Here is a 112002-nt window from a genome sequence, read left to right as displayed (position 1 = left end):
CCGGACGTCGCAGAACATCGTCTGGGGCGGGGTCGCCGGCTGCATGCCGGTGCTCATCGGGTGGTCGGCCGTGACGGGGTCGCTGTCCTGGGCGCCGGTCGCGCTGTTCGGCGTGGTGTTCTTCTGGACGCCGCCGCACTACTGGCCGCTGTCGATGAAGTTCAAGCGCGACTACGCGAACGCCGGCGTGCCCATGCTCCCGGTCGTCGCGAAGGACACGCGGGTCGCGCGCGAGATGGTCTGGTACACGGTCGCGATGATCGCGTGCTCCCTCGCGCTCGTGCCGCTCGCCGACATGACCTGGTTCTACACCGTGTCCGCGGCCGCGCTGGGCGCCTGGTTCCTCTTCCTGTGCGTCCGCCTGCTGCGCCGGGCCGAGCACCCGGAGCGCGGCAAGCTCGGCGCGATGAAGGTCTTCCACGCGTCGATCACCTACCTCACGCTGCTGTCGGTCGCGGTGTGCGTCGACGTGATCCTCCCGTTCTGAGCGCCGCCGTCGTCCGATGGCTGAGACCCTGCGTGAAGCGCTCGACCAGTACCTCGCCCATCTGACGGTCGAGCGCGGGCTGTCGGTCAACACCACCTCCGCCTACCGCCGCGACCTGGCCCGCTACGTCGGCTACCTCGAGGCGTGCGGCGTCGAGGTGCCCGCTGACGTCACCGTGACCCACGTGCAGGAGTTCGTCGTGGCGCTCCGTTCGGGCGGCGACGGGCGCGCGGTCCTGTCGGCGTCGTCGACGGCGCGCTGCCTGGCCGCGGTGCGCGGCTGGCACGGCTTCTGCGAGGGCGAGGGGCTCGCCGCCGCGAACCCGGCGCACGACGTCCGCGCCCCCGCGCGCGAGAGACGCCTGCCCAAGGCCATCAGCGTCGAGGACGTGGGGCGGCTGCTCGAGGCGGCCGGCGCGGGGAGGGCGCGGTCCCGGTGCGGGACGCGGCCCTGCTCGAGCTCGTCTACTCGACGGGGGCCCGCATCTCGGAGGCCGTGAGCCTCGACGTCGACGACCTCGACCTCGACGGCGGCGCCCCCGCGGTGCGGCTGTTCGGCAAGGGCCGCAAGGAGCGCGTCGTACCCGTCGGCTCGTTCGCGGCCCGCGCCGTCGGGGCGTACCTCGTGCGCTCGCGGCCCGAGCTGTCGGCGCGGGGCCGCGGCACGCCCGCCGTGTTCCTCAACGCGCGCGGCGCGCGGATGAGCCGGCAGAGCGCCTGGGCGGTGCTGCGGGGCGCGGCGGAGCGCGCGGGGCTCGGCGCCCACGTGTCGCCGCACACCCTGCGGCACTCGTTCGCGACCCACCTGCTCGCTGGCGGCGCCGACGTGCGCGTCGTCCAGGAGCTGCTGGGGCACGCGTCCGTCACGACGACGCAGCTCTACACGCTGGTGACGCCCGACGCCCTGCGCGAGGTGTACGCCGCGACCCACCCGCGCGCGCTCGGCTGACCGGAGCGGGGCAGCGCGGCGCCGCGTGACACGGAGTCCGGCACGCCCGGCGACGCTCCGAACCTGCGCGGGAACGCTGTTGTAGGTTGGCTGCGTGAGCAGCCAGGCATCGAGCGAGAGCACCGAGCAGACGCTGCCGACCCTGTCGGCCACGCTGCCCCACCCGCAGCCGCAGGGGCCGCTGCTCGACCCGGTGGGCCGCGAGCTGCCGGAGTTCCCCGTCCCGGAGCCGCTCGGCTCGCACGGGCCCGGGCGCATCATCGCGCTGTGCAACCAGAAGGGCGGCGTCGGCAAGACGACGACCACCATCAGCCTGGGCGCGGCGCTGGCCGAGTACGGGCGGCGTGTCCTGGTCGTCGACTTCGACCCGCAGGGTGCCGCGTCGGTGGGCCTGGGCATCAACCCGAACGAGCTCGACCGCACGATCTACAACGCGATGATGGAGCGCGGCACCTCGCTGCGCGACGTCCTGCGGTCGACCGACATCGACGGCCTCGACCTCGTGCCCGCGAACATCGACCTGTCGGCGGCCGAGGTGCAGCTCGTGGGCGAGGTCGCGCGCGAGAGCGTGCTGTCGCGGGCGCTGCGCGACGTGGTCGACGACTACGACGTGATCCTCGTCGACTGCCAGCCGTCGCTCGGCCTGCTGACCGTGAACGCGCTCACGGCCGCGCACGGCGTGATGATCCCGCTCGAGTGCGAGTTCTTCGCGCTGCGCGGCGTCGCGCTCCTGGTCGAGACGATCGAGAAGGTCCGCGACCGCCTCAACCCGCGGCTCGAGGTCGACGGGATCCTCGCGACCATGTTCGACTCGCGGACCCTGCACGCGCGCGAGGTCGTCCAGCGCGTGTACGAGGCGTTCGGCGACACCCTGTTCCACACGGTGATCGGTCGGACGGTGAAGTTCCCCGACGCGTCCGTGGCCGCCGAGCCGATCACGGTCTACGCCCCGACGCACGCGGGCGCCACGGCGTACCGGCAGCTCGCCCGGGAGCTGGTCGCGCGTGGCGACGCCGCCTGAGGCGCTCGCCGCGGAGAGCGCAGGGACCGCCGAGACCGTCGGTCGCAACAGGGGCTTCGAGGTCCACCTCGAGAACTTCTCCGGCCCGTTCGACCTGCTGCTGTCCCTGATCTCCAAGCACAAGCTCGACATCACCGAGGTCGCGCTCGGCCAGGTGACCGACGAGTTCATCGGCTACATCCGCGCCGCCGAGACCGCGGCGTCGGACGGCACGGGCACGGGGTGGGACCTGTCGACCGCGAGCGAGTTCCTCGTGGTGGCCGCGACGCTGCTCGACCTCAAGGCCGCCCGGCTGCTGCCGACGGGCGAGGTCGACGACGCCGAGGACCTCGAGCTGCTCGAGGCGCGCGACCTCCTGTTCGCCCGGCTCCTGCAGTACCGCGCGTACAAGCAGGTCGCCGATGTCGTGCGCGCACGCCTGGACAGCGAGGGGCGTCGGTTCCCGCGCGTCGTGGCCCTCGAGCCGCACCTCGCGGCGCTGCTCCCGGAGCTCGTCTGGCAGGTCGGCCCGGACGAGCTCGCGCGGCTCGCGGCGCGCGCGCTCGCCCCGAAGGCGCCGCCCCCGGGGTCGACCTCGCGCACCTGCACGCGCCCGCGGTGAGCGTCCGCGAGCAGGCGGTCGTCCTCGCGGACCGGCTCCGGCACGACGGCGCGGCCTCCTTCCGCGCGCTGACCGCCGACGCCGGTGAGGTCGTCGTCGTGGTGGCGCGGTTCCTGGCCCTGCTCGAGCTGTTCCGCGAGGGGCTGGTGGGCTTCGACCAGGTCGCGCCGCTCGGCGAGCTCACGGTGCGCTGGGCGGGCGGCGACGAGGACTCGGCCGACGCGCTGAGCACCGACTACGACGACGCGGACGAGATGGAGATCCCCGTATGACCGACGAGCCGCTCCCGGAACAGGCCGAGCCCGAGCCCGGAGACGCGCAGGCGGTTCCCGAGCCGGAGATCCCCGACGTCCACGCGCTCCCCGGCGGCGTGCACGCGGCGCTCGAGGCCGTGCTCATGGTCGTCGACGAGCCGGTTCCGGTGGACCGGCTCGCGAGCGTCGTCGCGCTGCCCGTGGCCGAGGTCGAGGAGGTGCTCCACGAGCTCGCCGCCGCGTACCGGGGCGAGGTGGACGGCGACGTCGTCGCGCCGCCGCGCGGGTTCGAGCTGCGCGAGGCCGCCGGCGGGTGGCGGATCTACTCCGCGCCCGCGTTCGCGGACGTCGTCGGGCGGTTCGTGCTGGAGGGCCAGACGGCGCGCCTGACCCAGGCGGCCCTCGAGACCCTCGCCGTGATCGCGTACCGCCAGCCGGTCACGCGCGGGCAGGTCTCGGCGGTGCGCGGGGTCAACGTGGACGGCGTCGTGCGGACGCTCACGTCGCGCGGTCTGGTCGCCGAGGTGGGCGCAGACCCGTCGACGGGTGCGGTCCTGTACGGGACTACGGGATACTTCTTGGAGCGGATGGGCTTCTCGTCGCTCGACGAGCTGCCGCCGCTGGCCCCGCACCTGCCGGATCTCGACACGCTCGACGACGCGATCGAGACGGCGCTGCGCCCCACCCGCGACGGTGCGCCGCAGCAGGGCTGACCGCGGCGCTGACCGCAGCGCCGACGACCGAACGAGGAGACCCGTGAGCCCAGCCCGACCGCCCCGCCGGCGCCCTGATGGCGCAAAGCCCGGCAGCAGAGCCGTTCAGGACAGAGACGTCCACGAGCCGGACGGCGTACGCCTGCAGAAGGTCCTGGCGACCGCCGGGTACGGCTCCCGCCGGGCGTGCGAGGAGATCATCGCGGCGGGCCGCGTGGAGGTCGACGGCGTGCGTGTGCGCGAGCTCGGGCTCCGCGTCGACCCGGCGAAGGCCGTCGTCCACGTGGACGGGCTGCGGGTGCAGCTCGACACGTCGCTCGTGACGCTCGCGCTCAACAAGCCGCTGGGCGTGGTCTCGTCCATGCACGACGACGAGGGGCGGCCCGACCTGGCGCCGTTCGTCGCGGACCGGTCCGAGCGGCTGTACCACGTGGGCCGCCTCGACGCGGACAGCGAGGGACTGCTGCTCCTGACGAACGACGGCGAGCTCGCGAACCGCCTCATGCACCCGCGCTACGAGGTCCCCAAGACGTACCTCGTGACCCTTGACGGGCGGGTCCCGGACAGCCTGCGCCGCACGGTGCTGCGCGGCGTCGAGCTCGAGGACGGCCCCGTGAAGGCCGACCACTACCGCGTCGTCGACCGCACGCCCCAGCAGTCGCTCGTCGAGATCCAGCTCCACGAGGGCCGCAACCGGGTGGTGCGCCGCCTGTTCGACCAGCTCGGCTTCCCGGTGACGCGGCTGCTGCGCACCCAGATCGGGCCCGTGCACCTCGCGACCCTCAAGCCGGGCCGCACGCGCGTGCTCGGGCGCGACGAGCTGGGCACGCTCATGGCGTCGGTCGGGCTGTGAGGGGAGGCGCTGATGGCGGTCCGGGCGATCCGCGGCGCGACGCAGCTCGACGTCGACGAGCGCCAGCACCTGTTCGCGCGCACGCGCGAGCTCGTCGCCGTGGTGCTCGCGCAGAACGAGGTCGACACCGAGGCGCTGATCTCGATCGTGTTCACGTGCACGCCCGACCTCACGAGCGACTTCCCCGCGGCCGCGGCCCGTGAGATGGGGCTCGGAGACGTGCCGCTCCTGTGCGCCGTCGAGATCGCGGTGCCGCACGCGCTGCCGCGCGTCGTGCGGCTCATGGCGCACGCGGACCTCGACGTGCCGCGCGGCACCGTCCGGCACGTCTACCTGCACGGCGCGACGGCCCTGCGTCGCGATCTCGCCCAGTGAGGATCGCGCTCGGTGAGAACGCGACGCAGGGCGCAGTAGTCTCCTGACCGGGCCGGTTCCCGGTACCCCTTCCACCACCAGCAGGACGGATCGCACGCACGTGACCATCGTCATCGCCATCGACGGGCCCTCGGGCTCGGGCAAGTCCAGCGTCTCCCGGGCCGTGGCCCGTCGGCTCGGCCTCGCGTACCTCGATACGGGCGCCATGTACCGGGCGGCCACGTGGTGGTGCCGCCACGAGAACGTCGACTTCGCCGACGAGGACGCCGTCGCGCACGCCGTCGCGACGATGCCGCTCGAGATGGGCGTCGACCCCGACGTGCCCGTCGTGCGCGTGGGCGGGGAGGACGTGGGCGCCGCGATCCGCACGACCGAGATCTCGACCGCGGTGAGCGCGGTCGCGACGAACCTCGCGGTCCGCGACGAGCTGCGCCGTCTGCAGCGCGCCGCGATCGACGCGGAGAAGCTCGAGGGCTTCTCGGGCGGGCGCGGGATCGTCGCGGAGGGCCGCGACATCACGACCGTCGTGGCGCCCGACGCGGACGTCCGCGTGCTGCTGACCGCGAGCGAGGAGGCACGCCTCGCGCGCCGGGCCCGCGAGCTGCACGGCTCCGACGGCGCGGGCGCCGTCGAGGCGACGCGCGACCAGATCGTGCGCCGCGACGCCGACGACTCGACGGTCTCGCAGTTCCACGTCGCCGCCGACGGCGTCGCGACCGTCGACTCGTCCGACCTCGACTTCGACCAGACCGTGGACGCGGTGCTCGCCGTCGTCGCGCAGCTCACCGCGACGGCGGCGAAGGCCGACCGTACCGACGCATGAGCGGGGCACCGCGCGTGAGCCAGGACCTCCCGAGCGCCGCCGGTCCCGCGTGGTCGCGGTGGGTCGGCCGGTTCCTGGGGCGCGTCGTCTGGAACGCCCGCGTCGTCGGGGCCGAGCACGTCCCGGCCGAGGGACCGGTGATCGTCGCCGCGAACCACACCGGCCTGCTCGACGGGCCCCTGCTCCTCGGGGTCGCGCCCCGCGGCCTGCACATCCTCGTCAAGGAGTCGATGTGGGTCGGCCCGGTCGGCTGGATCCTCAAGACGTCGGGACAGATCCCGGTCGACCGGGACGGCGGACGGCGCGCACTGGCCACCGGGCTCGGCGTGCTGCGCCGCGGGGACGCCGTCGGCGTGTTCCCCGAGGGCACGCGCGGGCGTGGCGACTTCGCGGGAGCCCGGGCGGGCATCGCGTGGCTCGCCCTCAACGGCCACGCGCCCGTCGTCCCGACCGCCATGCTCGGCACGCGGCGCACCGGGAAGAGCGTCAACAGCCTGCCGCGGCTGCGCGCCCGCCTGCACGTCGAGTTCGGCGCCCCGATCACGGTGGTCCGCGAGGCCGGCGTGAGCGGCAAGGAGGCGATCGCCCGGGCCGCCGAGACCATCCGCGACGGGCTCGCCGCGCACGTGCACGCCGTGAGCGCGCGCACCGGCATCCAGCTCCCGGGAGACGACCCGCTGCGCGACTGAGAGCGCGCGGTTCGTCGTCGGGCGCCGCACCTGGGAGAATCGACGCATGACCACCCCCGACCTGCCGGAGTCCGTCGTGCCCGGAGCGGAAGACGTCGCCGATCTCGACGACGCGACCCGCGAGCGTGCGCTGCGCGCCGGCCTGCGCGAGTACGACCTCGACGACGCCGACCTCGCCCTCCTCGACGGGGGCGAGCTCGCCGAGGACCTGGGCGAGGAGCCCGAGATCCTGCCCGTCCTCGCCGTCGTCGGGCGCCCGAACGTCGGGAAGTCCACGCTCGTCAACCGCATCCTCGGGCGCCGCGAGGCCGTCGTCGAGGACACGCCCGGCGTGACGCGCGACCGCGTGAGCTACCCCGCCGAGTGGGCCGGGCGCCGGTTCACGCTCGTCGACACCGGCGGCTGGGAGGTCGACGTCGCCGGCATCGACGCGCGCGTCGCCGAGCAGGCCGAGGTCGCCATCTCGCTCGCGGACGCCGTGATCTTCGTCGTTGACGCGACCGTCGGCGCGACCGCGACCGACGAGGACGTCGTCCGGCTGCTGCGCAAGTCCAAGAAGCCCGTGGTGCTGTGCGCCAACAAGGTGGACGGGCCGCGCGGCGAGGCCGACGCGACCGCGCTGTGGAGCCTCGGGCTGGGGAGCCCTACCCCGTCTCGTCCCTGCACGGCCGCGGGACCGGCGACCTGCTCGACGCCGCCATGGCCGCGCTGCCCACCGAGTCCGCGCACGGCGTCGCGCTCCCCGAGGGCCGCGGCGCGTCGCGCTCGTCGGGCGCCCCAACGTCGGCAAGTCGTCGCTGCTCAACAAGCTCGCCGGCGCCGAGCGCGTCGTCGTGCACGAGACCGCCGGCACCACGCGCGACCCCGTCGACGAGCTCGTCGAGCTCAAGGGGATCCCGTGGTGGTTCGTCGACACCGCCGGCATCCGTCGCCGCGTCCACCAGACGAAGGGCGCCGACTTCTACGCGAGCCTGCGCACGCAGGCCGCGATCGAGAAGGCCGAGGTCGCCGTCGTGCTGCTCGACGCGTCCGAGACGCTCACCGAGCAGGACACCCGCGTCATCTCCCAGGTCGTGGACGCCGGCCGAGCGCTCGTCATCGCCTACAACAAGTGGGACCTCATGGACGAGGACCGCCGCCACTACCTGGAGCGCGAGATCGAGCGCGAGCTCGTCCAGGTCCAGTGGGCGCCGCGCGTCAACGTCTCCGCAAAGACTGGCTGGCACGCGGACCGGCTCGTGCCCGCGCTCGAGAGGTCACTCGAGTCGTGGGACAGGCGCATCCCGACCGGGCGCCTCAACGCGTTCCTCGGCGAGCTCGTCGCGGCCCACCCCCACCCGCTGCGGGGCGGCAAGCAGCCGCGCATCCTCTTCGCGACGCAGGCGTCCACGCGGCCGCCGCGCTTCGTCGTGTTCGCGTCCGGGTTCCTCGAGGCCGGCTACCGCCGCTTCATCGAGCGCCGCCTCCGCGAGACGTTCGGGTTCGAGGGCTCGCCGATCGAGATCTCCGTGCGGGTGCGCGAGAAGCGCAAGCGCTGATCACGTGGTCGGGATGCGGCCGCGCAGGTCGTCCGGCCCCGTGACCGACCCCGGCTCGTGGAACTCGCCCAGCAGCTGCCGCGCCCGGTCGGTCGAGTCCCACACGTTCCACAGCAGCACGCCCTTGAGCTTGCCCGCGTCGCCCGAGTCCTGCGTCCCCACGTAGTACACGACGCCCGTGTCGCCCTCGGCGCCCGGCGCCCAGTCCTCCACGAGGTCCAGGCTCGTGTCGAGCACGCCCACGGCCTCGTAGCCGAGGTCGAAGATGTCCGAGTAGTAGAACGGCGTGTGCTCGTACGGGCCGAGCTCGTTGCCCAGGACCGAGGCCGCCATGTTGCGGCCCGCCGTCCGGCCGGACTGCTGCGCGTGGTCCACGTGCTCCACGCGTCGGGTGCCGAGGAGCCGGTCCGGGTACAGCGCGATGTCGCCCGACGCGAACACGTCCGGGTCGCTCGTGCGCAGAGCCTCGTCGACGACGACACCCTGCTGCTCGGTGTCCACGTCGATCCCCGCCGCGACCGCGAGCTCCACGTTGGGCTCGATCCCGAAGCCCACCACCGCGCCGATCCCCGACAACGTCACCGGCGAGCCGTCGACCTCGGCGTGCACCAGGACCCGGTCCGTCTCGGCCTGCTCGAGGCCTGTCGCACGGGCCTTCGTGACGACGTCGACCCCGTGCTCCGCGTACCGCGCCTCGATCCGGCGCGCCAGCACCTCCGGGTACGTCTTCGCGCCCGGGACCGGGTCCGACGTCAGGTAGGTGACCGGCGCGCCCGCCATCGCCAGACCGGCCGCGACCTCCGTTCCGATGTACCCGCCGCCGACGACGATCACGCGCCCCGCGTCCGGGTCGCCGGCCTGGGCGCGGGCCTCGTCCGCCAGCTCGCGCGTGCGGTGGTAGTCGCCGAACGACCGGTAGTACACGACGCGCGGACTCGGCGGCAGGTCCAGCTCGCGCGGCCGACCGCCCGTCGCCAGGAGCAGCGCGCGATAGCCGTACTCGTCGTCGTCGTTCGCGGCCACCACGTGGCGCTCACGGTCGACGCTCGTCACGCGTGTCGACGTGCGGACGTCCGCGCGGGCGGCCTCGGTCGTGCCGAGGTACACGGAGTCGGGGAGCGGTCCTCGTCGCGCCACAGGTCCTTCGAGAGCGGCGGCCGCTCGTACGGCTCGTCGACGTCCTCGGACAGGATCGCGATGCTGCCGTCCGGGTCGAGCTCCCGGATCCCGCGGGCGGCCGTGTCGGCGGACATCCCGCCGCCGACGATCACGTAGTCGTAGTCGAACCGCATCACAGGCCTCCTGGGGCGTGGGAGCATCGCCGGACGGTTCCACCGTAGGGGGTGGGCACGGCGTTTCGCACGACCTGGGGCGACGCCCGTCCGGCGAGGTCGGAGACCGAATGTGGTCGGGGGAGGGGGCGAGTTGGGGTAGCATTACCGTCGGTCCCGAGGGACCACCTCGGTGCTCGAGGTCTCGCCTGCGGGCGGGTGATTCGGCATCGACGGGCTGTGGCGCAGCTTGGTAGCGCACCTGACTGGGGGTCAGGGGGTCGCAGGTTCAAATCCTGTCAGCCCGACAGTGAGCCCTGGTGAGACGACGATCTCGCCAGGGCTTCGTCGTGTCTGGATGCAGGCATCGCAACAAATACTGTGCCAAGCGGTCGTCACCACCCTGGCCTCCCGAGCCCGACACGCACCCCACCGCCCCGAGGGCGGGGAACGAAGCCGGCCGGTCGTGCTCGGCGACGGGGCGCTCGCGCCGAGGCCGCCTCCGCACGCGCGGGGACGGCCTCGGCCTGGGGAGCGAACGGGTCAGCGCCCGAGGTCGCTGAGGAACCTCTTGGTGTACTGGACGCCCGAGTCGCGGTCGAGCGACCAGTACCGGATGCCGGCGAGGCCGTTGGCCTTGACGTAGTTCGTCACGGTGTCGACGTCGGAGAGCGTGAAGTTCTCACCCGCGACGTCGTTCGCGGCGATCATGGGGCAGAGCTCGATCTTGTCGGCGGGGATGCCGAACGTGTACTCGAGGTTCTTGGCCGCCTGGACGGCCGACTGGCCCATGTCGCACTGGCCGCCCGAGATGACGCACACGGCTGCCGACGGGCCGCCGTAGTCCATCGTCATCAGGTCGATCGTGTAGTGCGTCAGCGAGGACGCCTTGATCGCGTTCACCACGGACGTGCCGAGCGAGTTGAGACCGGCGTGGCTGCTGTCCGACGCTGCCCAGGTGGCGAGCGTGAAGGAGAAGCGCAGGTCGGGGTAGGCGGACTGCGCCTCGGCGGCCGCGTCGACGAGGTTCGTGATGTCCGACGTCGACATCCCGTTCTCGATGTCGAAGTCGAGGCCGATCATGTGCGGGGTCGCGTACCGGGCGATGAAGCTCTTGAGGTTCGCGCCGGAGCCGCACGTGAACGAGCCGGCCGCGCCGCCCGTCGACACGATGTAGTCGAGGCCCGCGGAGTCGAGCGCGCCGATGTTCGAGCCGATGAAGGCTTGGGCGTTGACGCCGGCCCAGCCCTCGTTGGTGCACGTGCCCGTCGCGAACGCGAGGGTGATCGCGCCGAGGTTCGGCTGGACCGTCGAGTAGAAGCTGTTTGCGCCCACGAGGGGAAGGGTGGTCCCGCTCGCCGCCGTCCGCATCGTGCTCGTGTTCCAGTCCATGGAGACGGTGATGTCCTTGTACGGGGCGAAGACGACGCCGTCGGCGCTCCCGGTGCCGCCGCCGGGGTTCCCGCCGTCGTCACCGCCTCCGGTGTCACCACCACCACCGCCGTCGTCACCACCGCCGGTGCCCCCGCCGGTGCAGGAGCCCTGCGAGGTCCACGGCTGCCCGCTCCCGCTCGCCCCGTTGTGGGTCGCGGGGTCGTCGCCCTGGGTCCACCAGTTCGCCGTGTAGTTGACGCCGTTCTCGCTCGCGGTCTGCCCGCCGTTGTAGACGGTCGACGCGCTCCATGCGGCGGCACAGGTGCCGCCCGCCGCGGTGGCCGACGTGGCGAGCGCGACCCCACCGGTCACACCCCCTGCGACGGCCATCGCGCCAGCGGCGAGCACGCCGCCGACTCGTGCGCTGAAACTCAACTGCATCGTTGATCTCCTCGCTCGCTCCCGGGCCGTGGCCCGCAGCATCACGCCGCTTGCGCGGTGCCTCGTTCATCCTTGACATCTGGCAGCGAGTGGAGCAATGGCCTGGGCAAGATTATGTGGATTCCCCTTACAAATCGCCGTGGCATGCGGACCTCCGAGGCGGCACGTAGCGTCGGTGCCATGGGGAAGCTGCGCGAGCGGATGCGGGCCATGCTGCACTGGCCGTCGAAGAAGACGACCCCGACGCCGTCGGAACGCAAGCAGGAGGACCGCTGGGAGGGCGAGGGCGGAGCCCTGCACCCCCAGGACGAGCACGACGACGCTTGACCCCGGCAGTGCCGGGCCCTCAGAGGCGCGGGTCGACCGGCTCCGACTCCAGCGCCAGCACGGCGAAGACCATCTGGTGCACCGACCAGAGCGGCCGCCCCTCGACGAACCGGGCCAGCGCGTCCAGCCCGAGGCCGTGCTCACGCAGAGCAAGGTTCTTCTTCCGGCCGAGCGACCTGCGCCGCAGGACGTCCAGGGAATCGGTGTAGTCCGGTCCGTAGATGATCCGCAGGTACTCACGGCCACGGACCTTCAGCCCCGGCTGGACCCGCTTGGCCGACACGACGGGTTCCACAGGCTTGACGACCATGCCCTCGCCGCCTGCGGCGGTGAGCTCGAGCCACCACCGGACGGCATCGGCCCTCTGGTCGTCGTCGGTCAGGTCCACGTACCGGTGGCGGGTGTGCGTGATCAGCGGGTCCGTGAGGGATCCGATGCGTTCCAGGTGCCAGCGGTGGGACTCGGTGAGGGCGAGCGTGCGCCCTTCGGAGGCGAGGAGCTGGAACGGCGCGAGCGTGACGCCGTCGAGCCCGTCCGTGGGACGCACGTAGGCCGCGTACGCGTCGCGGTACGCCTCCGCGTTCACGGTCCGGGCGGCCACGCGGTCCGCGAGCGCCGTCACGTCGAGCCCGCGAGCGGCGGCGGCGGTCAGGACGTCGGTGGCAGCGGGGAGGGCGGTGTGCGCGGCGGCGCCGACCGAGGCGTACTGGTCCTTGATGAGGCCGAGGGCCTTGGCGGACCAGGGCAGCAGCTCGCAGTCCAGGGCGAGCCAGTCGGTCTCGAGCTCGTCGAACAGCGGCGCGACCGCGACGCGCAGACGCTCGACGAGCTCGCCGCCGTCAGGGAAGAACGCGCGCCCGGTACGGGTGTGGACGACGCCGGTGCTGCCGTCGGCGATGCCGAACCGGCGCGCGGCGGTCGCCTCGTCGCGTGCGAGGACGGCGACGGCGCGTGAGCCCATGTGCTTCTCCTCGCACACGACGTGGCGTACGCCGGCGGCCGCGTACTCGGCGAAGGCCTCCTCGGGGTGCTCGAGGTAGCCGTCCCTGCTCGAGGTCGGGGCGGGTGCCATGGTCGGCGGCAGGTAGACGAGCCAGCGGGGGTCGACGGCGAACCGGCTCATGACCTCGAGTGCTGCGGCGGCGTTCTCCTCGGGGATCTTGACCTTGCCGGCGTGCTCGGTCTGGAGCCAGCGGGTGCCGGTGACGTCGTCGATGGTGAGGGCGGTGGGCTCGCGGTCGGCCGCGGGGCGGCCGAGGGGTCGTGCCGGCTCGTAGTACTGCTGGAGCGCGGGGACGTGGACGAGCTCGCGCTCGGGGTAGCGCAGCGCGGTGAGCCGCCCGCCGAAGACGACGCCCGTGTCGAGGCAGATGGTGTTGTTGACCCATTCCGGTTCGACGACCGGGGTGTGCCCGTACACGACCGTGGCCTGGCCGCGGTACTCGCGCGCCCACGGGTGGCGGACGGGCAGGCCGTACTCGTCGGTCTCGCCCGTGGTGTCGCCGTAGAGCGCGAACGATCGCACCCGAGCGGACGACCGCCCGTGGTAGGACTCCTTGAGCCCGGCGTGCGCGACGACGAGGCGGCCGTCGTCGAGCACGTAGTGGCTGATCAGGCGGTCCATGAAGGCCAGCGCGTCGGAGCGGAACGGCTCGCCGGCCGCCTCGAGCTGGGCGAGGGACTCGGCGAGGCCGTGCCGGACCTGCACGTCGGCGCCCTTGAGGGCACGCACGAGCTTGGCCTCGTGGTTCCCGGAGACGCACAGCGCCGTCCCGGCTGCGACCATGCCCATGACGAGCCGTAGCACGCCGGGGGTGTCGGGGCCGCGGTCCACGAGGTCGCCGACGAACACCGCGGTGCGTCCGGCGGGGTGGTGGGCGCCGACGGCCCGGCCGTCGTCGTCGCGCTGCAGCACCCAGCCGAGCGTCTCGAGCAGGGTGCGCAGCTCGGTCGCGCAGCCGTGCACGTCGCCGACGACGTCGAAGGGGCCGTGCAGGTCCGTGCGGTCGTTCCAGGGCTTCTGGGGCACGATCCGGACGTCGCCCGGCTCGTCGCCGGGCAGGACGTGCACGCGCCGGAAGCCTTCCTTGCGCAGGGAGCGCAGCGAACGCTTGAGGTCCTTGTGCTGCCGGGCGACGACGCGTGGGCCGAAGTCGCGTCCGGGCCGGTTCTCGTTGCGGCGGACCGCGACGGACTCGGGGACGTCGAGGACGATCGCGTCGACGAGCACGTCGTGGTCCTTGGCGACCCGGACGAGGGAGGCGCGTGCGGCCGACTGCACGTTCGTGGCGTCCACCACGGTGAGCAGGCCGCGGCGCAGGCGGGTCCCGACGATGTAGTGGAGCACGTCGAACGCGTCCGTGGTCGCGGACTGGTCGTTCTCGTCGTCGGACACGAGCGCGCGGCAGAAGTCCGAGGAGATGACCTGGGACGGCGCGAAGTGCGTGGCCGCGAACGTGGACTTGCCGCTCCCGGACACCCCGACGAGCAGGACCAGGCCCCGGTCCGGGACGCCGATCTCGCGGGTGGCCTCGACCTGCTCAGTCACGTCGGAACACCGCCAGGTGGGTCGGGGCGCCGAGGTCGGGGTCGACGTCCCCGATGCCGCGCAGCTCGACCGTGTACCCGTGCGCGGTGGCGACGCGACCCGCCCAGTCCTGGAGCTCGGCGCGGCTCCACTCGAAGCGGTGGTCGGGGTGGCGCATGCCGGTCAGCCCTTCGTAGCGGACGTTGTACTCGCGGTTCGGGGTCGTCACGAGGACGGCACGGGGACGTGCGGCGCCGAAGACGACGCGTTCGAGGGCCGGCAGCCGGGAGGGGTCGACGTGCTCGACCACCTCCATGAGGACGGCGGCGTCGAACCCGGCGAACCGGGCGTCCTCGTAGGTGAGGGCTGCCTGGAACAGGGAGATCCGTTCGCTCTGCCGCTCGCTGAGGTCGTCGAGGTGGAGCCGGCGGGCGGCGACCTGGAGCGAGCGGGTCGAGACGTCGGCGCCTGCGACCCGGGTGAGCGACGGTTCGCGCACGAGCACGTGGAGGAACGCCCCGGGCCCGCAGCCGAGGTCGATCACGGACCGCGCCTCGAGCTCACGCAGTGCACCGAGCACCGCCTCGTGGCGCTGGGCGTTGAGGGGACGGCGACGCGCCGGGGGCTCCTCGGCCTCAGTCGGCTCGAGCTCGTCGGTCACGTCGTCGAGCTCGGCCAGGCGCGCCAGCGCCACCCGGGTCAGGGACGACCGACGACCGAGGTAGCGGCGCGTGACGAGCTCACGGTCGGGGTGGGTCGCGAGCCATCCGGCGCCTGACCGGAGGAGCTTGTCGACCTCGTCGTCGCTCTGCCAGTAGTGCTTGGCCTCGTCCAGCACGGGCAGGAGCACGTGGAGCTGGTTCAGCGCGTCGGCGAGGCGCAGCTCACCGGTGAGCGTGAGCCGGACGTACCGCGACGCGCCCCAGTCGGGGAACCGGTCGTCGAGGGCGATCGGTGAGGCGTCGACGTGCCAGCCGAGCGGTTCGAAGACCCGTCGGGCGATCGGGGGCCCACCGCGGCAGGGGAGGACAGGGATCGTGATCTCGAGCGGGATGCGGGAGTCCGCGAGCGCCTGCCGTGAGTCCGCACGGCCGCTGCGGGCCGTGCTGAACACGTCCGCGACGGCGACGCCCAGGAGCGACGACGCGGCGTACGAGCGGTCGTTGACGTACTGGGCGAGGGAGAAGTCGGGGGTGCTGCGTCCTGCGGATCGTGCGAGGCGCACGGGGTCGATCTCGAGCAGGACAGCGACGGTGCAGCGTTCGTCGGTGGCTTCCGGGTAGAGGACGGTCGCCGTGCCGAACGACTGTTGGAACGCCTGGACCCGGTCGGGGTGCTTGAAGAGCAGGTAGCCGAGGTCGGTCGCGGGCCGGTGCGTCGTGGTCAGGGTGAGCAGCACTCCGGCATTCTCCACCCGACCCGCCGCCGGTCGGGCTCCTTTTGTGTCGGAGCCTTGGGCTCGATGCCGCGCGGGCTCAGGGGAGGACGGCGGTGAGGTCGAGCCGGGCGAGCCGGTCCGGGTCGGCGAGGATGTCGAGCTCGGTGACGAGGCCGTCGTCGACGGTGAAACCGAGGACGGCGAACGGCTTGCCGTGGGGGGCGACGAGGACCCCGGCGACGCCGTTGACGAGGACGACGCGGGCTGCTGTGGCGAGGGCGGCGAACTGACGGGCCTGCGCGATCACGGCGTCCGCGCCCCTGACGGTGCGGGAGGGTCCGGCGGGTCCGGCCCCGGTGTCGGCGTGGAGGGTGACGTCCGGGGCGAGCAGCCGGGCGAGCCGTTCGAGGTCCCCGTCGCGCGAGGCGGCGACGAATGCCTCCACGACGTCGCGGTGGTGCCGGGCGTCGGCGCCGCGCGCGCGGGCGGGGTCGGCGTGCGGACCGGCGGCACGGAGCCGGGCGCGGGCCCGGCTGGCGAGCTGCTTCGCGGCGCCGGGGGACCGCTCGAGGACGACTCCGATCTCGTCGAACGGGACGGCGAAGACGTCGTGCAGGACGAACGCGAGCCGTTCGGACGGCGACAGGGTGTCGAGCACGACGAGGAGCGCGAGGCCCACGGAGTCGGCGAGTACGGCGCGGTCTTCCGGGCCCTCCGGGGCCTCGGTTCCGGGGCCGGGCAGGAGCCGGACGACGGGGTCGGGCACGTGCACGTCGAGGGGGTCCTCGCGGCGCGAGGCCCGTGACCGCAGCATGTCGAGGCACACCCTCGAGACGACCGTCGTGAGCCAGGCACGGAGGTTCACGACGCCGTCGGTGTCGGACCGGGCGAGGCGCAACCAGGCCTCCTGCACCGCGTCGTCGGCCTCGGACAGCGAGCCGAGCATGCGGTACGCCACCCCGCGCAGGTGCGCCCGGTGCGGTTCGAAGAGTGCCGCGTCGTCCACCGTGTTACCTCCGGTTCTCGTGGTCCGTCCACCGGGTAGACGGTCCGCACGCGACCAACGTAACGAGGAGGAGCGAGACCATGAGCGAGCCCACCACCGGCGACGTCCCCCAGACCACCGGGGAGTCGCGCACGATCGCCGCGCAGGGCCTGGCGAACCGGGTCGTCCGCGGGGTGCTGCGCACCCCGGGCCTCGACCGGCTCGCGGGGCGGCGACTGATCACCCTGTACGTCGTCGGACGCAAGTCCGGGGCGCGGTACACGGTCCCGGTCGCCTACGTGCCGCACGACGGCGCGCTGCTGGTCGGGACACCGGCTCGGTGGGGCCGGAACCTGCGCACGGGCGAGCCGCTCGAGGTCCGGCTGCGGGGACGGCGTCGCACCGTGGACGTCGAGGTCCTCACCTCGCGCGAGGACGTCGTGGCCGCCTACGCGGTGATGTGCCGGGAGAACCGGACCTTCGCGTCCCTCAATGACGTGCGCCGGGACGACGACGGCACGCCCGCGCCCGACGACCTCGTCGCCGCGTGGGCGCGGGGTCGCGCGCGTACCGGCTCACACCGCGCTGACGGGGCCGGATGCTGCGGTGCCCGGCCGCCGTCGCCCGCGAGGCCGTCGGCGGCCGGGCTCGCGGCCGACGTCGGCGGCCGCGCCGGCGACGAGGATTCCTCTTCACGTCGCACCTCCCGGTCCGGTGGGTCTCACCACGTCCACCGGACAGTCGCCCCGGACGTGACAGGTCAGCGCACGGGAAAGTTGCTCCGCAGGACTCCGCGAGGGTCACGGTCCGCCTTGAGCGCACGCAGCCGCGCGATCGAGGCCTCGTCGAGCGCGTCCGCGAGGGTCTCGTGGGGAGCGAGGAACGTCACGGGCTTGCGGCCGCTCGTCGGGAGCGCCGCCGCGAGCTCGGCCTGCCGAGCCGTGACCGCCGCGGTGACGTCCGGGCCGAGGGGGAGCCCGAAGAGGTAGACCGCGTACGGCTCGGTCAGGCGGCCGTGCGGGCTGTCGGACCGCCGGCCGAGGGCGCCGCCGAGGTGCCGGACCTGCACGGCCACGAGCGGGGCGACCGGCTTCGCGAGCAGGGTCGCGACGGCGTCGTCGTCGAGGGCCGTAAGCAGCTCGGTGCGCGAGAGCCCGGCGGCCGGGTCGGTCGGCTCGGCGGTGATGTTGCCGAGCTCGGCAACGGTCATGGTCCGGCGCGAGTCGGCGACCGGTGCGGGAAGGTCGTCGAGCCCGGCGAGGAGGGCCCTCGCGCGGGTCTCGTCCCCGAGGTACGTGACGTCGATCGCGACCACGGCGTCCGAGCCGGGGAACTGGGCGAGCGACAGCCACGCGGTGAGCTCGTCCGGCGCGTCGGCCGTCAGGGACCGGTACGCGGCGACGACGGCCGCCGTGTGCTCGCCGGCCCACAGGACGCGGCCGCCGAAGACCTCGGGCGCGTCGTGCAGCGTGAGCTCCACCGCGGTGACGACGGCGTAGTCGCCGCCACCGCCGCGCAGGGCCCAGAAGAGCTCGGGGTCGGAACCCGCCGTGACGTGCTGCGGCCGACCCTGGGCGTCCACGACGTCGAACGCCGTGACGCTGTCGGCGACCCAGCCGAACGCACGGCCGAACCAGGACAGGCCGCCGCCGAGGACGACCCCGGTCACCGAGACGACGGGAGAGCTGCCCGGTAGGGCCGTGAGCCCGTGCTCGGCTGCGGCCGCCTGGAGCGCGCCCGACCGGACGCCGGCGCCGATCACCGCGCGCCGCGCCGCGGGGTCGATCGTGATCGAGTCGAGCGGCCCGGTGCGCAGGACGATCGCGTCCTGGGTGCGGCCCGTCGCCCCGTGCCCGTTCGGCTGGGTGGCGACGGTCGCGCCGTGGTCGCCCGCGTAGCGGATCAGGGCTGCGACGTCGTCGGCGTTCGCGGCCTCGACCACGGCGGCCGCCGGCTGGTCGACGGCACGGTTCCAGGGCAGGCGCGCCTCGTCGAAGTCGGCGTCGCCGGGCAGCCAGACCCTCCCGCGGACGGCGGTGCGCAGGGCGGCGTGGGGGTGGGAGGTGGCGGGGGAGGCGGAGCTGGTCATGGCGGGGTCCTTCCGTGTTCCGGGGGGTACGCCGCTACGTCGGATGCGGCCGCGAGGATGTGACACGACGATGTGATGCGGCGGCGGACGGCTGCCAGGACCGACGTGAGGAACTTCTGTGGCACCGACGAACACCCTCCAGGGCGTGACGTCCGACGAGCTCGCCGACGCTTTCGTCGCGCAGCGGCCCCGGCTGCGTGCCATCGCGACCCGCACGCTCGGGTCCGCCTGGGACGCCGAGGACGTGGTGCAGGAGGCATGGCTGCGCTTGCAGCGCACCGACGCCACCACGATCGAGAACCTCGAGGCGTGGCTGACCACCGTCGTCTCGCGCGCGTGCATCGACCACCTGCGGCGCCGGGGAGCCCGTCCGGACACGTGGGGCGACGAGCTGCCGGACGAGTCGGGTGCCGCCGAGGACCTGACGGTCGAGGGGCCCGAGCAGACGGCGCTGCGCACGGAGGACGTCGCGCTCGCCCTCGACGCCGTCCTCGACTCGCTGGGCCCGCTCGAGCGGCTCTCGTTCGTGCTCCACGACGTCTTCGGGCTCTCGTTCGACGACGTCGCACCCGTGGTCGAGCGCTCGCCCGCGGCGGCCAGGCAGCTCGCGTCGAGGGCTCGACGGAAGGTGCGGGGCGCCGACCCCGAGGGCGACCGGAGCCGCCACACCGACGCGGTCGAGGTGTTCCTCCGTGCGGCACGCGAGGGCGACTTCGGCGGGCTGCTCCAGCTCCTCGACCCTGACGTCGAGCTCCGTGCCGACGATGCCGTGATCGCCGCCGCCGCCCCGCACGCCGACCAGGGCGCCCCGCTCCTCGCCTCCTCGATCACGGGGGCTGACGCGGTCGCGCGCGTGTTCGCGGGGCGCGCCGCCGGTGCCTCGGTCGCCCTGGTCGACGGGATCCCCGGCGCCGTCTACGCGCCGGGCGGTGTCCCTCGCGGCGTCTACGCCGTCCGGATCGAGGGCGGCCGGATCACGCGGATCGACGTGCTCGCGGCATCGGCCCTGCTCGCCGACCTCGACGTCGTCGTGCCCTGAGACGGGCGAGGGTGCCCCCGGCCGTGCGGAGCCGGGCTCTCAGCGTGCGGCGCGGGCGGCCAGCACGACGCGTCCCCGGTCGCTCTCCGCGAACCGGTCGATCATGCCGCGCAGCTCGTCAGCGCCCACGCCCGCTCCGAACGGTTCGGTGCCGGGTTCGAGGTGGACGCCGTCGGCGAGCGTCCCCGCGACGACCGGGTCGAACCCGAGCCGCTCCACGATCCCGGCGACGACGGCGAGGTCGGTCGCGTCGTCCCCGGCGATCGCGACGGCCTTGCGGTCGGGGCTGCCCGCGGGACGAGCACCCTCGTCGAGGTCGTGGTATCCGAGGTGGTTGAAGCCCTTGACCACGCGCGCACCCTCCAGGAGCTCCTGGACGAGCTCGCTCGACGACGTCCGTGGGTCGGTGAGGTCGTCGCGTTCCCCGTCGACCTCCCACCAGTAGTTCATGGCGTCGACCACGAGCGTGCCGCGGAGCGCCTCGACGGGCAGCGTCCGGTACTTGCCGAGGGGCAGGGCCAGGACGACGACGTCGCCTCGGGCTGCGGCGTCGGTCGCGGTCGTGGCGACCGCGCCGGGGGCCAGGACCTCGACGGTCAGCGCGATCCGCCGGGGGTCGCCCGAGCCGGCGACGAGCACCTCGTACCCGGCTGCGGCCGCGAGGCGCGCGAGGACGGTGCCCAGCTTGCCGGCGCCGAGGATGGCGATGGTCCGGACTTCGGTCTGCTCGAGGTTGCCCACGACGACAGAACTTCATTGACGCATCAACTATTCCGCGGTGCCGCCTCGTGCCCGGTGGGTCGCGGATTTGGCCGGAGACGGCGGAAGACCTCGATCGCGGGCGCGTACACGGCCGCCGACACGAGCAGGGCGAGCGGGACCGACGTGCGGCTCGCGAGCGCCCCGAGCGGCGGTCCGCCGACGACCTGGCCGAGCGCGTCCGCCTGGCCCGTCAGCGAAGCGACGGTGGCGCGCGTGTCCGAGTCGATGCTGCGGTGCAGCCAGGCGGCCTGCACCGGCTGCGCGACGGCACGTGCCGCGTCCCGCACCCACATCGCTGCGAGCGCGGGCGCGAGGCTTCCCGAGGTCGCGAAGCCGACGACGCCGGCCACCTGGAGCGCGGTCAGCACCGCGAGGAGCCGGTGCGGGTGCGCGTGCCGCAGCATCGCAGGCCGCCACCGGTCGACGAGCAGGGACGCCAGCAGCGCGAGCGCGGAACCGACCAGCGCGAAGACCGTGAACCAGGCCGCGCCGCTCGTGATGCCGAACGCCGTCGGCCCGCCCCACGCGTCGACGACCTGCGACGTCCAGAGCCGGTCGAAGACCTCGGTGGACAGCCCGGCGAGCAGGCTGACGAGCACCAGCCCGCTGACGACGCGGGAGCGGCGCGCCGCGCGCACGCCCGTCCGGAACGTGCGGACGAGGTCGCGGAAGCGGGCGCGCTCCGACGGCGCGCCGGCGCGAACCCGGTCCTCCCGCATGGTCACCGACATCCAGGCGGCCAGGCCGAGGAAGCCGGCGCCCGCCGCGAGCAGGGCAGCCGCAGGCTCACGACGCCGAGCGCCCCGGCGAGCACGGTGCCGCCGAACCCGGCGGCCAGGCCCGCCCGCGTGGCGCGGGTGAAGACCGGCTGGACGTGCGCGGGTCCGACCTCGTCGGTGACCCAGGCGTCGACCGCACCGGAGATGCAGGTGTAGCCGAGGCCCCACACGACCTGGGCGGCGATGATCGCACCGAACGACGCGACCCCTGGAGCAGGGTGCCGGCGCCCATGACGATCAAGCCGGTCAGGACCGAGGTGCGACGCGACCACGCGTCGGCGATCACCGAGGTGGGGACCTCCCCGAGGAAGCACGTGGCCTCCAGGACGGTGCCGACCACCACGAGCTGTGCGGGGGTCAGGTGCCCGACCTCGACCTGGAACAGGAGCAGGAGCGTGGACATGAGCGCGAACAGCAGGCTCGACGAGGCCGCGTAGACCACGAAGACCCGCGCGGCGTAGGTCGGCACGGACCTGGAGGGGAGGGGACGGCGCGAGGGAAGGACGCGAGGCATGGGAACCGTTTCCTGAGCGGGGGCGGAGGAGAGGTCCCGGGCGTGCTCGTGCGCGGGACCGGACGGAGGACCGTCCACCCGTGGAGTTCCGGCATCCGACGCCGCGCGGACGCGTGAGTCCGCTCGGGTTGCTCAGGGGACGCGCGGTCCCTACGCTTCACGACGCATGCCGGCGAACCTACGGTCCGCGACGCGTGCTCGCCAGCGCTTTTTCCCGGCCTCAGGCCCGGACGACCGACCCGTCGTCGGTGTGCTCGTGCGCCAGACTGAGCTCGTGCAGGCGCTCGTGCTCCTCACGCTCGGCCATCCGGCGGGCGATCCGCTCCTGGACCTCGGCGCGCCGCAGCGGCGGCAGCGTGGGAGGGGAGTGCGACGTTCGGGCAGCTCGTCGAGCACCTGCTCGGTCGCGGCGGCCACCGCGGCGACCGCGGCCTCGAACGCGTCTCGGGTCGCGTCACTGAGCTTCTGGACGCCGGTCACCTTGCGCACGTACTGGCGCGCGGCGGCCTCGACCTCCTCGGACGTCGCGGGCGGCTCGAGACCGCGCAGGGTCGTGATGTTGCGGCACATGCTTCGACGCTATGCCCGGCCCGCGACGGCGTCGAGGCCCACGACGCACGACGGCGACCCCGGGAGTGCCGGGGCCGCCGTCGTCGTTGCTCGGTGGGGGCGGAGATCAGTGGCGGGCAGCCGCGAACGGCCGGACCTGCCGGGTGACCGTGGCGCCGTCGGGCTGCGTGATCGTCGCGCTCAGCGTCGCCGGGGCGTGACCCTTCTCCACCCAGGTCACGAGCGAGTCGAGGGCGTTCGTCAGGTCTGTCCCGCCCGCGCAGTGGTCGACGCCCGGCAGCAGGAAGAGCCGGTAGAACGAGTCCACGTTCCGCGACCCGAGCAGTCCGTCGACGCGCTGCTTGTAGTCCACGGTGCCCTGCGTCGGGACGAGCTGGTCCGCCTGGCCGTGCCAGGTGATGAGCTTGCCGCCCGACCGTGCGAACGCCCGCAGGTCGGGGTCGTCCGTGCCGATGACGTCGTGGAACTGACGCTGCGAGGACGCGTAGAGCCGGTAGAACTCGTCGTACGTCAGCCGCGTGAGGTCGAGCGACGGGTCACGGGTCACGAAGTACTGGGCCCACTGTGAGGCCACGACGAACGGCGCACCGTACGCGGCGAGCGAGTCGAGGTTCGCGCCCTTGTTCGGGCCGTACCAGAGCTGCTTGCCCGACGGTGTGGTCGGGCCTTCCCAGATCTTCCGGACGGCGTCGGCCGTCGCGCGGGAGATGATGATCTCCTGGCCGTCGCACACGACCTTCGTCCCGACCAGCCGCCGGGCGTCCCAGTCGCACTTCGACGGGTCGTCGATGATGCCGTCCTTGTGCCCGTCGAGGGTGTCGCACGCCTTGACGGCGGCGTCGGTGAACGCCTGCAGCTCGCAGGGGCTCGGCTGCACGTGCTCCTCGTTGAAGACCGCCTGGGACCACAGGGTGGCGATGGCGAACCGGTCCCAGTTGATCGCGGGGGCGTTCGCGAGGATGCCCTGGAAGTCGGTCGGGTGGTCCTGGGCCTCGGCGTAGCCCTGCCGGCCGCCCGTCGAGCAGCCGTTCCAGTACGCGTACGTGACCGAGCGCCCGTAGAACTGCCGGGCCACGTCCTTCCCGACGACGGCGAGGTCGTGCAGCGACCGCGTCGAGAAGTTCTTCAGCAGCGCGGTGTCGAGGGTGCCGCGTGGCGTGAGGGCCCAGCCGCTCACGTCGATCGCGTTCTGTCCCACGCCCGCGTCGGTGGCCCCGGCCGCGTACCCGGCCTTGACCGCCTGGACGAGCGCGGGGGCCGGGTCGGTGAGGTCGCCCGCGAGGTACGCGCTGCCACCGGCGGCCTGGAAGCGCCCCGTCCAGAGCGAGCGGTCCTGGGGGAGCGAGACCTTGATCTTGACGTGGTCGTTCGCGCCGAGGTGGCTCACCGTGACGGTGATGTCGCACCAGGCCGGGACGTCGGCGATCGGGCCGACGGCCGGGTACGCGGTCGGGAAGGAGATCGTCCCGCCCGTGTGGGCGACGGCGGTCACGGAGTCGACGTGCGTCCCGGCCGGCGCGGAGGGCCGGACGGGGGCGCAGGCGGTGGTCGGGTGGGGCTGGTGGCCGTGGTCGGCGACGTGTGCGGAGGCTGACGGTGCCACGGCCGCGATCGCCGCGGGGAGCGCCAGTGCCATCAGGGCGATGAGGTGTCTTCTCATGACGCCCACGCTCCCGTGGGTGGCGGGGGCTCGCCCCAGGGTGCGCCCCTGGGCAGCACCCTGGCCGCACGTGTGCGGACGACAGGTCCACGCCGTGCGGCCAGGGTGGGGCGACGGGTCAGAGCTCGCCGGCGGCGACCTTCTCGAGCACGCTCAGGTCGCGCACGGCGCCCTTGTCTGCCGACGTCGCGAGGGCGGCGTACGCGCGGAGCGCCGCCGACACGGGGCGGACACGGTCCTTCGGCGCGTACCGCTCGCCGAGGGCCTCACGGCGGGCCGCGAGGACGTCGTCGGGCACGAGGAGCTCGATGGCGCGGGTGGGGATGTCGATGCGGACCAGGTCGCCGTCCTCGACGAGCGCGATCGTGCCGCCCGACGCGGCCTCGGGGGAGACGTGGCCGATCGACAGGCCCGACGTGCCGCCGGAGAACCGGCCGTCCGTCACGAGCGCGCACACCTTGCCGAGGCCGCGGCCCTTGAGGAACGACGTCGGGTAGAGCATCTCCTGCATGCCGGGGCCGCCCTTGGGGCCCTCGTAGCGGATGACGACGACGTCGCCGGCCTTGACCTGCTTGGCGAGGATCTTCTCGACGGCCTCCTCCTGCGACTCGCAGACCACCGCGGGACCCTCGAACGTCCAGATCGACTCGTCGACGCCCGCGGTCTTCACGACGGCGCCGTCGACGGCGAGGTTGCCGCGCAGCACCGCCAGGCCGCCGTCCTTGGAGTAGGCGTGCGCGACGTCGCGGATGCAGCCGGTCGCGGCGTCGGTGTCGAGCGACTCCCACCGCTCCGACTGCGAGAACGCCGTCGCCGAGCGCTGCCCGCCGGGGGCCGCGTGCCACAGGTCGACGGCCTCGTCCGTGGCGGACCCGCCGCGCACGTCCCAGTCGTCCAGCCACTCCTTGATCGAGCCGGAGTGCACCGCGTGGACGTCGTCGTTGAGCAGCCCGCCGCGGTACAGCTCGCCGAGGATCGCGGGGATGCCTCCTGCGCGGTGCACGTCCTCCATGTAATACGTGCCCTGCGGCGCGACGTTCGGCGCGACCTTCGCGAGGCACGGGACGCGGCGCGAGAGCGCGTCCATGTCGGTCAGACCGAAGTCGACCTCGGCCTCCTGGGCCGCGGCGAGCAGGTGCAGGATCGTGTTCGTCGAGCCGCCCATCGCGATGTCGAGCGCCATCGCGTTGCCGAACGCCTCGGGGGTGGCGACGGAGCGGGGCAGGACGGAGTCGTCGTCGTCCTCGTAGTAGCGCTTCGCGATCTCGACGACGGTCCGGCCCGCGTCCTCGTACAGCGCACGACGCGCGGTGTGCGTCGCGAGGACGGAGCCGTTGCCGGGCAGCGAGAGGCCGATGGCCTCGGTGAGGCAGTTCATCGAGTTGGCGGTGAACATTCCGGAGCACGACCCGCACGTCGGGCAGGCGTTCTCCTCGATGCGGAGCATGTCGGCGTCGGACACCGCGTCGGACACCGCATTCGTCATGGCGTCGATGAGGTCGAGCTTGCGCACGGTGCCGTCAACGAGCGTCGCGCGCCCGGCCTCCATGGGGCCGCCCGAGACGAAGATGGTCGGGATGTTGAGGCGCAGCGCGGCCATGAGCATGCCGGGCGTGATCTTGTCGCAGTTCGAGATGCACACGAGCGCATCGGCGCAGTGCGCGTTGACCATGTACTCGACGGAGTCGGCGATGAGGTCGCGGCTGGGCAGCGAGTAGAGCATGCCGCCGTGGCCCATCGCGATGCCGTCGTCGACGGCGATCGTGTTGAACTCGCGGGCGATCGCGCCCGCGGCCTGGATGGCCTCCGAGACGATGCGGCCGACGGGCTGGAGGTGGGTGTGGCCGGGCACGAACTCGGTGAACGAGTTCGCGACGGCGACGATCGGCTTCCCGATGTCGCTCGACGCGACGCCGGACGCGCGCATCAGTGCGCGGGCGCCGGCCATGTTGCGGCCATGGGTGACGGTGCGAGAACGGAGCGAGGGCATGGTCACATTCCCTCACGGCAATCCCAGGAACCGGAAGACGGCGTTGGTGCTAGTAGTGGGACTACTAGCGTCGCGCTCGTAGTCTGGTGGAGTGAGAGAGCAGGCGACGTGAGCGGCGACACCGAGCGGCGCAAGGAGCTCGGCGCGTTCCTCCGCGCGCGGCGCGAGCAGCTCGACCGGGCCGAGCACGACCTGCCGCCCGTCACGCGCGGGCGCACGACGGGGCTGCGCCGCGAGGAGGTCGCGGCCCGGGCCGGGGTGAGCATCACCTGGTACACGTGGCTCGAGCAGGGCCGCGAGATCAACCCCTCCCGGCAGGTCCTCGACGCGCTGGCCGTGACCATGCGCCTGTCGGCCGCCGAGCACGAGTACGTGCTCTCGCTCGCCGGGTACGCGCCGGCACCGGCCGCCGCGGCCGTCGCGCCCCAGGAGATCCCCGCGCACCTGCAGCGGTTCCTCGACGCCCAGGCGCCGTCCCCGGCGTTCGCGCTCGCACCCGACTGGGCGATCGTCGGCTGGAACCGCGCGTACGAGGTGCTCTACCCCAACGTCGCCGCCATGGCGCCCGAGGACCGCAACCTCCTGCTCGTCATCTTCACGGATCCCGACGACCGTGCCCTCCTGCCCGACTGGGAGACCACGAGCCGGCGGTTCCTCGCCGAGTACCGGGCCCAGGCCGGCCCCGGCTCGCGCTGCCCGAGCACGTGGCGCTCGTCGGGCGGCTGCGGGCCGAGAGCGAGGACTTCGCCCGCGCGTGGGCCGACCACCGGGTCGAGCGGTTCGCGTCCCGCGAGCGCCGGTTCACCCACCCGGTCGCGGGGGAGCTCGCGTTCGAGCACCACGAGCTCGTGCCCGCCGACCTGCCCGACGCGCACGTCGTGGTCTACCTCGCTGCGGACGGCTCGCCGACCCGGGACCGGATGGCCGCGCTGCTCGAGGACGCCCGGCCACGATGAGGGGTCCTGGCCGGCGTCTCAGCCCGCCGCCCGGCGGGCGGCGAGGACGTCGAAGTGCCGGTTCTCCATCACACCGAGCACGTTGCCGAAGGGGTCGAGCACGGATGCGGTGACGAAGCCGGGCCCGCGCTCGGTGCGCGGCTCGTGCGGCGTGGCGCCGAGCTCGGCCAGCCGGGTCAGGGTCGCCTCGACGTCGTCGACGGCCCAGTAGACCGTCGCACCCGAGCCCGCCCCGGCGTCCCGGGTGGCCGGGGCCGCGTACCGGCGGTCCATGATGCCGAGCTCGTCCTCGTCCGCGCCGACGCGGAACTCCACGTAGGCGGGCGCGCCCTCGGCGGGCTGGGCGAAGTACGCCTCCTGACCGAGCAGCGCCGCGTACCAGTCGCGGGCGGCGGCGACGTCGTCGGCGGTGTAGGTGATGGTCGTGAGTCCTCGCAGCATGGTCGTTCGCCTTCCTCGATGGGCTTCATCTCGGGTACGTGTTCCATGCTGTCGGCTGAAGTGCTCACCGTCTGAGCACTTTTCGGGAGAGGATCGAGAGCATGCGCGCGGACCGGCTCGTCGCGACCCTCCTGCTCCTGCAGTCGCGGGGCCGTGCCACCGCGGGCGAGCTGGCCGCCGAGCTCGAGGTCTCGGTCGCGACGACCCGGCGCGACCTGGAAGCGCTCTCGTCGGCCGGCGTCCCCGTCTACCCGCAGCCGGGGCGGGCGGCGGGTGGCAGCTCGTCGGGGGAGCGCGGACGGATCTCACGGGGCTGACGGCCGAGGAGGCGCGCGCCCTGTTCCTCCTGGTCGGGGCGGCGGGTCGGGGGAGCGCGCCCGACGACGCCGCGCGCCGCGCGCTCCGCAAGGTCGTCCAGGCACTGCCGGCGACCTTCCGCGCGCACGCCGAGGCCGCCGCGGACGCCGTCGCCGTCGATCCCCTCGCGTGGGGGCCGCACCGGCGCCCGGCGAGCCGCCGGGTCTGGACGTCGTCCGGCGCGCGGTCGTCGACCGGGTCGCGCTCCGGCTCGTGTACGCGAACCACGCGGGCGCGCGGTCCGAGCGGACCGTCGAGCCGTGGGGGCTCGTCGACAAGGACGGCGTCTCCTACCTCGTGGCGGGGACCGAGCGCGGGAGGCGGACGTTCCGGCTCGACCGGGTCGTCGAGGCCGAGGCGACCGGTCGGACGTTCGAGAGGCCGCCCGACCTCGACGTCGCCCGCGAGTGGGCCGCCGTCGTGGCCGAGGTCGAGGAGCGGCGGTCCCGGACGTGGGCGACGGTCGTCGTCGACCGGCGCTACGTGCCGGTGCTCCGGACGCAGTTCGGCCGCCACCTGCGCGTGCTCGACGACGCCCCGGACGGTCGGGCACGCGTGCGGGTCGCCGACCCGACGCCCCTGGACCTCGCGCGGCACCTCGCGGGCTGGGGCGCCCTGCTCGACATCGAGGACCCGCCTGCGGTGCGCGCCGCGCTCGCCCGGATCGGGTCCGAGCTCGTGCGCCGCTACGCGGTCGCACGCGCGGGCGCGACGGGCTCGCCGGCGTAGCGGTCGCGGCCCGCGAGGACCCCGGCGGCGACCAGGCGCTGGACGTTCTGGCGGTGCAGCACGGGCCCGACGGTGAGCACCCACAGGGCGAGCCCGACCGCGGGCTCGGCGCCCAGACGGCGCGCGAGCGAGTGGACGAGCGGGGAGACGAGCGCGAACGTCAGGAGGGGCACGGCCCCGAGCAGCCCGAGCGCACCGGCGGACAGGCCGGTGTCGTCGCCGATGTCGTCGATCACGGGCCCGACGGTCGTGATGGCGCCGCGCAGGTTCGCGGCGACGACGAGCACCGTGACGAGCAGGTAGACGTGCGCGATCCGACCGGACGACGCGCGGCTTCCGGCAGGGTCACGGCGTGGCATCCCGGCATCCTCCGTGGTACGCGCGTACCGGTACCGGGTCGGAAAGCCCGGTCCGGCTGGTTAGGCTCAGGGCGTGAGCCCGAACCCTCCCCGCCGTCCGTCCAGCCCCGCGCCGGGGAGCCGCCCCGGCGGGCGGCCCGCCGACCGGTACGGCGACGACGGCACCCTGCGGTCCGCGCTCGTCCCCGGGATCCTCGGCGGGATCGCGACGCTCGTCGGGACGGGGTTCTCGTCGTCGTCGGGCGGGTTCACGGTGATCCGCTACGTGGTCGCGATCCTCGCGCTCATCATGATGGTGTTCGCGGTGCAGGCGAAGGCGTTCGTGTGGGTGCTGCCGCTCGCCGCCGCCGTGGTGCTGTGGAATCCCGTGGTCGCGTTCCACCTCCACGGCACGTGGTGGGGGATCGTGCAGCTGCTCGTCGCGGCCCTGTTCGTCGTCGCCGGGGTGCTCATCAAGGTCCCGGCCGACGACGGACGCTAGTCCCGCATGCGGGACCGGAGCACGTCGAGCTCGCACCCCGGCGCGCCGGGGTCGAAGCCGTGCTCGATCAGCCACCGCGACGCCACCAGGCTGCGCAGCGACCACCAGGCCCGGATGACGTCACGGTCCGCGTCGGGGCCGTAGCCCGCGAGCAGGTCGTCGAGGCGCTCCTCGTGCCCGAGCGTCAGGACGGCGAGGTCGAACATGGCGTCGCCCGGCGCAGCCTCGGACCAGTCGATCACCCCGGTGACCTCGTCGCCGTCGACGAACACGTGGCAGGGCTGCAGGTCGCCGTGGACGAACACCGGGCGCCACGGCCGGAGCGCGGCCTCGGCGATCTCCCGGTTGCGTCGGATCACCTCCGTCGGCAGCACGTCGTGCGCAAGGAGCCAGGTGCACTCGGCGTCGAGCTCCCGCACCACGTCGTCGAGCCCGCGGCCCGGCCACGGCGGCAACGGCGCGTCGTGCAGCCGGCGGACGGTCGCGCCGGTGGCCCTCCATGCCTCGGGCGACGCCGACGACGGTTCGCCGAGCCGGCCGAGCTCCCGGCCGTGTACCGCGGCGATCGCGAGCACGGGCGGCTCGTGCCACCGGATCGTCGGGGTCGGTACGGGCGCCATCGACATCGCTCGCACCTCGACCGCGGCGTGCGCCGGGTCGCCGTCGACCTTCAGGAACACGTCGCCCACCCGCAGCGTCGCGCGCTGGCTGTGGGCGACCACGACCTCCACCTCTTCGGCATCCATCACCGGCCATCGTCCTCACCGCGGCCGCCGCTGTCACCCGGATACGCCGACGGGTCCGACCGCTTGACTTCGAGCGCGCTCGAAGGTGAAGCATCGAGACATGCGACTCGGTGCTCACCTCATGCGGTTCGACTCGGTTCCTGCCCCTGCCCTGCGTCAGGAGCTCCTCGACACGGCGGACGCCGCCGAGGAGGCCGGCCTCGGCTGGCTGTCCGTCATGGACCACTGGTTCCAGATGGTCCGTGCGGGGTTCCCGGCGTCCGACCCGATGCTCGAGGCGTACACGACCCTCGGTTTCCTCGCCGCCCGCACCGAGACGGTGCAGCTCGGCGCCCTCGTCACGGGCGTGACCTACCGCTACCCCGGACTCCTCGCCAAGACCGTCGCGACGCTCGACGTGCTCGCTGGCGGCCGCGGGACGCTCGGCATCGGCGCCGCCTGGTACGGGGAGGAGCACGCCGCGCTGGGTGTGCCCTTCCCGCCCCTCAAGGAGCGCTTCGAGCGGCTCGAGGAGACCGTCCAGATCGCGCGGCAGATGTTCGACCCGGAGAACGACGGCCCGTTCGACGGCGCCCACTACCAGCTCGGCGAGACCCTCTGCTCGCCGCAGCCCCTGAGCAAGCCGGAGATCATGATCGGGGGTCCGGGGAGAAGAAGACGCTGCGCCTCGTCGCGCAGTACGCGGACGCCTGCAACATCTTCGGCTCGACCCCGGACGAGCTGCAGCACAAGCTCGACGTGCTGCACCGCCACTGCGAGGACGTCGGCCGCGACCCCGCCGAGATCCGGGTCACCACGCTCCACGGCGGCGAGAAGCTGCTCACCGGTGACGTCGACGGGTTCGTCGAGGAGATGCGCGGGTTCGCCGACCTCGGCGTCGACACCGTGATCCTGCGCCCGCCGGCGACGCCCCTCGCGGCGTGGGTGCGCGACGCGGTCACCCCTGCCGTCGCCCCGGTCCGCGACCTCTGACCTCATCCTGACCGCGAAGTCGGCCTCCGGGAGGCCTGCTTCGCGGTCAGGCGGAGTCCGGGTTCGGGTCCGTGAGCGGGAGGCGGACGACGAACCGGGTGCTCCCGGGCTCCGACGTGACCCGCAGGTCGCCGTGGTGCTTGGTGACGACGATCCGCCACGCGATGTCGAGGCCGAGGCCGGTCCCCGAGCCGACGGGCTTCGTCGTGAAGAACGGCTCGAAGATGCGGGGCAGGACGTCGGCAGGGATCCCGGGTCCGGTGTCGCCGATCTCGACCTCCACGGCGTCGTCGGGTGCGTCGGGTGCGCGCCTCGTCGTGACGGTGAGCGTGCCCGACCCGTCGCGGCCGCCCATGGCCTGCGCGGCGTTGTCGACGATGTTGGTCCACACCTGGTTGAGCTCCGCCGCGTAGACCGGCACGGGCGGGAGCGCGCGGTCGTAGTGCCGGACGACGTCGATGCCGGGTCCGAGGGCGTGCTCGAGCATGACGAGCGTCGAGTCGAGCAGCTCGTGCAGGTCCGCCCGCCCCTCGGGGGCGCGCCCGATCTGCGAGTACTGCTTCGCGGCGGCGACCAGCGTGGAGATGCGCGTGGTGGCGTCCTCGATCTCGCCCATGAGCTGCTCGGTCTCCAGCGTGTAGCCGATCCAGCGGACTGCGCCGTCGAGCGCGTCCGGAGCGACGAGCGCCGCGACCTTGTCGAGCCACGGCCCGTCGATGCCCGCCTGGACGAACGCGGGCGCGAGGTCCCAGCCGGCGCGCAGCCCGTGCCCGTCGAACCAGTCGACCAGCTCGTCCTCGCGGTCCGACGCCTCGAGCGGGCTCGGTGCCGTGCCCTCGGCTGCGGCGTCGTGCAGGTGCTGGACCGCCTCCTCCTGGAGCTGGATGAGCGTCGCGATGCTCGTGCGGTCGTACGGCCCTGCGGCGATGAAGGACAGTTTGTGCCGCATGCCGGCCACCCGCTCGCGCAGCGTCGCGGTCGCGCGGGAGGCGGCCGCTGCGGGGTTGTTGAGCTCGTGCGTGAGCCCCGCCGAGAGCGACCCCAGCGCGAGCAGCCGCTCACGCTGCCCGATGGCCCGCTCGGTGCTCTTCTGCCCGAAGAACAGCCCCTCGAGCAGGTGGACGGCCATGGGGAACCACGACGTCATGAGGTCGCGGAAGTCGTCCGCGGACAGCACGTAGAACCGCGAGGGACGCAGCACGCGTAGCGACTGCTGGTAGGTCTGCGGCACCCGGTCCCCGAGGTACGCGCTCCACGCACCCGAGTAGACGCCGCGCAGGTCCGTACGGTTCACCTCGACGTCGTCGTCGCCCACCCGGCGGTACGTGGCGACCTCGCCGTCGATCAGCACGAACAGGCACAGCGCCGGGTCGCCCTCGGTCAGCAGCATGCCGGGCCCGACCTGCTGCACGGCCCCGTGCTCGCACAGCCAGACGAGCTGGTCGTCGTCGAGCTTCTCGAACAGGAAGAGGGTGCGCAGCTCGTCGAGGTCGCACGGTTCCTCGGGCCCGACGACGCACGGTCCGGCCCCGCGTCCGGCCTGCCCACCCCAGGGCTGCTGCTCCGTCATGGCGTCTCCTGTCGTCGCTGGTTCCTCATCGCTGGTCCAGGTACCGGTGCACGAGCATCACGGCCATCGCGCCCTCGCCGACGGCCGACGCCACGCGCTTGGCCGACTCGGACCGGACGTCGCCCGCTGCGAACACGCCGGGCACGCTCGTCTCGAGATGGTAGGGCGGGCGGTCGAGGGTCCAGCCGGATGGCGGGGCCCCGTCCTGGAGGAGGTCCGGGCCCGCGACGACGAAGCCGTGCGGGTCGCGCACGACGACGCCGTCGAGCCAGTCGGTGCGGGGCGCGGCGCCGATGAAGACGAACAGCCACCCCGTCTCGACGGGCGTCCGGTCGCCGGTGGAGACGTTCTGCAGGACGACCCCCTCGAGGTGGTCGTCGCCGCTCGCCTCGACGACCTCGGCACCGAGCCGCACGTCGATCCGCGGGTGCGCCCGGACCTGCTCGACGAGATAGCTGGACATGCCCTGCTCGAGCGACGCCCCGCGGACCACGAGCGTCACGCGGGCGGCGTCGCGCGCGAGGAACACCGCGGCCTGGCCGGCCGAGTTCGCGCCCCCGACGACGAGCACGTGCTGGTCGGCGCACGACGGCGCCTCGGTCAGCACCGAGCCGTAGTACACGCCCCGGCCGACGAGGTCGTCGAGCCCGGTGCCGCCGAGCATCCGGTAGGAGACGCCGCTCGCGAGGATCACGGTCTGCGCGTCGAGGCTCTGGCCGCCCGCGAGCCGCACGGTGTGCGCGGAGCCCTCGACGTCGAGCCCGACGACCTCCCGCGTGGTGACGAGCTCCGCCCCGAACTTGAGCGCCTGGCGGCGCGCCCGCTCGGTGAGCTGGCTGCCCGACACGCCGTCGGGGAAGCCGAGGTAGTTCTCGATCCGGGACGACTGCCCGGCCTGGCCGCCCGTCGCGGTTCGCTCGACGAGCGCCGTCCGCAGCCCTTCCGACGCGCCGTAGAGCGCTGCCGACAGACCGGCCGGCCCGCCGCCCACGACCACGAGGTCGTAGAAGTCCGACGACGGCCGGGTCACGAGCCCGACGCGCTCCGCGAGCGCCGAGTCGTCGGGCGCGACGAGGACGCCGCCGTCGGGAGTGACGACCACGGGCAGCGGCGGCGGGTCGGGGAACGTCGTGCCGAGCCGGCCGGCTGCCGCGGTGAGCAGCCGCTCGCCCTCGGGCGAGTCCACGGCGTACCAGCGGTAGGGCACGGCGTTGCGGGCGAGGAGCTCGCGGACCTCCGACGAGCGCACGTGCCACCGGTGCCCCACGACCTTGGTCTCGGCGACGGGCTGGGGTGCGCGGTGCGACCAGGCCTCGAGCTGGGCGTCGAGGACCGGGTAGAGCTTCTCCTCGGGCGGGTCCCACGGCTTGAGGAGGTAGTGGTCGAGGTCGACGACGTTGACGGCCTGGATCGCGGCGTCGGTGTCGGCGTAGGCCGTCAGAAGGATGCGTCGGGCGGCGGGGAACAGGTCCATCGCCTGCTCGAGGAACTCGATGCCGCTCATCCCGGGCATGCGGTGGTCGGCGACGAGCACCGCGACCGTCTCGCCGCGCAGCTTGACCTCGCGCAGGACGTCGAGGGCCTGCTCGCCGGACTCGGCCCGGACGATGCGGTACGTCTCGCCGTACCGGCGGCGCAGGTCGCGGGCCACGGCACGCGAGACGCCGGGGTCGTCGTCGACGGTGAGGAGCACGGGACGTGCCCGGTCGGGCGTGGCGCTGCGGCCGGCGGCGGGCGGGGCGAGGGTGGACGTGCTCACGCGGCGAGTTCCTCCGGGGAGACGGGCGAGGGCCGGGCCGACGATGCCGGCCCGGCCCTCAGTCTCCGCCCTCGGTGCGCTCTGTGCGAGGGTCCGGACGCGCCGGCGTCAGCCGGCGAGCCCGCCCAGCAGGTCCTCGAACGAGGGGGTGCCCGAGAAGGGTGCGTCCGCGTCCTGCGACGCCTGCGCGCGGGGCGCCCGGTCCGCGACGGTGCGCGCGAGCTCGCGGCCCGCGCGTCGGACGCGCTCGGGGAGCGTCCCCGCGCTGCCGCCTGCCTCGGCCCAGTCGTCGGTGGCGGCGAAGACGCTCGTCGTCACGGCGTCGGCCCGCAGGTAGCTGAACAGCGGCCGGAGCCCGTACTCGAGGGCGAGGGAGTGCCGCGGCGTGCCGCCGGTCGCGCCCAGCAGCACGGGCATCCCGACGAGCGAGTCCTTGTCGAGGATGTCGACGAACGACTTGAACAGACCGGAGTAGGTCGTGGTGAACAGGGGTGTGACGAGCACGAGCGCGTCGGCGCCGGTCACGTCCTCGATCACCTGGGCGAGGTCCCCGGACGCGAACCCGGTGAGCATCGCGTCCATGATGGCGTGCGCGTGGTCGCGCAGCTCGACCGCCTGGACGGTCGCGTTCACGCCCTGCTCGGCGAGCGCGGCGGCGGCCGCCTCGGCGAGGCGGTCGCCCAGCAGCCGGGTCGAGGACGGCTGGCTCAGGCCGGCGGAGACGAGGAGGACGCGGCGCGGGCCGGCCGTGCTCGTGGGCTCGGACTGGTTCACGATGCTCCTTCTGGTGCTGAGATCGTCGGTTCGGTTGACCACGTCAAGTGTCGCACCGGTGGTCGGGGTCGCCGTCATCGGGTCACGGCGTCGGCGGTCTCGTCGGCGTCGTCCTCGGCGCGGCGGCCGGTCCACCGGTCCTCGCCGACGACGTGCAGGTCGGTCGCCTCGCCGGCGGCCCGCGCCTTGGCGACGAGGTCGGCGTGCGAGGGAGGGTCGGACGGGACGTCCGTCGGGCGGTGCTTGTCGGCCTCGGCGCGCAGCACGGGGACGATGTCCTCGGCGAGGATGTCGATCTGCTCGAGCACGGTCTTGAGCGGCAGGCCCGCGTGGTCGACGAGGAAGAGCTGGCGCTGGTAGTCGCCGACGTCCTCGCGGAAGGCCGCGTAGCGGTCGATGACCTGCTGCGGGCTGCCGACCGTGAGCGGCGTCTCGCGCGTGAAGTCCTCCATCGAGGGGCCGTGCCCGTAGACGGGCGCGTTGTCGAAGTAGGGCCGGAACTCGTCCCAGGCCTTCTGGGAGTCCTTGCGGACGAAGACCTGGCCGCCGAGCCCGACGATCGCCTGGTCGGCGCGGCCGTGGCCGTAGTGCTCGAAGCGCTGGCGGTAGAAGGCCACCATCTGCTTGGTGTGCTCCATGGGCCAGAAGATGTTGTTGTGCAGGAAGCCGTCCCCGTAGTAGGCGGCCTGCTCGGCGATCTCGGGGAGCGGATCGAGCCGTGCCACACGAACGGGGGACGCCGTCGAGCGGGCGCGGGGTGGACGTGAAGCCCTGCAACGGGGTGCGGAACTTGCCCTGCCAGTCGACGACGTCCTCCGTCCACAGGCGGCGGACCAAGGCGTAGTTCTCGATCGCGAGGTTGATGCCCTGGCGGATGTCCTGCCCGAACCACGGGTAGACGGGGCCGGTGTTGCCGCGGCCGAGCATGAGGTCCATGCGGCCGTCGGAGATCACCTGGAGCATCGCGTACTCCTCGGCGATGCGGACCGGGTCGTTGGTGGTGATGAGGGTCGTGGCGGTCGAGAGCGTGATGTTCTTCGTGACCCCGGCGAGGTAGCCGAGCATGGTCGTGGGGGAGGACGCGACGAACGGCGGGTTGTGGTGCTCGCCGGTCGCGAAGACGTCGAGCCCGGCCTCGTCGGCGTGCTGGGCGATGGTGAGGATGTTGCGCACGCGCTCGGTGTCGTCGGGGGTGCGCCCGGTGGTCGGGTCGGTGGTCACGTCGCTGACCGTGAAGATGCCGTACTGCATGCTGCGCTCCCGCTGCCTGGGTCCGTCTGGTTCATGCGTTTGCATGTATCGACCGCCTCAACGGGTCACAGGCAGCCGGTATTCCCCACTCTCGCGCCCGCCTCCCGGCCTCGCGCGCCAGGCCGTCCTACGCTCGGAGGCATGGCGCGCTACTTCGACGTCCACCCCGTCAACCCGCAGCCACGCTCGATCGAGCAGGTCGCGCAGCTCGTCCGGGAGGACGACCTCATCGTCTACCCGACCGACTCGTGCTACGCGCTCGGCTGCCGGCTGGGCAGCCGCACCGGCCCCGAACGCATCAGGCGGCTCCGGCACCTCGACGCGCGGCACGACTTCACGCTCGTGTGCGCGGACTTCGCCCAGCTCGGGCAGTTCGTCATCGTCGACAACGCGGCGTTCCGGTCCATCCGGGCCGCGACCCCCGGGCCGTACACGTTCATCCTCAAGGCCACCGGCGAGGTCCCGCGGCGCCTGGCCCATCCCAAGAAGCGCACCGTCGGGGTGCGGATCCCGGACAACCCCGTCGCGCTCGCGATCGTCCGGGCGCTCGGGGAACCGATCGTGTCCTCCACGCTCCTGCTGCCCGGGCACGAGGACCCGCTCACCGACGGCTGGCAGATCAAGGAGGAGCTCGACCACGTGGTCGACGCCGTCGTCGACGGCGGGGACTGCGGCACGGAGCCCACGACCGTCGTCGACCTGTCGTCGGGCGTCCCGGAGGTCGTCCGCGTCGGTGCCGGCGACCCGGCGCCGTTCGAGGGCTGAGCCGTCGGCGCCGGGCGCTTCGGCCGATCCGTCACGGCTCGCCGCGCGCCCTTCTCCGCCGCGTTCGCAGCCGAGCGCTCGGTGCGCCTGTCCTCGGTCGACAGGTCGCCGCCCGCGTTCTCCAGGTGCGCCCGGACGAACCAGTGGAACTGCTCGAGCGAGTGCAGGTGCCCGATCAGCATGTCGTTCGTGACGTCGTCGACGCCCGCGGTGTCCTCGGCGGCCTGGCGGTGCGCGGAGATCACGCCCTGGTACACCTCGTCCAGCGCACCCAGGTGCGCGATGGCGGACGCGCGGCCCAGCGAGTAGTCCTCCCACGTCCGGCCCGCGACGATCGCACCCGGCGTGCCCAGGGGCGACGAGCCGAGCGTGGCGATGCGCTCCGCCGTCTCGTCGACCATCGCCCGGACCTCCTCGACCTGCGGGTCGATCATCTCGTGCACCGCGATGAAGTGGGGTCCGGTCACGTTCCAGTGCACGTGCTTGAGCGTGAGGGCGAGGTCGTTCAGGGAGTTCAGCCGGTCCTGGAGGATCGCCGCGACCTTCTGCCCGTCCTCGAGGGACATGCCGGGGACGGTGTAGTGCGGGGTGGGCTTCTGCGCTGCCATCCTGAGACCTCCTACGAGCGCGGCGCGGCTCTCGTGCCGCCGCCTCCACCGTCGCGCGCGAGCAGGTCCTTCGCACGTCGGCGAGGCCGCGCTCACCCCGCCGCGCGGCGGGCGTCCGCGAGCGTGAGCGGGGCCTCGAGCAGCGTCAGCTCCTCGCGCGCCCAGAACGCCCCCGTCCGACGGCGCTCCTCGCGGCTCGTGTAGCGGTACCGGTACAGCACGGCGCGGACGGCGACCGGACGCTCACCGTGGAAGGGGTCGCGGCGCAGCAGGGCGAGCGTCGGGCGGTCGGCCTCGAGCAGGCGCAGCAGGAAGACGTCGAACCACGAGCCGCCCCACGGGTCCCGGTACCCGCGCAGCGCGAGGAACCACATGAGCCAGTCGAGCCGGAGGTGGTAGGGCGCGACCTGGGGCGGACGCCGCCGCACGTCACCCGGCTTGCCCCGGAACTCGTACGCCGCCCAGCGGGGCTCACACTCGTCGCACGTCTCGCGCGTCCCCTCGACGACGACCTCGAACCGGTCCTTCGTGACCGACCCGAACGCCCCGTACGCGTTGACGAGCCGGTAGCGGTCGAAGCTCGCGTTCATGAGCTGGTGGCGCGAGAGCAGGTTGAGCAGCGGCCGCCAGCTCTTGACCAGCAGCACCACCGCCGCGAGGCCGACCACCACCGCGAAGGCGACGGGGACGTCGTCGGGCGGACGGGAGCCCACGGCGACCGCGTCGTCGTCGGGCACCCAGGGGAGCACCCGGGCCCAGACGCCGTCGCTCACGACGCCCACGGCGAGGACGATCGCCGCCCAGTTGAGCCACGAGAAGTTCCCCGTCGCCACGAGCCAGAGCTGGGTCAGGACCATGACCCCGGCCCCGATCGAGGACACGGGCTGCGGCGCCACGAGCAGCACGGGGGCTCCGAGCTGGGCCACGTGGTTCCCGACCACCTCGAGCCGGTGCCACCACGCCGGCAGGTGGTGTGCCCACCACGACAGCGGCCCGGGCATGGGCTGCGTCTCCTGGTGGTAGTACAGGGCCGTCAGGTCGCGCCAGGCACGGTCGCCGCGCAGTTTGATCAGGCCCGCCCCGAACTCGAGCCGGAACAGCAGCCACCGCGACAGCCCCAGCACGACCACCGGCACCGCCACGCGTGTCGAGCCCAGGAACGCCGTGAGGAACAGCGCCTCGCACAGCAAGGACTCCCAGCCGAACGCGTAGAACGTCTGCCCGACGTTCACGATCGACAGGTACAGCGCCCACAGCAGCAGGAAGACGACCGTCACGACCCACCACGGCCCGGCCTGCGCCAGCCCGACGACGACGCTCACCGCGAGCGCCACGCCGACCCAGGCGTAGACGCGGAACAGGCGGTCGGAGTACCGCCACCGCAGCAGGGAGGGTGCGCGCCGCCACGACGTCCGGGCGACGAACCTGGGCACGGGTTCGAGCCCGTGCTCGCCGAGCAGCGCGGGGAACTGGGCCAAGGCGGACGCGAGCGCGACGACGGTCAGCGCCGCGAACCCCGGAGCAAGACCTCGCGGGCGACGTCGTACCCGTCGGTGCCGAACCAGGCGGCCCAGTCCATGACTCCACGCTATGCCGCCGGCCCGCCCGGGGAGATGTCAGGGCTGGCGGGCCTCGGCGGGCACCGGGTTCGCGTGCCAGACACGGTCCAGGTAGTCGCGGATCGACCGGTCGGAGCTGAAGAAGCCGGAGCGGGCGACGTTGAGGATCGCGGCCCGGGACCAGGCGTCCGGGTCGGCGTACGCGGCCTCGACCCGGGCCTGCGCGTCGAGGTAGGCGCGGTAGTCCGCGAGCACGAGGAACCGGTCCTTCCACAGGAGGTCGGACACGATCGGCTCGAACACGGCCCGGTCTCCGCCCGAGAACGCGCCCGATGCGATGAGGTCGATGGCCCCCGCAGGTCGGCGTCGGCCTCGTAGTAGGACCCGGGGTCGTAGCCCGCGTCCTGCACGGCCTGGGCCTCGGGCTCGGTGAGGCCGAACAGGAAGAAGTTGTCGTCGCCGACGAGGTCGCGGATCTCGACGTTCGCGCCGTCGAGCGTGCCGATGGTGAGCGCGCCGTTGAGGGCGAGCTTCATGTTGCCCGTGCCGGACGCCTCCTTGCCGGCGAGCGAGATCTGCTCCGACAGGTCGGCCGCGGGGATGAGCTTCTCGGCGAGCGTGACGTTGTAGTTGGCGGGGAACGCGACGCGCAGGCGGCCCTGGAGCTCGGGTGCGGCGTCGACGGCGGCGCCCACCGCGTTGACGAGCGCGATGATCTCCTTGGCCATCTTGTAGCCGGGTGCGGCCTTCGCCCCGAAGACGACGACGCGGGGCGTGATGTCCTCGGCGCGCAGCTCTCCGCGCAGCACCTGGTCGTAGAGCGTGACGACGTGCAGGACCTTGAGCATCTGGCGCTTGTACTCGTGCAGCCGCTTGATCATGACGTCGAACATCGCGTCGGGGCTGACGGCGATGCCGTCCCGCGCGTCGAGCAGCCCCGCGAGCCGACGCTTGTTCGCGGCCTTGACGTCGCGGAAGCGTTCGCGGAACGCGGGGTCGTCGGCGAACGGCTCGAGGCCGCGGAGCTGGTCGAGGTCGCGAACCCAGCCGTCGCCGATCGCGTCGTCGACCAGGGCGGACAGCCCCGGGTTGGCGAGGCGCACGAACCGGCGGGGCGTCACCCCGTTGGTGACGTTCGTGAAGCGTTCGGGCCACAGCTGCGAGAAGTCGTGCAGGACGACGTCGCGCAGGAGCTGGCTGTGCAGCTCGGCGACGCCGTTGACGCGCGACGACCCGACGGTGGCCAGGAACGCCATCCGGACGGCCCGCTCGGGGTTCTCCTGGATGATCGACATCCGCCGGACCTGGAGCTCGCTCGCCCCTTGGTCGCGCAGGCCGTCGAGGAACTCCTCGTTGATCCGGTAGATGATCTCGAGGTGCCGCGGGAGGAGGCGGCCGAGCAGCTCGACGGACCACACCTCGAGCGCCTCGGGCAGCAGCGTGTGGCACGTGTAGTTGAAGGTGCGGCGCGTGATGTCCCACGCCCGGTCCCAGGCGAGGCCGTGGTCGTCGACGAGGATCCGCATGAGCTCGGGGATCCCGATCACGGGGTGCGTGTCGTTGAGCTGGAACGCGACGCGGTCGGGGATCGCGTCCCACTCCTCGTCGTCGACGACGCGGTCGAGGAGGTCCCGCAGCGACGCCGCGACGAAGAAGTACTGCTGCTGCAGGCGCAGCTCCTTGCCCTGCGGCGTCGAGTCCTCGGGGTAGAGGACCTTGGAGATGTTCTCGGCGTACGTCTGGCCGCGGACGGCGGCCTCGTAGTCCCCGGCGTTGAACGTCTGGAGGTTGAACGCCTTGGTGGCGCGTGCGCTCCACAGGCGCAGGGTGTTGACGTTCCGGGTCCCGTAGCCGGGGACGAGGTAGTTGTAGGGCACGGCCTCGACGGTCCAGCCCGGCACCCAGCGGCGGGGCACGTCCGTGCCGTCCTCGCCCTCGACGTGCCCGCCGAAGCCCACCGTCACGGCCATCTCGGGGTGCGGCAGCTCCCAGGGCGACCCGAGCGCCAGCCAGTCGTCGGCCTGCTCGACCTGTCGCCCGTCGACGAACGTCTGCCGGAAGATCCCGTACTCGTACCGGATGCCGTAGCCCACGGCGGGGATGTCGAGCGTCGCGAGGAGTCGACGAAGCACGCGGCGAGGCGGCCGAGACCGCCGTTGCCGAGGCCGGGCTCGACCTCCTGCTCGACGACGTCGTCGAACGACACGTCGAGCGAGGCGAGGGCCTCGCGCGCCACGTCGGTCAGGCCGGTCGCGAGGAGCGCGTTCTCGAGCTGGCGCCCGAGCAGGTACTCGGCCGACAGGTAGGCCACGACCTTGGAGCGGCGGGGGAGCTGGGTCGCGAGGGTGTCGAACCACCCGTCGACGAGGTGGCGCCGGACGGTGCGTCCGAGCGCCTGGTAGAGGTCGGTGGGGAGGCCGTGCGCAGGCTCACGCCCTGCTCGTGGAGCAGCTGGTCGCGGAACTCGGCGGCGAAGGTCTCGGCGGACGGGAGCGCTGGCGTGCTGGTCACGGTCCTACCGTAGCGAGACCTGCCGCGACCCGCCGAGGGTCCGCCCCTACGATCGGTCCCATGGACGGACCCTCAGGCCTCGACCTCGCCCGGGACAAGATGCGCGACGCCGGGGTGCCCGACGTCGCGATCAAGGTCTTCGAGCACGGCTACCACCTGCTCGAGGAGGGCGCGACCGGGATCCTCCCGGAGTCCGACGTCGAGCCGCTCACGGACGTCGCCCACGCCGAGGACCTCGATGCCGAGGGTGACGACGACGCCCGCGAGGCGCTCGGCCGGACGGCGCTGATCAAGCTCAACGGCGGCCTGGGCACGTCGATGGGGATGGACCGGGCGAAGTCGCTGCTCCCCGTGCGCGGCGACCTGACGTTCCTGGACGTGATCGCACGCCAGGTCCTGGCGGCGCGCGAGACGTACGGCGTCCGGCTCCCGCTCGTCCTCATGAACAGCTTCCGGACCCGCGACGACAGCCTCGCAGCCCTCGAGCGGTACCCGGACCTCGCCGTCGACGGCGTGCCCCAGGACTTCCTGCAGAACCGCGAGCCCAAGCTGCTCGCGGACGACCTGACGCCGGTGGAGTGGCGCGCCGACCCCGAGCTCGAGTGGTGCCCGCCGGGACACGGCGACCTCTACACGGCCCTGCAGACGTCGGGCGTCCTCGAGGCGCTGCGTGCCGCCGGCTTCCGCTATGCCGCGGTGTCCAACGCCGACAACCTGGGCTCCGCGCCGTCGGCGGCGATGGCGGGCTGGTTCGCGTCGACGGGTGCCGGTTTCGGCGCCGAGGTGGCGCGCCGCACGCCGGCCGACCGCAAGGAGGTCACCTCGTGGTGCGGGCGTCGGACCACCGGATCGTCCTGCGCGAGACGTCCCAGGTTGCGGACGACGACAAGGACGCTGCGACCGACATCGGCCGGCACCAGTACTTCAACACGAACAACCTCTGGCTCGACCTCGACCGGCTCGCCGCGCTCCTCGACGAGCACGACGGCGTCCTCCCGCTCCCGCTGATCCGCAACGAGAAGACCGTGGACCCGGCCGACGCCTCGTCGCCGCGCGTCGTGCAGATCGAGACGGCGATGGGTGCGGCGATCGAGCTGTTCGAGGACGCCGCGGTGATCGAGGTCGGGCGCGAGCGCTTCCTCCCGGTGAAGACGACGGACGACCTCCTGCGGTTGCGCTCGGACGTCTACGAGCTGGGCGACGACGGCACGGTCCGCGCGACCGTCCCGGAGCCGGAGATCACGCTCGACCCCGACCACTTCCGCACGGTCGGGACGTTCGACGCGCACTTCCCGCACGGCGTCCCGTCGCTGGTGCTCGCCGAGTCCCTGACGGTCGAGGGGGACTGGACGTTCGGCGCGCAGGTGTCCGTCGTCGGGCACGCGCACCTCGCCGCACCCGACGACGGCGCCCCGGCAGCCGTGCCCGACGACGCCACCGTCGGGGGCGAGGGCGTCGTCGAGCCCGAGGCCAAGCGGGACGTCCCCGTCGACCTGTCGGACCTCGACGACGAGGTCGCGGAGCCCTGACGTGGACCCCGAGGGCGCGGCCCGGTGGGACGCGTACGCAGACGAGTTCGACCGGCAGCCCGACCACGGCCTGACCGACCCGGTCGTGCGTGAGGCGTGGCGCTCGCTCCTGCGGTCCCTGCTCCCGCCCCCGCCGGCGACGGTCGTGGACCTCGGGTGCGGGACCGGTTCGCTGTCGTGCCTCCTCGCGGGGGACGGGTTCGAGGTCGAGGGCGTCGACTTCTCGGAAGAGATGCTCGCGAAGGCGCGCGCGAAGGCCGACCGTCTCGGGGTCCGCGCGACGTTCCGCCGGGGCGACGCGGCGGACCCGCCCGGCCGCGGCCCCTTCGACGTGGTGCTCGTCCGCCACGTCCTGTGGGTCTTGCCGGACCCCGAGGTCGCGCTGGACCGGTGGGTCTCGCTCCTGGGCCCGGGCGGCCGTCTCGTGCTCGTGGAGGGCCGTTGGGACACCGGCGCCGGTCTGTCCGGCACGTGGACCGAGGCCGCCGTCCGGCGCCGAACCGACAGCGTCCGGTTCCGCCGCCTGGACGACCCGGCGCTCTGGGGCGGACCGATCACGGACGAGCGCTACGCCGTCGTGGGCGAGACCGCGGGCGCCGGGGCCTGACGGAGCCCGGTGGAGCGGCCGACCGCCCGCCTACCAGACGGCCCCGTCGGGCAGGTCGGCCAGGCCGGGGGCCGAGAGGTGCAGCACCTCGTAGCGCTCGGTCGCGTCGTCGTCCCGGGCGGACGTGTCCGCCCACAGCACGAACCGGAGCAGCTGCCAGTGGTGGGTGTCGACGGCGAGCGCGGCCGTGTGCACGCCGTCGCGGCGGGCGAGCTGCCGGAGCTGCTCGGTCTCGCGCTCGACCAGGGCCGAGAGCCCCAGACCTGTCCGCTCCGGGTCCGGGTCGACCGGCGCCGGGGTGAGACGGCGCGAGGCCGTCGCCGGCGCCGTCGCACGGCCGGGGCCGGCGAAGCACGCGACGCCGACCCACTGCCGTGCCGTCGGGCGGCCGAAGTCCCGCACGATGTTCTGGAACCCGCCGCCCCCGAGCAGGAAGCGAGCCATCTGGCCCGTGTCGTTCCACAGGTAGAAGGGCGCGTACTGGTTGACCGGCGAGCCGGTCACGCCGCGCTCCCGGATCACGTACGCCTTGAGACCCAGCCCGGCTCGGTCGTCGAGGACGTGACCGCCGACGGCGACGCGTGTCCGGATGATCTGCATGTCGTAGTCGGCGGGCAGGGTGATCTCGTACTGGCTCGCGTGCACGGTGACGCTGCCTTTCTCGGTATGCCGTCAGGAGTCGGACGGGTGGGCGGAGTACTCGGTCGCGGTGACCGGGGCGCCCGGCTCGGCCTCGGTCCCGTCGTCCGCGACCTCCTGGACGGCCAGGTGGGTCCGGGGTGCGGACGACGCGCATGCGGCGCCCCTACGCGGCAGGGTCGACGACGCGCGCGGCCAGGAGCCCGAGGACTCCGGTCACCGCCTGGTCGAACGGCTCCACGGAGCCGGCGGCGCGGGCGAGGACGTAGCCGCCCTGGAGGACCGCGACGACCGTGGCGGCGGTCTCCCGCGCGTCCAGGGCCGGGTCGAGCTCGCCTCGCGCGACCCCCTCGGCCAGGACCTGGGAGAGGCGCTCGCGCAGCCAGCCCAGCGTCTCCTCGACGGGTTCCCGCAGCGTCGGGGAGGCCATGACGTCGGGGTCCTGCGTGAGCCGACCGATGGGGCAGCCCTTGAGGACGTCCCGCTCGCGGCGCAGGTAGGCGGTCACGCGGTCGACGGCGGCCCCCGGTGCGCTGAGCTGCGCCTCGGCCTGGGCGCGCATCTCGTCCGCGGTGCGGCGGATCGCGGCGAGCGCGAGGTCCGGCTTGCCGGTGAAGTGGTGGTACATCGAACCCTGCCCGGCACCCGCCCGCTGCTGGATCGCCTTGGGGCTGGTACCGGTGTAGCCGCGTTCCCACAGCAGCTCGCGGGTGCTCTCGACGAGGCGGTCGGCGGTGGTCATGCAATCAGTGTACATACTCGTAGGTACAGGGACGAGAACAGTGCTGGGAGACGGCGAAGGGCCGTGGTGGTCACCCGACCACCACGGCCCTTCGCCTGGCTACGTCCGGCCCGAGGACCGCGTCGCTCAGTCCGCCTGACGCGGGGAGCGGCGATGCCGCCCGGTGCGGCGTCGCCTGCGGGCGAGCCGTCGGTGGTCGCACCCACGGTGACGTTCTCGGGAACGGCGGCGGCCTCACCCTCGACGAGCTCGGTCTCGCCACCGGCCTTCGGCGCCGCGACGGCCTCGCCGCGCGCGACCATGCCGGCGGTCTCCGACAGCTTGAGCTGCGGGAGGAAGAACGCCATCACGAGCGCGAGGACGCCGATCGGCACGAGGTACCAGAACGTCGGCGCGAGCGCGTCCACGTAGGCGTTGAGCACGCCCGAGTGGATGGGCTCGGGGAGCTGCTTGACGACGTCCGGCGTCAGCGAGTCGGCGCCGCCGCCCTGCGCGGCACCACCGGCCTGCGCGAAGACGTCACCGAGACGCTCGGACAGGCGCGACGTGAAGATCGTGCCGACGACGGCGATGCCGAGCGTGGCACCGATCTCGCGGAAGTACGAGTTGGCGCTCGTCGCGACGCCGATCTCGTGCGGGTCGACCGAGTTCTGCACCGCCAGGATGATGTTCTGCATCACCAGGCCGATGCCGAGGCCGAACACGAAGATCATCGCGCCGAAGACGAACAGGCTCGTGTCGACGGCCAACGTGGTGAGCCACGCGAGGTCCGCCGCGGCGATCGCCAGGCCGACGATCGGGTACATCCGGTACTTGCCGCGCTTGGCGATCAGGGCACCGGACACGATCGCGGCGCCCATCATGCCGACCATCATCGGGATGAGGAGCAGGCCGGACGCCGTGACGCCCTCGCCCTTGACGATCTGCAGGTAGGTCGGCAGGAACTGGATCGCGGCGAACATGCCCGCGCCGATCACGAAGCCGATCGCGGTCGTGAGCGTGAACGTGCTGTTCTTGAACAGGCGCAGTGGAAGGATCGGGTCCTCCGCACGGAGCTCCACCATGACGAACGTGACGGCGAGCACGACGGTGGCGACGACGGTGCCGAGCAGGCCCGGCGAGCCCCAGTCGTAGCCCTTCTCGTTCGCGAGGCTCGGCCAGGACGCCGCGACGATGATGCCCGTGGTCGCGAGCGCCATGGTCACGGTGCCGAGCCAGTCGACGTGCTTGCTCGCGTGGTGCGAGGAGGCGCAGGGCCTTGAAGGCCACGATGAACGCGATGATGCCGATCGGGACGTTGATCCAGAAGCACCAGCGCCAGCCGGGGCCCTCGGTGAACCAGCCGCCGAGCAGCGGGCCGGCGACGGCCGCGAGGCCGAAGATGCCGCCCATGGGGCCCATGTACTTGCCGCGGTCCTTCGCGGGGACGATGTCGGCGATGATCGCCATCGCGAGGATGGCGAGGCCGCCGCCGCCCACGCCCTGGAGGCCGCGGAAGAACACGAGCTCGCCGAACGACGTCGACATGCCGGCGCCCGCGGACGCCACGGTGAAGACGCCGATCGCGATCAGGAAGAGCCAGCGGCGGCCCCAGACGTCACCGAACTTGCCGTAGAGCGGCATGACGATCGACATCGCGAGCAGGTAGGCGGTGGCGAGCCAGGCCTGGTGCTCGACGCCGTGCAACTCGCCGACGATCGTCGGCATGGCCGTCGAGACGATCATCTGGTCGAGCGAGGACAGGAACATCCCGGCGATGAGGGCGGAGAAGATGACCCAGATCGTGCGCTGGGTGAGCACGACCACGGGACCGGCGGGTTCGGGTGGGCCGCCGGCGGCCGCCTGAGCGGGCGGCGCGGACTCGGTCGAGGAGGACAACGTGACTCCAGGGGTTGCGGGGGCGGGGGTTCGGGGGCGTTGCACCGGGTGGACCCGGCACGACGCGTCGACTCATCGGTTTGGCCGCGGTCGAGGTTCGGGGATTCAGTTCGTGCCGCCGTGGCGGCGGACCGTCAGGACGCGAACAGCCGGCGGAGCTGGCTGACGGCGACGGGGAGGTGGTCGGCGAGCTCGCCCCGCTCACCGCTGACGCTCCAGAGCTGGTGCGTGAGCCGGACGAGCGAGACCACGAGGAACGCTCCGACCTCGCCGTCGAGCGGCTGGTCGTCGACGTCCCGTTCGCCTCGTCGTCGGAAGAGGTCCGCGGTCGCGGTCATGGTCTGCTCGAAGCGCCAGAGCTGGCGGGCGAGGAGGCGGGGCTCGCCGCGGACGAGCTCGCCCTTGTGGTGGACCTCGTCGTGCCGGAAGTCGTGCGCGGCGAGCACGGTACCCACGAGCGTCACGAGGTCGTCCAGGAGAATTCCGGTGGGGCCGCCCGCGGCGAAGAGCTCGCCGGCCGACGGGTCGACGGCGTCCTCGCTCCAGCCGAGCGCGGCGTCCTCCTTGGTGTCGAAGTAGTTGAAGAACGTGCGCCGGGCGACGCCGGCGCGCTCGCAGATGTCCTCGATCGTGGCCCCGTCGAGGCCTCGTTCGCCGACGAGCTCCTGCGCGGACGCGATGAGCGCACGGCGGGTCGCGCGCTTCTTGCGTTCGCGCGTCCCGAGGGCGGGGGCCTCGGTGGGCGACGCGGGCTCGACGAGCTCGGCAGCGGCGGGGGACATGTCTCAATTCTTGCACCCGGTGCATGCGTGCACCGGGTGCAATTCCCTCGGCGAGCGGTGACCTTCGTCACACGCGACGAGCGGGGCTCGTCGTCAGGCGACGAGGGATGCGGCGTGGACGCCGGCGACCGCGGCGGCCACGAACGACGACGGGTCGCCGTCGAGCGCGCGGCCCATGGTCGACAGGCCGACGGGCGTCGCGCCCAGCGCGGCGAGGAGCGAGGTGTCGGCGGGGACGTCGACGAGCCGGTGCCCGGCGGGGAGTTCGCGAGCGCCGCCGCCTGCTCGCGCACGCGCTCGGGCAGCCCGGCGGGCCAGGCGGCGGCGACGTCGTCGTCGGGCACGGGGACCGGGACGTCCGCGGGGGCGAGCGCGACCCGCCCATAGGCGGTCAGGGAGTGGTGGGAGACGCCGCGGTGCCGGTCGCGGGCGTCGGCGCCCGAGACGCGCAGCGAGGCGACGGCCCGGCCGCCGAGCGTGGCGGCGGCGTTGACGGCCTCGCCTGCGGCGACGCCGGAGAACCCCCACCGGGTGCCGGTGCCGAGGTTCCCGGGTCCCTGCGCGACGACGACGAGGTCCGCGTCCGCGACGTGGCGGGCCGCGAGCAGGCCGGTGTGCACGGTGACGGCCTCGAGGTCGCCGCCGAAGGCCTGCCCGACCGTGACGCACGCGTCGAGCCAGCCCGCCTCGCGCAGCCCGGCGACGGTCCGGGAGAAGGCCGCGGGCAGCGCGCCGCCGTCGGTCATGACGTAGACGGCGCGCGGAGGACGGCGGCCGGCCTGCGCCGCGGCGTGCCGCGCCCCGGCGAGGACGGCGGGCAGGGCGGAGTGCAGGTCGGCGACGACGACGGGCAGCCCGTCCAGGTCGTCGGCGTCGCGCAGGAGGTCGTGGTGCGGCGACTCCTGCTCGTCGACGCCGAGGACGAGGGTCTGCAGCGGCGTGTACCGGGCCTTGACGAGGTGGCCGGGGCCGGGCGGCGGGTCTGCGGGGAGGTCGTCGGCGGGGGCGACGACGAGCGCGTACCCACCCGTCCCGAGGCCGCGGCGCAGCGCGCCGACGTTGAGCAGGACCCGGGAGCCGGGCGCCGGCTCACCCACCAGACGCGTGTACGCGAGCGTCCGGACGTCCCCCTGGACGACGTCGTCGGCGGCCTCCCGAGGGTCGTCCCCGGTCAGCCGGACCGTCATCTCGAGCGCGCCGGGCCAGCTCCGCCCGTGCGACACCACCGTCCCGGAGCGCCACGTGATCACACGGCAACGCTACAGGCCACTACCGTGGTGCCGATGCCCTCTCAGATCCCGCCGGCCGAACGCCTGCTCAACCTTGTGATCGCGCTCGTCAACGCGCCGTCGTCGATGAGCAAGCAGCAGGTGCGCGCCTCCGTGGCCGGGTACGGCGACGCGCCGTCGCCCGACGCGTTCGAGCGCATGTTCGAGCGCGACAAGGACACGTTGCGCGAGCTCGGTATCCCTGTGCTGACGGTGGACGCGGGCGGACACAGCGACGACGTCGGGTACCGGGTCGACCTCGACGCGTACACCCTGGCGCCTGTGGACCTGACGTCGGCCGAGCTGGGTGTGCTGTCTTTGGCGGCGCAGTTCTGGCAGGACAAGACCCTGCGCACGGACACCGCGCGGGCGCTGACGAAGCTGCGGGCCGCGGGCCGGGGGACCCGGGCGCGGGCGACGCGGGCACGGACGCCGTCGCGGGCCTGACCCCGCGCGTCCGGGCGGCGGGCCGCGCGTTCGGGCCGCTCCTCGACGCGATCCAGGACCACCGGCCCGTGCGGTTCACGTACCGGGCGGCGTCCACGGGCGAGGTGCGCGAGCGCGAGGTCGAGCCGTGGCGGCTGGCCGCGCGACGCGGCGGCTGGTACGTGCTCGGACGGGACCGGGACCGGCGGGCGCCCCGCGCGTTCCGGCTGAGCCGGATCGAGGGGAACGTGCGGGCGAGCGGCGCCGCGGGGTCGTTCGAGCCGCCGGCCGAGGTGGACGTGGACGCGTTCCTGTCGGGGCGCGGCGGGCAGGAGCGCGTCGCGCTCCTCGCGGTCGTGCCGGAGCGCGCGGGGGCCGTGCGCGCCCGCGCCGTCCGACCGGACCGGGCGTCGGACGACTCGCCGCAGGACCCGGTGGCCGACGGGCGCGACGTCCTGCACGTCCCGTTCACGAGCCTCGGCGGCTTCGCGTCGGAGCTCGCGGGGTACGCGGACGCGGTGGTGGTGCTCGACCCGCGGGACCTGAGGGAGGCCGTCGTGGCGCGGTTGCGCACGGCGGCCGGTCTCGACGCGGCGTCGGAGAGCGAGCAGCACGGCGGAGCGGGGGTGGACCGTGGCTGAACGGGCCGACGAGCGCCTCGTGCGCCTGCTAGGGATGGTCGCGTACCTCGACGCGGCGGGCGCGGTGACGGTCGACGAGCTGGCGGAGCGCTTCGGCGTCTCGCCGCAGCAGGTGCTCCTGGACGTCGACGCGCTGTGGGTCTCGGGGACGCCGGGCTACTGGCCCGACGACCTCCTCGACTTCGACGCGGGCGCCCTCGAGCGGGGTGTCGTGCGGCTGGTCGAGGCCCGCGGGATGACCCGGCCGCTGCGGCTGGGCACGCGCGAGGCCGTGGCGCTCGTCGCGGCCCTGCGCGCGCTGCGCTCCGCGGTCGCGACCGTCGGGCCCGCGGGGCGGTCCGTCGTCGACTCGGCCCTGGAGAAGCTCACCGACGCGACGGGCGAGGCCGCGGCCGCCGTCGACGTCGAGCTGGCCCTCGAGGGCGACCCGGCCGTGGCCGCGACCGTGCGGGACGCGCTCGTGCGCGGTCGCCGTCTGCGGATCCGGTACGTGACCGCGGCGGACGTCTCGAGCGAGCGCGACGTCGACCCGCTGCGGCTCGTCACCGAGGACGAGCACTCCTACCTCCTCGCCTGGTGCTACCGCTCGAACGACCAGCGCACGTTCCGGCTCGACCGGATCCTCGAGGCCCGCGTCCTCGACGAGCCGACCCGACCGCACGACGACGCCCGCGGCGTCGAGCGGGTCGCGTTCGTCCCGGACGACTCGGCCGAGCTCGTGACGATCGTCTTCGACTCCCAGGCCCGCTGGGTCGCCGAGGAGGTGCCGGTCGAGTCCGTCCGCAACCGCGACGACGGGACCTTCGAGGTGACGCTGCGCGTCGCCGACCCCGTCTGGTTGCGCCACCTGCTCCTCCAGCAGGCGCGGCACGTGCGCTCGGTCACCCCGTCGTGGCCCGCGGTCGACGTCGCCGAGTCAGCGCGCGCCGCGCTCGGCGCCTACGCTCGGCTGGGACTGGGCACGAACGACGAGGGTGAGGTGCGGGCATGACCGTGTGGACGCTCGTGTGGTGGGTGCTCGCGCTCGGCGCCGTCGCGACGTTCGTCCTCGTCGGACTGCGCCTGTGGCGCGCCGGGAAGGCCCTGTTCACGGAGCTGACAGCCGCCGGGCGGGCGTTCGAGGACCTGTCGCGCAGCATCGACGCCGCGGTCGCCGCGCAGCAGGCGTCGCAGGCCGAGATCCGCCCCACCCTGTTCGACGACCCCGCCGAGCACCGGGCGCGGCTCCTGACGCTGCGCCTCGAGCGCGAGGACCGCAAGGCGCGACGCCGGGCCTCCCACCGGGCGACCTACGAGCGCTGGGACGCGTTCAACCGCTGAGGCGCCGTGGCGGGCCACGTAGCCCCGGGAGCCCGGGCGGATCGGGCGCGGTGCGCGAGCGGCTAGACTCGACACACCGACCCGTCGCTAGGAGGAGTGGGCGCCATGAAGCCGATTCACTATGTAGTGCTCTTGGTCGTCGTGCTGCTGCTGTTCGGCGCGCGGCGGCTGCCTGATCTCGCGAAGAGCGTCGGCCAGTCGCTCAAGATCTTCAAGAGCGAGGTCAAGGACCTCACCGAGGACTCGAAGTCCGCTACCCCGCAGGCTCCGGCCCAGCCCGCCGCGCTGCCGCCGTCGGCCGAGGCGCCCGCACAGCCCGCCGCGCCGGCCCAGCCGGCGCCCGCGCCCGGGCTGCTGTACGACCGTGAGCCTCACATCGCCTCGGGCACGGACCCTGTCGCGTCCCCGAAGGACGACGCGACGCCGTCGAGCTGACGGTGGCGCGCAGCTCACGCCGCGCCAACCCCGAGGGGCGGATGCCCCTGCTCGCGCACCTGCGTGAGCTGCGCAAGCGTGTCGTGCTGGCGGCTGTCGGCCTCGTGGTCGGTGCCGTCGTGGGGTGGTTCTGCTACAACCCTGTCTTCGAGGCCCTGCAGCGGCCCCTGCTCGACGCCGCGACCGATGCGGGCAAAGACGTCCGCCTGAACTTCACGGGGCTCGCGAGCGCGCTCGACATGCAGATCAAGGTCTCCCTGTTCCTGGGTGTCCTGATCACGAGCCCGTGGTGGCTGTACCAGCTCTGGGCGTTCGTCACGCCGGGACTGACGCGCAAGGAGCGCCGCTACGCCTTCGGCTTCCTCGGCGCAGCGGTCCCGCTGTTCGCAGCGGGCGCGTTCATGGCGTGGCTCATGCTGCCGCGCGCGGTGACGATCCTCACGGACTTCGTACCCGACGGCGCGAGCAACCTCACCGACGCGCAGGGCTACCTGAGCTTCGTGATGCGGCTCATCCTCGCGTTCGGGATCGCGTGCGTCCTGCCCGTGGTGCTGGTCGCGCTGAACTTCGTGGGACTCGTGAGCGCCCGGGCCCTGCTGGCGGGGTGGCGGTGGGCCGTGTTCCTCGTGTTCCTCTTCTCGGCGGTCATGACGCCGACGCCGGACGCGATCACGATGATCATCGTCGCGATCCCGATGTGCCTGCTGTACTTCGCCGCCGTCGGCGTGGCCGCGGTGCACGACCGGCGCGTCGCCCGCGAGCAGGCCGAGCGGCTCGCCGCGTGAGCCCGCGCGTCCTCGGCGTCGTCGTGAACCCGACGGCGGACCGGGGCCACGCCGACCGGGCCGGCGTCCGCACCCTCGCCCGGCTGCGTGAGCACGGGCACGAGGTCCGCGAGCTGTCCGGCGCGAGCTTCGACGACGCCCTGGCCCGCGCCCGCGCCGCCGTCGCGGACGGCCTGGACGCGCTCGTCGTCGTCGGGGGCGACGGCATGGTCCACCTGGGCGCGAACGCGTGCGCCGGTACGGCGACGCCGCTCGGGATCGTGGCCGCCGGGTCGGGCAACGACGACGCCCGCGCGCTGGGTCTGCCCGTCCGGGACGTCGACGGGGCCGTCCGGGTGCTCCTCGACGCGCTCGACGCCGGCCCGCGCGTCGTCGACGCGGCCCGCGTGACCTCGGACGACCCGGACGAGGAGCCGCGCTGGTTCTGCGGCGTGCTGTCGGCCGGGCTCGACGCGGCCGTCAACGCCCGGGCCAACGCGATGCGCCGGCCCCGCGGACGCGCGAAGTACGCGGTCGCCGCCCTGCAGGAGCTGGCCCGGTTCCGACCCTTCGGCTACCGGATCACGATCGAGTCCCGCGCCGAGTCGCACGGCGACGGCACGGTCACGTCCGTCTGGGCGTCGCCCGGGACGCTGGTCGCGGTCGCGAACGGCCCGGCGATCGGCGGCGGCATCCGGATCGCGCCCGACGCGCTCGTCGACGACGGCGACCTCGACCTCGTGCTCGCCGGCCCGCTGTCCCGGCACGGCGCGCTGCGCGTGTTCCCGCTCACCTACGCGGGCAAGCACGTGGGGCACCCGGTGGTCGACGTGCGCCGGGTGGTCCGGGTGCGGCTCGAGCCCACGGACGACGGCGTCCCGCCCCCGCCCGCGTTCGCCGACGGGGAGCTGGTCGGCACGCTGCCGCGCGAGGTCCGCGTCGTCCCGGGGGCGCTGCGCGTCCTGGCGGCGCGTCCCGCCTGAAGGCGGCCCGACGCGTCGTCGTCGCGCCGTAGGCTGGCGGTATGGCCGCTGCACCCGACCGCACGACCGCCTCGCACTGCCGTCCGGACCGCCCCGACCCGGGGGAGACTCTGTCCCCGGCCGAGCGCTACGCGGCGTCGCGTGAGCGCGAGGCCCGGCGCCGGGCACGTGGCGACCGGGCGTGGCCCGAGCTCGAGGAGTTCCGCGAGCTGGTCGGCTTCACGCTGGACGACTTCCAGGTGCGCGGCTGCGAGGCGCTCGAGGAGGGGCGCGGCGTGCTCGTCGCCGCGCCGACCGGGGCGGGCAAGACCGTCGTGGGAGAGTTCGCCGTCCACCTGGCCGTGACGTCGGGGCGCAAGGCCTTCTACACGACGCCCATCAAGGCGCTGTCGAACCAGAAGTACAACGACCTGGTCCGCCGCTACGGCGCGGACCGGGTGGGGCTGCTCACCGGCGACACGACCATCAACGGCGAGGCCCCCGTCGTCGTGATGACGACCGAGGTGCTCCGCAACATGCTCTACGCGGGCTCCCGCACGCTCGACGGGCTCGCGTTCGTCGTGATGGACGAGGTGCACTACCTCGCCGACCGGTTCCGCGGGCCGGTGTGGGAAGAGGTCATCATCCACCTCGCCGACGACGTCCAGCTCGTCTCCCTGTCGGCGACGGTCTCCAACGCCGAGGAGTTCGGCGAGTGGCTGGAGATGGTCCGGGGCGACACCGCGGTGGTGGTCTCCGAGCACCGGCCGGTGCCGCTGTGGCAGCACGTGCTCGTGGGCCGCGGCTCGGGCGGCGGACCGGCCGCGACGCCTCGCCTGCTCGACCTGTACGCGGGCTCGGTCGACCCCACCGACCCGGGCGTGAACCCGCCGATCAACCCCGAGCTGATGGCGGTGTTCCGCACCGCGCGGGGACTGCCGGGAACCGAGCCGCACCGCGGCCGGAGCCGGCGCGGCGCGGGCGACCGCGGTTACCGCGGCGGGGGCGGCCCCGGGGCGGCTTCGGCCGGCGCGGTGCGCCCCGCTTCGCGGTCGTCGACGCGCTCGACGAGGACGGACTGCTCCCGGCGATCTACTTCATCTTCTCCCGTGCGGGCTGCGAGGACGCCGTCGGGCAGTGCCTCGCGGCCGGGCTGCGGCTCACGTCCCCGCAGGAGGAGGCCGAGATCCGGCTCGTCGTGGAGGAGCGTTCCGCGACGATCCCCGGCGAGGATCTCGAGGTCCTCGGGTACCACTCCTGGGTCGAGGCCCTGGCGCGCGGCATCGCGGCGCACCACGCGGGCATGCTGCCGCTGTTCAAGGAGACCGTCGAGGAGCTGTTCAGCCGCGGGCTCGTCAAGGTCGTGTTCGCGACCGAGACCCTGGCACTGGGGATCAACATGCCGGCCCGGTCGGTGGTCCTGGAGAAGCTCGTCAAGTGGGACGGCTCGCAGCACGTTGACGTCACCCCGGGGAGTACACCCAGCTCACGGGGCGCGCGGGCCGGCGCGGCATCGACGTCGAGGGGCACGCCGTCGTCGTCGACCACCACGGGCTCGACCCCGTCGCCCTCGCGGGGCTCGCGTCCAAGCGCCTGTACCCGCTGCGGTCGAGCTTCCACCCGACGTACAACATGGCGGTCAACCTCGTCGCCCAGGTGGGCCGCGACCGGGCGCGCGAGGTCCTCGAGACGTCGTTCGCGCAGTTCCAGGCCGACCGCGGCGTCGTCGGGCTCGCCAAGCAGGCCCAGGCGCACGCCGAGGCGCTGCAGGGGTACGGGAAGGCCATGACGTGCGACCGCGGCGACTTCGCGGAGTACCTCGGGATCCGGCGGAAGATCGCGGCCCGGGAGGCCGAGCTGTCGCGGTCCGCGTCGGCGAACCGGCGCGCCGAGGTGGCGGCCGCGTTCGAGAAGCTGCGCACCGGGGACGTCGTCGAGGTGCCGTCCGGGCGGCGCGCCGGCTACGTCGTCGTGGTGGACCGCGGTCGCGGCGGGGGCTTCGACGGCCCGAGCCCGACCGTCCTGACGAGCGAGGGTCGCGCCAAGCGGCTCACGCTCGCCGACGCGCCCGCGGGCATCGCCGTCGTCGGGACGGTGCGCGTGCCCAAGGGCTTCAACGCCCGCAACGCGCGCCACCGCAAGGACCTCGTGTCCTCGATGCGCAACGCCCTCGCCGACGGGCGCACCCCGCCCGGGGCTCAGCGGCGCGGCGAGCACCGGCGCGGCCGGGGAGCACCGCGGCCGACGACGTCGAGCTCGCGCGCCTGCGTGCGGCGCTGCGCGCCCACCCGTGCCACGCGTGCTCCGACCGGGAGGACCACGCGCGCTGGGGCGAACGCTACGAGCGCCTCGCGAACGAGCACCGCGTGCTCGTGCGCCGCATCGAGTCCCGCACCGGGTCGATCGCGAAGGTGTTCGACCGCACGTGCGACGTGCTGCTCGAGCTCGGCTACCTCGCGAGCGACGAGGACCGCGGACCGGGCGAGCTGCGCGTGACGAGGGACGGGCGCTGGTTGCGTCGTCTGTACGCCGAGAACGACCTCCTGCTGGCCGAGTGCCTGCGCCGGCACGCCTGGGACGACCTGGACGCCGCCGGGCTCGCAGCGGCCGTCTGCGGGGTGGTGTACGACGGGCGGCGAGACGACGGCGCCGAGCCGTACGTCCCGGGCGGCCCGGACGGGCGCCTGGCCCGGGCGCTCGAGGCGACGACCCGGATCTGGTCGCGCCTGGGCGACCTCGAGGCCGCGCACCGGATCGACTCCACGCGGCGCCTCGACCTCGGTCTCGTGGCCGCCGTCCACCGGTGGGCGAACGGGCGCCGGCTCGACACCGTCCTGCAGGGCTCCGAGATCGCGGCCGGCGACTTCGTGCGCTGGTGCAAGCAGGTCGTCGACGTGCTGGACCAGATCGCGCAGGCCGCGCCGAGCGCGGCGCTGCGGGACACCGCGCGCGACGCGCAGCGTGCGATCCTGCGCGGCGTGGTCGCGTACTCGTCCGTCTGACCGCACGCACCCGCTGCCCACACGGCTCGACGGGGACGGATAGGGTCGGGCCGTGACCTCGATCCTGTACCGGGGCGGTGTCGTCCACTCGCCCCAGGACCCCTTCGCCGAGGCCGTGCTCGTCGACGACGGCGTCGTCGCGTGGGTCGGCGCGAACGACACCGCGGACGGCTTCGCGGCCCGCGCCGACCGTGTCGTCGAGCTCGACGGCGCCCTCGTGACCCCGGCGTTCGTCGACGCGCACGCGCACGTCCTGGAGACGGGGCTGGCGGCCGTCGGCGTTGACCTGGGCGCGGCCGCCGGCGTGACGTCGCCCGCGGACGCGCTCGCCCGCCTGCACGACGCGGCCGCGGATCTGGACGCCCGGTCCGGCGAGGTGCTCCTCGCGCACGGCTGGGACGACAGCGCGTGGGGCGACGCGGGTCCGTTCACCCGCGCCGAGCTCGACGCCGCGTGCGGCGGGGCGCCGGTCTACGCGAGCCGCGTGGACGGCCACTCCGCGGTCGTCAGCACGAGCCTCGCCGAGCGTGCCGGGGCGATCGGCGCGCCCGGGTGGTCCGACGACGGGCTCGTCCGGGCGCAGGCCTACGACCGGGCCCGCGAGGTCGCGCGCGACCTCGCGCCCGTGCGCCGCACCGCCCTGTACCGGGCGGTCCTGGCGGAGGCGGCCCGGCGCGGGATCGTGGCGGTGCACGAGATGAGCACGCCCGCCGCGGACACGCGCGCGGGCCTGAGCGAGCTGCTCACGCTCACGGCCGACGCGGAGTCGGCGCTGCCGCTCGTCGTCGGGTACCGGGGGAGCTGTGCTCCACGCCCGACGACGCGCGGGAGCTCCTGGCCGACGTGCCGGGCCTGACGGGCATCGGGGGCGACCTGACGGTCGACGGCTCGTTCGGGTCCCGCACGGCGGCCGTCCGCTCGCCCTACCGGGACGACCCCGACCACGGGACGGGGACCCTGTTCCTCGACGCGCAGGAGATCTGCGACCACCTCGCCGCGGTGTCGGCGGCGGGCGTGCCGGGCGGCTTCCACGTGATCGGCGACCGGGGCATGGACGAGTTCCTGCTCGGGCTCGAGATCGCGGCCGAGGTGCACGGGCAGCAGGCCGTGGCCGCGGGCCGGCACCGGCTCGAGCACGCGCTCCTCGTCGACGCGAAGGCGCTGGCCGCGATGCTCGTGTTCGGTCTGAGCCTGAGCGTGCAGCCCGCGTTCGTGACCGCGTGGGGCGGCCCCGACGGCATGTACGCGGAGCGCCTGGGCGCGACGCGCGCGGCGGACCTGAGCCCGCTCGCGGACCTTGCCGCGTCGGGCGTGCCGCTGGCGTTCGGGTCGGACACCCCGGTGACGGCGCTCGACCCGTGGGCGGGGGTCCGTGGGGCCGTTTTTCACCCGGAGCGCGAGCAGCGGCTGTCGGCCCGGGCGGCGTTCAACGCGCACACGCGCGGCGGGTGGCGGATCGCGGGCCTGGATGGGACGGGCGCGGGGCAGCTGCGTGTCGGGGCGCCCGCGCACCTGGCGGTCTGGGACGCCGAGCACCTGACCGTGCAGGCCGCGCCGGGCAGCATGTCGTCGTGGAGCGCGGAGGCCCGCGCGGGGACGCCGCTGCTGCCCGACCTGGGCCCGGAGCTCCCGACGCCGCGGTGCCTGCAGACCGTCCGGGCGGGCGTCGTCCTGCACGACGAGCTCGACTGAGCGTCCGGTTGCCCTGCTCCTCTTGAACGGGAGGAGGGGGCGCGTTAGGTTCGGACGGTGTGCAGGCCTGGGGGTCCCGGCGCGACGGCCACAGCGGGAACATCCGCCACGTCCCGCCCGGAACGGCTCACAGAGCTCAGGTCGGCTCGCGCGTTCAGTAGAAAACGTGCACGACGGGTGGCAGTCATGCACGGCACGAAGGACGCGCGAGCCGGCCGGCATCTCGACCGGCACCGCACCGCTGGCCGCCCACCTGGGTGACGTACCCTTCACGGGTGCCACGCTCGTCGCCCGCTCCTGCCCCGGGCCGGATCCTCTCGCTCGTCCTCGCCGCAGCAGGTGGCGCAGCCCTCTTCCTCTCCTTCCCCGACGCCGACGTGTGGGGTCTGGTCTTCGTCGCGGTCGCCCTGCTCTACGTGGCGCTGCAGCGCCGCGGCCTGTGGTGGAACGCGCTGGTGGGGCTCGTGTTCGGCCTCGCGTTCTTCCCGGCGCACCTGTGGTGGTCGAACATCGCCGCCGGGGTCGTGGCGTGGCTCGCGCTGAGCGTCGCGTCGGCTCTGTTCCTGGCGCTGCTCGGGGTCGCGTGGACCCTGGCGCGCGGGCTGCGGCCCCTGTCCCGGGCGGGCTGGTGGGACGCGGTCGCGTTCCCGGTCCTGTTCGTCGGCGTCGAGGCGTTCCGCTCCGCGTGGCCGTGGGGTGGCTTCCCGTGGGGCCGGCTCGCGTTCACCCAGGTCGACTCGCCGGTCGGGCGGCTCGCGCCCCTCGGCGGCACCGTGGGCGTCTCGTTCGTCGTGGCGGTCGTCGGGACGCTGCTCGGGATCGTGGCGCTGCGCGCCGTCCGGCTGCGGGTGCTGGGGGTCGTGGTCGGGACGGCGGTCGCGTTCGTCCTGGTCGTGGCCCCGCTGTCCGTGGGGCTGGACGTGCTCCCGCAGGACGGCGAGCTCAAGGTCGGGATGGTCCAGGGCAACGTGTCCAGGCCGGGCGCGAGCGCGTTCGACAACGCCGGCGAGGTGCTGCGCAACCACTTGTCGGGCACGTACGACCTCCTCGACCACGTGCAGCCGGGCGACCTGGACATGGTGATCTGGCCGGAGAACGGCTCGGACTACGACCCGCAGCAGTACGTGGACGTCGGAGACGCGATCACCGCCGCCGCGAAGGCCGTGGGCGCTCCGATCCTCGTGGGGGCCCAGGAGTACCCGAAGACGGGCGGCCGGTACAACGTGTCGCTCTTGTGGGACCCCGACAAGGGCGTGATCGACCGGTACGTCAAGCAGCACCCGGTGCCGTTCGGCGAGTACATCCCGCTGCGGGGCTTCGTGTCGCACTTCTCGGCCTCGGTCGACGAGGTGCAGACCGACATGCTGCCCGGCCACGAGCCGGCGATCATGACGCTGCCGTCCGCGCGGCTGGGGCGCGACGTGCCGTTCTCGACCGTCATCTGCTTCGAGGTCGCGTACGACTCGATCGTCGAGCAGTCCGTGAAGCTCGGGTCGCAGGTGCTCGTCGTCCAGACGAACAACGCGTCGTTCGGGTACACGGCCGAGTCGACGCAGCAGCTCGCGATGACCCGCTTCCGGGCGATGGAGACCGGGCGTGCGGCGGTGCAGGTGTCCACGGTGGGCGTGAGCGCGGTCGTGTCGCCGAGCGGGATCGTCCTGCAGCGGACCGGACTCTTCGAGCCGGCGCAGCTGACGGCCGACCTGCCGCTGCGCACGAGCATCACCCCGGCCGTGCGGGCGGGCGAGTGGCCGGCCCGCGCGGTGGGCGCGGTTGCGGCGCTCCTGGTGGTCGGTGGGATGATCGCCTCCCTGCGTCGTGCGCTCGTGCGCCGGCGTCTTCCTGGCGAGAGGTAGGCATCGAGCGTGACCCGTGGCCCCCGTGTGCTGGTCGTGACCCCGACGTACGACGAGCGGGACTCGTTGCCCGTGACGTACGAGCGTCTGCGCAGGGCGGTGCCCGACGCCGACTTTCTCGTCGTCGACGACGGCAGCCCCGACGGCACGGGTGAGATCGTGGACGGCTGGGCGCAGACGGACGAGGCCGTGCACGTGCTGCACCGCAGCGGCAAGCAGGGTCTGGGCACCGCGTACATCGCGGGGTTCCGGTGGGCGCTCGACCGCGGCTACGACGTCGTCGTCGAGATGGACGCGGACGGGTCGCACCGGCCCGAGGACCTGCCCCGGCTGCTCGCGGCCCTGCAGGACCCGGCCGTGGACGGCGTCGTCGGGTCCCGCTGGGTGCCGGGCGGGCGCGTGGTGAACTGGCCGGTGCGCCGCGAGGTGCTCTCGCGCGGCGCGAACACGTACACGCGCCTGGCGATGGGGATCCCGGTGCACGACGCGACGGGCGGGTTCCGGGCGTACCGGGCCGCGACGCTCAAGGCGATCGACCTCGACACGGTGTCCTCGCAGGGCTACTGCTTCCAGGTGGACATGACGTGGCGGATCCTGCGCTCCGGGGGCCGGATCGTCGAGGTCCCGATCACGTTCGTGGAGCGGGAGGCGGGCACGTCGAAGATGAGCGGCAACATCGTGGGCGAGGCCCTGGTGAACGTGACCCGGTGGGGCGCGGAGCACCGCCTCGAGCAGCTGCGGGCGCTCGTCGGTGGTCGCCGGGCCTGACGGCCCCCGACGACGAAGGCTCCCGACCCAGCACGGGTCGGGAGCCTTTCGTCGTCGTGTCGCCGGTGGCCGGCGCCCTGCTCAGGCGCTGCGGCGGAGCTTGCCGGCCCGCAGGAGCTCGAGACGCTCGTCGAGGAGCTCCTCGAGCTCCTTGATGGTGCGGCGCTCCAGGAGCATGTCCCAGTGGGTGCGCTGCGGCTTGGTGGCCTTCGCCTCGGGGCGCTCGGCGTCGCGCAGGAGCGCCTCCTCGCCGCACCGGCACTCCCAGGTCGGGGGCACCTCGGCCTCGACCGAGAACGGAAGGATGATGGTGTGCCCGTTGGGGCAGTCGTAGTGCGCCTGGAACCGGGGCGCGAAGTCGACGCCTTCGTCGGACTCCATGCTCTTCGCGCCGATGCTCATGCCGCGCAGCGAGCGGTCTGCCATGTCGTCCTCCAAGTGGTGGGGTGTCGTGCTGTCGTGGTGCGGGCTGGTTCGGGGTCGGGCCCGCGGGTGCGTCCCTGGCCGGGATACGGCCGGGGAGCACAAGCTTCTGAGGATACCAACCCGTAACTTTGCCGGAGTGTTCCGTCCGATGCACGTCGGGTCGTGAAGGTCCCGTGAAGGACAGCTCGACGGGCCCGCCTCACCGCCCGGCGGGAGCGTCGAGCCAGGTCGTCCACGCCGGCTCGACGAGCGCGGCCAGCACCGTGTACCCGCCCGACGACGAGCACCTGCCAACCACGCTCCCGGGCGCCCGACGTGACGGTTCGCAGGTGCCGGACGGCGTCGTCGGGCGCGACCCGGACACCGTCGCCGACGGCCGTGGTGTCGTTGACGCCGCCGGCCACGAGGACCCGCCCCTCGCAGCCGGGTGGCAGGCGCGGATCGCACTCGCGCCGCCAGCGGGCCGCGACGTCGGCGAGGGTGTCCCTGCGCACCCCGAGGTCGTAGACCGTGAGGGGCGGGCCGCCCGTGTGCGTGCGGGCGGCCAGACGGCGCACCCAGCCCAGGTGCTGCGGGTCGCCGACGCCCGCGACGTAGGAGTCGCCCAGCGCGCACACGCGCACGTCGCGGAAGGTCATGGACGGCATGCTCCCACGACGCCCGGACGCGAGGGCGTGGCAGGATCGGAGGGTGGCCACCACGGGGGACGAGGACCGGCGCCGCACGCTCGTGCTGCTGCGCCGGGTGCGAGACCGCATCGACCGCGAGTACGCGCAGCCGCTCGACGTCGAGGAGCTCGCGCGCGGCGCCCACATGTCCGCGGGGCACCTGAGCCGGCAGTTCAAGCAGGCGTTCGGCGAGTCCCCCTACAGCTACCTCATGACCCGCCGGATCGAACGCGCCATGGCGCTCCTGCGCCGCGGCGACCTCAGCGTCACCGAGGTGTGCTTCGCCGTCGGGTGCTCGTCGCTCGGCACGTTCAGCACCCGGTTCACCGAGCTCGTCGGGATCCCGCCCAGCATGTACCGGGAGCAGGAGAGGCAAGCGACCGCGGGCATGCCGTCGTGCCTCGCGAAACAGGTCACCCGACCGGTCAGGAATCGAGAAGCGACGCCCGCGGGGCGCCCGTAGCGTGACCGTCATGGACATCACGATTCACTCGGCCATGCTTCCCCAGGACGACCCCGACGCCGCCCTCGCGTTCTACCGCGACGCCCTCGGGTTCGAGGTCCGGGCCGACGTCGGGTACAAGGGCATGCACTGGATCACCGTCGGCCCCGCCGGCCAGCCCGACACGTCGATCGTGCTCTACCCGCCCGAGGCCACCCCCGGCGTCACCGACGACGAGCGCCGCGCCATCGCCGAGATGATGGCCAAGGGCACCTTCGCGTCCATCAACCTCGCCACCCCCGACGTCGACGCGTTCTTCGACCGCGTGCAGGCCCACGACGCCGAGGTCGTCCAGGAGCCCACCAACCAGCCCTACGGCGTCCGCGACTGCGCGTTCCGCGACCCCTCCGGGAACCTCGTCCGCGTCCAGCAGGCGGCCCGATGACCGAGGTCGCCGACAGCCACGACCGGATCCGGGTCCACGGCGCCCGCGTCAACAACCTCAAGGACGTCTCCGTCGAGCTCCCCAAGCGGCGGCTCACCGTGTTCACCGGACTGTCCGGGTCCGGCAAGAGCTCCCTCGTGTTCGGCACCATCGCCGCCGAGTCGCAACGCCTCATCAACGAGACCTACAGCGCGTTCGTCCAAGGGTTCATGCCCACCCTCGCCCGCCCCGACGTCGACGTCCTCGACGGCCTCACCACCGCGATCGTCGTCGACCAGGAACGCCTCGGCGCCAACCCCCGCTCCACCGTCGGCACCGTCACCGACACGGGCGCCCTCCTGCGGATCCTGTTCAGCCGCCTCGGTCGACCCCACCTCGGCTCCCCGCAGGCCTACTCGTTCAACGTCGCGTCCGCGAGCGGCGCCGGCGCCATCACCGTCGAACGCGGCGCCGCGACCGCCAGACAACGCGCCGAGTTCCACGTCGTCGGCGGCATGTGCCCCCGCTGCGAAGGCCGCGGCACCGTCCAGGACTTCGACCTCACCGCCCTGTACGACGACACCAAGTCGCTCAACGAGGGCGCGCTCACCATCCCCGGCTACACCATGGACGGCTGGTACGGCCGCATCTTCCGCGGCAGTGGGTTCTTCGACCCCGACACCCCCGTCCGCGACTTCACCAAGCGCCAGCTCCACGACCTCCTCTACAAGGAACCCACCAAGATCAAGGTCGAGGGCATCAACGTCACCTACGAAGGCCTCATCCCCAAGATCACCAAGTCGATGCTCGCCAAGGACGTCGACGCCATGCAGCCCCACATCCGCGCCTTCGTCGAACGCGCCGTCACCTTCGACACCTGCCCCGAGTGCCACGGCACCCGCCTCAGCGAGGGCGCCCGCTCCTCGAAGATCGACGGCATCAGCATCGCCGACGCCTGCGCCATGCAGATCAGCGACCTCGCCACCTGGGTCCGCAGCCTCGACGAACCCTCCGTCGCCCCCTCCTCGAGGCGCTCGCGGACACGTTGGACTCGTTCGTCGGGATCGGGCTGGGGTACCTGAGCCTGGACCGGCCGTCGGGGACGCTGTCCGGGGAGAGGCGCAGCGCACCAAGATGATCCGGCACCTCGGGTCCGCCCTCACGGACGTCACGTACGTGTTCGACGAGCCGTCGATCGGCCTGCACCCGCACGACGTCGTCCGCATGAACGACCTGCTGCGCCAGCTGCGGGACAAGGGCAACACCGTGCTCGTCGTCGAGCACAAGCCGGAGATGATCACGGTCGCGGACCACGTCGTCGACCTCGGGCCCGGCGCGGGGAGCGCCGGCGGGCAGATCGTCTACGAGGGCACGGTCGACGGCCTGCGCACGAGCGGCACCCTCACCGGGAAGCACCTCGACGACCGGGCGACGCTCAAGGCTTCGGTGCGGGCGCCGTCGGGCACGCTGGAGATCCGGGGTGCGAGCACGCACAACCTGCAGGACGTGGACGTCGACGTGCCGCTCGGGGTGCTCGTCGTGGTGACGGGCGTCGCGGGGTCGGGCAAGAGCTCGCTCATCACGGGGTCCGTGGTCGGGCGGGACGGCGTCGTGCAGGTCGACCAGACCGCGATCCGGGGGTCGCGGCGCTCCAACCCGGCCACCTACACGGGTCTGCTCGAGCCGATCCGCAAGGCGTTCGCGAAGGCCAACGGTGTCAAGCCAGCGCTGTTCAGCGCGAACTCCGAGGGCGCGTGCCCCACGTGCAACGGCGCCGGCGTCGTGTACACGGACCTCGGGATGATGGCCGGCGTGGCCACCGTCTGCGAGGAGTGCGAGGGCAAGAGGTTCCAGGCGTCCGTGCTCGAGTACGAGCTCGGCGGGAAGGACATCAGCGAGGTCCTCGCCCTGTCCGCGGCCGACGCGGAGGGGTTCTTCGCGGCGGGGGAGACCCGCGTCCCCGCCGCGCACACGATCCTCGGGCGGATCACCGACGTCGGTCTCGGGTACCTCACCATCGGGCAGCCCCTCACCACGCTGTCGGGCGGCGAGCGCCAACGGCTCAGGCTCGCGACGCACCTGGGCGACAAGGGCGGGGTGATCGTGCTCGACGAACCCACCACCGGCCTGCACCTCGCGGACGTCGAGCAGCTCCTCGGCCTGCTGGACCGGATCGTCGACTCCGGCAAGTCCGTCATCGTGATCGAGCACCACCAGGCCGTCATGGCGCACGCCGACTGGATCATCGACCTCGGCCCCGGTGCCGGGCACGACGGCGGCCGCGTCGTCTTCGAGGGCACGCCCGCCGACCTCGTCGCCGCACGGTCCACCCTCACCGGACAACACCTCGCCGACTACGTCGGCGCCTGAGAAAAGCAGAGCGACCGTGGAACCCGCCGACGTCACCGAGGTCCTGGACCGCCCCCTCAGCCGCGAGCTCCTCGCCCGCGACCTGACCCGGCTCGCCTACGTCGCCACCGACGGCACGCCCCGCAACGTCCCCATCGGGTTCAGCTGGAACGGCACCGAGCTCGTCATGTGCACCGCGCCGAACGCGCCGAAGCTCGCGGCGCTCCGCACCAACCCCGCGGTCGCGCTCACGATCGACACCGAGGTCCACCCGCCCGCGATCCTGCTGATCCGCGGGCGGGCCGAGCTGGACCACGTCGACGCCATCCCCGACGAGTTCCTCGAGGCCAACACCACCTACACGATGACGCCTGAGCAGCGCGTCGAGTGGGAGGCCGGCGTCCGTGCGCTCTACACCGACGGGATGGTCCGCGTCGTCGTGACCCCGACCTGGGCCAAGCTCATCGACTTCGAGACGACCCTGCCCAGCGCCGTCGAAGAGCTCGTGCGGCGCCAGCAGGAACGTCAGCAGGGCTGAGCGGTCCGCCGGCCCCGCGAGCGCAGGGCCGGCGGACCGCGTCAGGGTTCTAGCCGGTGCAGGTCGCGCGGGAACAGCGTCACCTCGCGGACGTTCGCGGCGCCGACGAGCCGCGCGACCCACCGTTCGAGCCCGATCGCGAAGCCGCCGTGCGGTGGCATGCCGTGGGCGAACGCCTCGAGGTACGTCGCGTACGACGCCGGCGACTTGCCACGCGCCTCGAGCGCGGCGACGTAGTCCTTGTGCCGGTGCAGCCGCTGCCCGCCCGTAACGAGCTCGACGCCGCGGAAGAGCAGGTCGAAGCTGTTCGACCACGGTCCTCCCTCGATCGGCTCACCCGTCCAGGGGTGCGTGTAGAACGGCCGCTTGCGCAGCGGGTAGCCCTCGACCGCCAGCAGGTCGCTGCCCAGCTCCTCGCGCGCCCACACGCCCAGTGCCCGCTCGTGCTCGGGTGCCAGGTCGGGCTCGTCCGACGACGCACCGACGCGCCGCAACGCCTCGGCGAAATGGATCAACGGGATCTCCGCGGGGACGACCGGAAGGGCCAGCCCGAGACGGTCGACGGCGTCGGCCGCGTGCGTGCTGACGGCGTCGAGCATCCCGACGAGCGCCAGACGCAACATGTCGAGCACGTCCCGATGGTCGCGGACGAACCCGAGCTCGACGTCGAGCGACACGTACTCGGCCAGGTGCCGGACCGTGTCGTGCGGCTCCGCCCGGAAGACCGGCGCCACCTCGTAGACGCGCTCGAAGACGCCGACCAGCTGCTGCTTGTAGAGCTGCGGGCTCTGCGCCAGGTAGGCGTGGCGGCCGAAGTAGTCGACCGGGAAGACGTTCGCTCCCGACTCCGTGGCCGTGCCGACCAGCTTGGGGGTCTGCACCTCGGTGAACCCGGCGTCGTCGAGCGTCCGGCGAAAGCCACGGAGGCTCGCTGCGACGATCTCCCAGGCGGCGCGGCGGCAAGGATGACGCCAAGTGACCGCCGCGTGGTCCAGGAGTGTGGGAAGCCCGGCCGTGACCGTCGGACGCCAGAGCTCGATCGGCGGCGTCGCCGCCGGTTCGGACAGGAGCGCGATCCGTGGCATGGTCACCTCGACACCGCGCTCGGCGCGTGCGTTCGGCGCGACGCGCCCCGTCACCTCGACGACCGTCTCCTCGGGCGGGAGGCCGCCGTCGGGAACCTCGTGCGGGCGCACGACGACCTGGGCGAGCCCCGAGCGGTCGCGCAGGACCAGGAAGGCCACCGTCGCGAGCTCACGGCGGCGATGGACGTGCCCCATCAGGGTCACGAAGGTCCCGGGCTCGGCGTCGGCGAGCTCGACGGCCAGGGTGCGGGCTGGTGCGGGTGGTCTCATCGTTCCTCCAGGGTGCGGAAGCCCTGGAGGTGCGGGCGGGGGCAAGGTCGCGGTGCCACCACACCTTCGCCGGCGATGCCGCCGGCCTCTCGTCGGTACGCCGGCCTCTCGTCGGTACGCCGGACGCGCGGGCGGCCGCCTGCTCGGACGCACGAGGTCCGGGCCGAGGGGCGTCACTCCTCGCAGCCGCCGCCCACGAGCCTAGGGCCGCAGCAGGCCGACCGACCAGCGAAAACCCGTGCGACACTCCGGGCGCCGTGCCACGATGCCGCGGTGGCCGACGATCCTCGTTTCCTGAGCCTGATCGAGGACGCCGCGGCGACCGCGATCGACGGATGGCACTTCTCGTTCCTCGACGGCCGGCGGACGAGCGAGCCGCTGCCGTGGAGCTACGAGCACCTCGCGTCAGACCTCGCGGCCTCCGCGTCGCGAGTCGTCGACGTCGACACCGGCGGCGGTGAGGTCCTCGCGCGCCTCGCCCCTCCCGCCGGCTCCGTCGCGGTCGAGGACTGGCCCGCCAACGTCCCCATCGCCACCCGGCGCCTCCGCCCTCTGGGCGTCGAGGTCCGCGGGCGCGTGGACGGAAAGCTCCCGCTCGACGACGCCTCGACCGACGTCGTCCTGAACCGGCACGGAGACCTCGACCTGGCCGAGACCGCGCGCGTGCTCCGCCCGGGAGGCACGCTCCTCACCCAGCAGGTCGGCGTCGGCAACGAGACCGAGCTCAACCAGTCCTTCGGGGTCCTCGCGGCCCCGATGCCACAGGCCGTCGCCGACGTCGCGGACCTGACCGCCCGGGCGCGCGACGCCGGGCTCGTCGTCGACCTCGCCGCGCACGCGGTCGCCGTCGACCGCAACCTCGACGTCGGCGCCGTCGTCCTCCAGCTCTGAGCGGTCCCGTGGCGGGTGCCCGGGTTCACGGTCGAAGGTTCGACGGACGCTTTGCGACGCATCCACCGCACCATCGATGCGCGCGGGTCCTTCGACACCCACAGCGTCCGCCTGCTCCTGCGGGCCCACCGCCCGCGCTGACGGCTCCGCGGGCGTACGGTCGGCACCGTGGCCCGCACCGACTACATCGACGACCCCGCAGCCCCGAACATCACCTCCGTCGTCCCCTCCGTCGTCGCCGTCGTCGAGCACGACGGCGCGGTCCTCCTCATCCACAAGACCGACAACGACCTCTGGGCCCTCCCCGGCGGCGGGCACGAACCAGGGAGACCATCACCGACACCGTCGTCCGCGAAGTCCACGAGGAGACCGGCTACGACGTCGAGGTCACCGGCCTCGTCGGCACCTACACCAACCCCAACCACCGCATGGCCTACGACGACGGCGAGGTCCGCCAGCAGTTCTCGCTCTGCTTCACCGCACGCCTGCTGGGCGGCGAAGCCCGCACCAGCTCCGAGAGCAAGGCCGTCGCCTGGGTCACACCCTACGACGCCGAAGACCTCCCCATGCACCCCTCCATGCGGCTCCGCCTCCAGCACGCCCTCGAACGACGACCCGCCCCGTACCTCGGCTAGGCCACCGCTACGGTGGGGAGCATGGTGACCGCCCTGCGCCTCGACAACATCGGCATCGTCGTCGACGACCTCGACTCCGCGATCGCCTACTTCACCGACCTCGGGCTCGAGCGCGTCGGGGAGGCCACCGTCGAAGGGGACGTCGTCGACCGCCTCCTCCAGCTCGAGGGAGTCCGTTCTCGCATCGCCATGCTCCGCACCCCCGACGGCCACTCCCAGCTCGAGCTGAGCCAGTACGTCACCCCGCCCGCCGAGCCGACCTCCCCACCCCCGCACAACACGCTCGGTCTGCACCGCATCGCGCTCGTCGTCGACGACGTCGACGCGGCCGTCGCCGTCGTCCGTGACCACCGCTTCGGACTCGTCGGCGAGGTCGTGCAGTACGAGGACAGCTACCGCATGTGCTACGCCCGCGGGCCGGCGGGCATCATCGTCATGCTCGTCCAAGAGCTCGGCTGAGGCCCCGGTGCCGATCCTGCCCAAGGAACGCGACCCCCGGCTCATCACCATCCGCCGCGGCGGCACCCTCACCGACGCCGACCACCACCAGCTCGCCGAGTGGGCCGCGACTTGCGCCGAACACGTCCTCCCACTCTTCGAGGCCGCCAGCCCCGACGACCCCCGACCACGCGACGCCATCGCCGTCGGACGCGCCTGGGCCCGCGGCCACGCCCGCATGACCGAAGCCCACGACGCCGCGTTCCCCGCCAACGCCGCAGGACGAGACCTCCCCGAGCCCGCCCGGTTCGCGGCGCTCGCGGCCGGGCAGGCGGCGCCCGTAGCGCACGTCGCCGCGCACGCGCTCGGGGCCGCGGCCTACGCGATCCGCGGGGCCGCCGCGGCCGCGCCGTCGGGCACCGAGGACACGGCGCGCCTCGCCGAGCGCGACTGGCAGCGCGAGCGCATCCCGGAGGGTCTCCGGGACCTCGTGCTCGACGACCAGCGCCGCCGCAGCGCCATCTGCTGGCACGCGTTCGACGACTGAGCGTCGCGGGGCGACCTCAGCCCTGGGCGTCCGCGGACCGTGCTTCCTGCACGGTCCGCGGCAGCAGGCAGAACTCGTTGCCCTCGACGTCCGCGAGCACGACCCACGGAGCGTCCGGCCCCTGCCCGACGTCGACGCGTCGCGCGCCCAGGGCGAGCAGCCGGTCGAGCTCGGCCTGCGTCGTCGTGCCGTCCGCTCGCAGGTCGAGATGCAGGCGGTTCTTCACGACCTTGCCCTCGGGGACCGCGGCGACGTCGATCGTCGGCCAGGACGCGTCGCCGGGCCCGATGCTGACGAGGTCGTCCTCCCTCTGGAGGACGCGCCAGCCCAGGACGTCGCACCAGAAGGCCGCGACCGCCTCGGGGTCGACGGCGTCGATGGCGATGGTGGCGATCCGGCTGGGCATGGACCCATCCTGCGCCCGGGCGCTGACGCTCCTCAGGGTCGGCCGGGGAGAAATCGGTGGGCCGGTCGCCGGCCCGGTGGTGTGATCGACGCATGGCGACGACGCTGGACGATCCCGGGACCACCGACCTCGACGAGGCGCTGGGCGCCCTGCGGGACTGGCAGGAGGAGGGCACCCCGCTCCAGCTCCACCCGGGCGACCTCGGGTGGAAGGCCCGTGCCGGTGCCAGCACCGCGGCCGCTGCCGTGCGGGCGTGGCGCGGTAGGGGAGAGATCGTCGCCCTCGGGATGCTCGACGCGCCGGACCTGCTGCGGCTCGCCCTCGCGCCCGAGTCGTTCCAGGACGAGGGGCTCGCGCACCAGGTGCTCGCCGACCTCGCCGATGAGACGCGTGGCGTGCTGCCGGCGGGGCAGGCGTACCTCGAGACTCCGAACGGCGTGCTCCTGCACGATCTCGTGCTCACGGAGGGCTGGGAACCGGGGGAGTCGTGGACCCCGCTGCGACGCGAGCTCGACGAGGCCGTACCGGACCCAGGGCTCACGATCGCCGTCGCCGGGCCGGAGGACGTTCATGACCGGGTCGCCGTTCATCGAGCATCGTTTCCCGGATCAACTTTCACTGAGGAGAGCTGGCGTGCGATGGCCGCCACCAGCGCGTACGCGGGCGCCCGTTGTCTCGTCGCCTACGACGACGGCACTGCGGTTGCTGCGGCGACGGTGTGGTCGGCGGGGAGGAGGCCGGGGTTGCTGGAGCCGGTGGGTGTGCACAGCGAGCACCGGGGGCACGGCTATGGCACCGCGATCAGCCTCGCGGCCGCACGGGCGCTGCGGGAGCTCGGCTCGTCCAGCGCGATCGTCTGCACGCCGACGGCCAACGAGGCGGCCGTGGCGACCTATCGGTCCGCGGGCTTCGTCCCGGAGAAGCTGCGCCTGGACGCCGTGCGCGGCGGCCGCTGACGACGTCGGTGCGAAGCGTCAGCTGACGACGTCGGTCCGTCGCACGCGACGCCTGCACATCTCGGACATGGGCGCCTCGCACCACTGACCGCTCACGCCGAGTACGAGGATCTCCCACGAGTACGAGGGGAATCGGCTCGTACTCGTGGGAGATCCTCGTACTCGGCGGGGAAGGCCGCGATGGTTGATGTGACTCTCACGGGCAGAAGTGCCGACGTGGAGGTTCGGTGCCGTAGGCAACGAGCTGCGGATGTACGAGGGCTCGCGGATCTGTCGCGTGGGCACGGGCGGCGACCCGGCCGACGTCGGAGCACGACGAAGACCGGTTCGTCAGCAGGCTGACCGGCTGACGTCACGACTCGGCGCCGACGAGGAGGATGCGGTCGCACCCGGCGCATCCGGGATCCAGGTGTCAGTCCGTGAGATCCTGCGGCGAATACCCACTCGCGTCGTGATCGTCGTGATCCGATAATGTACGTTATGTCATTTCGTCACAGAAACGTGGTCCCCCTCGGAGCCGAAAGCGCCCGGTGGCCGTGACCCGTGTGCCGTCGCACGCGCGGCCGACATGTCGATCGCCCGACGACTCGAACCCTCTCCGCGCCCACCAGTCAGGTCACGTGCGCGGCCACCGCGTCGAGGACGACAGGCACGAGGTGCCCGTCGTACGCCTGGTCCAGTCGGTACGCCCAGGCGTCCGATCCGGTGACGGTCTCGCGGCAGATCGTGGCGCCGCACCGGCAGGTCATGGCGAAGTCCGGGTCGACGGTCGACGCGGCGTAGTCGTTGGTCAGCTCCTCCCCGGGCGCGATGTCGCGGCGAGCCACGAGCTCGAACGGTCCGTCCCACCACAGGTTGGGCTCGCACGAGTGGTTCCCGTGGTGGTTCGGGCTGCCTGCCGGCAGGACCAGGTGCTCGTCGGGGCCCACAGCGATGGTGTCGACGTAGGTCGCGCTGGTCTCGAGGAGTCGGCGCAGCTCCTGGGTGCCGACGAGCGCACCTCCCAGCCGCGCGACCGGAGTACCCGCAGAGATCTCACGGACGGCGAACAGTCCCGTCCCCTCGATCGGCGACCGTCTGACCTCCGCGCTCGACGACAACCAGCAGTCCTGTCCTGGGCGCATGCACCGACCCTAGGTCGCGACCCTGTCCGGGGCGACCGGCACGCGCGCCTCTGGCGATCGCACGCGACAATGGCTGCCGTGCCCGCCGCCCCCGCCACCGTCGTCGCGTCAGCCACACCTACGGGCGACGAGATCGTCGACGTGGCGAAGATCTGGGCCGCGGCGACGGCACGACGCGACGCCCTGGACGTACCGGAACCGTGGCAGCACAAGCTGCCCGGGATCCGAGCCCGACTTGCCCTGCCTCACGCGACCCTGTTCCTCGCAGGCGACACGGGCGAACCAGCAGGCTTTGCCCTGGCTGCCTCGACCGATGCCGAGGCCGAGCTGTACTACCTCGCGGTGGACCCCGGTGCGTGGGGTCGCGGGCTCGCGGCAGGGCTCCTGGACGCCGTCGAGCGCTGGGCCGTGGAGCGCGGCGTCACCCGCCTGACCCTCTGGGTGCTGGAGGACAACGCACGCGCGTGCAGCACCTATGCGCGGGCCGGCTGGGTCGCGACCGACGAGCGCCAGGTCGCCCAACCCCCGGGCCGGCTCGAGCGCCGACTCACACGTGCAATGCCCGAGCGCCCGTCGCGGGCTCGAAGCTGACGTCGGCCGTCGTGACCGTCCCTGCGCGACGCCTCGGCGCCTGGTGGCCGTCCCAGTACAGGTTCGTGTGCGCGATCACGAGGTCGGGCGACGGGGCGCCGTACTCCGACAGGTCCTCGGTGGTGTGGGCGTCGGACACGAGCGTCGCGTCGTAGCCGCGTGCGATCGCGCCGTGGAGCGTCGACCGGATGCACTCGTCCGTCTGCGCGCCGGCCACGACGAGGCTGCCCACGGCGACCGCGGCCAGCTGCTCCTCGAGGTCGGTGTCCTCGAACGAGTCCGGGTACTCCTTCTGGACGACGGGCTCGCCGTCGTCCACGGTCAGCTCCGGGACGATCTCCCACCCCCGCTCCCGCGCGGCATGCCCTGCGGGTCCGAGTGCTGCACCCAGACGACCGGCACATCGGCGGCCCGGGCCTTGTCGACGAGCGTCGCGACGTTCGCGACGACGTCGTCGCGGTGGTAGGCCTCGCCCACCACCCCGTTCTGGACGTCGACCACCAGGAGCGCGGTGTTCGGGCGGTTGGTGAGCGTGCTCATGAGCGGACTCCCCTTCGAGCCGGTTGCGTGGGGCGGACGAGAAACGACGCTACGCCTCGCCTCTGACAGGTCGCCCCCGCGCTCGATGTCCGATTGATACCATTTTGTATGTCTCAACTGAACGGTTTCGCGACGATCCGACCATCACGTGCGACCACTCCTCCCGCCCATCATGTCGGACCCGTCCCCTACGGTCGTCCCGTCCCGAAGCACAGGAGGTTCTCGTGGCAGCGCCACCCCGCGTCGTCCGGCTCACCGTCGCCGAGGCGGTCCGCCGCTACCGCACGGTCGTCGACTCCGAGACGCTGCGCGGGATCCTCTCCCCCACGACGCGCGACACGTACACCCGTGACCTGCGGGAGTTCTCCGTCCTCGCGGGCCCCGACCGCGTCCTCGACGACGTCTCCGGCGAGGACCTCGACGACGTCCTCGTGCGGTACCAGCTCGCCCCTGACGCGCGCTACACCAACCCCTCGGACAAACCGGGCGGCCCCGGCAAGTCGACGGCCAGCGTCAACCGGTTTCGCCAGTCCGTCTCGCGCTTCTTCACGCACGCGACGAAGCACGCGTGGGTCCGGGCCAACCCTTTCCTGTGGGCTGCTCCCCGGCCCGGACGCGCGGCGGGCTGCGCGTCGAGCGCACGGCGCTGCCTGCGTCGTCGGCGCGGGCGCTCCTGGACGCCGCGGAGGCGGCCACCCGTGAGCAGCCGCCACGTCGCGACCAGGACCTCGCGGTCCGGGACCGGCTCGTGATCGCCCTCCTGCTCGTCCTCGGCCCGCGCGTCTCCGAGCTGGTCCGTGCGGACCTCGACGACGTCGTCCGCGAACCGGGCGCAGCGCGCTGGCGGATCCGCGGCAAGGGCGGCACCGTCCGCACCGTGAGCCTCTCGGCGCCGCTCGAGGAGGCGCTCGGCGACTACCTCACGACGCTGCGCCCGACCCTGCTGGCCCGCGGGGACGTCACACCGGACGCCCAGCGCGCGCTCCTCCTGAGCTGGCGCGGGCGCCGCATGGACGCCCAGTCGGTCCGCGCGCTCCTCACCCGCGCGATGGGGCGCGTCCCCGGCGACCTGCGTCGGGGCGCGACACCCCATGCCCTGCGGCACACGACGGCGACCCTCCTGGTCGCGCACGGCTGGGACGTCAAGGTCGTCGCGGAGCTCCTGGGGCACGCGTCGATCGCCACCACGGGCGTCTACCTCGACCGGATCGAGGGCGAGCTCGCGGCCGCGATCGCCGCGCACCCGCTCACGACGCGGTCGGAGGCCCCGGGCGGTGCGGCGACCGGCGAGCCCGACCGCTTCCCGTTCAGCGATCCCGGTACTGCTGCGGGCTGAGCCCGTGGACCCGCTTGAACGCGGCGCTCAGCGCGAACGGTGTCGCGTACCCCACGCGCCGAGCGACCGTCTCGAGCGTCGCGTCCGACGACGCCAGGAGGTCGGCGGCCAGGGCGAGGCGCACACCCGTGAGGTAGCCGAGCGGCGTCTCCCCGACCAGCTCGCGGAACCTCCGCGCGAACGCCGCGCGCGACATCCCCGCCTGGCCCGCGAGCGACTCCACGGTCCAGCCGTGCGCGGGGTCGTCGTGGATCACCGCGAGCGCTCGCCCGACGTCCGGGTCGTGGGCGGCGCGCAGCCACCCCGGACGGTCGGCGCCCGGCATCGCGAACCAGTCCCGCAGCGCGGTCACGAGCAGCAGGTCCAGCACCCGGTCGAGGACGACCTCCTGCCCGGGCTCGTCGCGGTCGAGCTCGTCGTCGAGCACGTCCACGAGCCGCCGCGCGGCCCCGGTCGGCCCGAGGACCGCGAGCGGTGGCAGCCCGGCGAGGATGCGCCGGCTCGTCGCGTCCGGCAGCGGGTAGGTGCCGACGAGCATCCGCGCCTCGCCCGGTAGCGCGTTGCCCCACGCGCGCAGTCCGAGGGTCATGCGCTCGGTCATGCTCTCGCCCGACGGCGCCCGGCACACCTGTCCCGGGTGCACGACGACGTGCGGCGCGACCCCGGCGGCGTGCGCCATCGTGTACGGGACGGGGCCGGGGACGACCACGACGTCGCCCGGCCCGAGGGTGACGCGCGGCCCGGCGTCGGACTCGAAGGAGGCGGTGCCGTGCGTGACGGCGACGACCGTGGCGGGGGCCTCGTCGGCGACGCGCACCGACCACGGGGGGTCGAACGAGGCCCGGAGCAGGAACGCTCCCCGGGCTCGGGGGCCGTCGAGCAGGGCGGTCAGCGGGTCCACCACGTCACCGTAGACGCTCGCGTATGGGGGTGAGCGTCTGGCCCATGTCGACGCGCCGAGGGAGCCGGTTGACTCGAGCCAGGCGACCGACCAGGCGCCACCTCACGACCAAGGAGCTATCGTGCGTCCTCTCACCGCCGTCCTGACCGGTCTCACCGTCCTCTCCGCCGGCGCGATGGCCGGCACGTTCTTCGCCTTCGCGGTGGGCGTCATGCCGGGGCTGTCCGCGGGGAGCCCCGCGACGGCCGTCTCCGCGATGCGCCACATCAACGCCCGGATCGAGAACCCGTTCTTCCTCGCCGTGTTCATGCTCGTCCCGGTCTTCGCCGCGGTCGCCGGGGTCCTCGCGCTGCGCTCGGGCCAGCGCACCGCTGGAGTGCTCCTGCTCGTCGCGGCAGCCGTGTACGTCGTCGGGACGATCATCACGACGGGCGCGGTGAACGTCCCGCTCAACCAGACGCTCGCGTCCGCGTCGCCGCACGCCGACCCCGCGACCGTGTGGGCCGACTTCGTGGGCCGCTGGAACGTGGGCAACACGGTTCGCACCCTGGCGTCGAGCGCGACCCTGCTGCTCGCGGCGGCGGCGTTCGCTGCGAGGTCCGCGACCCCGAAGGCGGCCGCGGCCGCGGAGCTCGTCACGGACGCGGTCACCGCCGTCGCGCGGTGACCGCGTCCGTCGCTCAGAACGGCGTCGGGAGCGTGCCGGGCGCCGACCGGCGGGCCACCGACCAGGGCAGGACGACCCACAGCCCGAGCAGCCCGCACAGCGCGACTCCCCGGCGACCACCCCGGCCGTCGTGGACACGACGACGTCGAACAGGAAGAACACGCAGCCCACGATCGTCAGCCCGAGCGCGAGCAGACCGAGCCGGGCGAGCCGGTGCCCCAGGACCACGGTCTCGCGCTTGAGCCGCCGCCGGAACAGGAACCGGTGCAGGCTCACCGGGGCGACGAGGAGCCCGGTCGCCGCCGTGGACAGGGCGACGAGCACCAGGTACGTCGCGACCTCGAGGTCGTCGAGACGCCCGAAGCGCTGCTGGAACGGGACGGTCAGGAGGAAGCCCGTGAGGACCTGGGCGCCGGTCTGGGTGACGCGGAGCTCCTGCAGCAGCTCGTTCCAGTTCCGGTCGAGCCGCTCCGCCACGGTCTCGTGGCGGCCCGCGTCGTCGGACGCCCAGGGGCCGTCGTCGGGCATCTCGTCCCCGGGCGACTGGCCGGGCGCAGCGTCGTCGCGCACGAGCCCACGCTAACCGTCGGCGCGGCCCGACGGCGCGACGAGCCCCGACTCGTACGCCACCACGACAAGCTGGGCCCGGTCCCGCGCCCCCAGCTTCGCCAGGAGCCGGCTCACGTGCGTCTTCACGGTCGTCACCTCGACGACGAGCTCCGCGGCGAGCTCGGCGTTCGACCGGCCACGGGCCACCAGGGCGAGCACCTCCCGCTCCCGCTCGGTCAGCCCGGCCAGGCGGGCGTCGTCGGGCGTGGGAGCGGTCGGCGCCTGCCGGACGAACGCCGACACGAGCCGCGTCGTCACGCTCGGCGCGAGGAGCGACTCCCCCGCCGCGACGACCCGGATCGCGTCGAGCAGGCGCTCCGGCGGCGTGTCCTTGAGCACGAACCCGCTCGCTCCCGCACGCAGCGCCTGGAAGACGTACTCGTCGTGGTCGAACGTCGTGACGACGAGCACCCGTGGGCCGTCCGGCTCGCCCGCGAGGTAGCGCGTGGCCTCGAGCCCATCCATCACGGGCATCCGCAGGTCCATGAGCACGACGTCGGGCCGGAGGGCCCGCGCCTGCCGGACCGCGTCGGCACCGTGGGACGCCTCGCCCACGACCTCGAGGTCGGGCGCGGACCCGACGAGCGCACGGAAGCCCGCACGAACGAGGGCCTCGTCGTCGACGACGAGCACCCGGGTCGGGGCCGGGCTCGTGTCCCCGGGCTGGTCAGGCATCAGGAGGCTGGGCTCGTCCGGCACGCGCCCCAGTATGGTGCGCCTCCGCCCCCTCGCCCGGCACGCCGGGCCCGAACACGGCCTCGACGCGCCAGCCGCCGCCGTCGACGGGGCCGGCGCTCGCGCGACCGCCGTGCAGCGCGACGCGCGCACGGATGCCCTCGACCCCCAGCCCGGACCCGGCGAGCGCGGGCGGGCCCGATGCGCCGGCAGGGTCCATCGCCCCGGTGTCCTCGACGACGACGACGAGCGGGTCGGCGCGACGGACGTCGACGCGCACGTGAGCCCCCGGCGCGTGCTTGACGACGTTCGTCAGCGCCTCCTGCACGACCCGGTACGCGGACGTCTCGAGCAGCCGGTCGTAGGTCGCCTCGCCCTCGACCCTCAGGTCGACGGCGAGCCCCGCGTCGGCGACGGCGGCGACGAGGGCGGGGACGTGGTCGAGCGTCGGCTCGGGGACCGGGTCGGCGCCCCCGACGTCCCGCAGGCCCGCCAGGACGCCACGGAGCTCGGACAGCGCGCGCCGGCTGGCATCCTCGATCGTGGTGAGCGCGGCGCGCGCCTGCTCGGGATCGTCGTCCAGGAGCAGCCGGCCCACGCCGGCCCGGACCGCGACGAGCGACAGGGTGTGAGAGACGACGTCGTGGACGTCGCGGGAGACCCGCAGCCGCTCCTCGGCGCGGACGCGTGCGTCGGCCTCGCGGGCGAGCCTGGCCTCCTCGACGGCGAGCGCGGCCGCGAACCCGCGCCGGGTGCGCACGACGTCGCCGACGAACCACCCGGCGGCGGCCACGAGGAGCTGGACGAGGTCCTGGTCGCGGTCGGGCCACACGTGCAGCGCGACCATGTCGGCCGCGCTGACGGCGACCGCCGCCGCGGCGACGGCGAGCACCGCGGTCCGGCGCGGCAGCCGGACCGCGCACACGGCGGCGGCGACGCCGAGGGCCGGCCCCAGGTCGCTCACGAACGGCGTCACCCGCACGCCGGTGAGCGCGGCGACGACGAGCCCGGCGGAGACGAGCGCGAGCGCGAGGACGGGTGCACGACGTGCCCAGGCCAGCGGCGCGGCGACCAGCAGGCCCAGCAGCGGTGTCGCGAGCGGGTGCGCGTCGGACGGCAGCGAGAGCAGGACCGGCACGGTGAACAGCGCGAAGCACGCCACGGCCACCGCGACGTCGAGCCAGAGCCCGGGCCGTGGCCGCCGCCCACGCAGGGGCACGGTGCGTGGCGCGAGATCGCGCTGCGGCCCGTCGGGGGAGGTCATGGCACCGACCCTAGGGGCGGCGTCCGCCGGCGTCGTCCTCCTCGAGGACGACGGGGCGCGTCGTCCCCGAGGAGGGTCGGGGTCGGCGCTCCTCCCCCAGGACGACGGCGGGATCCGTCCGTGCGCACGACGCCCGGCCCGCGGCGCGGCGACAGGCTCGAGCCATGACCACACCGAACCGTCTCTCCCGTCCGATCGTCCTCACCTCCGCCACGCTGTTCGTGGTCGGCGTCGTCACAGGTGCCGTCGCGTATGCCCAACGCAGCGACGCGCCAGCCGTCCACCACGACGGCACCTCCGCGTGGGCGGTGCACCTCGTCCTCACGGCGCTCGCAGGGGTCGCGGTCGCGGTGCTCGCCGCCCGGGGTCGCCTCCGGGCGACGCTCCTCGCACCCCTCGGCCGGCCGGCCGCTGCGCGGGTCCGTCTGACGCTCCGGGAGGCGACCCGTCGCCCGGCGGTGGCGCTCCGCGCCCTCGTGGCCGTGCCGTTCGCCGCCCTGTTCCTCTACGGCTTCTGGCGTGCGGGCGAGCAGGTCGTCGGCGGCCTGGACCCCCGCTTCACGGCCGACGCCTGGGGTGGCCCGTCCTACCTGGGCGCGATGTACTGCCACTACCTCGACGGCGCGCTCCTCATGGCGGTCGCCGCCCTCGCCCTGCACGCGCTGCTCCTGGGGCGCGGCACTCGCCTCGCCGCCGTGCGGACGTCGTCGGGCGTGGGCATGGTGGGGACGAGGTGATCGCCCCGAACGGCGCACCGAGCCCAACGACGACAGGGAGGCGGACCATGCCGAAGCGCAGCCCAGGACCGAGCGTCAAGGACAAGAAGCTGTACGAGGAGCTCCGCGACGAGGGGAGCTCCGCGACGAGGGGAGCTCCAAGGAGAAGAGCGCGCGCATCGCGAACGCCGCCGCAGGCAGCTCGCGCTCCGAGGTCGGGAAGAAGGGCGGGAAGTCCGGGTCCTACGAGGACTGGACGGTCGCCGACCTGCGCAAGCGCGCGTCGGAGATCGGGATCGAGGGCCGGTCCTCGATGAAGAAGGCCGAGCTGGTCAAGGCTCTACGGAACCACTGACCGGGCTGCGGTCGGCGGCGAGACGAGACCGCTCTCGCCGCCGGCTCAGCGCCTTGACGGCTTCGACGAAGAGGAAGACCGCCACGGCGAGGAGGAGCGGGACCCACCACCCGCGCCAGCCCACGGACGCCGAGTCGAAGACCGTGTGCATGAAGGGCACGTAGACGAAGACGAGCTGCAGCACGACGAGCGCGCCGGCCGAGATCCACAGGACGCGGTTGCCGCGCAGCACGTCGAGCGTGAGGCTCGACCGACCCAGGAACCGGCAGTTGAACAGGTAGGCGAGCTGCCCGAGGACGAGGGTCGTGACGGCGGTGGTCTGCGCCTGGGCGACGCTCATGTGCCCCGCCCGCTCGGTGAAGAAGACGGCGAGGGTCGCCCCGCCGATGACCGCGGAGACGAGCAGGATCCGCCCGAGGGCCGGGCCCCCGACGAGCGACGCGTCCGGGTCGCGGGGCGGACGCGCCATGATGCCCGGCTCCGCCGACTCGTACGCGAGCGCGAGGGACAGTGTGACGGCGGTGACCATGTTGACCCAGAGCACCTGGACGGGTGTGAGTGGCAGCGTCAGCCCGAAGAGCACCGCGACCAGGATGACGAGCGCCTGCGCCCCGTTCGTCGGAAGGAGGAAGAGCACCGACTTGCGGACGTTGTCGTAGATCCGGCGCCCCTCCTCGACCGCGCGCTCGATGGTCGCGAAGTTGTCGTCGGCGAGCACGACGTCGGCGGCCTCCTTCGTGGCCTCGGTCCCCTTGATCCCCATCGCGACCCCGACGTCGGCCTGGCTGAGCGCCGGGGCGTCGTTGACGCCGTCGCCCGTCATCGCGACGACCTGGCGGTGCGCCTGGAGCGCCGAGACGATCCGGATCTTGTGCTCGGGGCTCGTGCGCGCGTACACGTCGACGTCCTGCACGACGGCGCGCAGCTGCTCGGTCGACAGGACCTCGAGCTCGGCTCCCGTCAGGACCGCGGGGGCGGTGTCCTCGTCGGGCGTGCCCGGCCCGAGGGGACGGCCGGCGGCGTCGAGGATGCCGAGCTCCTTGGCGATCGCGACCGCGGTGCCCGGGTGGTCGCCGGTGATCATCTTGACGGCGATGCCCGCCTGGTGGCAGTCGGCGACCGCGGCCACGGCCTCGGGCCGCGGCGGGTCGACGATCCCGATCAACCCGCAGAGCTCGAGCTCGTGGAGGTCGTCGTCGGTGACGTCGCGCGTGGCCTCGGCCGCCGTCCGGCGTGCCGCCGCGAGCACGCGCAGACCGCGCGCCCCGAGGGCGTCCACCTCGCCCTCCCAGAACGCGGCGTCGAGCGTCGCGGCCGCGCCGTCCGCCCCCACCTGGCTCGCGCACCGCGCGAGCACCCGGTCCGGCGCTCCCTTGACGTGCACGACGGCGCCGCCCCCGGGCGTCGAGCGTCGCCATGTACTTGACCGCGGAGTCGAAGGGCAGCACCGCGACGCGGTCCCAGCCCGCGCCGTCGTCGCCCGCCTTGAGCGCGAGCGTGCGCAGTGCACCCTCCGTGGGCTCACCCACCAACGCCCAGCCACCCGGCCCCGGCACGACCTGCGCGTCGTTGCACAGGGCCACCGCCTCGACGACGGATCGCAGGTCGGGGTGGGCACCGAGCGTCGCGGCCGCCCCGTCGGGCGTCGTCACGGCTCCCTCCGGGGCGTACCCGGCGCCCTCGACGTCGAACGTCCGTTCCGCGGTCCGCACGACCCGCGCCGTCATCTCGTTCTTGGTGAGCGTGCCGGTCTTGTCGGAGCAGATCGTCGTGACGGCCCCCAGCGTCTCGACGGACGGCAGGCGCCGCGTGATCGCGTTGCGCCGTGCCATCTGTTGGACGCCGAGCGCGAGCGTGATGGTCACCAGCGCCGGGAGCCCCTCGGGCACCGCCGCGACTGCGAACCCGATCGACGCCGACAGGAGCTCGTCGACCGAGAAGTGATGCAGCGTGTGCCCGATCACCGCCATGACCACGCCGAGCACGAGTATGAGGAGCGCGATCGCGGTGCCGAACCGTCCGAGCTGCCGGGTCAGCGGCGTGGTCAGGTCGTCGGCCTCGGCGACGAGCCCCTGGATCCGACCGAGCTCGGTCGCCGCGCCCGTGGCGACGACGACCCCCGACCCCGTGCCGGCCACGACGATCGTCCCGGAGAACAGCATGCTCGTGCGGTCGCCGACGCCCGCCTGCGGGTCGACGGAGGCCGGGTCCTTCGCGGCGGGCTGCGACTCGCCCGTGAGCGCGGACTCCTCCACACGCAGGTTCGTCGCCTCGAGCACCCGCACGTCGGCGGGGACGCGCTCCCCGGCCGCACGCGCACGACGTCGCCGGGCACCACGTGCGCCGCGTCGACCGTCGCCCACGCGCCGTCGCGCAGCACCTCCGCCGACGGCGAGAGCATCTGCCGGATGCCCTCCAGCGCGCTCTCCGCCCGGCCCTCCTGGATGAACCCGACCGCGGCGTTCACGACCGCCACGAGCAGGATGATCGTGAAGTCGATCCACTCGCCGAGGATCGCCTTGAGGCCCGCCGAGACCAGCAGGACGTACACGAGGACGTCCTGGAACTGCGCGAGGATCCGCCGCCACAACGGCGGGCGTTCCGGGGGCGGGAGCTCGTTCGGTCCGACCTCGGCGAGGATCCGGACGGCGTCCGCGGAGCCGAGCCCGCCCGTGCCCGAGCCGAGCTCCGCCGCCACGTCAGGGGCTGGCCTCGCCCAGGGCGTGGCCGCGGTCCGGCTGACGACGGCGGAGCGCGCGGGCGACGGGGCGGGCACGGCGGTCACGTCCTCATTCAAGACCGCGACGACAGCGACCGCGACGCGAGCGGGGAGTCAGCGGTCCGCGTCCGCCGCGTCCTCCTCGGGGCGGGGCGCGACCGTCTCGTCGCGCTCGAGCGAAGGCGCGTCGCCGAACTCCGGGTGCGCGAGCTCGAGCTCGTGCGCCACGAGCGGCGCGCGGGCCTCGGGGTCGGGTTCGACGTCCAGGGCGGCGCCGTCGCCGGACAGGTCGGCCACGGTCCAGCCCCAGCCCCCGCCCAGCCCTTCGGGTCCGAGCTGGCGGAGCACGGAACCCCGGCCGATAGGCGACAGCAGGGCGTCGTGGATCGGCACGACGACCGCAGGCTGCAGCGTCCGCACCCAGTCGACGATCTCGGCGAGCTTGAGCCACGGTCCGGACACGGGGGTCAGCACGACGTGCACCCGCGCCCCGTGCGGCAGCTCCACGAACGCGTCGCCCGGGTGCAGCACCGACCCGTCGACGACGTAGCCCACGTTCGCGATCCGCGGCAGGTCCGTGTGGATCGCAGCGTGCGTGCCGCCCACGACGTCGACGTCGTGGCCCAGGACCCGCAGCGCCGTCCCGGGGACGGCCTCGTGGAGGCGCTGCAGCTCGACACCCCGCGCCTGGAGGGCCGCGACGACGGCCGCGGGCGCCCAGACCTCGACGTGCGTCCGCTCGGCCAGGGCGGCGAGCAGCGGTTCGACGTCGACGTGGTCGGCGTGCTCGTGGGTGACGAGCACCGCGTCGGCGGACGCGAGGGCGTCGGGCGACGAGTACGCCCCCGGGTCGATCACGAGGACGCCGGAACGATCGGTGAGGCGGCCGCACGCGTGGCCCAGGATCTCGAGCTTCATGCCCCTATCGTCCGCCTTCGCGGCTCCCGGGGCGCGTCGGTCCGGTGACCGGCCGACGACGCGGCGTCAGCTCGCGCTGCGTGCCCGACGACGCACGGCGAGCTCGTCCTCGACGTCCGGCGCGGCGTCCTCGAGGCTCTCGGTCGGCAGCTCCGCGAGCGTGCCCTCGACCTCGCGCCACACGCGGCCGACCGCGATGCCGAACACACCCTGCCCGCCCTGGACCAGGTCGATGACCTCGTCCGCGGACGTGCACTCGTAGACGCTCGCACCGTCGCTCATGAGCGTGATGCCCGCGAGGTCGTTCACGCCGCGCTCGCGCAGCGTGTGCACGGCGGCCCGGATCTGCTGCAGCGAGACGCCCGTGTCCAGGAGACGCTTGACGATCTTCAGGACGAGGATGTCGCGGAAGCCGTACAGGCGGTGCGAGCCGGAGCCCTGCGCCGACTTCACGCTGGGCTCGACCAGACCCGTGCGCGCCCAGTAGTCCAGCTGGCGGTAGGTGATCCCTGCCGCCCGGCAGGCCGTCGGGCCGCGGTAGCCGATCGACTCGTCCTGCTCCGCGATCGCGTCACCGAACAGGAGTCCCTGGGCACCCTGCGGCACGGGTGCGCTGGTCGCGCCCGCCTCACCCTTGCTGCTCATGCTGTGCCTCCTACCGGGCCCTGCGTCCTCGGCCTGCTCGCGGCGCCCACGTGACGCCGGGGCCGCTCGACTCCCACCACGCTAGGGGTGGCCGGGGGTCGGTCAACGACCGCGCCTCTCAGCGTATCGGGCGTGTCGCGACATCGCCGACCGACGTCCACAGCCCGACGCTCCACCGGAGGTTCCGGCTCGCGCCACGGACCCTCACCCTCCACCTGAGGGTTGCTGCGCGTCTGTCACGCCGCAGTCGCCCCTCGTCGACCTCGACCTGAGGTCGAAGGCCCGCTCACGGGCCGAAGTCCTCCGGTTCGACCCCGTCCAGGAAGGACCGGAACCGCTCGACCTCGCGCGCGCCGGCGTCGTCGACGACCTCCACGCCGGCCCGCGCCACGACCTCCGCGGCACACAGGACCGGGGCACCCGTCCGCACCGCGAGGGCGATCGCGTCCGAGGCCCGCGAGTCGACGCGCTCCCCGTTGGAGAGAGCCAGCTCCGCGAAGAACACGCCGTCCCTCAACGCCACGACCTCGGTGCTCTCCAGCACCACCCCGGTCGCCCGCAGGACGTCGCGCAGCAGGTCGTGCGTCATCGGGCGAGGCGGCACGACGCCCGCCTGGGCGCTCGCGATGGCCGTCGCCTCGCGCGGTCCGATCGCGATCGGCACCACCAGCCCGGACCGGGCGTCGAGCAGCAGCACGACGACCTCCTGGTCGCCGAGCTGACGCACGCCCAGGACGTCGACAGGAACCATGGGGTCGTCGCCGGCCATCACTCCACGGTACGACGACCGCCTGCCGGCGGGTACGGCGACCGCGTCAGGCGAGGTCGGCGATCTCCTGGCGCAGCCACGCGGCGTGCAACCGGACGAAGAGGTCCCCGATCTCGTCCGCCGTCTCGTCCGCACGCACCCGGGCCGCTGGCGACTGCTGGCTCCGCAGCGGCGCGACCACCTGCCGGGCGAGCGCGACCTCACGGTCGAGAGCCGTGCGCAGCGACCGCAGGTGGCGCGGCTCGATGCCGTACCTGCCGAGCGCCGTCGCCGCCCGGAGGATCTCGCCGGCCGTCGCGTCGAGGCGGCCTCCGGGGCCGACGCGCAGCACGCCGGCCGAGACGAGCCCGTCGACGAGCGCGCGATCGACCTCGGCCTCGGGCTCGCCGTCGTCGTGGACGCTGGTGCCGGGTGCGGGGGCCGCCGGGGAGGGGTCCGGGCCTGAGCGCTCCGCGACGCCCGGCTCGCGGACCTCGCGGACGCGCACCTCGTGGCTGCGCGCGGCAGGGCGGCCGAGCTCGATCTCGCCCGCGTCAAGCTCCTCGAGGCGGTCCTTGATCACCTTGAGCGGCAGGTAGCGGTCACGCTGCTCGACGAGGACGAAGCGGATCCGCTCGACGTCCGCCGGGCTGTACTGGCGGTAGCCCGCCGCCGTCCGCACGGGCTCCACGAGCCCCTGCTCCTCGAGGAACCGCAGCTTGGAGTGGCTGACCGACGGGAAGTCGTCCCGGAGCGCGCGCAGCACGTCCGAGATCCGCATCGTCGGGGTCCGCGCGACGCCGGGCGGCCACGCCCGCAGGGCACCACGCCCCGAGGCGTCCGGGTCGTCGTCCCTCGCGAGCGCGGACGACGTGCTCACGCCTCGCCGCCCGCCCCGCTGCCGCGGCACGGCTCTCGTAGTACGTCAGGCGGAACTTGCCGATCTGGACCTCGTCGCCCGTCGAGAGCGGCGCAGCGTCCACGCGGGCACGGTTCACGTAGGTGCCGTTGAGGGACCCGGTGTCGCGCACCGTGTAGCGGCTGCCCTCGCGCACGAACTCCGCGTGCTTGCGCGAGACCGTCACGTCGTCGAGGAAGATGTCCGCGTGCTCGCTACGGCCGGCGCTCACGCGGTCCGCGTCCAGGAGGATCCGCTCGACACCGGCACCACCGCGCTGCATCACCAGGAGCGCCGACCCCGGCGGGAGCGCCGCGATCGTCTCGGACTCCTCGTCGTTCGGACGACGACGGGTGGCCGGCTCCTCCGGCAGGTCCCCCACCTGGTCGGTGCGGTGGAAGCTGATGGTCGTGTCGCCGCCCCGAGGGTCCGTCGCGCCACCGCCGGGAACTGTCATTGCGCCTCCTCGGGACGTGGCACCGACCAGGACGGCCGGCGCGGGCGGAGGCTCCGCCCGTGACCGAAAAACCTACTACAACCTCAGGTGACAACAGTAGGCGGCCACGGGCGTCGCGCGCAGCAGCGTCCGGCTGGTGTCACGGATCAGGAACCGGAACCGGTGGGCACCGGCTTGGGCGTCGCGTACTGGGGCGTGCCGGGCTCGCGCGTGGCCGTGACCTCGACCTTCTTGGGGGTCGTGACCTCGGCCGTCGCCCCCGTGTTCCGGACGGCGGCCAGCGCGCCGCCAGGGATGCCGAGCGCGGGGGCGAGCGTGTCGGGGTCGCCGATCGCCTTCCAGACGTACGGCGACCCGAGGGGTTGGCCGTCCGCGACGAGCGTGTCGCCGTGGACCTCGAACCAGCTCGACGCGACGAGCCGGACGTCGTTGACCTGTACCGCCTCGGCGCCCGCGTTCCGCAGCTCCTCGAGGACGTTGAACATGGTCGCGGCCCCCACGACCTGCGTCCCCTGCGTGATCTTCAACCGGATGCCCGGGCCCTCGGCCGGAAGCCGGCCCGACAGGATCCCCTGGACCTGGGCCCGCTGCGTCGCGAGGTCGATCGCGGCCTGCCGGCTCCCCGAGCTGCTCTTGAGCCGGTCCCGCGTCGTGGTGAGGTCGTTCTGCTCCTTCTCCAGGGTCTGCGTGCGCTGCGTGACGTCGTCGAGCAGCCGGACGAGGTCGGACTGGCGCAGCGAGGACAGGTTGTCGGACTGGTTCTGGTGCACCTGGACGATGAGAGCGAAGCCCAGCGCCGCGCACAGCACGGCGACGATGAGCTGCGAGGTGTTGATCCGCGGGCGCAGCAGCGTCCGCAGGCCTGACCAGCCGCGCAGGCCGCCCGGCGGCGCAGGCTCGTCGCGCGGGCCGCCGTCGGGCGCCTCGTCCGCCACGTCGTCGGCCACGTGCTGCCCCGCGTGGCGACCGTGGTGCGACTCCTCCTCGGCCGACGCGGCAGGCTCGTCGTCGTGCGACAGGGCATCGTCCGGGATGTCCGACGCGGGGTCCGTCGCCGGCTCGCCCTCGCCCTCGCTCTCGCTCTCAGCGGCGTCGTCCGCGGGCTCGACGGTCTCGGCCGCCTCGTCACCCGGGGGCGCTGTCTCCTCGGGCTCGGGCTCCGTCCGCTCCGGCTCGTTCGGCTCGCCCACGCGTCAGGCCTTGAAGATGTGGCGGCGGATCGCGGCCGCGTTGGAGAAGATCCGGATGCCCAGGACGACGACGACCGCGGTCGAGAGCTGCGACCCGACGCCGAGCTGGTCGCCGAGGAACACGATGAGCGCGGCCACGACGACGTTCGAGAGGAACGACACGAGGAAGACGCGGTCGTCGAACATCCCGTCGAGCTTCGCGCGCAGCCCCCGAACAGGGCGTCGAGGGCCGCCACCACCGCGATGGGCAGGTACGGCTGCAACGACACCGGCACGGTGGGCTGCAGGACGAGACCGGCCACGACACCGATCACGAGCCCGACAAAAGCGATCACTGCTGCCTCCTTCGACGGCTGCTCAGTGTAGGGGCTTGGCGTACTGCAGCGTCGACGGGCCACCGCCGTCGAGATCGAGGTGCTTCTCCGTCGCCACCGACGACTCCAGTCCGTACGACTCGCCGAGCACCTTGAGCTGGTCGGCGGCGTTCGACGCGGCGAACGAGCTGCGCAGGGCGTCCGGGTCGCCGATCGCCTGGACGTGGTACGGCGACGCGAGCCCGACGAAGTCGACGAGGATCGCGCTGCCGGCGCTCCGGATCGCGGTCGTCGACGTGAGGCGTTGCCCGTTGATCGCGACGGCCTCGGCGCCCCCGCCCAGAGGGCGTTGACCACGTTCTGGAGGTCGGAGTCCTGGACGCGGCGGTCGGGGTCGACCGTCCCGTCCGCGGCGACAGCGTCCGACGCGTCGGCGACCGTGACCGTGAGGCCCGGCCCGGACACGGCGGCCGCGCCCGACGCGACGGTGTCGTCCTGGACGGTCGCGAGCAGCGACGGCGACTGCTCGGCGAGGGCCTGCGACTGGAGCGCGTCGACCTCGTTGCTCGTCGTGGCGATGCTCCGGCTCAGGGCGTCGGCCCGGTCCTGCCGCTCGGTGATCTGCTGCTGCAGGACGGTGCGCGCCTCGACGATGCTCGGCGACGGCGCGCGGAGGCTCTGGACCGCGACGACGGTCACGAGCCCGAGCGCGGCCGCGAGCAGCACGGCGACGGCACGCTCCGGCACGGTCGGGCCGCCGCGGGTCCCGAGCTCGCGGGCGCGAGCCGCCTCGGCGTACCCGGGGTCGAGTGGGTGCTCCATGACCTCGGTGAGCAGGGTCATGGACTCGTCGGGCCGCCGCGCCCGGCGCGGCGGCGTCGGAGCCGGGACGCTCACGCCGTCGCGCCCTGGGCGCCGTCGGGCCCGTCGGTGGAACGCAGGAGACGAGCGGCCCCGCGCAGGTAGAGGAAGCCCGCCCACCAGTAGAGGCCGACGCCCCACCAGGCGAACGCCCACCCGGCGACGCCGGCGACCGTGCCGACCCAGCCGTCGATCTGGCCGAGCAGGAGGAGCGGGAACGCGTACATGAGCGTGAGCGTCGCGGCCTTCCCGATGAAGTTCACCGGCAACGGCCCGTAGCCCCGACGAGCGAGCATCGGGAGCGTGACGCCGACCGCGACCTCGCGCGCCAGGAGCACGGCGACGAGCCACCACGGGATGATGTCGCGCAGCGCGAGGCCGAGGAGCGTCACGAGGATGAAGAGGCGGTCCGCGGCCGGGTCGAGCACCTGCCCGAGCTTGCTCACCTGGTGCAGGCGGCGCGCGGCGACGCCGTCGAGCCAGTCGGACGCGCCGGAGACCGCCAGCACGACGATCGCCCACACGTCGTGGTGCGTCGCGATGAGGATCGCGAAGACCGGCACCAGCAGGAGCCGGATCACGCTGATGAGGTTGGGAACCGTCAGGACCCGGTCGGTCGCCTCGTCCAGATCGTCCTTGTCGTCCGCCACCGGGACAGTCTATGAGGTGCCGGAGGTCGTGACGTCGGCCACGTCGGCCGACGGTCCGCCGGGGCCGCGGGCGCCGTCCGGTAGGATGGAGCGACCCCTTTCGCAGTCGTCGCCGTTCCTGGCTGGTGCTCGGTCGCAGACCGAGGCAACCGTCCGACTCCTCCGGGCCGCCGCTCCCGCGGCGTGGACCCTTCGTCGGAACCTCTTCTCGTGTGTCCCGGGAGATGCGACCGCGGCCCTCTTCGCCGCATGCGATACCCCGACCGGACGGTTCCCATGACCGAGATGACCACGCCCTCCCCTGCCCCCGAGCAGGCCACCACCGACACCGCCCCCGAGACGACGTTCCGCGACCTCGGCCTGCCCGCCACGCTCCTCGAGGCCGTGGAGGCGCTCGGGTTCGTGACGCCGTCGGCGATCCAGGCCGCCGCGATCCCCCGCTCCTCGCGGGCCGCGACATCACCGGTGTCGCGCAGACCGGCACCGGCAAGACCGCCGCGTTCGGGCTGCCGCTCCTCTCGCGCGTCGACCCCGACCTGCACAAGACGCAGGCGCTCGTCCTCACCCCGACCCGCGAGCTCGCGCTCCAGGTCGCCGAGGCGATCGAGAGCTTCGCGTCCGCCCTCACGGGCGTCGAGGTGCTCGCGGTCTACGGCGGCGCCCCGTACCTCCCGCAGCAGCGCGCGCTGCAGCGCGGCGCCCAGGTCGTCGTCGGCACGCCCGGCCGCGTGATCGACCACCTCGAGCGCAAGAACCTCGTGCTCGACGACGTCCGCTTCCTCGCGCTCGACGAGGCCGACGAGATGCTCCGCATGGGCTTCGCGGAGGACGTCGACACCATCTTCGGTGCCGCCCCCGCCGAGCGTCAGGTCGCGCTGTTCTCCGCGACGATGCCGGCCCCGATCCGCCGGGTCGCGCAGCAGCACCTCAACGACCCCGTCGAGATCGCGGTCACGCGCCAGGCCTCCACCGTGACGACGGTCCACCAGACGTACGCGATCGTGCCCTTCCGCCACAAGGCCGGCTCGCTGGTGCGCGTCCTGCAGACGAGCGACGCCGACGCGGCGATCGTGTTCTGCCGCACCCGCGGTGCGGCCGAGGACGTCGGCACGGCACTGGTCGAGCGCGGGATCGCCGCCGCGACGATCTCCGGCGACGTCGCGCAGAAGGATCGCGAGAAGATCGTCGAGCGCCTGCGCTCGGGCCAGATCGACGTCCTCGTCGCCACCGACGTCGCGGCCCGCGGCCTCGACGTCGACCGCATCGGCCTGGTCGTGAACTTCGACCTGCCGGGCGAGCCCGAGGCCTACGTGCACCGCATCGGCCGCACGGGCCGCGCCGGGCGGACCGGCGAGGCGCTGAGCTTCGTCACGCCCCACGAGCGGGGTCGCCTGCGCCAGATCGAGCGCACCACCCGCACGCCGCTCGAGGAGATCTCGATCCCGACGCCCGCGGACGTCTCGGCGCACCGGGTCCGCCGCATGCTCGACGACGTCGCCGAGCGCCACGAGGCGGGTCGCCTCGAGCTCTACGTGCGCCTCGTCCGCGAGCACCTGGCCGCGCACCCCGACCTCGACGCCGTCGAGCTCGCTGGCACCCTCGCCGCGCTGTTCGTCGGGGACAAGGGCCCGAAGTCGCGCGAGGCCATCGAGGCCGAGAACGAGGCCGCCGAGCTCGCCGCCGCATCGCGCGCGGTGCGTCAGCGCCGCGAGGTCGAGGACGGGGCGCGCCCGCGCCGCGCGCCGGGGCACGACGACGACCGCGGGGCCCGTCGCCGCGACGGTCGTCCCGACCGCCGTCCGGGCGGCGCACGCGACGACGACGGCCGCCCCGCGCGCCGGCTCGCGAACGGCACGCGCTACCGCGTGGCCGTCGGGCACACGCACGGCGTCGAGCCGCGCGGGATCGTCGGGGCGCTCGCGAACGAGGGCGGCCTCTCGGGCAAGGACGTCGGCAAGATCGACATCTTCGGCTCGTTCTCGCTCGTCGAGATCGGCCGCCCGCTCGACGCCGCCACACTCGACCGGATCGGCCGCGCGCGCGTCGGTGGCCGCCCGCTGCGGATCGCCGTCGACAAGGGCGCCCCGAGCGCGGCGCGCCGCCCGCGTCGCGACTGACGACGCGCGACTGACGTAGGAAGACGACGGCCCGCGCACCTCGCAAGGTGCGCGGGCCGTCGTCTTCCCCGCCGAGGGAGACGTCCGCGCGCACTCTTTCGCGGCGGGGCTAGTGGCGTTCGGGGGTTCCGACGGCGTCTCCGGGGCCTCGCCGTGCAGCTCGACGAGGTGCACGAGGCGGTTCGCAGCCCGGGTCCCGCGTGCGCCGTCGGCCCGCTGGATCGCCATGACCGCGAGCGTCTTGCCGTCCGCGAGGTCGAGGACGACCCACGGGTCGTTGGGGCCGAAGTGCACGGCCACGACCTCGGCCCAGTCGAGCCTGCGCCGTCGGACGATGTTGCTCACGACGAGAGCTTCAGGGCTGGGCACCGCGCGGGTGTTCACCAGCAGCTCGACGAGCCAGCCGCCGAGCAGCCCGATCACGACGATCGAGACGCGCTCGCCGGTCCGGAACGTGGGACCGACCCCCGTCACCGCCACGATGATGCAGCCGACCACGAAGACGGTGCCCGTGATCGCACCGGCGATCAGGGCGAAGCGGGGACGGAAGGTGGCGTAGAGGTCGCCGTCGGGCATCGCTCCCCTTCCGCCCGGGCGTCAGAGCCGGCAGGCGTGGATCGACGTCACCAGGATCGCACGGGCACCCAGGTCGTACAGGGTGTCCATGACACGGTTGGTCTGGCTGCGCGGGACCATCGCGCGGACCGCGGCCCACGACCGGTCGTGCAACGGCGAGACCGTCGGCGACTCAAGGCCCGGCGTCACGGCGACTGCCTGCTCGACGAGGTCGAGCGGGCAGTCGTAGTCCATGAGCACGTACTCGCGGGCCGTGAGCACGCCCTGGAGGCGGCGCGTCAGCACGTCGAGGCCCTCGGGCTCGGGCAGGTCGCCGTTGCGGATGAGCACCGCCTCGGACACGAGCAGCGGGTCGCCGAAGACCTCGAGCCCGGCCGCGCGCAGCGTCGTCCCGGTCTCGACGACGTCCGCGATCACGTCGGCGACGCCGAGGCGCACCGCGGTCTCCACGGCGCCGTCGAGGTGCACGACGGCGGCCGGCTCGACGTCCTTCTCGGCCAAATGCGCGAGCACGAGGCCCGGGTACGACGTCGCGACGCGCTTGCCGGCGACGTCCTCGACCGTGGTCGCCGTGCCGATGGGGGCGGCGAACCGGAAGGTGGAGCGGGCGAAGCCGAGCGAGAGGTGCTCGACGTCGGTCGCGCCCGAGTCGATCATGAGGTCGCGACCGGTGATCCCGACGTCGACGGTGCCGGCGCCGACGTACACGGCGACGTCGCGGGGACGCAGGAAGAAGAACTCGACGTCGTTGTCGGGGTCGGCGAGCACGAGTTCGCGCGGGTCACGGCGCTGGCGGTAGCCCGCCTCGCGGAGCATGTCGGCGGCGGGTTCGGACAGGGAGCCCTTGTTGGGCACGGCGATACGGAGCACGGCGGGGATCCTCAGGGATTCAGAAGGTCGACGAGTCACGGGGTCGGCGGGGACGTCGGGCCGGGCGCTGCGGCGAGCGCGAGCCCGTCACAGATGGCGGTACACGTCCTCGAGCGTCAGCCCCTTCGCGACCATCAGCACCTGCAGGTGGTAGAGGAGCTGGGAGATCTCCAGCGCGGCGTCATCGAGCGTCTCGTGCTCGGCCGCCATCCAGACCTCGGCGGCCTCCTCGACGATCTTCTTGCCGATCGCATGCACGCCGGCGTCCAGCTCCGCGACCGTGCCCGACCCCTCGGGGCGGGCGGCGGCCTTCTCGGTGAGCTCGGCGAACAGGGCATCGAAGGTCTTCACCCCGTCAGCCTAGTGGCGCGACAGCGAGGGGCGTCGGGTGGTCCGCCCACCGGGCAGGCTCTGAGGAGTCGGGTCAGAGGGTGCGGAGCGCGACGACGGTCGCGACGGCAGCCTCCGCCGCCTCGGCGCCCTTGTCCTCCTTCGACCCGGGCAGACCGGCGCGGTCGAGCGCCTGCTGCTCGTCGTCGCAGGTGAGCACGCCGAACCCGACGGGGACGCCCGTCCGGGTCGCGACGTCCGTCAGGCCCAGCGTCGCGGCCTCGCACACGTACTCGAAGTGCGGGGTCCCGCCGCGGATCACGACGCCGAGCGCCACGACGGCGTCCGAGGTCGCGGCCGCGCGCGCCGCGGCGACCGGCAGCTCGAACGTCCCGGGGACGCGGATCTCCCGCACGTCGGTGACGTTGGCCTCCGCCAGGGCGCGTCGCGCGCCCGCGAGCAGGCCGTCCATGACGACGTCGTGCCAGCTCGCCGCGACGACCGTGACCCGCAGGCCCGTCCCGTCGGTGTGGATGGTCGGTGCTCCGGCGCCGCTCATGCGTGCTCCTCCGTGTCGTTGTCGGTGATGGACTCCAGCAGGTGGCCCATCTGGTCCTTCTTGGTGCGCAGGTACGCGTCGTTGTAGACCGAGCGCCCCACCTCGAGGCGCCGGGTCGAGGCCACGTCGATGCCGCTCGCCGTGAGCCCCGACACCTTGGCCGGGTTGTTGGTCAGCAGCTCCACGCGCCCGAGCCCGAGGTCCGCGAGGATCGCGGCCGCGGCCCCGTACTCGCGCCGGTCCACGGGCCAGCCCAGCTCGAGGTTCGCCTGCACGGTGTCGAGGCCGGCGTCCTGCAGCGCGTACGCGTGGACCTTGGCCAGCAGCCCGATCCCGCGGCCCTCGTGCCCGCGCAGGTACACGACCGCGCCGCCCTCGCGGGTCACGGTCTCCATCGCGGCGTGGAGCTGCGGACCGCAGTCGCAGCGCAGCGACCCGAACGCGTCCCCCGTCAGGCACTCGGAGTGCACGCGCACCACGGGGGTCTCGGCGGGCTCGAGCGGCGGGTTCGCCGGGACGAGCGCCACGTGCTCCGCCCCGGTCCGCAGGTCGCGGTACCCGTGGATGCGGAAGTGCCCGTGCGCCGTCGGAAGGAAGGCCTCCGTGGTGGCGCGGACGCGCGGGGCGTGCGCCGCCCCGTCCCCGGGGGCCGCCTCCGACTCGCTCACCGGGTCGTGCGAGCGGCGCCACGCGATGAGGTCCGCGATCGTGAGGATGAGCAGCCCGTCGCGTTCCGCCAGCGCCTCGACGTCGCCCAGCCGCATCATCGTGCCGTCGTCGTTCACGAGCTCCGCGATCGCCCCGACGACGCCGGCCCCCGCCAGGCGGCACAGGTCCACCGCGGCCTCGGTGTGCCCGGCGCGGTGCAGCACCCCGCCCGGCACGGCGCGCAGGGGCAGCACGTGCCCCGGGCGGATCAGGTCGGACGGGCCGCTCGCGGCGTCGGCCAGCACCTGCAGGGTGCGGGTCCGGTCGGCCGCCGAGATGCCCGTCGTGACTCCCGTCGCCGCGTCGACGGTCACCGTGTACGCGGTCCGCCGCGGATCCTGCGACTGCGGCACCATGAGCGGGAGCTCGAGCGCGTCCGCCCGCCACGTCGGCATCGGCGCGCAGAGGTACCCGCTCGAGTGCCGGATCGTCCACGCGACCCACTCGGGGGTCGCGGCCTTCGCGGACAGGACGACGTCCACCTCGTTCTCGCGCTCGGGCGAGTCCGCGACGAGCACCGGTCGGCCGGCGCGCAGCTCCTCGAGGGCCTCCTCGACCGTGGCCAGCACGACCCCGCTCATGCCCGCTCCCCCGCCGTCGGGACCTGCAGATGCTGCAGGTGCCGCTCCACGTACTTGGACAGCACGTCGACCTCGAGGTTCACGAGGTCGGCCTCGCCCAGGAGGCCGAGGGTCGTGTCGGCGAGCGTGGTGGGGATGAGCGAGACGCCGAACGCGTCGTCGGACACCCAGGTGACCGTGAGCGACACGCCGCTCACCGTGACCGAGCCCTTCTCGGCGAGGTAGCGGGCGACGTCGGGCGACGTCGCGACCGTCACCTCGTCCCAGCGCGGCCCGGGGACGCGCTCGCGGATCGACCCGACGCCGTCGACGTGGCCCTGCACGACGTGGCCGCCGAGGCGGGCGTCGGCGCGGAGCGCGCGCTCGAGGTTGACCCGGCGTCCGGGCGCGAGCTTCTCGAGGGCCGTCCGGCGCAGCGACTCGGGCATCACGTCCGCGGTGAACGTCCCGGACCCGGGCGAGCCGAGCGAGGTGACGGTGAGACAGACGCCGTCGACGGCGATCGAGTCGCCGTGCTTCGCGTCCGACGTCACGAGCGGACCGCGCACGGTGAGCACGGCGTCCGTCTCGGGGCCGTCGGGGAACTCGATCCCGACGACCTCTCCGACCTCTTCGACGATCCCGGTGAACATCAGGCCTCCTGTACGGATGGGTGGGCAAGCGAGGGGTGCGTGCGCGCGACGAGCAGGACGTCTTCTCCGAGCCGGCGAGCGTCGTGCGTGCGCCAGCGGAGCGCGTCGGCGATGGTGGTGACGCCGAGGTCGCCGACGGCGCCGGGTCCGGCGCCCAGCAGCACGGGCGCCACGTAGGCGTGGAGCTCGTCGACGACGCCCGCGTCCAGGAAGGCGGTCGCCAGCGTGGGGCCGCCCTCGACGAGCAGCGTCCGGACCTCGCGCGCGGCGAGCGCGGCGAGAACCTCGGCGACGTCGTGGGTCGCGAGGTGGACGAGCTCGCCGCCGTCCTCGGTCCGCAGGCGCGCGTCGTCCGGGACCTCGCGGCGCCCGACGAGGACCCGCAGCGGCTGGTGGTCGGCGAGCCCGCCGTCCGGGCGGCGGGCGGTCAGGATGGGGTCGTCGGCCGCGACGGTCCCGGTCCCGACCGCGATCGCGTCGACGGCGGCGCGGACCTCGTGCGCGTGAGCGCGGGCTTCGGGGCCGGTGATCCACCGGCTCGTGCCGTCGGCGGCGGCGACGCGCCCGTCGAGCGTCGTCGCGGTCTTGAGGATCACGTACGGGCGACCGGCGGCCGCCGAGGTGGCCCATGCGTGGGTGAGCTCGGTCGCGGCGTCGCTGGGGCGGAGCTCGGTACGGACGCCGTGGGCGTCCAGGTAGTCCGCTCCCCCGGCGGCGACCGGGTTGGGGTCCGCGACGGCGTACACGACCTCCGCCACGCCGGCCTCGGCGAGCGCGACGGCGCAGGGGCCGGTCCGGCCGGTGTGGCTGCACGGCTCGAGCGTGACGACAGCGGTCGCCCCCGGACGTCGACGCCCGCGTCACGGGCCGCGGCGAGCGCGGCCGCCTCGGCGTGCGGCGTGCCCGCACCTCGGTGCCAGCCCTCGGCGAGGACCGTGCGCGGGGTGGCTGCGCCGTCGGCGGCGACGTCACCGATGGGAGCGAGGAGCACGCACCCGACGCGCGGGTTGGGACCCCAGACCGGACCGCGCTCGGCGAGCTCGACGGCGCGCGCGAGGGCGTCGTCCATGGAGGCGACGGTCGGCGGGGTGTCGGTGGCGGTGCCCATGGTCCCTTCCCGGTCGGTGCGGCGGCGCACCTGCTCCGGGGAGATGGACGAGACGGGGACACCATGCCTGTCGACATGGCGCACCGCTCCACGGGGCGTCACGAGGACGCCCCGCACGCACTGCCTCCCATCCGGACTTTCACCGTCGGTCCTGGAGTTCCACCAGGTCAACCGCTGCGCCACCTCGAGAGGAGACGGAGCGGGTCGCGGACTGTCACCGCCGGTTCGGAATTACACCGACCCCGGAGCACGTGCTCGTTGCTTGCTAACGATGATGCCACAGGACGTGTTCCCGCCCCGACGACCGGGGGCCGTCGTCCGGCTGGTGGGACTGCGTTTCCGGGAGGGACGGGACCTCAGTGGGCGTGCGTGGACGCGAGCCGGCGCAGCGTGTCGATCTCGGCCGGGACGTCGTCGGCCCCGTACACCGCGGACCCCGCGACGAAGACGTTCGCCCCCGCCTCGGCGGCACGCTCGATGGTCGAGCGCGAGATCCCGCCGTCGACCTGGACCCACACGTCGAGGTCGGCGGCCGAGATGGCACGACGCGCGCGCTGGATCTTCGGGAGCGTGCCCTCGATGAACGACTGGCCGCCGAAGCCCGGTTCCACCGTCATGACCAGAAGCATGTCGATCTCGGCCAGCAGGTCGAGGAACGGCTCGACGGGCGTGACCGGGCGCAGCGCCAGGCCGGCGCGGGACCCGAGCCGCCGCAGCTCGCGCGCCAGCCGGACGGGCGCCGTCGCCGCCTCCGCGTGGAACGTCACCGACTGCGCGCCGGCCTCCGCGAAGCCGGGGGCCCAGCGGTCGGGGTCCTCGATCATGAGGTGCACGTCCACCGGGACGGGGCTCACCTGGACGAGCCGCTCCACGACCGGCAGCCCGATCGTGAGGTTCGGCACGAAGTGGTTGTCCATGACGTCGACGTGCGCCCAGTCCGCGGTCGCGATAGCCCCGAGGTCACGCTCGAGGTTCGCGAAGTCGGCGGACAGGATGCTCGGGGCGATGAGGGCTGCCATGCCGCTCAGCCTAGAGGCGGGGCGGCCGCGCGTCCGCCCGTCGGTGGGATGATCGGGCCGTGAAGATCCTCTCGATCCAGTCCGCCGTCGCCTACGGGCACGTGGGCAACTCGGCGGCCGTGTTCCCGCTCCAGCGCATCGGCGTGGAGGTCCTGCCCGTCTACACGGTGAACTTCTCGAACCACACCGGCTACGGCGCGTGGCGCGGCCCGCTCATCAGCCCCGACGACGTGCGCGACGTCATCCTGGGGATCGAGGAGCGTGGCGTCCTCCCCCAGATCGACGTCGTCCTGTCGGGCTACCAGGGCGGCGAGGGCATCGCGGACGTGATCCTCGAGGCCGTCGAGCGCGTCAAGGCCGCCAACCCCGACGCCGTGTACTCGTGCGACCCGGTGATGGGGAACGCGAAGTCGGGCTGCTTCGTCGCGCCCGCGATCCCGGTGCTGCTGCGCGACCGCGTGGTCCCCGCGGCCGACCTCATCACGCCCAACCAGTTCGAGCTGGGCTTCCTCACGGGGACCGAGCCGGACACGCTCGAGTCCACGCTCGCCTCGGTGGAGCTGGTCCGCGCGACCGGTCCGCGCACCGTCCTGGTCACGAGCGTCGAGCGCCCCGACCGCGAGGACGGCACGATCGAGATGCTCGCCGTCGACGACAGCGGCGCGTGGCTCGTGCAGACCCCGTACATCCCGATGAAGGCGAACGGTTCGGGTGACGTCACCGCCGCCCTCTTCACGGCGCACTACCGCCGCACCGGCGATCTCGCGGACGCCCTCGCCCGCACGACGTCGAGCGTCTTCGACCTGCTCACGCGCACGCACGAGTCGGGCGAGCGCGAGCTCCAGCTCGTCGAGTCGCAGGAGGCGTACGCGCACCCGCGGATGCAGTTCACGCCGCGTCGCGTCGCGTGATCAGACGCCGGTCGCCGACCCGTGCGGCTCGAGGAGAGCCGTGCCGGCGGCGGTGAGGAGTAGACCACCGAGCGTCCCACCCGGTCGGCCCGGACGAGACCGCCGTCACGCAGGACGCGCAGGTGCTGGGTGACGGCGCTCGGGGTGACCTCGAGCGCCTGGGCGAGCAGCGTCGGAGTGCTCGGCACGGTGAGCCGCGCGAGCACCCGGGCCCGGCCCGCGCCGATGAGCCGCGCGATCCCCGCAGGCGTCTCCTCGTGCGGTTCGAGGAAGGCCGCTCCCGCGCCCCGTGCCGGATAGCGGACGGCGGTCCGTGTGCTGCTCGCGAGCTTCACCGTCAGGGTCGACGGGCCGAAGATCGTCGGCGTGAGGACCAGCCCGCCGGGCGAGAGCCGGGCGCGGCGCCCCCGCTCCGACCCGACCCGCAGGGTCGTGCCGTCCCAGACGGCGTCGGGGTGGAGCCCGGCGAACACGGCGTCGAAGCCCCCTTGCGCGATGCGGCGGGCCTTGGTGGCGACGTCGGCCTCGAGCAGCGATCGAAGACGCGGCCAGTGCGGGCGTACGAGCGCGTCGTGCGCCCGGAGCAGCTCCTCCGCGACCAGCGGGAGCGTGGTAGCGGGATCGTCGAGAAGACGACGAGCCGGGCTCGGCAGGGTCTCGCGACCCCAGACGCGCCCGAGGCTGGCCGCGACGTCGTCCGGGCTCGTCCGGACGACGGTCGCCAGCTCGTCCTCGACGTCCGTCCAGAGCGACTCGGGGCTCGGGGTGAGGAACTCGGGATAGCTGGGGCGGCCGCCGTAGGCGAGCTGGTCGAGCAGCGGGGTCCGCACGGCGCCGGCGAGGCCGTGGCGGGCGACCCAGCGCGACCAGCCGCTCAGCGTGGACCGGTGCTCATCGCGCCGGAGGGCGCCCAGTGCCTGCCCGGTCTCGTAGAGGGTGAGATCGCGAACCGTGCGGCCGCGAGGTCTTCGATGCCGAGCGAGAGCTGCCACGACCAGTTCGTGAAGTCACGCACGTTCCCCATCATGTAGCGATCTGCTACAGGACGCCATGCCGGCGCCGCCTTCGGCGAGGCTCCACAGCATGACGCGACTCGAGACGGTCGACGACCGGACCGGATCGGACGGTCGCCTCGGCGCGCCGTTCTGGCGGCTGTGGACGGCCGGTGTCGTGAACAACCTGGGCGACGGAGCGCTCACCGTCGGCGTCGGGCTCCTCGCCGCCACGGTGACCCACGACCCGCGCCTGGTCGCCGCGGTCTCGGCCGCCTCCATGCTGCCGTGGCTCCTGGTGACGCTGCCCGCCGGGGTGCTGGTCGATCGTGTCGACCGGATCCGCACGATCCGCACCGCCCAGCTGACGCAGGCCGTGGTGATGTCCGTTCTCACGCTTCTCGTGGCGCTCCACGTCATCACCGTGCCGACGCTCGCCGTGCTCGCGTTCCTCGTCACGTCCGGCGACGTCGTCTTCAGCCTCGCGTCCCAGTCGGTGCTGCCGCAGATCGTCGACAAGCCGCAGCTGATCAAGGCGAACAGCGCGACCTACCTCGGCCAGACGATCAGCTATTCGCTGCTCGGCCAGTCGCTCGGCGGCCTCCTCTTCGCTACCGCGTCCGCGCTTCCGTTCGGGTTCGAGGCCGCCTCCTTCGTCGCCTCGGCAGCCGTCCTGGCCCGTCTTCGTCCGTCGCACCCCGGTGCGGCCCCCTCGGCGGCCGCACCGCAGTCCGAGCCCGACGGCCGGCCGTCACCGCGCCGCGGTGTGTGGTCCGACCTGCGCGAGGGCCTCCGGTGGCTGTCTCGGCACCGGCTCCTGCGGACGCTCACGCTCGTGCTGGGGCTCAACACGTTCGCGAACCAGATCGGCACGTCCGTGCTGGTCCTCTTCGCCACCCAGACGATCGGCCTGTCGCGCACGTCCTACGGCCTGATGGTCGCGGCCTCGGCGACCGGCGGCATCGTCGGTGGCCTCACGAACACCCGGATCGTGCGGCTCCTCGGCGCTCCCGCCGCGCTCGTCCTGGCCCTCGCGCTCAACGCGACCGCCTTCGCCGCCACCGGGCTCGTCGGCGCCGGGTACGCGCTCGGAGCGCTGATGGCGCTCGTGGGCTTCTCGGTCTCGATCTGGAACGTGATCTCGGTGAGCATGCGACAGACCCTCGTCCCGCACGAGCTCCTCGGCCGCGTCAACAGCGTGAACCGGCTGCTCGGCTGGGGACTCATGCCGCTCGGCGCGCTCGTCGGCGGATTCCTCGGGCACTGGTTCGGGCTGCGCGTCCCCTTCTTCGTCACGGGAGGGTTCCGCTTCGCCGTCCTCGCGGCAGCGGCACCCGTGCTGCTGCCCGCGCTCCGACGGGCCGGGGTCCGGCCGCGCGACCACGACGCGTGAGCGCGAGAGAGAGTCAGACGTCGCGACGGCGCAGCAGCGTCAGGTGCATGGCGTCCGTCCCGTGCACGTGCGGCCAGAGCTGGACGTCGAGCCGGTCCGCGAGCGGGATCGCGTCGCCAGCGACCCGGCGCACGGCCGCGGCCGCGTCGTCGCGTTCGACGTCGTCACGGCGGCGCAGCACGTCGTCCACGACCACGCGGGTCTCGGCGAGGTGCGGCGAGCACGTCACGTAAGCGACCAGGCCGCCGGGGCGGACGGCGTCGAGGGCGGAGGCGAGCAGCTCGCGCTGGAGCGCCGTGAGGTCCTGCAGGTCCGACGACGTCCGGCGCCACCGCGACTCGGGGCGGCGGCGCAGCGCACCGAGCCCCGTGCAGGGGGCGTCGAGCAGCACGCGGTCGTAGGCACCGGGCTCGGTGGCCCCGACGTCACGGCCGTCGCCCGTGCGAACCTCCGTGATGGCGTCGCGCACGGCGCGGACCGACCGCTCCACGAGCCGCGCCCGGTGCGGTGCGACCTCGTTCGCGACGACCGTCGCGCCCCGCTCGAGCGCGAGCGCGCCGAGCAGCGCGGCCTTGCCGCCCGGTCCGGCGCACAGGTCGAGCCAGCGCTCCCCCGCGCCCGTCGCGGGCGACCCGAGGTCCGCGGCGGCCAGGGCGAGGGTGACGAGCTGGCTGCCCTCGTCCTGGACGCCCACGCGCCCCTCGGCGACGCCGGGGACGGCGGCGGGGTCGCTGCCCGCCAGCACGACGGCCGTCGGCGCCCAGCGCCCGGGCGTCCCGTGCGTGTCGGTCACGACGTCGTCCGGGTCGGCGAGGCCCGGGCGCGCCACCAAGGTCACGCGGGGGCCGTGTTGTCGGCCTCGAGGAGGGCGGGCAGGTCGTCGGTCGTCAGCCCGTTGCCGACGAGCGATTCGCGCAGCGCACGCACGATCCACGCCGGGTGGCTCTGGGTCGCCGCCAGCGCGGCGGTCTCGTCGGGGGCCTCGACGCGCAGGTCTTCGAGCCACGTGTCGAGGTCGCGCTCGCCGACGCGCCGCAGCACCGCGTTGACGAACTGCGCGGCGCCGCTGCCGATGCGGTCGCGCACCAGTCCCACCGTCTCGGACACGGCCGCGTGCGGCGGGACACGCATGCCCAGGAGCTGGTGGGCGCCCAGCCGGAGCGCGTCGAGCACGGGCGGGTCGGTCTCCGTCAGCGGACGTGACGAGCAGCGCGAGAGGATCGCGTCGTACCGGCCGCGCAGGCGCAGCGTCCCGTAGGCGAGCTCGGTCGCGAAGGCCGCGTCGCGGCCCTCGATCCGGCGCTCGCGCAGCAGGGGCGGCAGGACGAGGTTCGCGTACGCGTCCGACGCGTCGACGTCGCGGAGCACGTCGAACGCGGCGGTCCGGGCCGGGTCGGCGGCCCGCCGCCGCTGTGACGGGGCCTGTGAGCTGCGGTTCCGGTCGCCGCGCAGGCGGGCCTCGCCGCGCTCGCGACCGCGCGCGTCGCGGCCCTCGTACCCGCCCCGGCGACCGCGGCCACCCTGGCCGCTCATGCGCCGGCCTCCGTCCCGAGCACGGCGTCGTCGCCGAGACGCGCCCCCGCGCCCAGTCGGCCGCAGCCATGTGCTTCTTGCCCACGGGAGCCACGTCACCCAGCTCGACGGCGTGCGTCGCCGTCCCCACGAGCACCTCGCGCTTGCCCGCCCGGACCTGCCCGGGCGCGAGGTCGGTGACATCGGGCCGGGGCCGGACGGGTCCGAGCCCGAGGCGGCCGCCGTCCGGGGCCGTGGTCCACGCGCCGGGAGCCGGGGTGCACCCCCGGACGAGGCGGTCGATCGCGAGCGCGGGCCACGACCAGGTGACCCGGGCGTCGTCGGGCGTGATCTTGGGGGCGAGGCTCACGCCGTCGGCGGGCTGCTCGACGGGGGTCGCGCTGCCGTCCTCGATCGCGTCGAGCGTCGCGAGGAGCAGGGGCGTGCACGCCGTGGCCAGGCGCCCGAGGAGGTCGCCCGACGTGTCGCGCGACCGGACCGTCTCGGTCATGGTGCCGTACACCGGCCCCTCGTCGAGGCCCGGCGTGAGCCGGAACGTGGAGACGCCCGTCACCTCGTCGCCCGCCATCACGGCACGCTGCACGGGGCGGCGCCGCGCCAGGCCGGCAGGAGCGAGAAGTGGACGTTGACCCAGCCGTGCGGGACGGCGTCCAGGACGGTCCGGGGCAGGATCTCGCCGTAGGCGACGACGACGGCGGCGTCGACGCGCAGGTCGGCCAGCACGTCGAGGAAGCCCTCGCTGCGCGGCCGCGCGGTGATCACGGGCAGGCCCGCCTCCTCGGCGCGGACGCGCACCGGGCTCGGCGTCAGCGCGCGCCCGCGACCCACGCGGGCGTCGGGACGCGTGAGCGCGGCGACCACCTCGTGGCGCGAGCCGAGGAGCGCCTCGAGCGACGGGACGGCGACGTCCGGGGTCCCGGCGAAGAGGAGGCGCATGGGCCCGATTCTACGGGTGGGCAGGGTCCCCGGTGGTCGTGTCGGCGGACACGGGCGGCGTCGGGCGGTGCAGGACGGCGCCCACGACGAGCCCGGCGAGCAGCGCCCAGAACGCCGCCCCCACGCCCCCGAGCGCGACGCCCGAGGCAGCGACGACGAACGCCACGACCGCCGGCTCGCGCGGGCCGTCCGCGACGAAGGCGCCGCGGAGAGCACCTGCGAGACTGCCGAGCAGCGCCAGGCCCGCGGCCGCCTCGACGACACCGGCGGGCGCGAGCGCGACGAGCGCGGCGAGCCAGGTCGACGCGAGAGCGAGGAACACGTAGCACCAGCCCGCGACGTGCGTCGCGAGCCACCGGCGCCGCGGGTCGGGGGACGCGTCCGGCGAGGCGGCGAGCGCTGCCGTGATGGCGGCGAGGTTGACGGCGTGCCCGCCGACGGGCGCCGCGAGCACCGTGCCGATCCCGGTCACCGTCATCGCGGAGCGCCACGGCACCCGATAGCCGAACGTCCCGAGCACCGCGACACCGGGCACGTTCTGGGACGCCATGGTCACGAGGAAGAGCGGCACGGCGAGCCCGACGACGGCCTGCCACGTCAGGTGGGGCGTGGTCCAGACGAGGTGGCCGAACGACGAGCCGGGCAGGCCGCTGTGCCGGACCTCGTCGACGACCACCAGGGCGATCGTCAGCGCCAGGGCGGCGGGTGTCGCCCACCGCGGCGCGAGGCGCAGGAGGACCAGCCAGACGAGGAGCACCGGGAGGACGAACGTGGGCCGGGTGGCGAGCGCGTGCACGGGGGCGAGGCACAAGGTCAGCAGGACGCCGGCGAGCATCGCCTGCGCGACCGGGACCGGGATCCGCCCGACGAGCCCGCCGAGCCTGGGCCATGCGGCCGTGACCAGGACCAGCAGGCCGACGAGGACGAACGCCCCCACGGCGGCCGGCCATCCGCCCGTGACCGCCCCGGTGCTCACGAGCAGGGCCGCACCCGGCGTCGACCAGGCGAGCGTGAGCGGGATGCGGTGGCGCCACGAGAGCAGGATCATCCCGATCCCTTGTGCCAGGCAGAGGGCGGCGAGCCCGGAGCCGGCCTGTGCCGGTGTCGCGCCGACAGCCCGCAACCCCGCGATCACGACGGCGAAGGAGCTGGAGAACCCGACGAGCGCGGTGACGACCCCCGCGAGGACCGGCCGGGTCCGGTCCTCGCGCATCGCCCGAGTGCGTTCCATATACGGAACGATAGTCTGAGGCGGTGGCAACGCACCAGCACCCGAACCCGAGCGACGACGTGGCGCTCCACGTGGGCCGGCGGATCCGGCAGCTCCGCGAGGCGCGGGGACTGTCGCTCTCCGCGCTCGCGGCACGGGCCGGCGTCGGGAAGGGGCTGCTGTCCGAGCTGGAGGCGGGCCGGCGCAACCCGACGCTCGCGAGCCTCTACGCGCTCGCCGGGCCGCTTCGCGTCCCGCTCGCCGACCTGCTCGGCGACGTGCCCGGAAGCGTCGTCGACGGCGAGGGCGCCCGCAGCCGCCTGCTCGACGTCCGGACGGAGGTGGACGGCACGACCGTCGAGGTCTACACGCTGGAGCACGACGCCGGCGTGTCCCGCCGCTCCCCCGCGCATGCCCCCGGCGTCGTCGAGCACCTCGTGACCACACGGGGTCGCTTCCGCGTCGTGCGCCACGCTCCGGACGGCGACGAGGTGCACGACGCACCGGTCGGGCAGCACGTCGCCTGGACCAGCGACGTCCCGCACTCCTACGCGGCGGGACCCGACGGCGCGACCGCCGTCCTGGTCATCACGACGCCGCGAGCCTGAGTCCCAGCCCGCGCAGCGCGCCACGCAGAGCGTCGGCTGTCGTGAACCGCACCGCCACGAAGCCCGACCGGGCGGCCGCGGCGACGTTCGCCGGGGCGTCGTCGACGAACACCGTGCGTGCCGGGTCGAGCCCGAACCGCTCGGCCGCGAGCTCGAAGATCGCCGGGTCCGGCTTGACCAGACCCTCCTGGCCGGAGACCAGCACGTCCGCAAGGAGGTCGATGGCGGGCGCGGCCCTCGGCCCGTGCGGGTAGGTCTCGGCGGACCAGTTCGTGAGCCCGAAGAGGCGCAGGCCCAGCGCTCCCAGCTCGCGGACGATGGCCTCGCTGCCCGGCACCGGTCCGGCAAGTGTCGCCGCGAACCGTGCGACGTACGTGTCGACGAGCGGCGCGTGCGCCGGGTGCGACGCCGCGACCTCCGCGCGGACGTCCGTCCAGGACAGGCCGGCGTCGGCGCGCCGGTTGAGGTCGGGGAAGTCGACGTCGGCGAAGAACCGCTCGACGTCGTCGCGGGACGTCACGCCACGGAAGGCCCCGTGCGGGTCCCACCGGACCAGCACGTTCCCCAGGTCGAACAGGACGGCCTCGACGGGCGGGCGGCCGCCTCCGGCGGCGGCTTCGGACGTCACACGATCTCCCTCGGGTCGAGGCGGACACGGACGTCGCCGCCCTCGCGCCGGGCGCTGCGCACGGCGAGCGACGCGGCGAGCTGGCGGGCGAGCTCTCGACCCTGCTCCCAGGGCACGCGGACGAGCACCCGGACGGGCTCGCTGCCGGGGAGGACCAAGGCGTCGTCGGAGCTCCGCCCCCCACGCGACGACGGCGCGGGTTCCAGCGTGACCGGCCCCAGGACGGCGTCGCCCGTCGCGAGGGCTACGCGCCCGACGACGGCGGACACCGCGGTCCGCTCGCCCTCCACGGACGCCATGCGCACGGCGGGCGGGAGGCCGAGCTCGGTGACCTCCTCGAGCTCGCGGGCGGCCAGCCCCACCGGGTCCCACCGCACGAGCGCCCCCGTGGGTGCGGGAGCCGCGTCGCCGACGAGCAGCACCTGGCCGCCGTCGGGAGCCCGGCGCACGAGCGAGGCGGCGGCCAGCCACCGGGCGAGCGCGTCCTGCGCGACCCCGAGGCCGCGGCCGGCGGTGCTCGCCGCGGCGTCGAGCAGGAGCGCGCACACGAAGCCGCCGGGGGCCACCGGCTCCGCGCCGGGCGTGGCGACCACGATCGCGCGGCGGGCGGGCACCGTGTCGAGGACGCCGGTCGCCGCCCCGGACACCCGGACGGTGACCCCGGGGAACGCGCGACCGAGCTCCTCGGCCGTCCGCCCCGAACCGACCGCGGTGGCGCGGAGGCCGTGGCCCCCGCACTCGGCGCACGTCCAGTCGACGGCGAGCCGCCCGCACCAACGGCACTGCGGGTCGGAACGCCCGCCCGTGAGCCCGAGCGGTCCGTGGCAGGTGGCGCAGCGGGCCGGCGTCCTGCAGCGCCCGCACGCGACCACGGGCACGTACCCGCTGCGGGGCACCTGGACGAGCACCGGCCCGGACTCGAGCGCCTGGCGGACGGCGTGCAGCGCCGGGGCGGGCAGGCGTGCCGCGGCACCCGGGCCCTCCTTCGCGAGCTCGACCGACGTGAGCGCCCGCACGCGCGGCGTCCGCTCCCGCACGACGGCGCGCGGCGCGACGACGTCCTTGGCCCACCCACGCGCCACGAGGGCCTGGGTCGCGGTGGTCCGGGCGTGCGACCCCACGACGAACGCGCACCGCTCGAGCTCCGCCCGCAGCGCGAGCACCTCGCGCGTGTGCGGGTACGGGGCGCGCGGCTCGGCGTGCGTGTCGGCGGTGTCGTCCCAGCACACGACGAGCCCGAGGTCGTGGACCGGCGCGAACGCCGCCGCGCGGGTGCCGATCGCGACCGGCACGTCGCCCCGGAGCACCGCGAGGAACTGGGCGTAGCGTGCCGACGGGCCGTCCTCGGCGGTCAGGTGTGCGACCCGTCCCCCGGTGGCGGGCACCCAGGGAGGCAGCCCGCGCGCCTCGAGCGCGCGGGACAGGCGTGCGACGTCCCGTGCGTCGGGCAGGACGACGAGCGCCCCGCGTCCGGCCCCGACCGCCACCCGGACGGCCTCCGCCAGCGCGGCGGCCCAGTGGGCGCCGGTGTCGACGAGCGGGTCGGGCCCCGGCAGCGCGGTCCAGGCGGCGCGCGGGGCACCGCCGGCCGCGAGATGGCGGAGCAGGGCGACACCACCTCGATAGGGCCGCCACTCCCCCGGCGCCTCCGCGAGCGGGGGCAGCGAGTCGGTTGTCGGGCCTGCGTGGGTGGCCTGCTCGGTGCGCGCGTGGCGCGGCGGCACCGCGAGCCGCAGGACGTCCGCGAGCGTGCCGGCGTAGCGGTCGGCCACCGCCCGGGCGAGCCGCAGGACCGCAGGCGTGAGCACCGGCTCGGGCGAGACGACCCGGCGCAGCGGGACCAGACGGTCACCGTGCTCCGACGACGCGGCCCGGTCCACGAGGAACCCGCCCACGTCCTGCGCGCCGAACCGCACCTTCACGCGGACGCCCGGCCGAGCGGTCTCGGCGGCGTCCGCGGGGACCACGTAGTCGAACGTCCGGTCCAGGTGCGCGGGCGGCAGCTCGAGCGCGACCCGGGCGACGGGGAGGTCGGCGGCGAGCGGGATGCCACCCTCGGCGGCGCGCGGACGCCGAGCCTTGCGGGGGCGCCGGCCGTCTCGAGGCCCGGCAGCGCGAGCTGCTCGGCCGGTTCTGCTCCCATGGCCCTATCCCAGCACGCCGCGCCCACCCCGGGGCGCCGCGTGCACAGGCGGGGCGGGTCGCCGGTTCAGACGGCGGCGCGCAGCGCGTCGACGCGGTCGGTGCGCTCCCACGTGAGCCCGTCGAGCTCGCGCCCGAAGTGCCCGTAGGCGGCCGTCTGCCGGTAGATCGGGCGCAGCAGGTCGAGGTCCGCGATGATCGCCGCCGGCCGCAGGTCGAACACCTCACGGATCGCGGCCTGGATGCGGTCGACCGGCACGGCCTCCGTGCCGAACGTCTCGACGTACAGGCCCACCGGGTGCGCGCGCCCGATCGCGTACGCGACCTGCACCTCGCAGCGCCGTGCGAGCCCCGCGGCCACGACGTTCTTCGCGACCCAGCGCATCGCGTACGCCGCCGACCGGTCCACCTTCGACGGGTCCTTGCCCGAGAACGCCCCGCCGCCGTGGCGCGCCATGCCGCCGTACGTGTCGACGATGATCTTGCGGCCCGTCAGCCCGGCGTCGCCCTTGGGGCCGCCGATCTCGAACTTGCCCGTCGGGTTCACGAACACCTGGCGCGGGCCTTCGAGGCTCGCGCCGTCAGGCAGCTCGAGCGCCGCGAGGACCGGCTCGATCACGCTCTCGCGCACCTGCTCGCGCAGCTCCGTCTGGATCGTCTTCTCGTCGTGCTGCGCCGAGACCACGACCGTGTCGATGCCCACGGGCCGGTCGCCGTCGTACGCGATCGTGACCTGCGTCTTGCCGTCCGGACGCAGGCCCGGGACCGTGCCGTCCTTGCGGACCGCCGCGAGCCGCTCAGCGAGCCGGTGCGCCAGGAAGACCGGCAGCGGCATGAGCGTCGCCGTGTCGTCGCACGCGTACCCGAACATGAGCCCCTGGTCGCCCGCACCCTGCACGTCGAGCGGGTCACGCGTGATCGACGGGCCCGACGAGTCGTCGCGCTCCTCCTCGGACTTGTCCACGCCCTGCGCGATGTCCGGCGACTGCTGACCGATCGACACCGACACGCCGCACGAGTCCCCGTCGAAGCCGATGTCCGACGACGTGTACCCGATCCCCCGGACGACCTCACGGACGATCTGCGGGATCTCGACGTACGCCGTCGTGGTCACCTCGCCGGCCACCTGCACGAGGCCCGTCGTCACGAGCGTCTCGACGGCCACGCGCGCTGCCGGGTCCTGCGCGAGCATCGCGTCGAGGATGGCGTCGGAGATCTGGTCGCAGACCTTGTCCGGGTGGCCCTCCGTCACCGACTCGGAGGTGAACAGGCGCATGCCGGACAGGTCGGTGCTCATGCGCGCCAGCGTACAGGCGTGGCGGCGCGGAGCACGGGGATGTCCACGGGTGAGTCCAACCTCCGAGACGGCGCGACGGGCCGCAGGTGCGTGCGTGGGCGCCCGGCGCCACGATGGACCGATGACGACACTCACCGGACAGCAGGTCGACGACGCCGCGCTCACCGGCTGGGCCAATCTCGGCGGCGTCCTCGTCACACGGTTCGCAACCCCCGACTTCGCGACCGGCCTCGCGCTCGTCGACGCCGTCGGGGCGCTCGCGGACGAGGCCAACCACCACCCCGACGTCGACCTGCGCTACACGCACGTCGACGTGGCCCTCACGAGCCATGACGCCGGCGGACTCACCGCGAGGGACGTCGACCTCGCACGCCGGGTGACCGGGGACGCGGCCACGCAGGGGCTCGCCCCCGACGACGCCGACGTGTCTCGGGTCGAGCTCGCCCTCGACTCCCCCGACCACGCGCGGGTCCTGCCCTTCTGGAGCGCGTTCCTGGCGTACGAGCCCCGGCCTGGGACGGACGACGAGGTACGCGACCCGGCGGGCGCCCAGCCGCTCGTGTGGTTCCAGCGCTCCGGGTCGGACGAGCCGCGCCAGCGCTGGCACCTCGACGTGTGGGTCCCGCCGGCGCAGGTGCAGCCGCGGATCGACGCGGCGCTCGCCGCTGGCGGTACGGTCGACGACGCCGCGGCGCCGGCGTTCTGGGTGCTCACCGACCCCGAGGGCAACCGGTCGTGCCTGTGCACCTGGCAGCACCGCGACTGACCAGACCGTGCCCACCCACGAACCCGACCGCAACGGCAGCCTCGGCGGAAAGGACCTCAGCGCGTGAGGCGCTTGACGACCGCGTCCCACACGACGTCGGCCACGAGCTCCTTGGAGCCAGAAGCGGTCTCGACCACCTCGCCGGCACCGTCGACGATGGTCACGTCGTTCTCGTCCGTGCCGAAGGCCCTGCCCCCGCCGACGGCGTTCACGACGACGAGGTCGGCGCCCTTGCGCCGAGCCTTGGCACGGCCGTGGGTCAGGACGTCCCCGTCGGCGTCGCCCGTCTCGGCTGCGAAGCCGACGACGACCTGACCGGGGCGCAGCCGCTCGGTCGCGAGCTCACGCAGGATGTCGGGGTTCTCCACGAGCTCGATGGGGGCGGGCGCCTGGCCGGCCACCTTCTTGATCTTCGCGTCGGGCACGTGGACGGGTCGGAAGTCGGCGACGGCCGCGGCCATCACGACGACGTCGGCCTCCTGCGCCGCCGACCGGACCGCGTCGCGCAGCTCGGCGGTCGAGACGACGGAGACGAACGTGCCGACGCCCGACGGCGGCTGGGCGAGGTTGGCGCCGACGAGCACGACGTCGGCGCCGCGGGCCACCGCGGCCCGTGCGAGCGCCACGCCCTGCTTGCCGCTCGACGAGTTGCCGATGAACCGGACCGGGTCGATGGCCTCGCGCGTTCCTCCGGCCGACACGACGACCCGCCGTCCGGCGAGGTCGCGCGGATGCGCGCCGCGCGAGGCGACGTCGAGCGCGACCCGGGCGATCTCGTCGGGCTCCGGGAGCCGGCCCGGGCCGCTGTCGGCACCCGTGAGCCGGCCCGACGCGGGCTCGATCACGTGGACGCCGCGGGCACGCAGCGTCGCGACGTTCGCGACCGTGGCGGGGTGCTCCCACATCTCGGTGTGCATCGCGGGCGCGAGCACCACCGGCGCGCGCGTCACCAGCAAGGTCGCGGTCAGGAGGTCGTCGGCCTGACCCGTCGCCGCGCGGGCCAGCAGGTCTGCCGTAGCGGGCGCGACGACCACGAGGTCGGCCGACTGCCCGAGAGCGACGTGCGCGACGCCCGGGACGTCGTCAAACACGTCCGTGCTGACGGGCTCACCCGACAGCGCCTCCCAGGTGGGCGCACCCACGAAGCGGAGTGCTGCCGCGGTGGGGATCACGCGGACGGCGTGGCCCGCCTCACGCAGCAGGCGCAGCAGCAGGACCGCCTTGTAGGCGGCAACCCCGCCCGCGACCCCGAGGACGACGCGCATGGCAGCTGACCCCGATCGGCTCAGGCGGTCAGAGCTGGGGCTCTGCGGCGTCGTCCGCCGCGCCCTCGACGTCCTCGCGCTCCGTCATGGTGAGCAGGCCGGCGTTGATCTCGCGCAGCGCGATCGACAGCGGCTTCTCCTGCGGACGCGTCTCGACGAGCGGGCCGACGTTCTCCAGCAGGCCCTCGTTGAGCTGGGCGTAGTACGAGTTGATCTGGCGGGCGCGACGCGCGCCGTAGATCACGAGCGCGTACTTCGAGTCCGCACGGTCGAGCAGGTCGTCGATCGGCGGGTCGGTGATGCCCTCGGGCTTGGCAACGGTTCCGGACACGGAGGCTCCAGTTCGAGAAGGTGGAAGGGGATCTACCCCATTCTACGGGGTCGGGCGCGCGAGGCGGGTCAGGCGGTGAC

Annotated in this window: 101 protein-coding genes, 1 tRNA gene, 25 pseudogenes and 1 riboswitch (2 of these 128 running past the window's edge); of the genes and pseudogenes, 57 read left to right on the top strand and 70 right to left on the bottom strand. The window is 73.8% G+C overall.

Annotated elements, in window-relative coordinates; all coding sequences use genetic code 11:
* From QQK45_RS18285 to der, 10 genes and pseudogenes are all read left to right on the top strand, one after another.
* On the top strand, positions 1–487 hold the 3' end of the coding sequence (locus QQK45_RS18285) for a heme o synthase (protein ID WP_284295104.1). The gene continues 488 nt to the left of window position 1, outside the view; only the last 487 of its 975 coding nucleotides appear in the window; its start codon lies off the left edge, out of view; the stop codon is at positions 485–487.
* A gap of 16 nt (positions 488–503) precedes the next feature.
* Positions 504–1435: pseudogene (locus QQK45_RS18280) on the top strand (site-specific tyrosine recombinase XerD).
* A gap of 154 nt (positions 1436–1589) precedes the next feature.
* The gene (locus tag QQK45_RS18275; protein WP_284295103.1) at positions 1590–2456 is read left to right on the top strand and encodes a ParA family protein; all 867 of its coding nucleotides are present in this window, start codon (positions 1590–1592) and stop codon (positions 2454–2456) included.
* A pseudogene (locus QQK45_RS18270) lies at positions 2440–3329 on the top strand (segregation and condensation protein A). Before QQK45_RS18275 ends, QQK45_RS18270 begins: the two are co-directional and overlap by 17 nt.
* Positions 3326–4024: an SMC-Scp complex subunit ScpB gene (gene scpB, locus QQK45_RS18265; RefSeq protein ID WP_284294447.1), complete on the top strand. Its 699-nt coding sequence runs from the start codon at positions 3326–3328 to the stop codon at positions 4022–4024. Before QQK45_RS18270 ends, scpB begins: the two are co-directional and overlap by 4 nt.
* A gap of 43 nt (positions 4025–4067) precedes the next feature.
* Entirely contained in the window at positions 4068–4877 is an 810-nt protein-coding gene (locus QQK45_RS18260) for a pseudouridine synthase (RefSeq protein ID WP_431310296.1), read from the top strand.
* A gap of 12 nt (positions 4878–4889) precedes the next feature.
* A complete protein-coding gene (gene aroH, locus QQK45_RS18255) occupies positions 4890–5252 on the top strand; it encodes a chorismate mutase (protein ID WP_284294446.1) in 363 nt (120 codons plus the stop codon).
* Positions 5253–5352: 100 nt separating this feature from the next.
* Positions 5353–6075 carry a (d)CMP kinase gene (gene cmk / locus QQK45_RS18250; RefSeq protein ID WP_284294445.1) on the top strand — a complete coding sequence of 241 codons (723 nt, stop codon included), beginning with the start codon at positions 5353–5355 and terminating at the stop codon, positions 6073–6075.
* A complete protein-coding gene (locus QQK45_RS18245) occupies positions 6072–6764 on the top strand; it encodes a lysophospholipid acyltransferase family protein (protein ID WP_284294444.1) in 693 nt (230 codons plus the stop codon). The genes cmk and QQK45_RS18245 overlap by 4 nt, the downstream gene beginning before the upstream one ends.
* A gap of 46 nt (positions 6765–6810) precedes the next feature.
* Positions 6811–8302, top strand: a pseudogene (gene der, locus QQK45_RS18240) (ribosome biogenesis GTPase Der).
* Here der and QQK45_RS18235 read toward each other — a convergent pair.
* Together QQK45_RS18235 and QQK45_RS18230 are read right to left on the bottom strand one after the other, a co-directional pair.
* Entirely contained in the window at positions 8303–9355 is a 1053-nt protein-coding gene (locus tag QQK45_RS18235; protein ID WP_284294443.1) for an NAD(P)/FAD-dependent oxidoreductase, read from the bottom strand.
* Positions 9352–9594, bottom strand: a complete 243-nt coding sequence (locus QQK45_RS18230; RefSeq protein WP_284294442.1) for a hypothetical protein — start codon at positions 9592–9594, stop codon at positions 9352–9354. Before QQK45_RS18230 ends, QQK45_RS18235 begins: the two co-directional genes overlap by 4 nt.
* 213 nt (positions 9595–9807) lie before the next feature.
* Between QQK45_RS18230 and QQK45_RS18225 the strand changes: the two genes are divergently transcribed.
* Positions 9808–9881 (top strand) — tRNA-Pro (locus QQK45_RS18225).
* Between the two features lie 235 nt (positions 9882–10116).
* Here QQK45_RS18225 and QQK45_RS18220 read toward each other — a convergent pair.
* Positions 10117–11388: a carbohydrate-binding protein gene (locus QQK45_RS18220; protein ID WP_284294441.1), complete on the bottom strand. Its 1272-nt coding sequence runs from the start codon at positions 11386–11388 to the stop codon at positions 10117–10119.
* A 180-nt stretch (positions 11389–11568) separates the two neighbouring features.
* Between QQK45_RS18220 and QQK45_RS18215 the strand changes: the two genes are divergently transcribed.
* On the top strand, positions 11569–11715 hold the full coding sequence (locus QQK45_RS18215) for a hypothetical protein (protein ID WP_284294440.1): 147 nt from the start codon (positions 11569–11571) through the stop codon (positions 11713–11715).
* Positions 11716–11734: 19 nt separating this feature from the next.
* Here the strand turns inward: QQK45_RS18215 and QQK45_RS18210 are convergent, their stop codons facing one another.
* The 4 genes from QQK45_RS18210 to QQK45_RS18195 all read right to left on the bottom strand — a co-directional run bounded on the left by QQK45_RS18210 (position 11735) and on the right by QQK45_RS18195 (position 18694).
* Positions 11735–14263: a polynucleotide kinase-phosphatase gene (locus QQK45_RS18210; RefSeq protein WP_284294439.1), complete on the bottom strand. Its 2529-nt coding sequence runs from the start codon at positions 14261–14263 to the stop codon at positions 11735–11737.
* Entirely contained in the window at positions 14256–15641 is a 1386-nt protein-coding gene (locus tag QQK45_RS18205; protein ID WP_284294438.1) for a 3' terminal RNA ribose 2'-O-methyltransferase Hen1, read from the bottom strand. The genes QQK45_RS18210 and QQK45_RS18205 overlap by 8 nt, the downstream gene beginning before the upstream one ends.
* Positions 15642–15717: 76 nt before the next feature.
* Positions 15718–16626 carry a sigma-70 family RNA polymerase sigma factor gene (locus QQK45_RS18200; RefSeq protein ID WP_284294437.1) on the bottom strand — a complete coding sequence of 303 codons (909 nt, stop codon included), beginning with the start codon at positions 16624–16626 and terminating at the stop codon, positions 15718–15720.
* Positions 16627–17365: 739 nt separating this feature from the next.
* Complete coding sequence (locus QQK45_RS18195) at positions 17366–18694, bottom strand: FAD-binding oxidoreductase (RefSeq protein ID WP_284294436.1); 1329 nt, start codon at positions 18692–18694, stop codon at positions 17366–17368.
* A 118-nt stretch (positions 18695–18812) separates the two neighbouring features.
* Between QQK45_RS18195 and QQK45_RS18190 the strand changes: the two genes are divergently transcribed.
* The gene (locus QQK45_RS18190) at positions 18813–19733 is read left to right on the top strand and encodes a sigma-70 family RNA polymerase sigma factor (protein WP_284294435.1); all 921 of its coding nucleotides are present in this window, start codon (positions 18813–18815) and stop codon (positions 19731–19733) included.
* A 39-nt stretch (positions 19734–19772) separates the two neighbouring features.
* Here QQK45_RS18190 and QQK45_RS18185 read toward each other — a convergent pair whose 3' ends face one another.
* The 6 genes from QQK45_RS18185 to ilvD form a co-directional block, all read right to left on the bottom strand.
* A complete protein-coding gene (locus QQK45_RS18185; RefSeq protein ID WP_284294434.1) occupies positions 19773–20474 on the bottom strand; it encodes an NADPH-dependent F420 reductase in 702 nt (233 codons plus the stop codon).
* 23 nt (positions 20475–20497) lie between these two features.
* Positions 20498–21220, bottom strand: coding sequence for an MFS transporter (locus tag QQK45_RS18180; protein ID WP_284294433.1), 723 nt, complete (start codon positions 21218–21220; stop codon positions 20498–20500).
* The gene (locus QQK45_RS18175; RefSeq protein WP_284294432.1) at positions 21217–21546 is read right to left on the bottom strand and encodes a hypothetical protein; all 330 of its coding nucleotides are present in this window, start codon (positions 21544–21546) and stop codon (positions 21217–21219) included. The genes QQK45_RS18180 and QQK45_RS18175 overlap by 4 nt, the downstream gene beginning before the upstream one ends.
* 392 nt (positions 21547–21938) lie before the next feature.
* Complete coding sequence (locus tag QQK45_RS18170; RefSeq protein WP_348525288.1) at positions 21939–22358, bottom strand: DUF2277 domain-containing protein; 420 nt, start codon at positions 22356–22358, stop codon at positions 21939–21941.
* 106 nt (positions 22359–22464) lie between these two features.
* Positions 22465–24018, bottom strand: a complete 1554-nt coding sequence (locus QQK45_RS18165) for a tannase/feruloyl esterase family alpha/beta hydrolase (RefSeq protein ID WP_284294431.1) — start codon at positions 24016–24018, stop codon at positions 22465–22467.
* Positions 24019–24136: 118 nt separating this feature from the next.
* Positions 24137–26008, bottom strand: coding sequence for a dihydroxy-acid dehydratase (gene ilvD, locus QQK45_RS18160; RefSeq protein WP_284294430.1), 1872 nt, complete (start codon positions 26006–26008; stop codon positions 24137–24139).
* Between ilvD and QQK45_RS22605 the strand changes: the two are divergent.
* Positions 25976–26632: pseudogene (locus QQK45_RS22605) on the top strand (MmyB family transcriptional regulator); the annotation flags it as partial. The gene ilvD and the pseudogene QQK45_RS22605 overlap by 33 nt on opposite strands.
* A gap of 80 nt (positions 26633–26712) precedes the next feature.
* Positions 26713–26964, top strand: coding sequence for an MmyB family transcriptional regulator (locus QQK45_RS22600; protein ID WP_348525287.1), 252 nt, complete (start codon positions 26713–26715; stop codon positions 26962–26964).
* An 18-nt stretch (positions 26965–26982) separates the two neighbouring features.
* Here the strand turns inward: QQK45_RS22600 and QQK45_RS18150 are convergent, their stop codons facing one another.
* Positions 26983–27405: a VOC family protein gene (locus QQK45_RS18150; protein ID WP_284294429.1), complete on the bottom strand. Its 423-nt coding sequence runs from the start codon at positions 27403–27405 to the stop codon at positions 26983–26985.
* Positions 27406–27506: 101 nt separating this feature from the next.
* On the opposite strand from QQK45_RS18150, the gene QQK45_RS18145 reads away from it, so the two are divergent.
* Together QQK45_RS18145 and QQK45_RS18140 are read left to right on the top strand one after the other, a co-directional pair.
* Entirely contained in the window at positions 27507–27722 is a 216-nt protein-coding gene (locus tag QQK45_RS18145; RefSeq protein ID WP_284294428.1) for a helix-turn-helix transcriptional regulator, read from the top strand.
* A 169-nt stretch (positions 27723–27891) separates the two neighbouring features.
* Positions 27892–28491, top strand: coding sequence for a helix-turn-helix transcriptional regulator (locus QQK45_RS18140; RefSeq protein WP_284294427.1), 600 nt, complete (start codon positions 27892–27894; stop codon positions 28489–28491).
* Here the strand turns inward: QQK45_RS18140 and QQK45_RS18135 are convergent.
* Complete coding sequence (locus QQK45_RS18135; protein ID WP_284294426.1) at positions 28449–28850, bottom strand: hypothetical protein; 402 nt, start codon at positions 28848–28850, stop codon at positions 28449–28451. The genes QQK45_RS18140 and QQK45_RS18135 overlap by 43 nt on opposite strands.
* 73 nt (positions 28851–28923) lie before the next feature.
* Between QQK45_RS18135 and QQK45_RS18130 the strand changes: the two genes are divergently transcribed.
* Positions 28924–29331, top strand: a complete 408-nt coding sequence (locus tag QQK45_RS18130; RefSeq protein WP_284294425.1) for a DUF6804 family protein — start codon at positions 28924–28926, stop codon at positions 29329–29331.
* Here the strand turns inward: QQK45_RS18130 and QQK45_RS18125 are convergent.
* A complete protein-coding gene (locus QQK45_RS18125) occupies positions 29328–30077 on the bottom strand; it encodes a phosphotransferase family protein (RefSeq protein WP_284295101.1) in 750 nt (249 codons plus the stop codon). The two genes, QQK45_RS18130 and QQK45_RS18125, sit on opposite strands and share 4 nt — an antisense overlap.
* 100 nt (positions 30078–30177) lie before the next feature.
* Here QQK45_RS18125 and QQK45_RS18120 point away from each other — a divergent pair, with 100 nt between their 5' ends.
* Complete coding sequence (locus QQK45_RS18120) at positions 30178–30966, top strand: LLM class flavin-dependent oxidoreductase (protein ID WP_348525286.1); 789 nt, start codon at positions 30178–30180, stop codon at positions 30964–30966.
* Positions 30967–31095: 129 nt separating this feature from the next.
* On the opposite strand, the gene QQK45_RS18115 is transcribed toward QQK45_RS18120, so the two are convergent.
* The 4 genes and pseudogenes from QQK45_RS18115 to QQK45_RS18100 form a co-directional block, all read right to left on the bottom strand.
* A complete protein-coding gene (locus QQK45_RS18115; RefSeq protein WP_284294424.1) occupies positions 31096–32619 on the bottom strand; it encodes an ATP-binding protein in 1524 nt (507 codons plus the stop codon).
* 25 nt (positions 32620–32644) lie between these two features.
* The gene (locus QQK45_RS18110) at positions 32645–34378 is read right to left on the bottom strand and encodes an NAD(P)/FAD-dependent oxidoreductase (RefSeq protein WP_284294423.1); all 1734 of its coding nucleotides are present in this window, start codon (positions 34376–34378) and stop codon (positions 32645–32647) included.
* A 108-nt stretch (positions 34379–34486) separates the two neighbouring features.
* Positions 34487–35152 (bottom strand): CE1759 family FMN reductase, encoded by a 666-nt coding sequence (locus QQK45_RS18105; protein ID WP_284294422.1) that lies wholly within the window; start codon positions 35150–35152, stop codon positions 34487–34489.
* Between the two features lie 74 nt (positions 35153–35226).
* Positions 35227–36403, bottom strand: a pseudogene (locus QQK45_RS18100) (CE1758 family FMN-dependent luciferase-like monooxygenase).
* A gap of 141 nt (positions 36404–36544) precedes the next feature.
* On the opposite strand from QQK45_RS18100, the gene QQK45_RS18095 reads away from it, so the two are divergent.
* Positions 36545–37168, top strand: a complete 624-nt coding sequence (locus QQK45_RS18095) for an L-threonylcarbamoyladenylate synthase (RefSeq protein ID WP_284294421.1) — start codon at positions 36545–36547, stop codon at positions 37166–37168.
* A gap of 41 nt (positions 37169–37209) precedes the next feature.
* Here the strand turns inward: QQK45_RS18095 and QQK45_RS18090 are convergent.
* From QQK45_RS18090 to QQK45_RS18080, 3 genes and pseudogenes are all read right to left on the bottom strand, one after another.
* Positions 37210–37776, bottom strand: a pseudogene (locus QQK45_RS18090) (Dps family protein); the annotation flags it as partial.
* 92 nt (positions 37777–37868) lie between these two features.
* On the bottom strand, positions 37869–39254 hold the full coding sequence (locus tag QQK45_RS18085; RefSeq protein WP_284294420.1) for a lipase maturation factor family protein: 1386 nt from the start codon (positions 39252–39254) through the stop codon (positions 37869–37871).
* A 138-nt stretch (positions 39255–39392) separates the two neighbouring features.
* A pseudogene (locus QQK45_RS18080) lies at positions 39393–41541 on the bottom strand (glycogen/starch/alpha-glucan phosphorylase).
* 365 nt (positions 41542–41906) lie between these two features.
* Here QQK45_RS18080 and QQK45_RS23450 point away from each other — a divergent pair.
* Together QQK45_RS23450 and QQK45_RS18070 are read left to right on the top strand one after the other, a co-directional pair.
* Positions 41907–43300, top strand: a pseudogene (locus QQK45_RS23450) (UTP--glucose-1-phosphate uridylyltransferase); the annotation flags it as partial.
* Positions 43301–43376: 76 nt separating this feature from the next.
* On the top strand, positions 43377–43982 hold the full coding sequence (locus QQK45_RS18070; protein ID WP_284294419.1) for a class I SAM-dependent methyltransferase: 606 nt from the start codon (positions 43377–43379) through the stop codon (positions 43980–43982).
* Between the two features lie 30 nt (positions 43983–44012).
* Here the strand turns inward: QQK45_RS18070 and QQK45_RS18065 are convergent, their stop codons facing one another.
* From QQK45_RS18065 to QQK45_RS22580, 4 genes and pseudogenes are all read right to left on the bottom strand, one after another.
* Complete coding sequence (locus QQK45_RS18065; RefSeq protein ID WP_284294418.1) at positions 44013–44627, bottom strand: DUF4865 family protein; 615 nt, start codon at positions 44625–44627, stop codon at positions 44013–44015.
* Between the two features lie 160 nt (positions 44628–44787).
* On the bottom strand, positions 44788–45363 hold the full coding sequence (locus QQK45_RS18060; RefSeq protein WP_284294417.1) for a TetR/AcrR family transcriptional regulator: 576 nt from the start codon (positions 45361–45363) through the stop codon (positions 44788–44790).
* Positions 45360–46562: an MFS transporter gene (locus QQK45_RS22585; protein ID WP_348525284.1), complete on the bottom strand. Its 1203-nt coding sequence runs from the start codon at positions 46560–46562 to the stop codon at positions 45360–45362. The genes QQK45_RS18060 and QQK45_RS22585 overlap by 4 nt, the downstream gene beginning before the upstream one ends.
* 121 nt (positions 46563–46683) lie before the next feature.
* Positions 46684–47070: pseudogene (locus QQK45_RS22580) on the bottom strand (MFS transporter); the annotation flags it as partial.
* Between QQK45_RS22580 and QQK45_RS22575 the strand changes: the two are divergent.
* The gene (locus tag QQK45_RS22575; RefSeq protein ID WP_348525283.1) at positions 47015–47209 is read left to right on the top strand and encodes a hypothetical protein; all 195 of its coding nucleotides are present in this window, start codon (positions 47015–47017) and stop codon (positions 47207–47209) included. The pseudogene QQK45_RS22580 and the gene QQK45_RS22575 overlap by 56 nt on opposite strands.
* Positions 47210–47375: 166 nt before the next feature.
* Here the strand turns inward: QQK45_RS22575 and QQK45_RS18050 are convergent, their stop codons facing one another.
* The 3 genes and pseudogenes from QQK45_RS18050 to QQK45_RS18040 all read right to left on the bottom strand — a co-directional run bounded on the left by QQK45_RS18050 (position 47376) and on the right by QQK45_RS18040 (position 49273).
* Positions 47376–47705, bottom strand: coding sequence for a hypothetical protein (locus QQK45_RS18050; protein ID WP_284295153.1), 330 nt, complete (start codon positions 47703–47705; stop codon positions 47376–47378).
* Positions 47706–47858: 153 nt separating this feature from the next.
* A pseudogene (locus QQK45_RS18045) lies at positions 47859–48023 on the bottom strand (TetR/AcrR family transcriptional regulator); the annotation flags it as partial.
* A gap of 93 nt (positions 48024–48116) precedes the next feature.
* Positions 48117–49273, bottom strand: a pseudogene (locus tag QQK45_RS18040) (DUF3866 family protein).
* Positions 49274–49306: 33 nt separating this feature from the next.
* Here QQK45_RS18040 and QQK45_RS18035 point away from each other — a divergent pair.
* From QQK45_RS18035 to QQK45_RS23445, 8 genes and pseudogenes are all read left to right on the top strand, one after another.
* Positions 49307–49738, top strand: coding sequence for a helix-turn-helix transcriptional regulator (locus tag QQK45_RS18035; protein WP_284294416.1), 432 nt, complete (start codon positions 49307–49309; stop codon positions 49736–49738).
* A gap of 68 nt (positions 49739–49806) precedes the next feature.
* On the top strand, positions 49807–50358 hold the full coding sequence (locus QQK45_RS18030) for a WYL domain-containing protein (RefSeq protein ID WP_284294415.1): 552 nt from the start codon (positions 49807–49809) through the stop codon (positions 50356–50358).
* A gap of 19 nt (positions 50359–50377) precedes the next feature.
* Positions 50378–51349, top strand: a complete 972-nt coding sequence (locus QQK45_RS18025) for a helix-turn-helix transcriptional regulator (protein ID WP_348525282.1) — start codon at positions 50378–50380, stop codon at positions 51347–51349.
* A complete protein-coding gene (locus QQK45_RS18020) occupies positions 51346–51678 on the top strand; it encodes a hypothetical protein (RefSeq protein ID WP_284294413.1) in 333 nt (110 codons plus the stop codon). Before QQK45_RS18025 ends, QQK45_RS18020 begins: the two co-directional genes overlap by 4 nt.
* 105 nt (positions 51679–51783) lie before the next feature.
* Positions 51784–52113 carry a Sec-independent protein translocase subunit TatA gene (gene tatA, locus QQK45_RS18015; RefSeq protein ID WP_284294412.1) on the top strand — a complete coding sequence of 110 codons (330 nt, stop codon included), beginning with the start codon at positions 51784–51786 and terminating at the stop codon, positions 52111–52113.
* Between the two features lie 41 nt (positions 52114–52154).
* Positions 52155–52898, top strand: a complete 744-nt coding sequence (gene tatC / locus QQK45_RS18010) for a twin-arginine translocase subunit TatC (RefSeq protein WP_284295100.1) — start codon at positions 52155–52157, stop codon at positions 52896–52898.
* The gene (locus QQK45_RS18005; protein WP_284294411.1) at positions 52895–53860 is read left to right on the top strand and encodes a diacylglycerol/lipid kinase family protein; all 966 of its coding nucleotides are present in this window, start codon (positions 52895–52897) and stop codon (positions 53858–53860) included. The genes tatC and QQK45_RS18005 overlap by 4 nt, the downstream gene beginning before the upstream one ends.
* Positions 53861–53901: 41 nt before the next feature.
* Positions 53902–54486, top strand: a pseudogene (locus QQK45_RS23445) (DEAD/DEAH box helicase); the annotation flags it as partial.
* Between the two features lie 344 nt (positions 54487–54830).
* Here the strand turns inward: QQK45_RS23445 and QQK45_RS23440 are convergent.
* Entirely contained in the window at positions 54831–55136 is a 306-nt protein-coding gene (locus QQK45_RS23440) for a hypothetical protein (RefSeq protein WP_431310357.1), read from the bottom strand.
* A gap of 335 nt (positions 55137–55471) precedes the next feature.
* Between QQK45_RS23440 and QQK45_RS23435 the strand changes: the two genes are divergently transcribed.
* The 6 genes from QQK45_RS23435 (at position 55472) to QQK45_RS17985 (ending at position 61157) form a co-directional block, all read left to right on the top strand.
* Positions 55472–56335: a hypothetical protein gene (locus tag QQK45_RS23435; protein WP_431310356.1), complete on the top strand. Its 864-nt coding sequence runs from the start codon at positions 55472–55474 to the stop codon at positions 56333–56335.
* Entirely contained in the window at positions 56251–56841 is a 591-nt protein-coding gene (locus QQK45_RS23430; protein WP_431310351.1) for a hypothetical protein, read from the top strand. The genes QQK45_RS23435 and QQK45_RS23430 overlap by 85 nt, the downstream gene beginning before the upstream one ends.
* Positions 56842–56893: 52 nt before the next feature.
* A complete protein-coding gene (locus QQK45_RS22570; protein WP_348525281.1) occupies positions 56894–57697 on the top strand; it encodes an amidohydrolase family protein in 804 nt (267 codons plus the stop codon).
* Positions 57685–58533: an amidohydrolase family protein gene (locus QQK45_RS22565; RefSeq protein WP_348525280.1), complete on the top strand. Its 849-nt coding sequence runs from the start codon at positions 57685–57687 to the stop codon at positions 58531–58533. The genes QQK45_RS22570 and QQK45_RS22565 overlap by 13 nt, the downstream gene beginning before the upstream one ends.
* A 275-nt stretch (positions 58534–58808) precedes the next feature.
* Positions 58809–60389, top strand: coding sequence for an apolipoprotein N-acyltransferase (gene lnt, locus QQK45_RS17990; RefSeq protein WP_284294410.1), 1581 nt, complete (start codon positions 58809–58811; stop codon positions 60387–60389).
* A 9-nt stretch (positions 60390–60398) separates the two neighbouring features.
* A complete protein-coding gene (locus tag QQK45_RS17985) occupies positions 60399–61157 on the top strand; it encodes a polyprenol monophosphomannose synthase (RefSeq protein ID WP_284294409.1) in 759 nt (252 codons plus the stop codon).
* 81 nt (positions 61158–61238) lie between these two features.
* On the opposite strand, the gene QQK45_RS17980 is transcribed toward QQK45_RS17985, so the two are convergent.
* Together QQK45_RS17980 and QQK45_RS17975 are read right to left on the bottom strand one after the other, a co-directional pair.
* Positions 61239–61583 carry an RNA polymerase-binding protein RbpA gene (locus QQK45_RS17980; RefSeq protein WP_036950226.1) on the bottom strand — a complete coding sequence of 115 codons (345 nt, stop codon included), beginning with the start codon at positions 61581–61583 and terminating at the stop codon, positions 61239–61241.
* A complete protein-coding gene (locus QQK45_RS17975) occupies positions 61556–62221 on the bottom strand; it encodes a GDSL-type esterase/lipase family protein (protein ID WP_284294408.1) in 666 nt (221 codons plus the stop codon). The genes QQK45_RS17980 and QQK45_RS17975 overlap by 28 nt, the downstream gene beginning before the upstream one ends.
* 52 nt (positions 62222–62273) lie before the next feature.
* Between QQK45_RS17975 and QQK45_RS17970 the strand changes: the two genes are divergently transcribed.
* From QQK45_RS17970 to QQK45_RS17955, 4 genes and pseudogenes are all read left to right on the top strand, one after another.
* Positions 62274–62714: a helix-turn-helix transcriptional regulator gene (locus tag QQK45_RS17970; RefSeq protein WP_284294407.1), complete on the top strand. Its 441-nt coding sequence runs from the start codon at positions 62274–62276 to the stop codon at positions 62712–62714.
* Positions 62715–62724: 10 nt separating this feature from the next.
* On the top strand, positions 62725–63138 hold the full coding sequence (locus QQK45_RS17965; protein ID WP_284294406.1) for a VOC family protein: 414 nt from the start codon (positions 62725–62727) through the stop codon (positions 63136–63138).
* Positions 63135–65487 (top strand): annotated as a pseudogene (locus tag QQK45_RS17960) (ATP-binding cassette domain-containing protein). Before QQK45_RS17965 ends, QQK45_RS17960 begins: the two are co-directional and overlap by 4 nt.
* Positions 65488–65503: 16 nt before the next feature.
* Complete coding sequence (locus QQK45_RS17955; protein WP_284294405.1) at positions 65504–66004, top strand: pyridoxamine 5'-phosphate oxidase family protein; 501 nt, start codon at positions 65504–65506, stop codon at positions 66002–66004.
* Positions 66005–66045: 41 nt separating this feature from the next.
* On the opposite strand, the gene aspS is transcribed toward QQK45_RS17955, so the two are convergent.
* Positions 66046–67359, bottom strand: coding sequence for an aspartate--tRNA(Asn) ligase (aspS, locus tag QQK45_RS17950; RefSeq protein WP_284294404.1), 1314 nt, complete (start codon positions 67357–67359; stop codon positions 66046–66048).
* Positions 67360–67632: 273 nt separating this feature from the next.
* Here aspS and QQK45_RS17945 point away from each other — a divergent pair, with 273 nt between their 5' ends.
* From QQK45_RS17945 to QQK45_RS17930, 4 genes are read left to right on the top strand one after another with little or no spacing between them, the layout of a single operon-like run.
* Positions 67633–68250 carry a class I SAM-dependent methyltransferase gene (locus QQK45_RS17945; protein WP_284294403.1) on the top strand — a complete coding sequence of 206 codons (618 nt, stop codon included), beginning with the start codon at positions 67633–67635 and terminating at the stop codon, positions 68248–68250.
* An 8-nt stretch (positions 68251–68258) separates the two neighbouring features.
* Positions 68259–68885 (top strand): NUDIX hydrolase, encoded by a 627-nt coding sequence (locus QQK45_RS17940; protein ID WP_284294402.1) that lies wholly within the window; start codon positions 68259–68261, stop codon positions 68883–68885.
* Positions 68886–68906: 21 nt separating this feature from the next.
* Positions 68907–69344, top strand: a complete 438-nt coding sequence (locus QQK45_RS17935) for a VOC family protein (protein ID WP_284294401.1) — start codon at positions 68907–68909, stop codon at positions 69342–69344.
* A 7-nt stretch (positions 69345–69351) separates the two neighbouring features.
* On the top strand, positions 69352–69870 hold the full coding sequence (locus QQK45_RS17930) for a putative immunity protein (RefSeq protein WP_284294400.1): 519 nt from the start codon (positions 69352–69354) through the stop codon (positions 69868–69870).
* Between the two features lie 16 nt (positions 69871–69886).
* Here QQK45_RS17930 and QQK45_RS17925 read toward each other — a convergent pair whose 3' ends face one another.
* Positions 69887–70276 carry a VOC family protein gene (locus QQK45_RS17925; RefSeq protein WP_284294399.1) on the bottom strand — a complete coding sequence of 130 codons (390 nt, stop codon included), beginning with the start codon at positions 70274–70276 and terminating at the stop codon, positions 69887–69889.
* 92 nt (positions 70277–70368) lie between these two features.
* On the opposite strand from QQK45_RS17925, the gene QQK45_RS17920 reads away from it, so the two are divergent.
* Complete coding sequence (locus tag QQK45_RS17920; protein WP_284294398.1) at positions 70369–71232, top strand: GNAT family N-acetyltransferase; 864 nt, start codon at positions 70369–70371, stop codon at positions 71230–71232.
* A 611-nt stretch (positions 71233–71843) separates the two neighbouring features.
* On the opposite strand, the gene QQK45_RS17915 is transcribed toward QQK45_RS17920, so the two are convergent.
* Positions 71844–72356, bottom strand: coding sequence for an SET domain-containing protein (locus tag QQK45_RS17915; protein WP_284294397.1), 513 nt, complete (start codon positions 72354–72356; stop codon positions 71844–71846).
* A gap of 78 nt (positions 72357–72434) precedes the next feature.
* On the opposite strand from QQK45_RS17915, the gene QQK45_RS17910 reads away from it, so the two are divergent.
* Positions 72435–72947 (top strand): GNAT family N-acetyltransferase, encoded by a 513-nt coding sequence (locus QQK45_RS17910; RefSeq protein WP_284294396.1) that lies wholly within the window; start codon positions 72435–72437, stop codon positions 72945–72947.
* Here QQK45_RS17910 and QQK45_RS22560 read toward each other — a convergent pair.
* On the bottom strand, positions 72904–73266 hold the full coding sequence (locus QQK45_RS22560; protein WP_348525279.1) for an isochorismatase family protein: 363 nt from the start codon (positions 73264–73266) through the stop codon (positions 72904–72906). The genes QQK45_RS17910 and QQK45_RS22560 overlap by 44 nt on opposite strands.
* A 2-nt stretch (positions 73267–73268) precedes the next feature.
* A complete protein-coding gene (locus QQK45_RS22555) occupies positions 73269–73487 on the bottom strand; it encodes an isochorismatase family protein (RefSeq protein ID WP_348525278.1) in 219 nt (72 codons plus the stop codon).
* 224 nt (positions 73488–73711) lie between these two features.
* Here QQK45_RS22555 and QQK45_RS17900 point away from each other — a divergent pair, with 224 nt between their 5' ends.
* Both QQK45_RS17900 and QQK45_RS17895 read left to right on the top strand, forming a co-directional pair.
* Positions 73712–74239: a hypothetical protein gene (locus tag QQK45_RS17900; protein WP_284294395.1), complete on the top strand. Its 528-nt coding sequence runs from the start codon at positions 73712–73714 to the stop codon at positions 74237–74239.
* The gene (locus QQK45_RS17895; protein WP_284295099.1) at positions 74134–74823 is read left to right on the top strand and encodes a tyrosine-type recombinase/integrase; all 690 of its coding nucleotides are present in this window, start codon (positions 74134–74136) and stop codon (positions 74821–74823) included. Before QQK45_RS17900 ends, QQK45_RS17895 begins: the two co-directional genes overlap by 106 nt.
* Here QQK45_RS17895 and QQK45_RS17890 read toward each other — a convergent pair.
* Positions 74795–75724, bottom strand: a complete 930-nt coding sequence (locus QQK45_RS17890; protein WP_284294394.1) for an AraC family transcriptional regulator — start codon at positions 75722–75724, stop codon at positions 74795–74797. The genes QQK45_RS17895 and QQK45_RS17890 overlap by 29 nt on opposite strands.
* 121 nt (positions 75725–75845) lie before the next feature.
* Between QQK45_RS17890 and QQK45_RS17885 the strand changes: the two genes are divergently transcribed.
* Positions 75846–76391: an anthrone oxygenase family protein gene (locus tag QQK45_RS17885; RefSeq protein WP_284294393.1), complete on the top strand. Its 546-nt coding sequence runs from the start codon at positions 75846–75848 to the stop codon at positions 76389–76391.
* A 162-nt stretch (positions 76392–76553) separates the two neighbouring features.
* Here the strand turns inward: QQK45_RS17885 and QQK45_RS17880 are convergent.
* From QQK45_RS17880 to QQK45_RS17870, 3 genes and pseudogenes are all read right to left on the bottom strand, one after another.
* Positions 76554–76919 (bottom strand): annotated as a pseudogene (locus QQK45_RS17880) (DUF6328 family protein); the annotation flags it as partial.
* A gap of 51 nt (positions 76920–76970) precedes the next feature.
* Positions 76971–77675: a response regulator gene (locus QQK45_RS17875; RefSeq protein WP_284294392.1), complete on the bottom strand. Its 705-nt coding sequence runs from the start codon at positions 77673–77675 to the stop codon at positions 76971–76973.
* Complete coding sequence (locus QQK45_RS17870; protein ID WP_284294391.1) at positions 77668–78939, bottom strand: sensor histidine kinase; 1272 nt, start codon at positions 78937–78939, stop codon at positions 77668–77670. Before QQK45_RS17870 ends, QQK45_RS17875 begins: the two co-directional genes overlap by 8 nt.
* A gap of 164 nt (positions 78940–79103) precedes the next feature.
* Here QQK45_RS17870 and QQK45_RS17865 point away from each other — a divergent pair, with 164 nt between their 5' ends.
* Positions 79104–79676 carry a hypothetical protein gene (locus QQK45_RS17865; RefSeq protein ID WP_284294389.1) on the top strand — a complete coding sequence of 191 codons (573 nt, stop codon included), beginning with the start codon at positions 79104–79106 and terminating at the stop codon, positions 79674–79676.
* Between the two features lie 47 nt (positions 79677–79723).
* Positions 79724–80010: pseudogene (locus tag QQK45_RS17860) on the top strand (DUF7218 family protein).
* Here the strand turns inward: QQK45_RS17860 and QQK45_RS23620 are convergent.
* From QQK45_RS23620 to clsA, 10 genes and pseudogenes are all read right to left on the bottom strand, one after another.
* Positions 79991–82786 (bottom strand): annotated as a pseudogene (locus tag QQK45_RS23620) (HAD-IC family P-type ATPase); the annotation flags it as partial. The pseudogenes QQK45_RS17860 and QQK45_RS23620 sit on opposite strands and share 20 nt — an antisense overlap.
* Positions 82787–82843: 57 nt before the next feature.
* Positions 82844–83647, bottom strand: a complete 804-nt coding sequence (locus QQK45_RS17850; RefSeq protein ID WP_284294388.1) for an MBL fold metallo-hydrolase — start codon at positions 83645–83647, stop codon at positions 82844–82846.
* 66 nt (positions 83648–83713) lie between these two features.
* Entirely contained in the window at positions 83714–84292 is a 579-nt protein-coding gene (locus QQK45_RS17845) for a MerR family transcriptional regulator (protein ID WP_284294387.1), read from the bottom strand.
* 286 nt (positions 84293–84578) lie between these two features.
* Positions 84579–85061 carry a bifunctional nuclease family protein gene (locus tag QQK45_RS17840; RefSeq protein ID WP_284294386.1) on the bottom strand — a complete coding sequence of 161 codons (483 nt, stop codon included), beginning with the start codon at positions 85059–85061 and terminating at the stop codon, positions 84579–84581.
* A gap of 46 nt (positions 85062–85107) precedes the next feature.
* Complete coding sequence (ftsR, locus tag QQK45_RS17835; RefSeq protein WP_284294385.1) at positions 85108–85920, bottom strand: transcriptional regulator FtsR; 813 nt, start codon at positions 85918–85920, stop codon at positions 85108–85110.
* Positions 85921–85972: 52 nt separating this feature from the next.
* Positions 85973–86221: pseudogene (locus QQK45_RS17830) on the bottom strand (FHA domain-containing protein); the annotation flags it as partial.
* Between the two features lie 320 nt (positions 86222–86541).
* Positions 86542–87585, bottom strand: coding sequence for a DUF881 domain-containing protein (locus tag QQK45_RS17825; protein WP_284294384.1), 1044 nt, complete (start codon positions 87583–87585; stop codon positions 86542–86544).
* 3 nt (positions 87586–87588) lie between these two features.
* Positions 87589–87920: pseudogene (locus tag QQK45_RS17820) on the bottom strand (small basic family protein).
* A 22-nt stretch (positions 87921–87942) separates the two neighbouring features.
* Positions 87943–88721 (bottom strand): annotated as a pseudogene (locus QQK45_RS17815) (DUF881 domain-containing protein).
* A gap of 71 nt (positions 88722–88792) precedes the next feature.
* Positions 88793–89410 carry a cardiolipin synthase ClsA gene (gene clsA, locus QQK45_RS17810; protein WP_284294383.1) on the bottom strand — a complete coding sequence of 206 codons (618 nt, stop codon included), beginning with the start codon at positions 89408–89410 and terminating at the stop codon, positions 88793–88795.
* A gap of 276 nt (positions 89411–89686) precedes the next feature.
* Between clsA and QQK45_RS17805 the strand changes: the two are divergent.
* Positions 89687–91527, top strand: a pseudogene (locus tag QQK45_RS17805) (DEAD/DEAH box helicase).
* Between the two features lie 195 nt (positions 91528–91722).
* On the opposite strand, the pseudogene QQK45_RS17800 reads toward QQK45_RS17805, so the two are convergent.
* From QQK45_RS17800 to rpe, 8 genes and pseudogenes are all read right to left on the bottom strand, one after another.
* Positions 91723–92103 (bottom strand): annotated as a pseudogene (locus QQK45_RS17800) (PH domain-containing protein); the annotation flags it as partial.
* A 21-nt stretch (positions 92104–92124) separates the two neighbouring features.
* Positions 92125–92973, bottom strand: a complete 849-nt coding sequence (gene hisG, locus QQK45_RS17795; RefSeq protein ID WP_284294382.1) for an ATP phosphoribosyltransferase — start codon at positions 92971–92973, stop codon at positions 92125–92127.
* Positions 92974–93060: 87 nt separating this feature from the next.
* Positions 93061–93324 carry a phosphoribosyl-ATP diphosphatase gene (locus tag QQK45_RS17790; RefSeq protein WP_036950190.1) on the bottom strand — a complete coding sequence of 88 codons (264 nt, stop codon included), beginning with the start codon at positions 93322–93324 and terminating at the stop codon, positions 93061–93063.
* 73 nt (positions 93325–93397) lie between these two features.
* A complete protein-coding gene (ribH, locus tag QQK45_RS17785; protein ID WP_284294381.1) occupies positions 93398–93862 on the bottom strand; it encodes a 6,7-dimethyl-8-ribityllumazine synthase in 465 nt (154 codons plus the stop codon).
* Positions 93859–95151 carry a GTP cyclohydrolase II gene (ribA, locus tag QQK45_RS17780; RefSeq protein WP_284294380.1) on the bottom strand — a complete coding sequence of 431 codons (1293 nt, stop codon included), beginning with the start codon at positions 95149–95151 and terminating at the stop codon, positions 93859–93861. Before ribA ends, ribH begins: the two co-directional genes overlap by 4 nt.
* The gene (locus tag QQK45_RS17775; protein ID WP_284294379.1) at positions 95148–95783 is read right to left on the bottom strand and encodes a riboflavin synthase; all 636 of its coding nucleotides are present in this window, start codon (positions 95781–95783) and stop codon (positions 95148–95150) included. Before QQK45_RS17775 ends, ribA begins: the two co-directional genes overlap by 4 nt.
* A pseudogene (gene ribD / locus QQK45_RS17770) lies at positions 95783–96891 on the bottom strand (bifunctional diaminohydroxyphosphoribosylaminopyrimidine deaminase/5-amino-6-(5-phosphoribosylamino)uracil reductase RibD). The gene QQK45_RS17775 and the pseudogene ribD overlap by 1 nt, the downstream one beginning before the upstream one ends.
* A 113-nt stretch (positions 96892–97004) precedes the next feature.
* Positions 97005–97146, bottom strand: a riboswitch (FMN riboswitch).
* Between the two features lie 101 nt (positions 97147–97247).
* On the bottom strand, positions 97248–97910 hold the full coding sequence (rpe, locus tag QQK45_RS17765; RefSeq protein WP_284294378.1) for a ribulose-phosphate 3-epimerase: 663 nt from the start codon (positions 97908–97910) through the stop codon (positions 97248–97250).
* 59 nt (positions 97911–97969) lie between these two features.
* On the opposite strand from rpe, the gene pdxY reads away from it, so the two are divergent.
* Positions 97970–98821: a pyridoxal kinase PdxY gene (pdxY, locus tag QQK45_RS17760; RefSeq protein WP_284294377.1), complete on the top strand. Its 852-nt coding sequence runs from the start codon at positions 97970–97972 to the stop codon at positions 98819–98821.
* 101 nt (positions 98822–98922) lie between these two features.
* Here the strand turns inward: pdxY and QQK45_RS17755 are convergent.
* Positions 98923–99651, bottom strand: a pseudogene (locus QQK45_RS17755) (DUF5937 family protein); the annotation flags it as partial.
* 253 nt (positions 99652–99904) lie between these two features.
* Here QQK45_RS17755 and QQK45_RS17750 point away from each other — a divergent pair.
* On the top strand, positions 99905–101206 hold the full coding sequence (locus QQK45_RS17750; protein WP_284294376.1) for an MFS transporter: 1302 nt from the start codon (positions 99905–99907) through the stop codon (positions 101204–101206).
* A gap of 13 nt (positions 101207–101219) precedes the next feature.
* Here QQK45_RS17750 and QQK45_RS17745 read toward each other — a convergent pair.
* From QQK45_RS17745 to QQK45_RS17735, 3 genes and pseudogenes are all read right to left on the bottom strand, one after another.
* Positions 101220–102739 (bottom strand): annotated as a pseudogene (locus tag QQK45_RS17745) (RsmB/NOP family class I SAM-dependent RNA methyltransferase).
* Positions 102736–103675, bottom strand: a pseudogene (locus QQK45_RS17740) (methionyl-tRNA formyltransferase). Before QQK45_RS17740 ends, QQK45_RS17745 begins: the two co-directional pseudogenes overlap by 4 nt.
* A 10-nt stretch (positions 103676–103685) precedes the next feature.
* Entirely contained in the window at positions 103686–104906 is a 1221-nt protein-coding gene (locus QQK45_RS17735) for a benzoate/H(+) symporter BenE family transporter (RefSeq protein ID WP_284294375.1), read from the bottom strand.
* Between the two features lie 23 nt (positions 104907–104929).
* On the opposite strand from QQK45_RS17735, the gene QQK45_RS17730 reads away from it, so the two are divergent.
* On the top strand, positions 104930–105493 hold the full coding sequence (locus QQK45_RS17730; protein WP_284294374.1) for a helix-turn-helix domain-containing protein: 564 nt from the start codon (positions 104930–104932) through the stop codon (positions 105491–105493).
* On the opposite strand, the gene QQK45_RS17725 is transcribed toward QQK45_RS17730, so the two are convergent.
* From QQK45_RS17725 to metK, 3 genes are all read right to left on the bottom strand, one after another.
* Entirely contained in the window at positions 105474–106121 is a 648-nt protein-coding gene (locus tag QQK45_RS17725) for an HAD-IA family hydrolase (RefSeq protein ID WP_284294373.1), read from the bottom strand. The two genes, QQK45_RS17730 and QQK45_RS17725, sit on opposite strands and share 20 nt — an antisense overlap.
* Complete coding sequence (locus QQK45_RS17720) at positions 106118–108088, bottom strand: primosomal protein N' family DNA-binding protein (protein ID WP_284294372.1); 1971 nt, start codon at positions 108086–108088, stop codon at positions 106118–106120. Before QQK45_RS17720 ends, QQK45_RS17725 begins: the two co-directional genes overlap by 4 nt.
* Positions 108089–108330: 242 nt before the next feature.
* Positions 108331–109560, bottom strand: coding sequence for a methionine adenosyltransferase (gene metK, locus QQK45_RS17715; protein WP_284294371.1), 1230 nt, complete (start codon positions 109558–109560; stop codon positions 108331–108333).
* Positions 109561–109681: 121 nt separating this feature from the next.
* Between metK and QQK45_RS17710 the strand changes: the two genes are divergently transcribed.
* On the top strand, positions 109682–110326 hold the full coding sequence (locus QQK45_RS17710) for a 4a-hydroxytetrahydrobiopterin dehydratase (protein WP_284294370.1): 645 nt from the start codon (positions 109682–109684) through the stop codon (positions 110324–110326).
* Between the two features lie 56 nt (positions 110327–110382).
* On the opposite strand, the gene coaBC is transcribed toward QQK45_RS17710, so the two are convergent.
* The 3 genes from coaBC to gmk form a co-directional block, all read right to left on the bottom strand.
* Positions 110383–111591, bottom strand: coding sequence for a bifunctional phosphopantothenoylcysteine decarboxylase/phosphopantothenate--cysteine ligase CoaBC (gene coaBC / locus QQK45_RS17705; RefSeq protein WP_284294369.1), 1209 nt, complete (start codon positions 111589–111591; stop codon positions 110383–110385).
* Between the two features lie 28 nt (positions 111592–111619).
* Positions 111620–111922 carry a DNA-directed RNA polymerase subunit omega gene (rpoZ, locus tag QQK45_RS17700; protein ID WP_284294368.1) on the bottom strand — a complete coding sequence of 101 codons (303 nt, stop codon included), beginning with the start codon at positions 111920–111922 and terminating at the stop codon, positions 111620–111622.
* A gap of 68 nt (positions 111923–111990) precedes the next feature.
* Positions 111991–112002, bottom strand: partial view of a guanylate kinase gene (gene gmk / locus QQK45_RS17695; protein WP_284295098.1) — the end only. It continues 606 nt past the right edge of the window; only the last 12 of its 618 coding nucleotides appear in the window; its start codon lies off the right edge, out of view; it ends in the stop codon at positions 111991–111993.

It is taken from the genome of Luteimicrobium album, from assembly GCF_030161555.1.
Classification (GTDB): Bacteria; Actinomycetota; Actinomycetes; order Actinomycetales; family Cellulomonadaceae; genus Luteimicrobium; species Luteimicrobium album.
Note: the sequence above shows the minus strand (reverse complement) of the source record. Positions and strands in the feature narration are given on the sequence as shown.

What these genes read in the sequence shown, in the direction of transcription:
- QQK45_RS18120 (WP_348525286.1), top strand. Translation starts at nt 30,178, where the DNA reads ATGCGACTCGGTGCTCACCTCATGCGGTTCGACTCGGTTCCTGCCCCT.
- QQK45_RS18165 (WP_284294431.1), bottom strand. Translation starts at nt 24,018, where the DNA reads ATGAGAAGACACCTCATCGCCCTGATGGCACTGGCGCTCCCCGCGGCG.
- QQK45_RS17735 (WP_284294375.1), bottom strand. Translation starts at nt 104,906, where the DNA reads ATGGAACGCACTCGGGCGATGCGCGAGGACCGGACCCGGCCGGTCCTC.
- QQK45_RS17965 (WP_284294406.1), top strand. Translation starts at nt 62,725, where the DNA reads ATGGACATCACGATTCACTCGGCCATGCTTCCCCAGGACGACCCCGAC.
- QQK45_RS17920 (WP_284294398.1), top strand. Translation starts at nt 70,369, where the DNA reads ATGGCGACGACGCTGGACGATCCCGGGACCACCGACCTCGACGAGGCG.
- aroH (WP_284294446.1), top strand. Translation starts at nt 4,890, where the DNA reads ATGGCGGTCCGGGCGATCCGCGGCGCGACGCAGCTCGACGTCGACGAG.
- QQK45_RS17845 (WP_284294387.1), bottom strand. Translation starts at nt 84,292, where the DNA reads ATGAGCAGCAAGGGTGAGGCGGGCGCGACCAGCGCACCCGTGCCGCAG.
- QQK45_RS17865 (WP_284294389.1), top strand. Translation starts at nt 79,104, where the DNA reads ATGACCACACCGAACCGTCTCTCCCGTCCGATCGTCCTCACCTCCGCC.
- scpB (WP_284294447.1), top strand. Translation starts at nt 3,326, where the DNA reads ATGACCGACGAGCCGCTCCCGGAACAGGCCGAGCCCGAGCCCGGAGAC.
- ribH (WP_284294381.1), bottom strand. Translation starts at nt 93,862, where the DNA reads ATGAGCGGCGCCGGAGCACCGACCATCCACACCGACGGGACGGGCCTG.
- QQK45_RS18095 (WP_284294421.1), top strand. Translation starts at nt 36,545, where the DNA reads ATGGCGCGCTACTTCGACGTCCACCCCGTCAACCCGCAGCCACGCTCG.
- QQK45_RS17875 (WP_284294392.1), bottom strand. Translation starts at nt 77,675, where the DNA reads ATGCCTGACCAGCCCGGGGACACGAGCCCGGCCCCGACCCGGGTGCTC.
- QQK45_RS17710 (WP_284294370.1), top strand. Translation starts at nt 109,682, where the DNA reads ATGACGACACTCACCGGACAGCAGGTCGACGACGCCGCGCTCACCGGC.
- QQK45_RS17935 (WP_284294401.1), top strand. Translation starts at nt 68,907, where the DNA reads ATGGTGACCGCCCTGCGCCTCGACAACATCGGCATCGTCGTCGACGAC.
- QQK45_RS18060 (WP_284294417.1), bottom strand. Translation starts at nt 45,363, where the DNA reads ATGACCACCGCCGACCGCCTCGTCGAGAGCACCCGCGAGCTGCTGTGG.
- QQK45_RS18145 (WP_284294428.1), top strand. Translation starts at nt 27,507, where the DNA reads ATGCGCGCGGACCGGCTCGTCGCGACCCTCCTGCTCCTGCAGTCGCGG.
- QQK45_RS17980 (WP_036950226.1), bottom strand. Translation starts at nt 61,583, where the DNA reads ATGGCAGACCGCTCGCTGCGCGGCATGAGCATCGGCGCGAAGAGCATG.
- QQK45_RS17750 (WP_284294376.1), top strand. Translation starts at nt 99,905, where the DNA reads ATGACGCGACTCGAGACGGTCGACGACCGGACCGGATCGGACGGTCGC.
- QQK45_RS18230 (WP_284294442.1), bottom strand. Translation starts at nt 9,594, where the DNA reads ATGCGGTTCGACTACGACTACGTGATCGTCGGCGGCGGGATGTCCGCC.
- QQK45_RS18020 (WP_284294413.1), top strand. Translation starts at nt 51,346, where the DNA reads ATGACCGTGTGGACGCTCGTGTGGTGGGTGCTCGCGCTCGGCGCCGTC.
- QQK45_RS17975 (WP_284294408.1), bottom strand. Translation starts at nt 62,221, where the DNA reads ATGACCTTCCGCGACGTGCGCGTGTGCGCGCTGGGCGACTCCTACGTC.
- QQK45_RS23435 (WP_431310356.1), top strand. Translation starts at nt 55,472, where the DNA reads ATGGCGGTCAACCTCGTCGCCCAGGTGGGCCGCGACCGGGCGCGCGAG.
- QQK45_RS18035 (WP_284294416.1), top strand. Translation starts at nt 49,307, where the DNA reads ATGCCCTCTCAGATCCCGCCGGCCGAACGCCTGCTCAACCTTGTGATC.
- QQK45_RS18220 (WP_284294441.1), bottom strand. Translation starts at nt 11,388, where the DNA reads ATGCAGTTGAGTTTCAGCGCACGAGTCGGCGGCGTGCTCGCCGCTGGC.
- ribA (WP_284294380.1), bottom strand. Translation starts at nt 95,151, where the DNA reads ATGAGCGGGGTCGTGCTGGCCACGGTCGAGGAGGCCCTCGAGGAGCTG.
- QQK45_RS22555 (WP_348525278.1), bottom strand. Translation starts at nt 73,487, where the DNA reads ATGAGCACGCTCACCAACCGCCCGAACACCGCGCTCCTGGTGGTCGAC.
- aspS (WP_284294404.1), bottom strand. Translation starts at nt 67,359, where the DNA reads ATGAGACCACCCGCACCAGCCCGCACCCTGGCCGTCGAGCTCGCCGAC.
- QQK45_RS18245 (WP_284294444.1), top strand. Translation starts at nt 6,072, where the DNA reads ATGAGCGGGGCACCGCGCGTGAGCCAGGACCTCCCGAGCGCCGCCGGT.
- tatC (WP_284295100.1), top strand. Translation starts at nt 52,155, where the DNA reads ATGCCCCTGCTCGCGCACCTGCGTGAGCTGCGCAAGCGTGTCGTGCTG.
- QQK45_RS17850 (WP_284294388.1), bottom strand. Translation starts at nt 83,647, where the DNA reads ATGAAGCTCGAGATCCTGGGCCACGCGTGCGGCCGCCTCACCGATCGT.
- QQK45_RS17840 (WP_284294386.1), bottom strand. Translation starts at nt 85,061, where the DNA reads ATGGCCGGCGACGACCCCATGGTTCCTGTCGACGTCCTGGGCGTGCGT.
- QQK45_RS17870 (WP_284294391.1), bottom strand. Translation starts at nt 78,939, where the DNA reads ATGACCTCCCCCGACGGGCCGCAGCGCGATCTCGCGCCACGCACCGTG.
- metK (WP_284294371.1), bottom strand. Translation starts at nt 109,560, where the DNA reads ATGAGCACCGACCTGTCCGGCATGCGCCTGTTCACCTCCGAGTCGGTG.
- QQK45_RS18115 (WP_284294424.1), bottom strand. Translation starts at nt 32,619, where the DNA reads ATGACGGAGCAGCAGCCCTGGGGTGGGCAGGCCGGACGCGGGGCCGGA.
- tatA (WP_284294412.1), top strand. Translation starts at nt 51,784, where the DNA reads ATGAAGCCGATTCACTATGTAGTGCTCTTGGTCGTCGTGCTGCTGCTG.
- rpe (WP_284294378.1), bottom strand. Translation starts at nt 97,910, where the DNA reads ATGGCAGCCCTCATCGCCCCGAGCATCCTGTCCGCCGACTTCGCGAAC.
- QQK45_RS18135 (WP_284294426.1), bottom strand. Translation starts at nt 28,850, where the DNA reads ATGCCACGCCGTGACCCTGCCGGAAGCCGCGCGTCGTCCGGTCGGATC.
- QQK45_RS18150 (WP_284294429.1), bottom strand. Translation starts at nt 27,405, where the DNA reads ATGCTGCGAGGACTCACGACCATCACCTACACCGCCGACGACGTCGCC.
- QQK45_RS18215 (WP_284294440.1), top strand. Translation starts at nt 11,569, where the DNA reads ATGGGGAAGCTGCGCGAGCGGATGCGGGCCATGCTGCACTGGCCGTCG.
- QQK45_RS18170 (WP_348525288.1), bottom strand. Translation starts at nt 22,358, where the DNA reads ATGTGCCGCAACATCACGACCCTGCGCGGTCTCGAGCCGCCCGCGACG.
- coaBC (WP_284294369.1), bottom strand. Translation starts at nt 111,591, where the DNA reads ATGCGCGTCGTCCTCGGGGTCGCGGGCGGGGTTGCCGCCTACAAGGCG.
- ilvD (WP_284294430.1), bottom strand. Translation starts at nt 26,008, where the DNA reads ATGCCCTCGCTCCGTTCTCGCACCGTCACCCATGGCCGCAACATGGCC.
- QQK45_RS17925 (WP_284294399.1), bottom strand. Translation starts at nt 70,276, where the DNA reads ATGCCCAGCCGGATCGCCACCATCGCCATCGACGCCGTCGACCCCGAG.
- QQK45_RS18195 (WP_284294436.1), bottom strand. Translation starts at nt 18,694, where the DNA reads ATGACCAGCTCCGCCTCCCCCGCCACCTCCCACCCCCACGCCGCCCTG.
- QQK45_RS17915 (WP_284294397.1), bottom strand. Translation starts at nt 72,356, where the DNA reads ATGCGCCCAGGACAGGACTGCTGGTTGTCGTCGAGCGCGGAGGTCAGA.
- QQK45_RS17775 (WP_284294379.1), bottom strand. Translation starts at nt 95,783, where the DNA reads ATGTTCACCGGGATCGTCGAAGAGGTCGGAGAGGTCGTCGGGATCGAG.
- QQK45_RS22585 (WP_348525284.1), bottom strand. Translation starts at nt 46,562, where the DNA reads ATGGCGCTCGCGACCACGGGCATCATCGTCGCGGCGTCCTGGCCGAGC.
- QQK45_RS18125 (WP_284295101.1), bottom strand. Translation starts at nt 30,077, where the DNA reads ATGGATGCCGAAGAGGTGGAGGTCGTGGTCGCCCACAGCCAGCGCGCG.